The following is a 113872-nucleotide window of genomic DNA, read 5'->3' as shown; positions in this document are numbered from 1 at the left end:
GCAACAGCGCCACTGTGCGTGCGGAAATGGGAGTAACGGCAGCCAGGGCGAGTGACCTCATTTCTGCGATCAATGAGTCCGTAGTCAAGATGGACGCTTCCGATCCTGCGCGTTCCGATCTGCTGCAACTGATTGCAAGCGCTCGTATGGACGTGCAACTGGTGCGTTACGAAGTGCGCGGCTATACCGGCAATACGACGGAAAAGACCGAGCAGGCAGCATTCCAGCAACTGGAGGCGAGCATCGCGGGTGTCGACAGACTCAAGGCTGCGTTCAATGCGACCCATGGCGACAAGGTCGCACAACTGGAAACAACCCTGCGCGCCTACAAGACCTCTGTACAGGGCTTCAAGGACGCGGACAGCGCCATCAATGCCACGCGCAAGGAAATGACTGCTCTTGGGGATGAGATCTTCAAAGTGGGCACCGAGCTTAACGCCATGCAAAAAACGCTGGTTGAGCGAGACACTTCCCAGGCCCGCAGCCTCCAGCTCATCGGTGCGCTGGTTGCTCTGCTGCTCGGTGTTTTTGCGGCCATCATCATTACTCGCCAGATCACCCGCCCATTGCAGGAAACCCTGGAAGTCGTGAACCGCATTGCTTCGGGCGACCTGAGCCACACCATGGTGGTGACTCGTCGCGACGAACTGGGCGTGCTGCAACAAGGCATCCAGCGCATGGGCACCACGCTGCGTGAGCTGATTACCGGAATTCGTGATGGCGTGACCCAGATTGCCAGCGCTGCCGAAGAGCTTTCAGCCGTGACCGAGCAGACCAGCGCCGGGGTCAACAGCCAGAAAGTCGAGACCGATCAGGTCGCGACGGCCATGCATGAAATGTCGGCAACGGTGCATGAAGTGGCGCGCAACGCCGAGCAAGCCTCGGTTGCAGCTTCGACCGCCGACCAGGAAGCCCGCGAAGGTGACAAGGTGGTGGGCGAAGCCATTCACCAGATCGAAAAACTGGCCGCTGAAGTATTGCGCTCCAGCGATGCCATGACGGTACTGGAGCAGGAAAGCGACAAGATCGGCAAGGTCATGGACGTGATCAAGGCGGTGGCCGAGCAGACCAACCTGCTGGCACTCAACGCGGCTATCGAAGCGGCGCGTGCCGGTGAGGCCGGGCGTGGTTTTGCGGTGGTGGCTGACGAGGTGCGTGGTCTGGCTCAACGTACCCAGCAATCGACTGAGGAAATCGAGACGTTGGTGGCAGGCCTGCAAAACGGCACCCGTCAGGTCTCCGATATCATGCTCGGCAGCCGTAGCCTGACCGACAGCAGCGTCGCTCTGACTCGCAAGGCTGGTACTTCTCTGGAAAGCATCACACGCACGGTCTCCAGCATTCAGGCCATGAACCAGCAGATCGCCGCCGCAGCCGAACAGCAGAGTTCGGTGGCTGACGAAATCAGCCGCAGCATCCTGAACGTTCGCGATGTTTCCGAGCAGACGGCCGAAGCCAGCGAAGAAACCGCAGCCTCCAGCGTTGAACTGGCGCGTCTGGGCAACCAGTTGCAGATGATGGTGAGCCATTTCCGGGTGTAAGCATCCGTAAACTACGCAGGAGCGAATTCATTCGCGAATGAATACGCTCCTGGGCGGGCTTTTACAGGGCTGGCAGGTATGACTGGCGGATTCTCTCCACTTCGCCATTACGTTGCAGGTTGAGGATCGCGGCGTTGATTTGTGGCAGGAGAGCGGCGTGCCTGCGCTGCAACTTGATCGCCAGTGGCGCTTCGCTGAGTTGGGCGCCCTGGCGGAAGTTGGCGGGGTCGATTCGATGGCTGGCGATCAGGTAATCGTATAGCTCATCGATCATGGCCACGGTGTCTACACGCCGGGTTTGCAGCAGTTCGAGCAGTGCCAGGTCCTGCGAGGTTTCCAGCCTGGAAACACGCCTCTGGGCAAAAGCGGTTTCCAGTGCGCGATAGGTATATCCCCGAACCATGCCAATGGTCAGGTCGTGCAGTTTATCCACAGGGGTTGTGGCTGCCGGGTGATCCGTGACGAAGTACAGGTGCTCCTTTACGGTCATGTACGGGATGGAAAACACATAGCGCTTTAAATCTTCGGGGCTGTTCCAACTGGGCGAGTCGGCATAGTTCAGGTCGATCTGGTCCTTGTCCAGCATGGCTTGCAGACGATTGACCGGATAGGAAACGAATTCTGCATCGATATTCGCCATCTCCAGCACGCGCCGCCCGATATCGATGGATATCCCTTGCAGGTTGCCCTGCTCATCCGCATAGCTGAACGGTCGCCACTCGCTGCCTCCCGCCAGATACGGAGCTGACAGCGCATGCCCTGTCGGTTGCAGCAGTGCCAGAACAAAGCCTGTGACCAGTAGCCCAAATCTCATGCCCGGTTTCCCTGCGAAGTCCTTGCCGAATACTCAATGTAGTCGTTGCGTGTGGCAATGATATGGATGGTTCTTGCCCAATCGGTTTAGAGGACCCTGCACCGATATACCTTGGTATAGGGAAGTTATATGCAAGTTTGTTAATTGGCTACTTTTGCAGGTTTTAAGCATTTCACGGACTTCTATAAACTTGGCCGTGTAATAGAGCACTGTTGTTTTTTCATAACTTTCCGCTCAACGCTCACGGCCAGGTCTTTTGATACTTGCCGCCCTTGCCTGTACGCAATTGTTCGAGGTGAGCAATGAACTCTGTCTTTGAATCCGATAAAAAATTGCCAGCCATTAAATACGGTGCGACACGCAGCCCTGTGTCCGGGCTGGCCGACTTCATCTGCGTGCTGCTTCTGGCGGTGGTTGCGGTATTGGTGTTTCACGGTGTCCATCAGATGACGCAACCCTTGGCCGCGCTGGAAAGCACGCCCATGGTGCTCGATCCGGCACAGTTGCCGGATTATGCATTGCGCACGACTTTGCGCATGTTCGCTGCCTTGGCGGCTTCATTGATCTTTACGTTCATCGTGGCCACGTTGGCGGCCAAGAGTCGCAAGGCCGAGATGATTATTGTGCCCGCGCTGGATATCTTGCAGTCCGTGCCGGTCCTGGGTTTTCTGGCATTTACCGTGACCTTTTTCATGGGCATGTTTCCCGGTCGGCAACTGGGTGCGGAATTGGCCGCCGTCTTTGCCATCTTTACCAGCCAGGCCTGGAACATGACGTTCAGTTTCTATCAATCGCTGCGCACGGTGCCGAGCGATTTGAATGAAGTCAGTCGTCAGTTCGGTTTCTCGCCGTTGCTCCGGTTTGTCCGGCTGGAATTGCCATTCGCCATGCCGGGACTGGTCTGGAACATGATGATGTCGATGTCCGGTGGCTGGTTCTTTGTCGTGGCCTGTGAGGCTATTTCGGTTGCCGACACCCAGATCAACCTGCCGGGCATCGGTTCCTGGCTGGCTCTGGCGATAGCCCGCAAGGACATGGCAGCGGTGGCCTGGGCGGTTGGCGCCATGGCGCTGGTGATCCTGTGCTACGACCAGTTGCTGTTTCGGCCGGTGGTGGCCTGGGCTGACAAGTTTCGTTTCGAGCAGACGGCTTCGCAAAAGCGTCCGCGTTCGTGGATGTACAGCCTGTTGGGGCGTTCGCGTCTGATTCCGGCGCTCTGCACGGTGTTCACGGTGCCATGGCGGGTATTGATGTCGATGGACTGGACGGCCTTGGGGCGCTCCCGCAAAGCGGTATCCAGGTCGGAGTCTTCCCGTCTGGCTGACGGCTTCTGGCGGATGCTGGTGTTGGCTGCTTGTGTGTCTGGCAGTGTCTGGCTGATGCATTTCATCGGTGCGTCACTGGGGCTGGACGACGCACTGAACGCTTTTGGTCTGGGGCTGGCGACCATGTTGCGTGTGGTCCTGTTGATTGTCATTGCCAGCCTGATCTGGGTGCCGATTGGCGTCTGGATCGGCCTGCGCCCGGCGTGGGCTGAGCGCCTGCAACCGGTCGCGCAGTTTCTCGCGGCGTTCCCTGCCAACGTGCTGTTTCCGTTTGCAGTCATCGCCATTGTCGGGCTGAACCTGAACCCGGATATCTGGCTCTCGCCGCTTATGGTCCTGGGGACTCAGTGGTACATCCTGTTCAACGTGATCGCCGGGGCCAGCGCGTTGCCGACCGATCTGCGCGAGGTGGCCGGGATGTTCAACATGCGCGGCTGGCAATGGTGGCGGCGCGTGGCCTTGCCGGGGATCTTCCCTTACTACATCACCGGCGCGCTCACCGCTTCCGGCGGTTCGTGGAACGCCAGCATTGTGGCCGAGGCAGTGTCCTGGGGCGACAAGTCACTGCAGGCGACCGGGCTGGGTTCTTATATCGCCAACGCCACTCAGGCTGGGGATTTCGCCAGGGTCGCCTTGGGGATCGTGGTGATGTCGGTGTTCGTAATTGCGTTCAACCGCCTGCTCTGGCGCCCGCTGTACGGGTTCGCCGAGCGGCGTTTGAGCCTGGTTTGAGGAGTGGAAGCCATGATGACTATCGAAAAGCGCTGCCTGGTGGATGTCCGTGACGTCCGGCATGTCTACGGCAAGGCCAGCAAAGAGCGTCTGGTGCTCGATAACGTGACGCTGAAGCTCAACGAAAACGAGATCATCGGGCTGCTGGGCCGCTCGGGTTCGGGCAAGTCCACGTTGCTGCGCTCGATTGCCGGTCTGGTGGTGCCCACCGCTGGCGAAGTGAGTTTCCCCGCCGGGCCGCAAGGGCGCGCACCCACCGTGAGCATGGTTTTCCAGAGCTTTGCGCTGTTCCCGTGGCTGACAGTGCTGGAGAACGTGGAGGTTGGCCTGGAGGCGCAGCGAGTGCCTGCCGAATTGCGTCGCAAGCGCGCACTGGCGGCCATCGACCTGATTGGCCTGGACGGTTTCGAGAGCGCCTATCCCAAGGAGCTGTCGGGCGGCATGCGCCAGCGTGTGGGCATGGCCCGTGCTCTGGTGATCGACCCCGACGTGCTGCTGATGGACGAGCCTTTTTCTGCCCTCGACGTGCTGACCGCCGAAACCTTGCGCACCGACCTGCTGGACATGTGGTCGGAAGGCCGGATGCCCATCAAGTCCATCCTGATGGTGACCCACAACATTGCCGAAGCGGTGCTGATGTGTGATCGCATCCTGCTGTTCTCCTCCAACCCCGGTCGGGTGGTCAGCGAAATCAAGGTCGACCTGCCGCAGCCGCGCAATCGTCAGGACCCGTCTTTCAGGGCGCTGGTCGAGGAGATCTACGTGCTCATGACTCAGGACAGTGGCGCTGGCGAGTTGCGTCAGGGCGTTTTTCCGGGGACTGGGTTGGGCATGGTGCTGCCGCAGGTATCAATCAACGCGCTGGCCGGGCTGATCGAGGCGATTCATGCACCGCCTTATGGTGCCACGGCGGATTTGCCGGAGCTGGCGAGCGCGCTGCACTACAACGCCGATGAGCTGTTCCCGATTGCCGAAGTCCTGCAATTGCTGCGCTTTGCCGAACTCAAGGGTGGCGATATCCGCCTGCTGCCGGCTGCGCGTCGTTATGCGCTGGCGGATGTCGACGAGCGCAAGCAGCTCTTCGCCCACCACCTGCTGAGCTTCGTGCCGCTGGTGGCGCATATCCGCCGGGTTCTGGATGATCGCGCAACCCATACCGCGCCTGCGCGACGCTTTCGTGACCAGCTCGAAGACTTCATGTCCGAAGGCGATGCGATGCAGACCTTGCGCAGCGTCACCCAGTGGGGCCGCTATGCCGAGCTTTTTGCCTATGATGAATTGCTGGATCAGTTCAGCCTCGACAATCCTTCATAAGCTTTGCAGGAAAACTGGCATATTCAGCTTTCATCAACGAGCGAGACACGGGCAATGCACGAGTCGAAAACCTTTGGCAAGGCGGCAATGGCTGTTCGACTGGCCTTATTGCTCGCCCTGGCGGTGGCCATTGCGATTGCCGATACGCTGACGGATCTGGAAATCGCGGTCGGTGTCTTTCAGATTGCCGTGGTGCTCATGGCTGTCAGGTTCATGCCCGCTGGCGGCGTGATCGCGGTCGCGCTGGCGTGTATGGGGCTGACGGTGCTCAGTTATGAACTGACCACTTCCCGCTCCAGCGAAGCGGGGCTGATCAATTGTGGTATCAGCCTCTTGGCCATCGCCATGACGACGTATCTGGCATTGCGCCTGGCAGCGGCAGTCCGGACGGTTCATGAGGCGCGTACCCAGTTGGCGCAGATTGCCCGGGTCAATATGTTGGGCGAACTGACGGCTTCCATCGCCCATGAGGTCAATCAGCCTCTGGCGGCGATTGTCACCAGTGGCAATGCCGGGCTGCGCTGGCTGGCCAGCGAGCCTGCGAATCTGCCCAAGGCCCGACAGGCCATCGAGCGCATGATCAGTGATGCCAATCGGGCCAGTGATGTAATCGTGCATGTGCGTGCGCTGGCGAAACCGGCCCCGACCCACAAGGAGTGGGTGAGCGTGGCCGATGCCGTCGCCGAAATCGTTTCCCTCGCCCATAGTGAAATGAACCAGCAGGGCATTACCCTGACGGTGGAAATTCCCGACGGCTTGCCTCCGCTGTTGGCCGACCGGGTGCAGATCCAGCAGGTGTTGCTGAACATGATGCTCAATGCGATGGACGCCATGAGCGGTCTTGAGTCAGGCCATGGCCAGTTGCAGGTGGTGGTCGACTGGAGCGCTGGCGCGGATATCGGATTTTCGGTGCGCGATAACGGTATCGGCGTTCCGGCGGAACATCTCGACCGGATTTTCGATGCCTTCTACACGACCAAAGAACAGGGGATGGGGATTGGGCTGGCGATCAGCCGCTCCATTATCGAAGCCCATGGCGGACGCATCTGGATGACACCCGGCGAGCAAGGCGGCGCGACGTTTCACTTCACCCTGCCTACCGCAAAGATGGAGAGCTGATGAAAACAATCGTTCCGGCCCCGCAGGTCGAGGAACCGATCATTTACGTGGTCGACGACGATCAGTCGGTGCGCTCGTCTCTGGAGGACTTGCTGGCCTCGGTCGGGCTGCGCTCCATGCTGTTTGGCTCGACTCAGGAGTTTCTCGACGCCTCGCGGCCCGATGCGCCCGGTTGCCTGATTCTGGACGTGCGCATGCCGGGCATGAGCGGCCTGGATTTTCAGCGTGAGATGGTGAAGTGGGGCATCGGCCTGCCGGTGATTTTCATCACCGGTCATGGCGATATCCCCATGTCGGTGCGGGCGATGAAGGCGGGGGCTCTGGAGTTTCTGACCAAGCCTTTTCGCGAGCAGGATTTGCTGGACGCCATCCAGCAAGGCTTGGTGCGGGACCGGGCAAGACGTCAGGCCAGCGCAGTGGAAACCGAGTTGCAACGGCGTTATGCAAGCCTCAATGCCGGTGAGCAGCAGGTGATGGACCTTGTGGTCAGCGGCCTGTTGAACAAGCAGATTGCGGACCGGCTCAACGTGAGCGAGATAACGGTCAAGGTCCGGCGTGGCTCGGTCATGCGCAAGATGCAGGCGGACTCATTGGCGGATCTGGTCAAGTTTGCCGAGCGCATTCAGCCATCAGCGGTGTCGCACGATCAGTGATTGCTGCTCAGGCTGATGATCTTGGGGAAGTTGGTCAGCCTGACCGAGGTCGAGCAGCGGCTTGCCTGGCACTGCCATGACTGCTTGCTGTCGATGCGGCCCTGTTCGGGGTTGATGGTATCGGTCAGCCTCACCGGGCCGCTCATGGGCTTGTCGCTGATGATTTTTTCGTCTTTCGGTGCGCCGATTGCCCAGGCCACCAGAACACGCTCATCACCCTTGTCGAAGTACAGCAGGTAAGTGCTGTCGCTCAGGGTGCTGGCCTGTGCATCGTAGGTGAAGCTGCTGATGACCGGCGCAATGGCTTGCATCATGGTGTAGGCGGGCTTGGGCGAGAGGTCTTCATTGAGCACTCCGAAGTTGTGCTCCTGGTCGTAACGGTTCGGTCCGTCATTGAGCAGGTCGTACCACCACAGGCCTTTGACATTGGGCACCGTGCGCGACAGGAAAAAGATCCGCGCCATGTACACGGCCTGGGTCACTTCACTTTTGCCGCAAGGCCCCTGATGGCTGGGCCAGCCCATTTCCGTGAGGTAGAGCGGCACAGCGCGGCCAACACGGGTGCGGATGTCCAGCTCGTAGCGGGTCATCCAGCGCATCCAGGCTTCCGGCGTATTGCCGTTGGTAGCGGAACAATGGGCGTAAGGATGCAGGGAAAGGCCGTCCACCAGATCCAGCACGCCGCTTTCGATCAGGCCATCCGCGAAACCACCATTCATGCCGTCGCGGGTAATGGCTCCTGCCAGGATCTTTGCCGGAGTGCCATTGGCATTGAGGGTGTTCTGGCGAATCACTGGCACGGTGCTGCGCACCAGATCGGCATAATCCAGGCTGAGCTGGCGGTCTTTTGGCCCGTCCAGATCCCACTCGTTCCAGACCTCGTAAAAGCTGATCTTGTTGCCCAGTTGCCGGGTGACGTAATCGACGTATTTCAGAAAGGGCACCGTGACTTCGGGCGTGCGCGGCTTGGCGTTGTCATGAAAGTAAGTGCTGTAGCCCAGGATTGCCGTTCTGTTGAGGTTCAGGTCACTGGCCAGGTTCAGGTAATTGCGCCATTGCGGAACGATACGCAACTGATTGGGACTGGGTTCGGCGGTCGACCAGAAGATATCGTCCCTGACCGCGTTGAAGCCTGCTTGTCCGGCGAGGTTCAGCGGTTGCCGGACAGGCTGGTCGAAGTTCATCAAATGGGTGCCGATACCGACCAGAAATACCGGTTCGGCCTGCACCGATGCGTTACCGGCCAGGCAACCCAGCAGCAGGCATGCAAGGGTTCTCATGTTGAAGCCTCAGTATTGCGCGGGGAGGGTGCTGATCTGGATTTCCGGTGAACGGGTTGCCAGAGCATCTTCTTCACGCTTGGCGAACACCACATGGCCTATGGTCAGGCCGATGAACAGGTTGGCTACCGCGACCTCGAATATGTCCGTGGTCCAACTGATCAGGCAGCAGCAAAAACTGATCGCCAGCAACATGCGCCCCACGTGGCTCTGATCGTTGATCAGTGCGAAGAACATGGGAATCTGCAGCGCATACAGCAGTAGCCCGGTCGCGCCCAGCATCACCCACAGGTACATGACGCTGCTGTCGATGGTCATGAATAGGTCGGCACCTGGAACCGGGAACATCGTCAGCGTACTGCCGACCATTCCGAAGCCCGCGCCGGTAATGCCCCAGCCCGCAAAGGTCATGGCTTCGGCGATGTTGGGCCAGGTGTTGTTCAGCCGGTCATACAGCGACGCCATCGAGCTGCCACCGCTGCTGACTGTCCGGGCATCGAAGTCATACAGCAGGCCCAGCGTCGGCAGCAGCAGACCGGCCATGACCGCCATGATGCAGGCCAGCCGACAGATCCAGGTCATGCGCTGGATCAGCAACAAACCCAGAGTCAGCATAAAAGCGACGGCGGGACCTTTGCTGGTGGTCAGCACAATCGCGTAGAGCGCCACTGCGCTCAGCGCCATGAGGACCGGGCGCGAGCGGATGAACATGAGCAGATACAGGCTGTAGATAGCGATGAGTATGGCCAGCAGGCTGGACATCCGGGCGAATCCGGCGACCCGGTCTTCCTCATCCGAACTCCAGGATGTATTGGCGCTCAGTTGCGTTTCTCCCACGCTGTAGCTGTAGCCTTTCCAGGGCACGAAGGTGAACTTGTCCAGCGCCAGCCCTACCAGAGATGCCAGCAGACAAAAGCCGATGGCCCAGCCGAGCAGCTTTCTTCGATGAAACAGGTGCTCGCTGCACACCAGCCCGAAAAACAGCGGGCTCAAGGCGAACAGGCTGAAGGCCAGATTGAATACATGGGCTCTGTGCAGCATCGCCAGCAGGGCGTAAATCAGCCACAGCACCATGCATGTCCAGAACAGTCTTCCGGCCTTGAGGGTGCGCAACTCCATGACGAACAGCAGGACGCAGGCCATCTTGGGCAGATAGAGCAGCGGGCTGATGCCGACCTTGTCGAAATAGAAACGCAGGGCGCCGGAAAAGGTTTCGACCAGAATCAGACCGATGGCAACCAGCACCACTACGGTCGACTTATCGAAAGACAGGAGCGACGGTTTCTCGCCCGTATTGTCCACAGGGTTCAACTCCATGATGTAGGCCTTCTGAAGAGCGTCAGGAATTTCGGATGGGCATAGCTACCGCCCTCGACCGCGACAGACGGGCCGATAAGGGGATGAGCTTGAGGAGGGGAAACAAGTCTGGAGCGAATGCTCGCAACGGCGTGACAAGGGATATATCAGTCGCAGTTCACGATACTGTCAACTTTTAGAGGCGATCAAAACCAGGCAGGACCGGATTTATCCGGGAAGAGGCCAGTACATTCACTGCCTCTTCACCGTCAGCAATCATGTCTTCCCGGATAAATCCGGTCCTGCAACTGTTACGGGTTTCAGAACATTACGGGTACTTGCGTCTGTCCGGGGCAGGCGGGAAGTACTGGTACAGCCAGGTTTCACTCAGGGTGCGATCCCCGGTGCGGATGAACATGCGCATTTCCACCGGCTCTACCGAGTCGCTGTCAGGCAGCCAGTCGAAGGTGATGCGGTAACCCTTGATGTCCGGCAGTACCAGGATGTTGAAGTCCTGGACCTTGCCGTGGGAAACCTTGAGCACCGGCTCGATACCTGTACCTTCTGGGAGACGATCCAGGCCGCCGCCGTGGAAGTCCACTGCAAAACGACGTGCCCAGTATTTGGGGTAATGCTCGCCCGGTGCCCAGCCTTCGGTAAAGCCGCCCATGCCCGAACGGGTCGCATTGACCTGAGCCAGCGGAGTGCTGACCGGTGGCAGCGGGCTCCAGAACAGCTTGTAGCCGTAGTTGAGTGACTCGCCAGCCTTGACCTTGGCCTTGGGGGTCCAGAACACCACGATGTTATCCATCGTTTCGCCCGTGGTCGGGATCTCCAGCAGGCTGACCTCGCCTTCACCCCACGGCGTCGTGGGTTCTACCCACAGGCTCGGGCGTCGGTGGTACCAGACAACCGTATCCTGATAACTGGCAAAGTTATGGTCGTACTGCACCAGGCCGAAGCCCTTGGGGTCCTTGTCGGAGAAGGCGTTGAACTGCAACTTGGCCGGGTTGTTCAGCGGGCGGCAGATCCACTCGCCGTTACCGCGCCACATGGCCAGCCGGTCGGAGTCGTGCAGTTGCGGGTGAATCGAGTCGCACATGCGGCGCTCGTGGGTACCGCAACTGAACATGCTGGTCATCGGCGTGATGCCCAGTTGCTCGATGTCGGCCCGCGCGTTGATATGCGCGTCGACTTCCATCACCACCTGACCGGACTGGCAATCGATGTCGAAGCGGTAGGCACCGGTGGCGCTCGGCGAGTCCAGCAAGGCATAGACCACGAAACGGGTGGCATTCTTGTCTGGCGTCTCGAACCAGAACTTGGTGAAGTCGGGAAACTCTTCCTGGCGCTTGGCGTAGGTATCGATGGCCAGACCGCGTGCCGACAGGCCGTACTGATTGTTGCCGTCCACTGCGCGGAAATAACTGGCGCCCAGGAACGACACGATATCGTTGACGGCGATTTGTGGAGCCTTGAACAGCTTGAATCCGGCAAAGCCCAGGTCGCCCTTGACCAGATTCTTGTCGATGCCGCTGTTCTCGTAATTGAACAGTTCATGACGGAAATGCACTTCGCGCGCCTGTTTGGTCTTGGCGTCGAGGCTGTACATGCGCACGGGCGTCTTGAAGCCCATGCCGACGTGGAAGAACTGTACGTCGAGCTGGCCTTTGACGTCATGCCACAAGGAGTGCGCGGCGTCATAGCGGATGGCGTTGAATTGCAGCGGCGTCATGTTCGCCAATACCGGCGGCAGCACCTGCTTGGTGCTGACATAGGCCTTGCCGGCCAGTTGTTTGGCGTGAGCCTGCAATGTCGGGAAATCGAAATGTTCTATCTCGCCGTCCGCAGCTGCGGCAAGCGCTCGCGCAGCAAAAAGCCCCGAGGCTGGCAAGCTGCTATAGGCGGCCAACGCCATGGAAGCTTTAAGGAGATTCCTGCGATTCATAAAAGTGAAGCCTCTGAGTAATTCTGTGCGTCCTGCACAAGAAAATGGCGCGCCAACGACTCCTTGCCGAACGCAAACTACCCACAACAGATAACAAAGACGAGATGCTGTTCCAAAATAGGTGAAAAAAAATGCCGCTCATCATCAATGAATACGGCACTTGAAGGGCAGGGCGGGAAGGTTTTCAGAACCGGCCCGACCGGCTCATCCCGCTCATCGCCGCTTGGCATAAGGCTTTCAGACGAGTCGGGCGTGAATGAGCGGTCAGGAAGTTGAGTTTGCGCGACGTCTGGAAGCCATTCGCCATGCAATATTCAGCAATCATTTTGCCATGCCTTTCAGGCGGCCCAACCCGCCAATCGGGGTGCTCACGGGCTTGAACGCCAGGAGCTTTTGCCGTTGCCTTGCTACAACTTGTGAAAGATATAGTCACAGTCATCCGCGGCGGCCAGCGGAATATGGTGTGCAAGCAGGCGCTCGTGCAGTTGCGGATCATCGACCCGTACTTTCCAGTTTTCGCTCCAGTTCTCTACGGTGGCCTCCTTGCTGCTGCGTATCGCATCGATCAGTTGCAAACGCTCCGGGAAGTAGACAGCGAATGCATCTTCCTTCCAACTGGCCACCTTGATGCCCAGTTGTGCGCAGACGGCTATCTTGGCCGCAGCGTCAACGATGTCGGCTTGCCTGGAGCGGTTGACCAGTGCCTGAAGTTCGGGATTGGCTACGCCATCGGTACACAGGATGTCGCCGCTTTCCCAGGACTCGGGCGGACAGATCTTGTTGTCCTTGTTCACCTCGATGAATGGATTGATTTCCATGGGGTAAATCCGGCAGACCAGCGGGCGTTCTTCATAGATACCGCACAGGTTATCCGCACGCAGATTCGGGCATTGTTCAAGGGCATTGCCAGCGAACACCGCAATGACGCGAATGCTGCTCTGGGCATCGTTGACCGCGACCGACCTGCCAGCGCTGTGCGCATATTCTCTTGAGTCGGCTGGCCAGGTCAGCTCGTTGAAGGCTTCCAGGATCACCGCTACATCGTGTCCGCGAGCCAGCCATTGTTCGGCTTCGTTCAGCGTCAAGGGTACAAGCCGGCCTTTACAGCAGATACCGCAACCCACGCAGTTATATCGGATTACATTGCTTGGCATGTTCCATACCTGGAGCTACAGATTTATTCGCACGGACGAACCTGTGCCCAGGCTGGAAGCTTGAGTCAGACCGTCATTTTGTTTTCAGGGGGGTGAGCTATAGGCTTTCCACGCTCGACGTCACGACGGGTTGTCTGCTTGCAGGCCAACTTGTAACCATTTATGTGACATAATTTTTCAAGCCTTATATTTCGTAACGTTCATTACGAAATGCTTTTATCCCGGCCACGCAGACGCTGTCAAACATTTCATAGCGATCATTATGAAAACAGTCGAATCTAAAAAATCGGGACGTCCGCTTTCTTTTGACCGCGATGTCGTACTGGAAAAGGCAATGCTCGCTTTCTGGGAGCATGGCTATGAATCCACGTCCATGGCCACGCTGACCAAGGCAATGGGGGTGACCGCTCCAAGCATCTATGCCGCCTTCGGAGACAAGAAACAGCTTTTTCTGGAGGTTGTGGATCTGTATGTCAAAAAGGGAATGGCTTCCAGAAAGGAGCTTGATGCGAACGCTACAGTTCGTGAAAGCGTTCTGGGTTCATTGCATCATGCAGTCGATGTGTTTACAGCCAATTCCGGTTCTTCCGGATGTCTGCTCGCCACGGCTGCGGTCAGTTGTTCGGAAGCGGCTGCCGATGTCCGCGAACATCTGGCTGCAATTCGCCGTGACATGGAAACCGACTTCGTCTCAACGATCAGGGGAGGCATCCAGAAAGGTGAACTTCCTCCTGGCACTGACGCTGCGGTTCTGGCGGGGTTTTTCATGGCAATACTTCAGGGAGTGGCGGCACAGGCACGCGACGGAGCGGATCGGCAGAAGCTGTTTGAGATCGTGGATTTGGCCATGTCTGTCTGGCCTTCTCCTTCTGAGAGATAGCAGGCCGGGCTGCTGAACAATATTGTTTGCTCGTAGCGGCCAGAGACGCGGAGTCACCTGACGAAAGTTTCACGATAAGCGTTATATCGTAACGCTATCATTCATGGGGTTAGTCAGGTTCCGGGGTAGCAATGCGGGTTGATCTGGATATCGGGCGCGCAGGCCTTGAGGGTTTGCCGCGCTTTCAACTGGCTGCACAACAGGCACAGCGCCTGAGTCGGCTCAGGTACCTGGCTGTCGGCACGAGCATCACGGTGCTGTTGCTGGCGCTGTTCGTCGATCTGTTTTCCCCCAGTTCCTTGTGGATGGCGGTGCTCGTCAACGGTGCTGCTGCCTTGTTGTTGCTGGCAGCCGGACTGCAATCGGCGCTGGGGATCGCCCGCTGGCGCGCTCGTGCCCTGGGCACACTCGCGCCGCTTGAACAGAGCCAGACGTTGCCGCAGATCGACGAAGCCGGTTGGTACGAGCGCCTGCTGACCCGGCTCAGCGATGCTGGCGAATCCATGCTCGCACACTTGGGCACCGCGGCATTGTGGCTTGCCGGCTGGTCGCTGCTGGCGCTGATCTGTATCCGCATGGTCTGGGACTTGAGCTTGCCCGGCACCGAGCTGTCATCTGTCGCCAGTCTGGCGGGCAGCCTCATGCTGCTGATGGCTTTCGGATTGCTGGTGCTGGAGCGGCAGTTCAGTCACGAACAGACCGCCCAATGGCCTGAAGCCGGGCAACTGGCGCAACTGACCCGCATGGTCATCGGGGTCTTGCTGGTCGGGGCGCTGTGTCTGTTCTTTGCCAGCGTGGATCGCGTCTGGCCGCCACGGCTGGCGGTGCTGGTCGGCATCCTGCCAGCGTTGGTCGCTGTCGAATTCCTGCTTCGGGCGCTGCTGTCGCTCTTCACTCCGCGCAATGAGCGCCTTGAGCCACGCTTGATGGCCAGCAGCCTGATTGCCGATCTGTTGCGCTGGCCGCCTCGGCCGTTGCTGGTTTTGCAGCATGAATTGCATAACCGGTTTGGTATCGACCTGCGTCAGATCTGGGCGCTGAGCTATATGCGGCGTGCGTTTCTGCCGGTGCTGGCGGTGGTTGCTGCCTTGGGCTGGGCGCTTACGGGCGTGCATGAAATTTCAATGCAGGGGCGCGGGATTTATGAGCGCTTCGGCAAACCGGTCGAGGTGTTCGGGCCGGGTCTGCATGTCGGGTTACCATGGCCGTTCGGCAAGGTGCTGGCGGTGGAAAACGGCGTGGTTCACGAGATGGCCACCAGCGTTTCCGAGGCCAGTGCCGTGGAACAGCTTCTGGACCCTGCCGAAGGTCCGCCGCCCGCCAGCGCCAATCGCCTGTGGGACGCCAGCCACATCAACGAGAAATCCCAGGTGATCGCCAGCAGCACGGGTGACAAGCAGAGCTTCCAGGTGGTGAACATGGATGTGCGCTTTGTCTATCGCATCGGCTTGACCGACGCCGCTGCGCTGGCCGCGACCTACAACAGTGCCGATGTGCCGACCCTGATTCGCAGCACCGCCAGCCGTGTGCTGGTCCACGACTTCGCTTCCCGCACGCTGGATGAGCTGCTCGGTGAACAACGTACAGGGCTGGCCGAAGACATAGGCAAGGCGGTTCAGGCCGACTTGCAGCGTCTCGATAGTGGCGTGGAAATTCTCGCCACGGTGGTCGAAGCCATCCATCCACCAGCCGGTGCCGCCAATGCCTACCATGCCGTGCAGGCTGCGCAGATCAGCGCCCAGGCCTTGATCGCCCGCGAGCGCGGCGCGGCCAGTGCCCAGGCCAATCAGGCGCAACTCAATGCCAGCGTCGCCCATGACCAGGCCAGTGCCAATGCACGTGAAGTGCTGGCGACGGCACAAGGCGCGGACCTGCGTTTCAGTGCCGAGCGTCAGGCTTACACCAAGGCGGGCCAAGCGTTCCTGCTGGAGCAATACCTGACCCGGCTCAGCCAGGGCCTGGGCAGCGCCAGACTGCTGGTTCTCGACCATCGTCTGGGCGGCACTAGTGCGCCGACCATCGACCTTCGCACCTTCACCCCACCGGCAGACCCAACGGCGCCGCGTAAAGCCGTTCAGTAAGGAGTCGTCCCTTGAGTCTGTTCCATCATCACCATGATCATCACGACCACAGCGACCATGCCCATGGGGGGCATCACCACTATCATCACGATGAAGCCGTCGGCTCAGGGAAGCGTCCCTGGCTGCGAATGGGGCTGGCGGTATTGCTGATTGCATTTGCGGTCGCCACGGCGAGTCTGGTGCAGGTTCGTTCGGGGGAGGCGACGGTGATTACCCGCTTCGGCAATCCGTCCCGCGTCTTGCTGGAGCCGGGCCTGAGCTGGCGCTGGCCTGCGCCGTTCGAGGCGGCGATCCCTGTGGACCTGCGTTTGCGCACCACCTCCAGCGGTTTGCAGGATGTGGGCACCCGCGATGGTCTGCGCATCATCGTCCAGGCTTATGTGGCGTGGCAGGTGCAGGGCGATGGGGACAACGTGCAGCGTTTCATGCGCGCCGTACAGAACCAGCCCGATGAGGCTGCCCGGCAGATTCGCACCTTCGTCGGCTCGGCGCTGGAAACCACCGCCAGTAGCTTCGACTTGTCGAACCTGGTCAATACCGATGCCAGCAAAGTGAACATCACGGCTTTCGAGAACCAGCTGCGCCAGCAGATCGAGCAGCAGTTGCTCACGACTTATGGCGTGAAAGTCCTGCAGGTCGGCGTGGAGCGCCTGACCTTGCCTTCGGTGACGCTCAGCGCCACGGTCGACCGTATGCGTGCCGAGCGTGAAACCATTGCCACCGAGCGCACGGCCGCCGGCAAGCGCGAAGCCGCGCAGATCCGTTCGGCTGCCGAGCGTGATGCGCGGATCGTCGAAGCCGATGCCACGGTCAAGGCGGCGGATATCGAGGCTCAGTCTCGGGTCGAAGCCGCCGAGATCTATGGCCGCGCCTATGCGGGCTCGCCGCAGCTCTACAACCTGCTGCGCTCCCTCGACACGCTGGGCACGGTGGTGACGCCGGGCACCAGGCTGATCCTGCGCACCGATGCCGCGCCGTTCCGGGTGCTGGTGGACGGGCCGCCAACACTGGACGGCAAGAGTGGATCGCAGCCATGAGCGAGCCTTCAGGCGTCGAGGCAGAAGCGCAGCGTCCGGCGGTCAACAGCCCATGGTTGCAGGCCAGTCGTCTGGCGTTTCTGGGGTTGTATGGCGTGACGCTGTTGGCGGCCCTGGGCTGGATGACTTCCAACGTGCGACAGATCGATCCCCAGAACCGTGCCGTGGTCATGCGCTTCGGTGAGCTGGAGCGGATCCAGAACGCCGGTTTGCTGATTGCCTGGCCGCAGCCGCTGGAGCGTGTGGTCCTGCTGCCTTCGGCGGATCGGGTGATCGAGCGCCGGGTGGAAACCCTGTTGCGCTCGCCTCAGGCCCAGAAGGCCGATGAGGTCGCAACCTTTGCCGTGCCCATGAGCGATGCACTGGCCGGCTCCGGCTTTCTGCTGACGGGCGATGCGGGTGTTGTCCAGCTCGACGTGACGGTGTTCTACAAGGTGACCGATCCATATGCTTTCGTTCTTCAGGGCGAGCATGTGCTGCCTGCATTGGATCGGCTGGTCAATCGCAGCGCCGTGGCGCTGACGGCGGCGCGAGATCTGGACACTATTCTGGTTGCCCGTCCCGAGCTGATCGGAGCTGACAGCAAGGCTGCCGAACGGCGTGAGCGGTTGCGTGGCGATCTGGTGCGCGGCATCAACCAGCGTCTGGCTGAACTGGAGGCGACAGGCGCTGGAGTCGGTATCGAGGTGGCGCGGGTGGATGTGCAGTCCAGCTTGCCCAAGGCCGCCGTCAACGCCTTCAATGCGGTGCTGACCGCCAGCCAGCAAGCGGACCAAGCCGTGGCCAACGCCCATAACGATGCGGAAAAGCTCACTCAGGCTGCCAACCAGCAAGCCGACCGAACCTTGCAGGTGGCGCATGCCCAGGCGTCGGAACGATTGGCCAAGGCCCAGACCGACACCGCGACCGTTGCCAGCCTCGCGCAGTCGATCCAGAACCGCAACGATCCTGGTCTGTTGCAACGCCTCTACCGTGAGCGCGTGCCGAAAATTCTCGGTCAGGCCGGATCGGTCACTACTGTCGACCCCAAAGACGATTCCCGCCTGATCATTCAGGGAGCTGAACAATGAGTGGCGAAGCCGTTCACACCCACGCCAGACCCGAAGCGGCCAGCCTGCTGAGCGGGGCGGAGCAACGTAGCGCGGCCCGTCAGTTGACCCTGGCCATGCTGGCTTTGGGCTTATTGGGGCTGGGCCTGATCTGGCGTTTGATTGCGCCTGAGCAGACCGGCGTCAGCCAGTTGCTGCTGGGCGCGGCCTCGCTGTTGGTGGCAATCCCGGTGATCAGCGCCGGTTGGCATAGCTTGCGTCACCCAAGCCTGCATGGCATCACCGACCAGTTGATTGCGCTGGCGATGCTGGGTGCATGGGCTACAGGCGACCTCATGACGGCGGCCTTGCTGCCGATCATCATGATCTTCAGCCATGTACTGGAAGAGCGCAGCGTGATCGGTTCCCAGGAAGCCATTCAGGCGCTGGGCCAACTGACCCGCAGCCACGCCCGGTTGATCAAGGCCGATGGCAGCATTCATGAAGTGGACAACTCGACGTTGCAGGCTGGCGATCAGGTCGAGGTGCGGGCCGGTGATCGGATGCCTGCCGATGGCCGGGTGATTTCCGGTCAGGCCAGCCTCGATACGTCCTCCATTACCGGCGAGTCCATACCGCTGGAAGCTCAGACCGGAATGGAAGTCTACGGCGGAGCGATCAACCTTGATGGCCTGCTGCGCATCGAGGTGACGCGCATTGGCGACCAGTCCACGCTGGGCAAGGTCATTGCGCTGATGCAAAGCGCCGAACGTTCCAAGCCGCCGATCACTCGTCTGCTGGAGCGTTATGCCGGCAGCTACATGGTGCTGGTGTTGCTGATTGCCGCGCTGACCTGGTTCATCACTCAGGATGCTCAGGCGATGCTGGCTGTGCTGGTCGCTGCCTGTCCTTGTGCGCTGGTGCTTTCGGCTCCGGCCACGGCCATTGCGGGCATTGCCGTGGCGGCCCGTCACGGGATTCTGATCCGCAGTTCGGCATTTCTCGAAGAGCTGGCGGACCTGACGTCGCTGGTTGTGGATAAAACCGGCACCCTGACGTTTGGCAGCCTGCGTCTTCAATCGATCCAGGACAGCACGGGGCATGCAGACCTGCTGCCGTTGGCGGCCAGCCTCGGGTCGGCCAGCAGCCATCCGGTCAGCCGGGCACTGGCCGGGCTGGTGGACAAGGATCAACTGCTGCCGCTCAGCGATATTCGCGAACGTCAGGGCCTGGGTGTGGTGGCTTCGACAGCCCATGGCGAAGCGGCATTGGGACGTCCCGAGCTGTTTGAGCAATTGGGAATTACCACGCCTGCGGTGCCCGAGCATGACGGCCCGTTGGCCGGGCTGGCGCTGGGCGGGGTATTCCAGGCTTGGTTGTTGCTGTCGGACAGCCTCAAGCCCGAGGCGAGCAAGGCGCTGGCCGAGTTGCGCGAGCTGGGCCTGGGACGGCAATTATTGCTGACCGGTGATCGCCAGACCGTGGCCGACAATCTGGCGCGGGAAGTGGGGATCGTCGATGTTCAGGCTCAGGCACTGCCTGAAGACAAGCTCAACCGGGTGAAGGGTGAAATTGCCCAGGGCTTCAGACCGATGGTCGTCGGTGACGGGATCAACGATTCGCTGGCCTTGAAGGCAGGTGTTGTCGGCGTCGCCATGGGCGCAGGTGGTGCCGATATCGCGCTGGCTTCGGCGGATATCGTGCTGATCGGCAGCGATTTGCGTCGTCTCGGCACCTGCGTACGCCTTAGCCGCCTGTGTCGCCAGACGTTGCAAGTGAACGTGATCATCGGCCTCGGCTGGACACTGGCTATTGTTGCACTGGCAGCCTTTGGTCTGCTGGGTGTCGCTGGCGCCATGGTTGCGGCTGTGCTGCATAACCTCAGCACGTTGCTGGTGCTGGGTAATGCCGGGCGTTTGCTGCGTTTTCAGGAGCCGCTACTAAAATTGTAAGACGGCACTCAAGCTCGAAGAACTCTGTTACAAATTGATGGTCATTCAAGACTAGGGTGATCCATGAAAGGCTGCACGTTTGGCTCGAATCAGTGGGCACAAGGCCGTTCCCGGTAGTTTTTCTTTCATGCCAATAGCCTCGGTTCTGACTGAACCGTCTGGACTACCTTTCTCCAGCTTCTGGATAGGGGGGCAACTCATATGAATGTGCAACTTCCAACGGCCTTGCAGAATCTCCACTTGCCATTGCGTCTCAAGCTTTGGGACGGTCATGAGCTGGATCTGGGGCCTGCGCCCAGTGTCACGATTTTCGTCAAAGACCCGATGTTGGTTTCCGACTTCACCCATCCCAGCCTCGGCCTGCTGGGTAGCGCCTTTGTGGAGGGGCGTCTGGAACTGGAAGGTTCGATCAGTGAAGTCGTGAGGGTTTGTGACGAGTTGACTCACGCCTTGCTGGTGAATGAAGACTCCATCTCTCCTGTGCGCACTCAGCACGATAAAGCCACCGACGCGGCGTCGATCTCCTATCACTACGACCTGTCCAACGACTTCTATCAGCTATGGCTCGATACGGAGATGGTTTATTCCTGCGCTTACTTCAAGACGGGAAGGGAAACGCTTGAGCAGGCGCAGCAGGACAAGTTCCAGCATCTGTGCCGCAAGTTGCGCCTCAAGCCCGGTGAGTACCTGCTGGATGTCGGTTGTGGATGGGGCGGTCTGGCACGTTTTGCGGCGCGTGAGTATGGGGTGAAGGTGTTCGGGATCACCCTTAGCCACGAGCAACTGGCGCTTGCCCGGGAGCGGGTCAAGGCCGAGGGTTTGCAGGACAGGGTCGAGCTGCAATTGCTCGACTACCGCGATCTGCCGCAAGACCAGCGTTTCGACAAGGTGGTCAGCGTGGGCATGTTCGAGCATGTGGGCCACGGCAACCTGCCGCTCTACACCCAACGCCTGTTTGGTGCCGTGAAGGAGGGTGGTCTGGTGATGAATCACGGGATTACGGCCTTGCACACCGATGGCCGTCCGGTTGGGCGTGGAGCTGGGGAGTTCATCGACCGGTATGTGTTCCCCAACGGCGAGTTGCCGCATCTGGCGATGATCAGCGCGCATATCAGTGAAGCAGGCCTGGAAATCGTCGACGTCGAAAGCCTGCGTCTGCATTACGCCAGGACGCTGGAGCACTGGAGTGCTCGCCTTGAGGCGCGCTTGAGCGAGGCTGCCGCCATGGTGCCGGAACACACCCTGCGTATCTGGCGGCTATACTTGGCAGGTTGCGCGTATGCATTCGCCAAGGGCTGGATCAATCTGCACCAGATCCTGGCCGTCAAACCCTTTGCCGATGGCGGGAACGGTTTGCCGTTGACCCGTGAAGACATCTATCGGTGATTTACAGGATCGGCGAAATCAACCGCGCCACGCGCATGCCCAGTTGGTGCAGGTGGCGGGTTTCGCGGCTTTCCTGAAGGGAGATCTCGTGGCTCAGGTTGAAGTCGGCACTCAGCATGGCTTCAACCTCACGGGCGAAGTCCGTATCGACGGTCAGCAGCATCAGCTCGAAATTCAGCCGGAACGAGCGGTTGTCCAGATTGGCGCTGCCGATGGCGGTGATCTCGTTGTCCACCAGCACCACCTTCTGGTGCAGGAAGCCCGGTCTGTAGCGGAACACTCGCACGCCAGCCCGCACGGCATCGAAGGCGTACAGGCTGGAGGCGGCGTACACCACGTAATGGTCGGGGCGCGAAGGCAGCAGCAGTCGCACATCCACACCGCGCAGCACTGCCAGGCGCAACGCTGCCGAGACGGCTTCGTCAGGGATAAAGTAAGGGCTGGTGATCCAAACCCGCTCGGTCGCCGCGTGGATGGCTTCGACAAAGAACAGCGAGCAGGTTTCCTGGGCATCGGCCGGACCGCTGGCCAGTAACTGACACAGCACGCCCTGTTCAGGAAATGATTCGGGAAGGTTCATGGGCGGCAGTTCGCGGGTGGCCCAGAACCAGTCTTCGGCGAACGACTCCTGCAGGCAGGCGACCACCGGACCGATGACCTGCACATGGGTATCGCGCCAGGGCGACAGGGGCGGTTTGAGCCCCATGTATTCATCACCGACGTTGTGCCCGCCCAAATAACCTTTCAGCCCGTCGACCACCACTATCTTGCGGTGATTGCGGAAGTTGATCTGGAAGCGATTGAGCCAGCCGCCATGGGTGGCAAAGGCCTTGATCTGTACACCGCCTGCGCGCAGCTTTTCGCTGTAGGAAGCGGGCAGGGCATGGCTGCCGATACGGTCATAGAGCACGAAAATCGCCACGCCCTCGGCGGCTTTCTTCAGCAGCAGCGTTTGCAGGCGACGCCCAAGGTCATCGTCATGAATGATGAAGAACTGCACCAGAACCGTCTGCCGGGCCTGCTCGATGGCCGCGAACATGGCATCGAAGCTGGCCTTGCCATTGATCAACAGTTTGACCTCGTTATTGGCCAGAGCCGGCATGCGCCCGAGCTTGGGCATGGCGCGCAGCGATGCGTAAGCATCCGAGCGGCGCGCGGCGACGGCTTCTTCGATCCAAGGGCGCCAGTTCAGGTTGGTGATAGCGTTGCGCATTTCGCTGTTGGCGTCACGCCGGGCCTTGATATAGGCATCAAACGAACTGCGCCCGAAGACCAGATAAGGGATCAGGGTGAAGTAAGGAATGAAGAACAGCGGCATTGCCCAGGCAATCGCGCCTTGCGCGGTGCGCACGGTCAGCAATGCATGGATGGCAGCAACTGCGCCCACCAGATGAATGAAAGCCAGGACGTAGCCGAAGAAATACGGGCTATGGAAATCCATAGGTAAACGATGCTCCTTAACTTTGCGCCTACAACAGACCATAGCCGCTCGGGATTGTCGCTATTTTGATCCGGGTGCAACTGGTTACAGCTTATGTCGTCTAAGATGCGGCCTATCTGGGTAATGTTCTTACGAGGAATCTTTTTAATGAACAAACGCGCGTTGGCGTTGATGTTTTGTCTGGCTGCACCTGTGGCTCATGCTCAGGTGCTGCAACCTGGTTTGTGGGAACTGACCTCCAGCAACATGCAGGTCGATGGTCAGGCGCTGCCGGATCTGCAACTGATGCTGGGCCAATTGAAAAACCTGCCTCCCGAGCAGCGCGCCATGATGGAACAGATGATGCAGAAACAAGGCGTCACTCTGGGTGGGCAAGGCGTGCGATTCTGCCTGACCGAGGCGCAGGTCAAATCGGACAATATTCCTCTTACCGATCCAAAATCCGGCTGCTCGCAAAAGATCACCGCACGTAACGGTCAGACCTGGAACTTCCAGTTCAGTTGCCCCAAGGCGCAAGGTACCGGGCAGGCCCAGTTTCTCAGTAACCGCGAATTCACCACCAAAGTGGTCGGCACCTTCAACGCTACAGGCCAGCAACAGAATGGCAGCATGGACACACGGGCTGTCTGGTTAGGGCCGCAATGCGGTGCAGTGGCTCCACGAAACTGATTACGTTCCACGTGGAACATTTTTCTTTTCGGTCATGCACTTACTGCCCCTGATTGCAGGTTTCTCGACAGCGCCAATCTTCATGTAAGGCTTCAAGTTTCACTTGTAACGTGGTGTTATATTATTACTATTGTTGCGGTGATACTTTTCATGAGCCTGGATGCTCGCCTTGTTTCGTGAGACCTGCCATGCACAGACGTCAAATCCTGCTCAATATGCTTCTGGCCAGCGCTGCGCTGGCCTTGCCTTTTGGGGCTTACGCCACGCAGATTCGCAATGCCCGACTGTGGCGCAGCGATGACAAGCTGAGGCTGGTGCTCGATTTGAGCGGGCCTGTGCAATACAAGACTTTCACGCTGGCTGCGCCTGACCGCTTGATCATCGATGTCAGCGGTTCGCGGCTGACCGGGGATTTCAGCCAATTGGCGCTGGATCGAACGGTGATCAAGTCGATTCGTTCCGGGCATTACGGCCATGGTGATGACACGCGCATCGTGCTGGATCTCACCGCGCCTGTGCAGCTCAACAGTTTTCTGCTGGGGCCGGAAGGCGGGCAGGGGCACCGCCTGGTACTGGACTTGAGTTCTACTGCCAGCGCGCCGGTGCAGATGGCTGCCGTTGCGCCACCTCCACCGGCTCAGGTTTCGGACAAGGCTCATCCCAAGCGCGACATCATGGTGGTGGTCGATGCGGGGCATGGCGGCAAGGACCCTGGCGCTGTCGGTTCCCGAGGCGAGCGTGAGAAAGACGTTGTGCTGTCCATTGCTCAATTGCTTGCCAAGCGCTTGAAGCGTGAGAAAGGCTTCGATGTGCGGCTGGTGCGCAACGATGATTTCTTTGTTCCCCTGCGCAAGCGTGTGGAGTTTGCCCATAAGTCCAAGGCCGACATGTTCATCTCGGTGCATGCCGATGCTGCGCCGCGGCTGACAGCCTCCGGCGCTTCGGTGTTTGCCTTGTCCGAAGGCGGCGCGACATCGGCGACGGCGCGGTTCATGGCCCAGCGTGAAAACGGCGCCGACCTGCTGGGCGCCACCTCGTTGCTCAATCTCAAGGACAAGGACCCGATGCTGGCCGGGGTGATTCTCGACATGTCGATGAACGCTACCATCGCCGCCAGCCTGCAACTGGGCCATACCGTGCTGGGCAGCCTGGAAGGCATCACCACACTGCATCAGAAGCGCGTGGAACAGGCGGGGTTTGCGGTGCTCAAGTCACCGGACGTGCCTTCGATTCTGGTCGAGACGGGGTTCATCTCCAATAGCCGCGATAGCCAGAGACTGGTGACTGCACGCCATCAGCAGGCCGTGGCCGATGGTTTGTTCGAGGGCTTGCAGCGTTACTTCCAGCGCAACCCGCCGCTGGATTCCCACATGGCTTGGGTTCAGGAGCAGAAGAAACAGGCGCAAGCCTGACGTTGCTCAGTGGCAGCCATTCAGACGGCTGCAAGTGATCTTGCTGCGTGTGCCATCGGAGCTGGAAACCCGTGTGATGGTGGTCCAGCCGATACGCTGGATGGTGCCTATCCAGGCATCGCCATTCGAGGCCAGGCCGGTGAAGAAGGTCAACTGATCAAACCGGCTGTTGGTCTGCGCCCAGCGTTTTTTGCCAATCACCTCATAGCCCCGTAAATACGTGGTCGAACCTGCGGTGAAGACGCTATAGCCATTGCCTTGCGCATCGCTGCACGCCAGCAGGTTCGCGCTACGGGTACAGGTCGCCATATCTACGCTGGGCCGCGGGCCTGCCGCCATTATTTGTGTGCTGATCAATAGCAGTAACGTGAACAAGCCTTTTGAAATGTGTTTCACGCAGACGCCCTTTGTCGAACAGGTTGGCAATTTTGCATCGTTATACTATAACATTGTCGGGTGATTAGAGCTGGCTGCCAACGGTGTCGATAACAGGCCCGGTGCAGCCTATATCAACAAGGTGCAAGCCTTGCAACCTGGCCCGAGAATCCTGATGCCCAATCGTCTGCCTGTTACCGTTTTGTCCGGTTTTCTTGGAGCCGGGAAAAGCACCCTCCTCAATTACGTGCTGCGCAACCGCGAAAACCTGCGAGTGGCCGTTATCGTCAACGATATGAGCGAGATCAATATCGATGGCGGCGAAGTTCAGCGTGATGTCAGCCTGAATCGTGCCGAAGAAAAGCTCATCGAGATGAGCAACGGCTGCATCTGCTGCACGTTGCGCGAAGACCTGCTCGAAGAAGTCAGCCGTCTGGCTCAGGATGGGCGTTTCGATTATCTGCTGATCGAATCCACGGGCATTTCCGAACCCTTGCCGGTGGCCGAAACCTTTACCTTCCGCGATGAAGCGGGCAAGAGCCTGGCCGACATGGCGCGGCTGGACACCATGGTGACGGTGGTCGATGGCGTCAATTTCATGCTCGATTATCAGGCTTCCGAAAGCCTGGCGACCCGTGGCGAAACCCTGGGCGAAGAGGATGACCGCTCGATTACCGATCTGCTGATCGAGCAGATCGAGTTCGCGGATGTGATCCTGCTCAGCAAGATCGACCTGATCAGCTCCAGCGAACGTGAAGAACTGATGGCCATCCTCAAGCGCCTCAACGCCCATGCCGAGATCGTGCCGATGGTGATGGGCGAGGTGCCGTTATCGACCATCCTCAATACAGGTCGTTTCGATTTCGAGCGAGCTTCACAGGCGCCGGGCTGGCTCAAGGAAATGCGCGGCGAGCATGTGCCGGAAACCGAAGAGTACGGCATCGCCTCCACGGCTTACCGGGCGCGTCGTCCTTTCCATCCAGAGCGTTTTTTCAACTTCATCGATCGCCCATGGACCAACGGCAAACTGCTGCGCTCCAAGGGCTTCTTCTGGCTGGCGAGCAAATACAAGGATGCGGGCAGCTGGTCCCAGGCTGGCGGCCTGATGCGGCATGGTTTTGCAGGCCGCTGGTGGCGCTTCGTGAGTCGCGCGCACTGGCCGCAGGATCAGGAGAACATTACGTCGATCATGGACAACTGGTCGCCTGAAACCGGCGATTGCCGTCAGGAGCTGGTGTTCATCGGGCAAAACATCGACTTCGCCCAACTGATCGCAGAGCTGGATGACTGTTTGCTTACCGACGACGAACTGGCCATGGGCGCGGAGAGCTGGCGCCTGTTGCCTGACCCGTTTGGTGACTGGTACGACGAGGAGGCTGCCTGATGCTGGCACCCGTATTGAAGTTTCAGCCCCGTGCCCGTCAGGTGCAGGGCGAGACGCCCGAAGTGTTGGGGCAGGTGCTGGAAGACGGCGTCAACCTGTCTGTCTGGCAGCGCCAGTTGCCCGCGCATATCGAGGACTTCGGTGCATTGCTGTTGTCCCTGAACGAGCCCCTGTCTGAGTCCATGACTCTGGAAGTGCAGGGCGGTGATGTCGAGCCCAATCTGCAAGGTCTGGCCTCGGGCTATTCCGACTTGCAAGGCTATGACGGATTCATCGCGGACGTGTCATGGCTGGTCAGTGCTTATGCATGCCTGCTGGGCGCCGAATGTGTCGGCCTGCGCTTGCGAGCGCTGGACAAAGCCATGTGCCCGCGCTTTCACGTCGATCACGTGCCGGTGCGGCTGGTCACCACCTATGCCGGGATCGGCAGCCAGTGGCTCAAGGAAAACGCCATCGACCGCAAGCAACTTGGCAGTCCAGAGGCCGAACCGCAGGACCCGAGCCGTTTCCAGCAGATCCATTGCGGGGAAGTCGCCTTGCTCAAGGGCGAGCGCTGGAGCGGTAACGAAGGTTTGGGGCTGGTGCATCGTTCGCCACAACTGGAGCGCAACGAACGGCGTTTGATCCTGACCCTGGACTGGCTGGCCTAATTGGGCGTCAGCCACTTGCCCTTGCTTTGCCCCTCACAAAACGGCTTGAGGTAAAGCGCGTCGCTGGCAATGCCGTAATAGTGGATATTCTCGTGATAGGGCATATTGGCAACCTGTGCGTTGCTGCATATGCCAAAGGCACCTGCCGGACAACTTTGCGAGAAGGTCACTTCTGTTTTCTGGCCTGCCAGTTGCGGTTGGCAGAAGCCGTCGCGGAACAGGTCTTCCGGGATATTCAGGTTTTCCTGACAGACTTTGACGTCTAATCTCTCAGCCTGGCTGTGCACCAGACACGCTTGGGCCAATACCTTGCCCGATGCCATTGTCAGCAGCATCAACGCCAATCGAACAGGCAGCCTGATGGCTCGCATTGTCAGCTTTCCTTCATCATTGTTTGCAAACGACACTCTCCAGAAGCGACTCCAGATGCTGCAGAACATCCCGACCCATGTGATTGGTGGCCCGCTGGGCGCCGGCAAGACCAGCCTTATCAGGCATCTGCTGAGCCAGAAACCGGCCGATGAGCGCTGGGCGGTGCTGATCAACGAGTTTGGCCAGATCGGTCTGGATGCTGCGCTGTTGGCCGTGGATGCCGATGGTATCGCACTTGGCGAAGTGGCTGGCGGCTGCCTGTGCTGCGTCAACGGCGTGCCGTTTCAGATCGGCCTGGGACGCCTGTTGCGCAAGGCCAGGCCTGACCGCCTGTTCATCGAGCCTTCGGGCCTGGGCCATCCGGCACAGCTCATGGCCCAGTTGCGCCAGGCACCATGGCTGGGTGTGCTCAGTGTGCAACCTGGCGTGATGGTGCTCGATGCGATCAGCATGGCGGCAGGTCAGCCGCTACCGGTTACCCAGCAGGATGCGTTGGCGGGTGCAGGTCTGGTGGTGATGAACAAGGCGCAGGGTATCGACGATGCGTCACGCAGGCGTTTGGCCGAGGCATTGCCGGAGCATTCGCTGATCTGGGTTGAGCAAGGCCAGCTTGCGTTGGCACAACTGCCCGGTTTTCTGGAGCGCGGAGCTGTGGATAACCGTGCTGTGGATAACCTCATTCTGCCCCCAGGCCTCGGACAATTGCCTGCTGTCTGGAATGATCCGAACGAGCCGATCTGTCTGAGCCAGAAAAGCACGGACGGCTGGAGTATCGGCTGGCGCTGGCATCCTTCCCGGCAGTTCGATCGGGCAAAGCTGCTGCAATGGCTGGAAAGCCTGGCGTGGCGGCGCGCCAAGATGGTTATCCACAGCCCGGAAGGCTGGTTTTCAGCCAATGGGCTTGAGAGCTCTCGCCTTGAATGGCAAGGCAGCGAGTGGCGCCAGGATTCGCGTCTGGAACTGATCTTCCAGACGCCACAGGACAGCGCAACGCTACAGACGCAATTGGCTCACTGCTTGCGTTGTTGATGAGTCTCGCGCCACTTGTTCATTTCGATGATTTCGGCGCTAGGTGGTGGCGTTTTAATTTCAAACGGGTAGGGTGCGAGTTCGATCTGGGCCGAATGGGCACCGAACATCGTGATAGTGCCGGGATGGCGCTGTTCGCCGGTGACCGTGAACTCGAAGCCATAGATGCGTGCCAGACGCCTGTGGCCCTGAGCATCGCGGACAAAGGCCAGGCGGCGCAGAGCGACATTGCCGTCGAGCAGTTCCAGGTCGAGCCGGGCACAATGCTGTTTGACCCGCTCCAGCGCTCGCTCGCGCAGACCGTGGGCATGCCACAACCAGGCTGCCGCACTTGCGAACAGCATCAGCACGAAAATGTTTCCCAGGGTCAACATGGCAGAGTGCTCCTACTCAGGAGTCTTCAGCTTAACTGCCCGAAGTGATTTACAGCCATACTGCGCGACTTAAATTTCTTATTACTGCACTTGCATCGTGTTCAGGATCTTCCCATGAAACGTACACCTCACTTGCTCGCCATCCAGTCCCACGTGGTGTTCGGCCACGCAGGCAACGGCGCAGCGGTGTTCCCTATGCAGCGTATCGGGGTCAATGTCTGGCCGCTCAATACGGTCCAGTTCTCCAACCACACCCAATACAAGCAATGGACCGGCGAAGTGCTGGCTCCGCAGCAGATTCCGGCGTTGATCGAGGGTATTGCGGCAATTGGTGAACTGGGCAACTGCGATGCCGTGCTTTCCGGCTATCTGGGCAGCGCGGCGCAGGGCCGAGCGATTCTGACGGGTGTGGCGCGTATCAAGGCGGCCAACCCCAAGGCGCTGTACTTGTGCGACCCGGTGATGGGGCATCCCGAGAAGGGCTGCATCGTTCCGGCCGAGGTCAGCGATTTTCTGCTGGAAGAAGCTGCGGCAGTGGCAGATTTCATGTGCCCTAACCAGCTGGAGCTGGACAGCTTTGCCGGTCGCAAGCCCGAGTCCCTGCTCGATTGCCTGGCCATGGCGAGATCGTTACTGGCGCGAGGCCCCAAGGCTGTGCTGGTCAAGCATCTGGATTACCCCGGCAAGGTGGCGGATGGTTTTGAAATGTTGCTGGTGACCGCTGATGCCAGCTGGCACCTGCGTCGTCCGCTGCTGGCCTTTCCACGTCAGCCTGTGGGCGTGGGTGATCTGACGTCCGGCTTGTTCCTGGCGCGTGTGCTGCTGGGTGATGATCTGGTGGCGGCTTTCGAGTTCACGGCTGCGGCAGTGCATGAAGTGCTGCTGGAAACCCAGGCTTGCGGCAGCTACGAGCTGGAGCTGGTGCGGGCACAGGACCGGATTGCCCATCCGCGGGTGCGGTTTGAGGCGGTGCGGCTGTAATGGTCTTGGCGAATGAATTCCCATAGTGGGAATTCATTCGTGAACAACGTATTACAGGGATTCTTCCTTGATCTCCTGATAACGCTTTTCCAGCTCCTGGCGAATCTGGCGGCGTTGCTGGGCCTGGATGAAGCGGCGTTTGCCTTCGGCGGTTTCCGGCTCCAGCGGCGGGACGCTGGCTGGTTTGCGGTTGTCGTCCACCGCGACCATGGTGAAGAAGCAACTGTTGCTGTGACGCACCGAGCGCTCGCGGATGTTCTCGGTCACGACCTTGATACCGACCTCCATCGAGGTATTGCCGGTGTAGTTCACCGAGGCCAGAAAGGTCACCAGCTCACCGACGTGAACCGGCTCGCGGAAAATCACCTGATCCACAGACAGCGTCACCACGTAGCGACCGGCATAACGGCTGGCGCAGGCGTAAGCGACTTCATCCAGATACTTGAGCAAAGTACCGCCATGTACATTGCCAGAGAAGTTGGCCATGTCCGGGGTCATCAATACAGTCATCGACAGCTGGGCGTTTCCGGGTTCCATAGCGTACTCACACGGTCAAGGTCATCATGAGTGGCGCCTTATGCTGACGCTCACGGGGGGTGGTTCAATACCTGCAACGACAGTTATCGGGACGTTGGCTGATGCAATGCCGTCACGCCTGCGAATCTATCTGTTTCCATATATTGCACCGGCTTTCTCTAGAGGGGTGCAGTGTTACTCTCCCAAAACCCGTGGATCGGGTTTTTTCTTACGCTTTTAGCCGCGTTTTCTTGATGCAGCTTCCGATTTTTCAGCTTCGCTGGCTATTCGGGAGGGGTAAGCATCATTTCTCAATAAGGAGCCACACCCATGCATGCCGTCAATTTTATTCAGGATTTGGCAGTGATCATGCTGGTGGCGGGTGTGGTGACTATTCTCTTCCATCGTCTCAAGCAGCCGGTGGTATTGGGCTATATCGTGGCGGGGTTCATCATTGGCCCGCATACGCCGCCTGTCGGGCTGATTCACGATGAAGGGACCATCAAGACCCTCGCCGAGCTGGGGGTGATCTTCCTGATGTTCTGCCTGGGGCTGGAGTTCAGCCTGCGCAAGCTGTTCAAGGTCGGAGCCACGGCGTTCATTGCGGCTTTTCTCGAAATTGCCCTGATGATCTGGATCGGCTACGAAATCGGCCAGTTCTTTGGCTGGAAAACCATGGATTCGCTGTTCCTGGGCGCGATCCTGGCCATTTCCTCGACCACCATCATCGTCAAGGCCCTCAACGACCTGAAGATGAAGAACCAGCACTTTGCCCAACTCATCTTCGGGGTGCTGATCGTCGAAGACATTCTTGGGATCGGCATCATCGCTTTGCTGTCGGGGATTGCTGTCAGCGGCTCGGTCAGCTCAGGCGAAGTCTTCTCCACAGTCGGCAAGCTGTCGCTGTTCATGATCGTGGCCCTGGTGGTCGGCATTCTGCTGGTGCCGCGCCTGCTGTCCTACGTCGCGAAGTTTGAAAGCAACGAAATGCTGCTGGTGACCGTACTGGGCCTGTGTTTCGGTTTCTGTCTGCTGGTCGTGAAGCTGGAATACAGCATGGTGCTGGGGGCGTTCCTGATTGGCGCGATCATGGCTGAATCCCGTCAACTGGTGAAGATCGAGCGGCTTATCGAGCCTATTCGCGACATGTTCAGCGCTATCTTCTTTGTTGCCATTGGCCTGATGATCGATCCCAAAGTCCTGCTTGAATATGCATGGCCCATCGCGCTGATTACCGTCGCAGTGGTGTTGGGCAAGATGCTGTCCTGCGGGCTGGGGGCTTTCATTGCCGGTAATGATGGCCGGACTTCGTTGCGCGTTGGCATGGGGCTGTCACAGATTGGCGAGTTTTCCTTCATCATCGCGGCGTTGGGTATGACCTTGCAGGTCACCAGTGATTTTCTGTATCCCGTGGCGGTGGCGGTTTCGGCCATTACCACGCTGTTGACCCCGTACCTGATCCGCGCTGCCGACCCGCTGTCGCTCAAACTGGCTGCTGTGGTGCCTCGCCGGATGGCGCGAGTGTTCGGCATGTACGGCGAATGGCTGCGCAGCATCCAGCCACAAGGGCAGAGCGCCGTGCTGGCGTCGATGATCCGGCGGATATTGCTGCAGGTCGGGGTCAACCTGGCGCTGGTGATCGCCATCTTCTTCAGCGGCGGCTATTTTGCCGGGCGCATTGGCGCTTACATGAATGAATGGGTCAGCGATGTGGGCCAGCAGAAAGCCTGGATCTGCGGAGCGGCCTTACTGTTGTCGCTGCCGTTCCTGATTGCGGCGTACCGCAAGCTCAAGGCGCTATCGATGCTGTTGGCCGAGATGGGCGTGAAGCCGGAAATGGCCGGGCGTCATACCGTGCGGGTGCGCAAGGTGGTGGCGGAGGTGATTCCGTTGCTGTCGCTGGTGGTGATCTTCATCCTGCTGGCAGCCCTGTCGGCGAGCATTCTGCCGACAAGCGAGCTGCTGCTGGTGATCGTGTTGATTGCGGCGGTGGTTGCAGCATTGCTGTGGCGCTGGTTCATTCGCGTGCATACGCGGATGCAGATTGCCTTGCTGGAAACGCTGGGCAACAACAATCAGGAGTCGTCCGGGCATTGAGCCCGGCGATACCTTCTTGCGGGGTGTCTCAGCTTTCCAGCCAGACATCCCGTGCCCAGTGCCAGACAGATTCCCAGTTCTCTTCGGTCACCAGCTCTTCTTCGCCGGACCACAGCACCACAGTGCCGTCTTCTTCGACGCAGTAATAGTCGTCGCCGTCCTGGCAGATCGGGATCAGTTCACGAGGCACACCCAAGTCCCACGCAGTTGCGGCGACATCCGGCAGATAGGTGTGTGACTGAGGGTCGGTCACGGTGACTGGCTCAAGGCTGCCATACACGACGTCGCTGACGGTCAGAAGAAATTCTTTGAAGACGTAAGGGATATTGATAAACAGCTGTTCCTCGATCTCGACGAGTTGGTCCTCGTCAGGCAGTTCGAGGGGAACCGGAACCGGCTCGTTTTGTTCACGCAGTTGTTCGATGACTTCTTCCACGACATGGGTCCTCTAAGCTTGATGGCGCGGGTTATACAGTAGCCTAAAGCTTTTCTCAAAATAACTACCCGATCGGATAGGCTCTGTACGAAAAATCCTGGTCGGCCTGCTTTCAATTCACATCAAGCGTGGGACCTTTCAGACTTGCTTTTGTTAGCTGCAGGTGACTAAAAATAAAAACCCCGGAACAGGTCCGGGGTTCGGTGCTGCTGGATATGCCTGGGATCAGCCGTTCTGGCGAATACCGGCAACCAGCCAAGGTTGGTTGTCGCCCTGGGCGCGCTCCATGTTCCAGCTTTCGCTGAACACTTCGCCCTGATCAAAGCGCGAAGTCTTGGAGATGCCGGAGAAGGTCAGGGTCGCGATGGTTTTGTCAGCGCGATCATCCACACCTTCCAGCTGGACGTTCAGGTTGTCGATGTAGGTCGACTGGAAAGCATCGCCCAGGTCAGCACGTTCCTTTTTCAGGAACTGCAGCATTTGTGGCGTTACGAACTCGGCGATCTTGTCCATCTCGTTCGCATCCCAGTGCTGCTGCAGCGACTGGAAGTGGCTGCGGGCGGCTTCCAGGAAGCGCTCTTCGTTGAACCAGGCCGGAGCGTTGATGACCGGAGCGGCAGGGGCCGACGAAGCGCCACCGAAGATAGAGTTTTGCGCTGGCTGGCTGGTTTCACGCTGGTAAGGAGCACCGGCACCGGCCATTTTCGGCTGTTGCTGCTGACGACGACGCGCAATGAAGCGGAAGATCAGGAAGGCGATGAGGCCCATGATCAGGATGTCGAAGATCTGCAGGCCGTTGAAGCCATCACCCATGAACATTGCAGCCAGCAGGCCACCGGCAGCGATGCCGGCCAATGGGCCTAACCAGCGCGAAGCGCCACTGGCAGCAGCGGCCGGACGACCGGCAGCGTTAGGGGCTGCGGCTGGAGTAGCCGGAGCGGCCTGGCGTGCCTGGTGCGATGGCGCCGAGCCCATGCTCTTGCCACCACCAAAACGTGCGGCGTTCACATCCAGACTCATGGTGAGCCCGATGCACAGCGCCAGAGCCATGCTTAGAAAACGTTGCATAAGGGTATTCCCGTTGTATGAATGCATGCGCGCCATGTTGCACAGGAGGGCAGTCCATGGCTAGTGCGTTAATGTTTCGGACTTTTGCATGAAGCCCGTAAGGCCTGTCTATTTGGGCGGTAGGCGAGGAAATAAAGTTCTGTGGGAATTTTCTTTATACGCCGCCGTAGGAGCGAATTCATTCGCGAATATTTTCTTCGCGAATGAATTCGCTCCTACGGAGTCCGATCAGATCGGAACCAGCTTCGCATAGCCCATCATCAGCCACTTGCTGCCTTCGGCGAAGTTGACCTGCACCCTGGCCTGAGCGCCGGAGCCCTCGAAATTCAGGATCACGCCTTCACCGAATACCGCGTGCTGCACTTGCTGGCCCAGTGTGAACTGGGTTTCGGGGATGCCGGTGCCGTTGAACAGGCTGCTGTTGCTGACCTTCTGGGTACCACCGAAAGGACGGCTGACGCTATTGGACAGGCGCACTTCCTGGATCAGAGTGGGCGGAATCTCGCGAACGAAACGGGACACCTTGTTGTAGGTCTCGCTGCCATACAGGCGACGGGTTTCGGCGTAGGTCATCACCAGTTGTTGCATGGCCCGGGTGATGCCGACGTAAGCCAGACGGCGTTCTTCTTCAAGACGGCCTGGCTCTTCCAGGCTCATCTTGTGCGGGAACAGTCCTTCCTCCATGCCCACCAGGAAGACATAAGGAAACTCCAGGCCCTTGGCGCTGTGCAAGGTCATGAGCTGGATGCTGTCTTCGTGCTCCTGAGCCTGAGTGTCGCCAGCTTCCAGCGACGCATGACCCAGGAAAGCCGCCAGCGGGGTCAGCTCTTCGTCATCTTCATTGTTCTCGAAGTTGCGCGCAGCGCTGACCAGTTCCTCAAGGTTTTCCACCCGGGCCTGACCTTTTTCACCTTTTTCCTGTTGGTGGTAGGCGATCAGCCCCGATTGCTCGATGACGGTCTGGGTCATCAGGTGCAAGGGCATTTCCATGACCTTGGCCGACAGGTTCTCGATCAGTTCGATGAAAACGTTCAAGGCTCCGGCTGCCCGGCCAGTCAGGCCTTTGTTGGCGACCAGTTGGCGCATTGCCTCCCACATGGAGATATCGGTGTGGCGCGCATGCTCGCGGATAGCCTCGACGGTTTTCTCGCCAATGCCGCGTGCCGGGACGTTGATGACCCGTTCCAGCGCGGCATCGTTGCCACGGCCCTCCAGCAGGCGCAGATAGGCCATGGCATTCTTGATCTCGGCGCGCTCGAAGAATCGCTGGCCGCCGTAGATGCGGTAAGGAATACGCTCGCGCAACAAGGCTTCTTCCAGTACTCGCGACTGGGCGTTGGAGCGATACAGAATGGCGATATCGTTACGCGAAAGGCCGGTCTTCAAGGCGCTTTCGATGGTTTCGACCACGTAGCGCGCTTCGTCGTGTTCGTTGAAGGCGGCATACAGGTTGATCAGCTCGCCATCGCCCACGTCCGTCCACAGCTCTTTGCCCAGGCGACCGCTGTTGTTGACGATCAAGCCGTTGGCAGCCTTGAGAATGCTTGCCGTCGAGCGGTAGTTCTGTTCAAGGCGGATGACTTCGGTATCCGGGAAGTCCGACGAGTACTGATGAATGTTCTCGATCTTCGCGCCACGCCAGCCATAAATGGACTGGTCGTCATCGCCGACCACCATCAGGCTGTCGCCGCCTTGTGCCAGCAGCCGCAACCAGGCGTACTGCACGGCGTTGGTGTCCTGGAATTCGTCCACCAGCACATGGCGGAAGCGCCGCTGGTAGTGTGCCAGCAGGCCTGGATGATCGCGCCACAGGTCCAGTGCGCGCAGTAGCAGCTCGGAGAAGTCGATGACGCCGGCGCGCTGGCAGGCGATTTCATAGGCTTCGTAGATCGATTTCATGGTGCCCAGGAACAGGTCGCCGCTGGCCTGGATGTGTTTGGGACGCAGGCCTTCGTCTTTCTGGCCATTGATGAACCACTGGGCCTGACGTGCCGGCCAGCGCTGTTCGTCCAGCCCCAGTTCGCGAATCACGCGCTTGACCAGCCGTTGCTGATCGTCGCTGTCCAGAATCTGGAAGGTTTGTACCAGCCCCGCTTCCTGCCAGTGTGCCCGCAGCAGGCGGTGCGCCAGACCGTGGAAGGTGCCGACCCACATGCCTGCCGGGCTGATGCCCATCAATTGCTCGATGCGATGACGCATCTCGGCTGCGGCCTTGTTGGTGAACGTCACCGACAGGACCGAATGCGGGGAGGCTTGCTCGACCTGCATCAGCCATGCGATGCGATGCACCAGCACACGGGTTTTGCCGGAACCAGCGCCGGCCAGGACCAACTGACGACCCAGTGAGGCAGCTACGGCCTGACGCTGGGCATCGTTGAGGGAATTGAGAAGGAGAGAGAGATCATCGCGCATCGACGCATTCTAGGGTGCTGCGCCATGGCGGGCAAACCATGCTTTGTCATGGGTAATAAAAAAGTCGTCGATGCTGACGATCGGTCATCTCAGGCTACAGACAGCGTCCGTTGTGCCTGATGCCCTCTGATCAATGCTTTGAACGTCACAGTTTTATGGTAGTGGCAGTTTGGTCTGGCTCAGCGCTTGTGTATGCTCGACACACGCCAAGGCCCTATCAAATACAAGAACCCAGCCATGCCTTTCAGCTTCAGCGCCCACGATGCTTCTGACACCAGCCGACGGGGTATTCGCAAGAAGTTCGCTACCCGGTTGAGGGTCGAGCGCACACGCCTGCTTTATCAGGGGTCATTGCTGCCGACCTTGTTCATGCTTGTCAGTGGTCTGGTCTGCGCATGGCTGCTCTGGAGCCCTGAACGCTACGTGCTCGTCAGTATCTGGCTGCTCTGGCTGGCGGTACTTGTGGGCCTGCGAATCATCCAGGTTGCCGCGTTTCGGGCGGCATCCCCTGAGCGTCAGGCCCAGCCTGTCTGGCGACGAATGTTTCTGCTGGGTGCCGCTGTCAGTGGCCTGACGCTGGCTTGCGCGGCCATGGCGCTGGTGCCTGTGGCAAGTTTCGAGCAGCAGGCCTGGGTGTTCGGCATGATCGGTGGTGCGACGCTGTGTGCCAGTGTGGCCTACGCCGTCAGCCTCACCGCGTTCCTTACCTTCAGCCTGTCATGCCTGTTGCCGCCGATTGTTTATCTGTTTCTGGGTGGCGACGTGCCCTTTCGCGGCTGGGGCTGGCTCGGCCTGATTCTGTTGTTTGCCCTGATCGTCGTGGCCTGGCAGATCAATCGCCTGATACTGCGCAGCCTGTTGCAGCGTTTTCAGAATCAGGCCCTGATCGAGCACTTGCAGCAAGCCCAGGCCAAGGGCGATGAGCTTAATGAAAGCCTGGCCAGGGAAGTCGAGCAGCGCCGCCAGGCCGAGCATAGCCTGCGCGAGGCGCAAGCCGGGCTGGAGGAGCGGGTTGCGCAGCGCACCCTGGAGCTGGAGGCGGCCAATCTGGCCTTGAGCAAAAGCCCGCCGCGTCTTGCCGAGAAAGTTTTCGATGCGGTCAGCGAAAGCATCATGATTTTCGACCCGCAGTACCGGATTCTCACCATCAATCAGGCTTTTTCCCGGCTCACGGGCTACGCGCCTGAGGATGTGGTGGGGCGTCAGGTCATGGATATCGCCAGCAGTCGCGATGCTCGCCGCCACTTCCAGGCGATTCACCATGCCTTGGAGCAGACAGGAAGCTGGCAGGGCGAACTGGTGGAGGCGCGTAAAAACGGCGAGCTGTATCCGCAATGGCTGCAAATGAATGTCGTGCGCGATATTGCAGGGAATGTCAGTCATATAGTCGGCTTCTTTACAGACTTGTCGGCTAATCGTGAGTCCGAGGAGCGCATGCGCTACCTCACCTATTTCGATGAGTTGACGGGGCTGGCCAATCGCTCGCAGTTCAAGGAGCGCCTGCGTGAAGCCAATCAGCGTGTGCGTCAGGGCGGAAGAAGCCTGGCACTGCTGCATATCAATCTGGATCGTTTCAAGCTGCTCAATGAAAGCCTGGGGCATGAAGTTGCGGACCAGTTGCTCAAGCACGTTGCCCGTCGACTGATCAGCGCCATGCCGGAGGCGGACACCATTGCGCGCCTGTCTGGCGATGAGTTCGCGGTGTTGTTCGATGCCTATGCCAACCTTTCCAGTCTGGCGCGGGTCACCAGCCGTTTGTTGAGCAAACTGCGCACGCCTTTATCGGTGGCGGGCAACGAACTGGTCATCAGTGCCTCGGTGGGGATCAGTCTGCTGCCAGATTCTGCCCGGGAAATCTCGGCACTCGTGAGCCAGGCCAACATGGCGATGCGGCATGCCAAGCACTTGGGCGGCAACAACTTCCAGTTCTTCACCGAAAGCCTGCGAGCCAGCACTCTGGAGCGCCTGCAACTGGAGATCCAGTTGCGTAAAGCTATTGAAGATCACCAGCTACAAGTCTTCTATCAACCCAAGATGCTGCTGGAAAATGGTCGCCTGGATGCGGCAGAGGCGCTGGTGCGCTGGAACCATCCGACACGGGGCATGGTGCCGCCGGGTGAGTTCATCGGGTTGGCCGAAGAAACCGGCCTGATTGGCGATATCGGGGAGTTCGTTCTGCGCCAGGCCTGCTGGCAGGCTTGTGAATGGCAGCGTCAGGGGCTGGAGCCGATCCGCGTTTCGGTCAACCTGTCGGTCCACCAGTTGCGTCAGGGCAAGCTGGTCAGTCTGGTGCGGCAAGTGCTGGATGAAACGGGGCTGGCTCCGCAGTTGCTTGAGCTTGAGCTGACCGAAAGCCAGTTGCTGGACAGCGTCGAACATATCATCTCGACCTTTCAGCAGTTGCGCGAACTGGGCGTGAAATTGGCCATCGACGACTTTGGCACCGGCTACTCTTCATTGAGTTATCTGAAACGCTTCCCGGTGGATTACGTAAAGATTGATCAGGCCTTTATCCGCGGCCTGGATGACGGTACGGAAGATGCGGCAATCATTCAGGCGATCATCTCCATGGCTCACAGCCTGGGGCTCAAGGTTGTGGCTGAAGGTGTCGAGAACGAAAAACAACTGGAGTTTCTCAAGGCGCAGGGTTGCGACGAGGTTCAGGGTTATTTGATCAGTCGGCCAATCGAAGCTTCGGTGATGGCCGGTTTGCTGGATCGATCCCGGTGAGGTGGCAGTCCTCTGGAATGTAGGATTATTCCCACAAAAAAGAAGAATTTGTCATTCAAAGGCTTGTGTATGACGTTCAGGGCTCGTTTAACTGGGCGGCTCGCAGGTCATGTAGTATAACTACAAGAAAGCTACAACCCGCCAACCGCACCACTAGCGAGTCTGCCTCTTGAATCTGCTGCAACACATCGCCCAGTCACGTAATTTGCTGCGCAAGTCGGAGCTCAAGGTAGCCGACCATGTGCTGCTTGATCCTGCGGCTGTGATGCACAGTTCCATGGCTGACCTTGCTCATAGCGTCGGGATCAGTGAGCCGACCATCGTGCGTTTCTGCCGTGCCATTGGCTGCACGGGGTTTCAGGACCTTAAGCTCAAACTGGCGCAAAGCCTGGCAGCCGGCGCAAGCTTCGGGCAGTTCGCGATTCACGAAGATGATTCGGTTGCCGATTACAGCCTGAAGATTTTCGACACCACGCTGCACACCCTCATGGAAGTGCGCGAGAACCTCGATCCCCATGCCTTGCAACTGGCCGTGACCGCCATGGCGGGCGCCAATCGGGTGGAGTTCTATGGTTTCGGCGCTTCGGGCGCTGTGGCGGCCGATGCCCAGCACAAGTTCTTTCGTCTGTTGCTGAGCGCTGCGGCCTATTCCGATCCGCACATGCAGGCAATGTCGGCGGTGACCTTGAAGCCGACCGATGTAGCGGTGTGTATTTCCCAGTCCGGCCGCTCCAAGGACTTGCTGATTTCGGCGAACCTGGTTCGTGAAAGCGGCGCAACGCTCATCACGCTATGCCCGAGCCAGACACCTCTGGCCGAGCTGTCGTCGGTCAATCTGGCCATCGATGTACACGAAGACACCGAAATCTACACCCCGCTGACTTCGCGCATCGCGCATCTGGTCGTGATCGATGTGCTGGCGATGGGTGTCGCCATGGCTCGCGGCCCGAGCCTGGTCAACCACCTCAAGAGCGTCAAACGCAGTCTGCGCAGCCTGCGGCTGTCGCCCAAGTCGGTGAAGGCCCACGAGGATTGAGGGGCGAACCTTCATCAACTTGTCACGCATTCGCCGCCTGATCGTCATGCCCTCGCGCCACTCTGTACTCCCGCAACGTATTGGGAGACAGGACATGGCTCGGCATTACGATGACTTACCCAACAGCACCGTCAAGACTCGTCGTCAACAGGAAGACCAGCGCCGAATGGAGTTTCGTCGCGCGATTGAAAGCTACTGCGAAGCGCGGCAGCTCAATCAGGACCTCTGCGATTACATGGACAGCATGACCGGCAACCACTGGCAGGCTAACCAGCCGTCCGAGGACGTCCGTCGAAGCGTTCGACAAGCTGGCTGATCTGCGCACGTTCGGTGCGGATGAACGCAAGGAAGGCGTGAGCGACGGGAGACAGGCGTTTATCCCTGGCTTGTACCACGCACCAACTGCGATAAAGCGGCAACTCCGCCACGGGCAGCTCCTTGAGGGCGCCGGTGGCGAGTTCCATGCTGACGGCGTGACGGGTCAGCAGCGCCAGCCCGAGCCCGGCGACCACGCATTCGCGTTGTGCTTCGCTGGATGACACTTCCTGTGTCTGGGTGAAATGCACGCGCTTTTCCTTGAAGTACTCCTCACAGGCCCTTCGTGTTCCTGACCCTGATTCGCGAATCAGCAGCGGCCAGGGCTCCAAGTCTTTCAGGCTCAGTTGCTCCCGATCACACAGCGGATGGCTCGCTGGCGCAACGGCGACAATCGGGTTGTTGAGAAAAGGCAGGAACTCCAGGCCCATGTCCTGCGGCACCATGGACATCACCACCAGATCGTCGCGGTTGTCCGACAGGCGCCGGATGACCATGGCGCGGTTGACCACGGTCAGGTTGAGGATGACTTCCGGGTGCTGGCGCTTGAAGGCTGCGAACACGTGCGGGATGAAATATTTGCAGCTCGACTCGATGGCCAGCTTCAACTGGCCCTGCAATGAACCCTGCATGTCGGAAAGCTGCATATCCAGGCTTTCCAGGCGGCCGAAGATGTCACGGCTGGCCAGTTGCAGCGCTTCGGCGGCTTCGGTCAGGTAGAGTTTTTTGCCGACATACTCGAACAGCGGCTGCCCGATCAGCTCTTCAAGCTGTCGGATCTGCAGGCTGACAGCCGGCTGAGTGAGGGACATTTCCTCGGCGGCGCGACTGTAGGAGCGCAGGTCGCACACCTCATTGAAAATTCGTAACTGACGCAATGTCATACGCATCAATGACTTACGCATGATCAACAACTCCTGCCAATGGCTGAAGTGCTGACTATAAGCTTTTGCTTATGCCTGTCCCAATTTTTACTCATTTTTATTAATCGCTGATCAGGCATAGGGTGTCCCTGCGTCATTCAGCCACATACGCAGTTACAAAAAGACAGTAACTACACTGCGTCATGCGGCCTTGCGCCGACCGGCTCTGCCGGTTCGATTGTCCTTATGGTCGAGGAAATGCCAGTGATAACAAAAATCCTGATCGCCAACCGTGGAGAGATTGCCGTCCGGATCGTGCGTGCATGCGCCGAAATGGGCATCCGCTCGGTTGCGATCTTTTCGGACGCCGACCGCCATGCCTTACATGTCAAACGTGCCGACGAAGCCTATAGCATTGGCGCTGAACCTCTCGCCGGTTACCTGAACCCGCGCAAGCTGGTGAACCTGGCAGTGGAAACCGGGTGCGACGCACTGCATCCCGGCTACGGCTTCCTCTCGGAAAACGCCGAACTGGCGGAAATCTGCGCCGAGCGCGGCGTGAAGTTCATCGGTCCGTCCGCAGAAGTCATTCGCCGCATGGGCGACAAGACCGAAGCGCGTCGCAGCATGATAAAAGCCGGTGTGCCGGTCACGCCGGGTACGGAAGGCAACGTCGCGGATATCCAGGAAGCCTTGCTTGAAGGTGATCGCATCGGTTATCCGGTGATGCTCAAGGCGACTTCCGGTGGCGGTGGCCGTGGCATTCGCCGCTGCAACAGCCGCGACGAGCTGGAGCAGGCTTTCCCGCGGGTGATCTCCGAAGCCACCAAGGCTTTCGGCTCGGCGGAAGTCTTCCTGGAAAAGTGCATCGTCAATCCCAAGCACATCGAGGCGCAGATTCTCGGCGACAGCTTCGGCAATGTCGTGCATCTGTTCGAGCGCGACTGCTCCATCCAGCGGCGTAACCAGAAGCTGATCGAAATCGCACCCAGCCCGCAACTGACCCCCGAACAGCGTGCCTATATCGGTGATCTGTCAGTGCGTGCCGCCAAGGCAGTGGGTTACGAGAATGCCGGTACCGTGGAGTTCCTGCTCGCCGATGGCGAGGTGTATTTCATGGAGATGAACACCCGGGTTCAGGTGGAGCACACCATCACCGAAGAGATTACCGGCATCGATATCGTTCGCGAGCAGATCCGCATCGCGTCCGGTCTGCCGCTGTCGATCAAGCAGGAAGACATTATTCATCGTGGTTTTGCCCTGCAATTCCGGATCAATGCTGAAGACCCGAAAAACAACTTCCTGCCCAGTTTCGGCAAGATCACTCGCTATTACGCGCCCGGCGGGCCTGGCGTGCGGACGGATACGGCGATCTACACCGGTTACACGATCCCGCCGTTCTATGACTCGATGTGCCTGAAACTGATCGTCTGGGCGCTGACCTGGGAAGAAGCGATGGACCGCGGCCTGCGTGCGCTGGACGACATGCGCCTGCAGGGCGTGAAGACCACGGCTGCCTATTATCAGGAAATCCTGCGCAACCCGGAATTTCGCAGCGGCCAGTTCAACACCAGCTTCGTTGAAAGCCACCCTGAACTGACCAATTACTCGATCAAGCGCAAACCCGAAGAGTTGGCCCTGGCCATCGCTGCCGCCATCGCCGCCCACGCAGGGTTGTAAAAAATTGAGCGGCAAGTTGCAAGTGACAAGCTACAAGGAAGAGCGAATCGGCTTTTTCTTGAGGCTTGTAGCTTGCAACTTGCAGCTATAAGGAGCCCCAACATGCCTAAGAAAATCTTTGTCACCGACACCATCCTGCGCGACGCTCACCAATCGTTGCTGGCGACCCGCATGCGTACCGAAGACATGCTGCCGATCTGCGACAAGCTCGACAAGGTCGGCTACTGGTCGCTGGAAGTGTGGGGCGGTGCGACCTTTGATGCTTGTGTGCGGTTTCTGAAGGAAGACCCGTGGGAGCGCCTGCGCCAGTTGCGTGTGGCCTTGCCCAACACTCGTCTGCAAATGCTGCTGCGCGGCCAGAACCTGCTGGGGTACCGCCACTACAGCGATGACGTGGTGAAGGCGTTTGTCGCCAAGGCGGCGGAAAACGGTATCGATGTGTTCCGTATCTTCGACGCCATGAACGATGTGCGTAACCTGAAGGTCGCCATCGAAGCGGTGAAAGCGGCGGGCAAGCATGCCCAGGGCACCATCGCTTACACCACCAGCCCGGTCCACACCATCAGCGCTTTCGTGGAGCAGGCGCGGCAGATGGAAGCCATGGGTTGCGACTCGGTGGCTATCAAGGACATGGCCGGTCTGTTGACTCCTTACGCCACGGGCGAACTGGTCAAGGCATTGAAGGCTGAGCAATCGCTGCCGGTCTTTATCCACTCCCATGACACCGCTGGCCTGGCGGCCATGTGTCAGCTCAAGGCTGTCGAAAACGGGGCCGACCATATCGACACGGCCATCTCCAGCTTTGCCTGGGGCACTAGCCATCCGGGTACTGAATCCATGGTTGCCGCCCTCAAGGGCAGCGAGTTCGACACTGGTCTGGATCTGGAGCTGCTGCAGGAAATCGGCCTGTACTTCTATGCCGTGCGCAAGAAGTACCACCAGTTCGAGAGCGAGTTCACGGCGGTCGACACCCGCGTGCAGGTCAATCAGGTGCCGGGCGGCATGATTTCCAACCTGGCCAACCAGCTCAAGGAGCAGGGGGCTCTCAGCCGTATGGGCGAAGTGCTGGCCGAGATCCCGCGTGTCCGCAAGGATCTGGGTTATCCACCGCTGGTGACACCGACTTCCCAGATCGTTGGTACCCAGGCGTTCTTCAACGTGCTGGCAGGCGAGCGTTACAAGACCATCACCAACGAAGTGAAGCTGTACCTGCAAGGCGGCTACGGCAAGGCGCCGGGTGAAGTGGATGCCAGGCTGCGTCGTCAGGCCATCGGCAACGAGGACCTGATCGATGTGCGCCCGGCCGATCTGCTCAAACCGGAAATGACCAAGCTTCGTGGCGAGGTCGGTGATCTTGCGCAATCCGAAGAGGACGTGCTGACTTACGCCATGTTCCCTGACATTGGCCGCAAGTTCCTCGAAGAGCGCGCTGCGGGGACTCTGAAACCTGAAGAGCTGTTGCCGATTCCTGAAGCGGGCAGCGTAGGCAAGGCGGGCGGAGAAGGCGTACCGACCGAGTTCGTGATCGATGTTCACGGCGAAACCTACCGTGTGGATATCACTGGTGTGGGCGTCAAGGCGGAGGGCAAGCGCCACTTCTATCTGTCCATCGACGGCATGCCGGAAGAAGTGGTGTTCGAGCCGCTCAACGAATTTGTCGGCGGCGGAGCCAGCAAGCGCAAACAAGCCCATGCACCGGGCCATGTCAGCACCACCATGCCAGGCAACATTGTCGATGTGCTGGTCAAGGAAGGCGATACGGTCAAGGCCGGTCAGGCTGTGCTGATCACCGAAGCGATGAAAATGGAAACCGAGGTCCAGGCGTCCATCGCCGGCAAGGTGGTCGCCATTCATGTCGCCAAAGGTGATCGGGTCAACCCTGGCGAGATCCTGGTCGAGATCGAATGACAGCAACGCTGTAGGAGCGAATTCATTCTCGAAAGGCCATTTCGCGGATCAATGATTTTCCTCGGGGGAGCACATGTGGCTCCCCTTTTTTATTTCCCGGTCATCCGCGAAACGCTTCCAGCCCCTTGATCTGCTGCCCATCCTTGAAGTTATCCACAGCCAGCCAGGCCTCGAAAGCCTTTTGCAGTTCAGGCCATTCGTTGTCGATGATCGAATACCACGCGGTATCGCGGTTCACGTCCTTGGTCACCATATGCTGGCGAAAGAGCCCTTCGTAGCTGAAGCCGAAGCGATCTGCCGCACGCCGGGAGCGGGCGTTATTGGCGTTGCATTTCCACTCCAGCCGGCGGTTGCCCAGAGCAAAGGCTTCCCGGGCCAGCAAGTAGATGGCTTCTGTGCCTTTTGGGGTGCGTTGCATGCTGGCACCAAAGGTCACATGACCTATTTCTATCCGGCCATGAGCAGCGACGATGGACATCAGGCTGATCACGCCTTCGGTCACGCCTGTGGCCTGATCGACCACGCTGTAGAACCATGGGTCAGTGTCCTTGGCATGTCGCTCCAGCCAGACGTCGAAAGCCTCGCGTTCGCTGAACGGCCCATAAGGCAGGTAATCCCAGAGTTTCGGGTCGGAGTCCGGCCCATTGAGCGCAAGCCAGAGATCGTCGCCATGGCGGGCCGGGTCGAGTTTTTCCAGGCGAATGAAGCGGCCTTCCAGAGTCTTGCTGCCGGGAAGTATCGCGGGCTGCCAGTGGAGTTGGGTGTCGTACATGAGCAGACTTCCTGCCTCAAAGGGCCTTGCGAAATTGAATGTAGCCGCCGCGTTCGGCGATGCGTTCGTAAAGCTGAATGGCCGTGGCGTTGGTTTCGTGGGTCAGCCAATGTACTTTGTCGCAATCGTTGGCCTTGGCTGTAGCGTAGACATGTTCGATCAATTGCCTGCCGATACCGGTACCGCGTTGTTCGGGGGCCACGATCAAGTCCTGTAGATAACAGGCATTCTTGATGCTCCAGTTGGAGCGGTGGTAGATGAAGTTCACCATACCGACGGCTTTGCCATCCAGCCACGCCAAGGCCGAGTTGGTGGTTTCGGCGGGGTCCAGGATACGTTGCCAGGTAACGTCACTGACGTCATCGGCCAGTTCAGTCTTGTAGAAGCGCAGATAGGCCTGCCACAACGGCAGCCATGCGCCGTGATCGTCGGCAGTTACGGGACGGATTTGAACAGCGGTCATGACTCTCTCCTTCAGCTCATCAAGCGAGCGATTTCCTGGTCTTTCGGATCAAGGCTGGCAGCCAGGCCGTCGCGCACGCCTGCAATGTCCGGGGCGCTGCGGTTCTGGCTGAGTTTGCGCTTGCCCTGCAAGCGCTCGATGGGCAGGGCGAAACCGACAATCGCGCCCAGCATCTTTTCGATGTACTCGGCCGGTGCATCATTGATGGACCACGGCTGCGCACGGCGGGACTCATGCTTGTCGGTGAGGCTGCCAACCAGTTGGTGCAGGCGCTGGGCATCGGTGAAGACTTCGGCCTGGCCATAGGCGTGAACCGCGAGGTAATTCCAGGTCGGTACGACTTTCTCGTGTTCGGCCTTGCTCGGGTAGAAGGACGGGCTCACATAGGCATCGCCACCGGGGAATATCACCATGGCTTCAGTCAGGTTTTCGAGCGCCTGCCACTGGGGGTTGGCTTTGGCCAGGTGGCCGTAAAGCGTGCCGTTGGGGCCTTGATCACGGCGCAGCAACAGCGGCAGATGAGTGGCCTGCAAACCGCCTTCGCCCTGGGTGACAAGAATCGCCAGGCGGGTTTGCTCCATCAACTCGTGCAACTCAAGCGTGTCGTTCTCACTGAAGGCTTTGGGCGTGTACATGGCAATGTCCTTGGTTAATGGCTAAATCCTAGGCAAGCTATTGGTTCCTTGTAAGAGCCATTACCGATAGATTTCATAGGACCAATTCCATGCTTTCAGGCTCTCCCGCGTTTCCTTTGAACCTCGCCGGTATCGAACTGGATCGGCGCAGGGGCTTGAGTCGGCAGCTTTATCAGGTCTTGCGCCAGCGGATTCTCGATGGCGGTCTTGCCAGTGGCACACGTTTGCCTGCCAGCCGTGATCTGGCGCAGTCGTTGTCTATTTCCCGCAACAGCGTGATGCGTGCCTACGATCAACTGTATGCCGAAGGATTTATCGAAGGCCGCATCGGTGATGGGACTTACGTCGCCCGGTTACCCGATAAGGCGGTGCCTGTTGAACGTTCGCCTGTGAAAAAATTATCCACTGAACTACCCACAGGCTTATCAACAAGGTTACGCACAGGTTTATCCACATTTCCCGCCGAAAACCCTCAGGAAGTACCCGATCAAGTTATCCACAGCTCGGCGTTGGAGCTTCTGCAAAAGCATCATCTGAATGTTCCCATCAAGGGCGCGCCACGCACATTTCGAGTGGGCGTACCGGCTTTCGATCTTTTTCCCTTTGCCATATGGGGCAAGCTGCATGCGGCTTTTTGGCGCAAGCCGGACCTCCAGCTTCTGGGCTATGGCGAGGCAGCAGGAGAGTGGCGTCTTAGAGAGCTGGTTGCCTTGTATTTGCGTTCTTCTCGCGGGCTGCATTGCTCGGCTGAACAAATAGTGATCACCAGTGGCGCACAGCAGGCAATCAGCCTTTGTGCACAGTTGCTGTTGGAGGCTGGCGACGGTGTGGCTGTGGAAAACCCTGGCTATCGGGCGGCAGGTCATGCCTTTGCCGTTGCGGGAGGCAGGTTGAAGGGCATTGCCGTCGATGAGGAGGGCATGCGCTGTGCGGATCTGGAACACACCGACTGTAAGCTGGCTTACGTCACGCCATCCCACCAATACCCGACCGGTGTGGTCATGAGCCTCGCTCGCCGCCTGGAATTGCTGGCCTGGGCAAAAAAGACCCAGGGCTGGATTGTCGAAGACGACTACGACGGCGAGTACCGCTATAGCGGCGCGCCTTTGGCACCATTGGCGGCGCTGGATGGGGAAGGGCGGGTTCTGTATGTCGGTACTTTCGGCAAGGTGGTTTTCCCGGCATTGCGTCTGGGGTATCTGGTCTTGCCCTTGGGGCTGGTCAAGCCGTTCAGCCAGCGTCGGGGTGTGGATATGCGTCACTCCGAGGTCAGCACCCAGATGGTGATGGCGCAATTTATCGCCACTGGTCACTTTCAACGGCATATCCGCCGCATGCGTCGCGCTGCCTTGAGCCGTCGTGATGCACTGCTGGCGGGCTGGCCGGAGAATATTCCGGGCTGTGGCGCGATGCCTAAAGTCGTGGCCGGTCTGCATGTCACGGTCAGAGTGGACAGCCTCACCCGTGAGCGGGAGTTGATCGAAAAGGCCGAGAGTGTCGGAGTCGAGATCACGGCATTGAGCAGTTATTGGTTGCCGGACTCCACCGAGCCTGTGGATAACCGTGCCGGACTGGTCCTGGGGTTTGCAGGCGTGCCAGAGGACGCTATTGCCGATGCGCTGGAGAGATTGCGTCAGGTCTGGCGGTAGGGGGGGCGCTTCCACACGGTATGCACGGAAATATTCGAGATCGGATAAAAACGAACCATCTGAGCCCGTGGCATTCAAACCTTGCGCAGTGGTGGGAAACTTTGCAGTCCCGCACGTTTATCGATGAGGTGATGCTTTGCAGCAGGCGATCATGGAGAGGTTTCGATTTCTGAGCAGGACATTTGGTTATGTAGGGTGGTCGCTCTTCTGGCTGCTGATCTGGGATGTGATTGTCACGGTCGACTTCATGTTGTACCTGGAGCGTAAGGTCACGCTGCCGTCCATGCCCCTTACCCTGCTGGGTTCGGCGCTGGTGGTCTTGATCAGTTTCCGTAACTCCAGCGCCTATAACCGTTGGTGGGAAGCCCGGACCTTGTGGGGTGCGCTGGTCAACAGCTCCCGCAGCTTCGCGCGTCAGGTGCTGACGCTGATTGAGGATGAAGACGGTATCAACCCGGTCAAGGCGCTGCTGCTGCGCCGGCACGTGGCCTACGTGAAATCCCTGTCGGCGCACTTGAAGGGCGATATCACCAAGGCCGATGTGCAGGCGTTGATTTCCCGTGAGGAATTCGAGCGCCGTCAGGACACCAATAACTTCCCCAATGACCTGCTCAATGCCTCCGCTGCACTGATTGCCAAGGAGTATAAGGCGGGCCGTCTGGACAGCATTCGCCTCGCTCGTCTTGAGTCGACAATGGTGGATCTTTCCAACTGCCAGGGCGGTATGGAACGTATCGCCAATACGCCGTTGCCTTATCCCTATGTGGCATTCCCCAGGCTGTTCATCACCCTGTTCTGCGTGATCGTGCCCATAGGGCTGGTCGAAACCCTGGGCTGGTTCACGCCATTGGCGTCTACAGTGGTGGGCTTCATGCTGCTGGCCATCGAAAAAATCGGCACCGACCTGCAAAGCCCGTTTCGCGCCAGCGAGCACGAAATCCAGATGGTCGCGCTGTGCGAGAACATCGAACGAAATCTGGATTCGATGCTTCGCGATGCCGAGGCGCAAAGTCAGGATGGCACGTCGGCTACAGGAATAAACAAGAGCTTTTCCGTAACGAATTGAAAGTACGTTCTGTCAGTTCTATCAGGTTACAGGCGTCCGGGCCGGGCCTACTCTAGCGATAACTTCCTTCTTCCCGAGGAGTATCGCCATGAAGCTCTTGAGGCTCGGTGCGCTTTCAATCCTGCTGTTGGTGACGCAGGCCGCCAGTGCAGATGACCTTCGCGGCAATACCCTTCAGGGCACGCGCAACGACGGCAATGATGAAATCGTGTTGCAAGGGTTTCACTGGAACTCCAGCCGTTCGAGCCCTGGCAGTTGGTACAGCACGTTGAAAACAATGGCTCCGCAGATTCGGGCTGACGGTTTTACCTCGGTCTGGATGCCTGTGCCCTGGCGTGACACTTCGCGCTGGAGCGATCCGGGGAGTGGTGCTTCAGGTGGTGGCGAGGGGTATTTCTGGCAAGACTTCGACAAGAACAGCGCCTATGGCAGCGATACCGAACTCAAGCAGGCGGTCGATGCGTTGAGCGCTGCCAGCGTCAAAGTGATTTATGACGTGGTGCCCAACCATATGGACCGCCAGCATGTCGGGCCTGCGCTCAAGGAGACCCTGAGCGACAAGACGGGTTGGCGCTATGGTTGCGCCCAGTGTGACGACGGCGATCCGTTCATGGGCGGTGATGCCGATCTCAATACGCAAAAGCCTGAAGTGTTCAACCTCTTCAAGAGCGAGTTCCTGAACCTGCGTGACAACTACTCCGCCGACGGCCTGCGTTTCGACTTTGTAAAAGGCTACAGTGCGACGACTGTGGATAACTGGATGAAAGCCTTCGGTGACCAGCAGTTCTGCGTGGGGGAACTCTGGAAGGCGCCGAACGAATATCCCGCCAACGACTGGCGACATAACGCCACTTGGCAGGACGGCCTGAAAGTCTGGTCCGATCAGGCGCATTGCACGGTATTCGACTTTGCACTCAAGGAGCGTATGCAAAACGCGGGGCTCGCCGAATGGCGATACGGCCTCAACGGCAATCCCGACCCTGCATGGCGTGCGGCAGCCATGACCTTTGTGGATAACCATGACACCGGTTATTCGCCGGGAGCCAACGGCGGCCAGCATCACTGGTCCTTGCCTGAAAACCTTCGGGATCAGGCCTATGCCTACATTCTCAGCAGCCCCGGAACGCCAACGGTGTACTGGCCGGACATGTATGACTGGCCACGTGGCCAACTGCTGCGCCAGTTGATAGAGATACGCCGTACAGCGGGTATCAAGGCCGATTCAGCGATCAGCTTTCTGGACAACTATTCGGGGCTGGTTGCCGAAGTGACAGGCTCGCAACAGATGCTGCTGGTTGCGCTGGGCTCCAACCTCAAGAGCGAAAGTGTGCCGGGCAGTTTCAGCCAGGCATTGGTGGCAGGCGACAACGGTGCCATACGGATCTGGCAGGCCAAAGGGGTTGATGTGCAGTTTCGCTGCGACAAGGGCGAGACCCAGGTCGGCGAGGGCGTTTATGTCGTGGGGTCGGGCTTCGAGCTGGGGGAGTGGAACCCCGCACGGGCCGTGCGCCTGAGTGATGTGAGCCAGTATCCCGTATGGAAAGGGCAGATCCGGCTTGCCGACAATACCCGCTATGAGTGGAAATGCATCGTGCGCAGCGAGGCTGACCCGAACAAGGTCATCAAGTGGCAGGAAGGAGGGAATACCGTGTTTGTTGCAAATGAAAAAGGTAGCAGTGCTGCTACCTTTTAGGTCCTGCTGTGGTGATGAGCTGCTTAACGCAGCTCTCCACACAGATCCAGCTCGACCAGACGCCGGACTTCTTCAATCTTCAAACCAGCACCCAGCAGCGCATGCAGTTTGCCAAGCGCTGCTTCGCGGGTCATGCCGCCACCGGAAAGAACGCCCACGCCGCGCAGACGGCTGCCTGCTTCGTAGACGTCCAGTTCGACACCGCCTTCATGACATTGAGTGATCGCAACCACGCAAATGCCCTGTTGTTGTGCACGCTCCAGGCTGGCAAGGAACGCCGGATTATCGCTCGGGCCGGTGCCGCTGCCGTAGCATTCAAGCACCAGACCTTTGATGCCGCTGTCGATCAGGCCATCGATCTGCGCTGCCCCGATACCGGGAAACAGTGGCAATGCCGCGACATTTGCCAGCGTCTTGGGTTGGCGATAATCCAGCGCCTCAGGCAATGACGAGACAGCCTGGCCGCCACGCGAGCGTTGCAGAGGTGCGAACGGATGACGACCGAAGCTGCGGATCTTCGCACAACGGGTTGGCGCCAGCAGTTCACCGTGGAAGTACAGGTGAACGCCCGACGACAAACCCGAACCCAGTGCCAGCAGGGCGCCGTTGACGTTTTCCCAGGCATCGCTGTCGGGAACGCCGGCCGGGAGCATGGAGCCGGTGAAAACCACTGGTGCATTGAGTCCCAGCAACTGGAAGCTCGTTGCGGCAGCGCTGTAGGCCAGAGTGTCGGTGCCATGCAGCACCAGCACCGAGTCACAGCCATCCACATCCACGGCTTCGATCACCGCTTCGCGCAGGCGTAACCAGTAATCGGGCGTCATGTTGGCGCTGTCGATCAGAGGTGACATCTCGCGAAAACGCCACTGCGGCACGACCAGTTCAGGCAATTCGGCCAGTTGCCCGGCCATCCTTGCCTCGAAACCGGACGCTGGAGCCAGGCCATTGGCGCTGGCTTGCATGCCGATGGTGCCGCCGGTGTAAAGAACCATCACTCGCTGAGCGGGTTGGGGTGCATCATGAGTCATGGTTCTCTCCTGCGGCATTTCGGTTGTCAGTTTGCTTGTGAAACAGGCTTGGCTGCTGCGTCAACGCCAGCTTGAGGCTGTTGCGTCGGGTTGGCAGGCCATGCGTTGCGGTCCAGATCCAGATCCGGGAACTTGCTGGAATCGAAGACCGGAACCTTGATGCCTGCCTTACGCTGCTCATCGTAGTCACGCAGGATGCGCATGGCGACCTTGAACAGCAGGGCCAGGGCGATCAGGTTGACGAAGGCCAGCAGGGTCATGGCGATGTCGGCGAAGGCAAACACCGTCTTGAGGTCAACCACTGCGCCCCAGAAGATCAGAGCCAGAACCACGATGCGGAAGCCGACGATGGCCTGGATCTTCTCGCCTACCAGGAAGCGCAGGCTGTTTTCGCCCAGGTAGTAGTTGTAGAGGATCGAGGTGAATACGAACAGTGCCAGCGCAACGCTGATGAAGATCCGACCCCAGTCGCCCACTACGGCTGCCAGAGAGTTCTGCGCCAGAACGATACCGTTGCCGCTGTAGCCTACGTCATAGATACCGGACAGCAGGATCAGCAAGGCGGTGCAGGTGCAGATCAGGAAGGTGTCGAGGAATACGCTGAACGCCTGAACCACGCCTTGGGCAACCGGGTGCTCGACCTGTGCAACGGCGGCAACGTTCGGGGCACTGCCCAGACCGGCTTCGTTGGCGAAGACGCCACGTTTCACGCCCATCACGATTGCGCTGCCGATCAGGCCGCCAAACACCGGGTCAAGACCGAAGGCGCTTTTGACGATGGTCAGCAGCATGCCTGGAACGTGGTCGATCTGAATGGCGATGACGTAGATGGTAACCGCGATGTAGGCCAGGGTCTTGACCGGTACCAGCAGGTCGGAAATGGCAGCGATACGCTTGATGCCACCGATGAACGCCAGGCCCAGCAGCACGACCAGGCAGATGCCGGTGGTCATCTGGTCTACGCCGAATGCGCTGTTGAGCGAGTCGGTCACGGCGTGGGATTGCAGGCCGTTGAAGGAGAGACCGAAAGTCATGATCAGCAAGACCGCCATGACCATACCCAGCCAGCGTTTGCCCAGACCATGCTGGATGTAGAACGATGGACCGCCGCGGAACTGGCCTTCGGAGTCCTTGCGTTTGTAGAGCTGAGCGAGAGAACACTCGATGAAGCTGCTGGACATGCCGACCAGCGCGGTAACCCACATCCAGAACACTGCGCCTGGACCGCCCAGTGTCACGGCAAGGCCGACACCTGCGATGTTGCCTGCTCCGACGCGGCCCGCAAGGCTGAGCATCAGGGCCTGGAACGAACTCAGTTGACCCGAGCTGCTACGCAAGCTGTCGCGAAACACCGCGAACATGTGAAAGAAGTGACGAAACTGAACGAAACGCGAGCGGATCGTGAAGTAACCACCAAGGCCTACGATAAGGACGATGAGGACCTTTCCCGAGAGGAAGTCGTTAATCATTTCCAACATTTTTGTTATTCCTCGCTACTTTTGAGGGGGCGCACTATACCGGTGCAAAGTTTTTACGTCTGTAGCCGCTTTGTTGTGTAACTGAATCTTCATTTGCGGTGCGAAACGAATGTCTTTGCCAGGACCTCAGCAAAAACGGGGTTTTCAGCTGCCCAAACTCCTTATTATTGGTCGTCAGCAAGCAGGCAAAAAAAAGGGTCTGGAGAATCACTCCCAGACCCCCAAAAGGTGAGGGGTGTCTAGGCCCTCAACCTGGTGAGCATGTTACGCAAGGCATTTTCGGTCAGGCCTTCAGTGGCGCCAGACGCGGAGCAATCATGTTTTCCGGACGCAGGATGTCATTGAGCATCGCGTCATCCAGCAAGCCTTCTTCACGGACCAGTTCCAGTACACCGCGGCCACTTTCCAGGGCAATGCGGGCGATACGGGTCGAGTTTTCGTAACCGATGTAAGGGTTCAGTGCAGTGACCAGACCGATCGAGTGCTCGACCAGTTCACGGCAGCGTTGTTCGTTGGCGGTGATGCCGACGATGCAGTGCTCGCGCAACATGTCCATGGCGCGTTGCAGCAGGCGGATCGAGTCGAAAATCTTGTAGGCGATCAGCGGCTCCATGACGTTGAGCTGCAACTGGCCGCCTTCGGCTGCCATGGTCAGGGCCAGGTCGTTGCCGATGATTTCAAAGGCAACCTGGTTGACGGCTTCCGGAATGACCGGGTTGACCTTGCCTGGCATGATCGAGCTGCCTGGCTGACGCGCTGGCAGGTTGATTTCATTGATGCCGGTGCGTGGGCCGCTGGACAGCAGGCGCAGGTCGTTGCAGATCTTCGACAGTTTGACTGCGGTACGCTTGAGCATGCCGGAGAACAGGACGAAGGCGCCCATGTCGGAAGTCGCTTCGATCAGGTCGGCGGCTGGAACCAGTGGATGGCCGCTGATGGTCGCCAGACGTTCAACCGCCAGCTTCTGATAGCCAGGGTCGGCGTTGATGCCGGTACCGATGGCGGTACCGCCCAGGTTCACTTCGGTCAGCAGTTCAGGAGCCAGAGTACGCAGGCGGTTCAGGTCTTCGGTCAAGGTTGTGGCGAAGGCACGGAATTCCTGACCCAGGGTCATTGGAACCGCGTCCTGCAACTGGGTACGGCCCATTTTCAGTACGTGGTTGAATTCTTCGCCTTTGGCTGCGAAAGACTGGATCAGGCTTTCGAGGCTTGCGAGCATGGCGTCATGACCCAACAGCAGGCCCAGACGGATTGCCGTCGGGTATGCGTCGTTGGTCGACTGAGCCATGTTCACGTCGTTGTTCGGGTGCAGATGCTTGTATTCGCCTTTCTCGAAGCCCATGGCTTCAAGAGCGATGTTGGCGATGACTTCGTTGGCATTCATGTTGGTTGAAGTGCCAGCGCCGCCCTGGATCATGTCGACGACGAACTGATCGTGGAAGTCGCCGCGAATCAAACGTGCGCAAGCTTCGCTGATGGCAGCGTGCTTGGCATCGCTGAGGTGTCCGAGCGTGTGGTTTGCATCAGCTGCCGCCTGCTTGACCATTGCCAGTCCAACGACCAGTTTCGGGTAGTGCGAAAGCGGAACGCCGGAGAGGTGGAAGTTGTTCACTGCTCGCAGGGTCTGGATACCGTAGTAAGCGTGAGCAGGTACTTCGAGAACACCAAGCAGGTCTTTTTCGATGCGCAGTGATGCAGGCGAGGACATGATAGAGATCGTCTCAAATAAGGCACAACAATGCCGGAACGCCCCGAATGTTGGGGTTTGAGCTTGAAATTGACCAATGCTGTTAAACGCTGCCCTATGCAATAACGGCATAATGTGAATGTGACGTGGGTTTCTCTTTGTACGTAAACAGGACAAAATGTCGCACTTGTAATTGTTTTTGTCGCAGAGGCGACGTTATCTGGCAAATTGCGCGGCAGAATGAATTGGCAGGTGCAGAGTGAATGTCCCGGTTAAAGGGGGCATGTCCTGTCTGGACGTTGCGCAGCAGGAGCGGATTTATCCGCGAGACGTCATTGAAGGCGATGCATCTTCTTCGTGTATGCGGGCCTCTCGCGAATAAATTCGCTCCAACCGAATTTCTTTCATTCATGTCCCGAATGTCCGGGAGGACGTAATGAACCTGGAAAGCAAATGGCTGGAAGATTTCAGTGCCCTGGCTGCCACCCGCAGTTTTTCCCAGGCAGCTGAGCGTCGCTTCGTGACGCAACCGGCATTCAGCCGTCGTATCCGCAGCCTGGAGTCGGCGCTTGGGCTGACACTGGTCAACCGCTCGCGAACCCCTGTCGAACTGACGGCAGCCGGGCAGTTGTTTCTGGTGACGGCGCGCACGGTCGTCGAGCAGTTGGGTGAAGTGGTTCGCCATCTGCATCATCTTGAAGGCGGGCAGGGCGAAGTCATCCAGGTGGCGGCGGCGCACTCTCTGGCGCTTGGATTCTTTCCCCGCTGGATCGCCCAGTTGCGCAATGATGGCTTGAACATTGCGACCCGGCTGGTGGCAACCAACGTGGGCGATGCGGTGCATGCGTTGCGTGAAGGTGGCTGTGACCTGATGTTGGCATTCTATGACCCGGATGCAGCCTTGCAGATGGATGCGGAGATCTTCCCTTCATTGCATCTGGGGCACACCGAAATGCTGCCGGTCTGCGCTGCGGACGCCAATGGTCAGCCGCTTTTCGATATGGAAGGCGAAAACAGCGTGCCACTGCTGGCTTACAGCGCCGGTGCCTTTCTGGGGCGTTCGGTGAATCTGTTGCTGCGCCAGCGCAATCTGCGTTTCACCACGGTTTATGAAACGGCAATGGCCGACAGCCTGAAAGGCATGGCGCTCGAAGGATTGGGGATCGCCTGGGTGCCGCATTTGAGCGTGCGGGCCGAGCTGGAGCGTGGCGAACTGGTGGTGTGCGGCGGGCCGCACTGGCATGTCCCGCTGGAGATTCGTCTGTACCGCTGCGCCCTGGTGCGCAAGGCCAATGTCCGATTGTTATGGCGCAAGCTGGAGGGCGGCGCTGCCCAATGAAGGCTACGCCGCGCCGGATGACCTTGCAGGCAGTACCCGGCCTTACGGGAATGCGCTCAAATGCTCGGCGATGGTCTTCTTGTTCCTGTCGCTGTAGATATAACAATTGGACCTTATCTTTTCGCGAGTGGGCGTTATATTGGTTTCACACCACCAGCCACCCCTGAATAATACTTCCGAGTGTTCATGAGTTCCGCCCAGCATGTGGCCTATCTCATGGGCGGCGGTGGTATAGGTCTTGATGGAGGCTATCGCTGAATAGTGCCTCTCGCGGGTATAACCCAGTGTTTTTTCGTTGATGGGGTGGCGGGTCAAGAGCAGGTATTTGGTTGTTCCGTTCAGGGGCAGATTGTTTTCCTGAATATGACGTTCCACGAGTCGATCCCATTCCTGTTTACCCCTTTGCAGGTCAGTGGTCTGATAGCGAAAGCCGCTCAGCGCTGATTTTTTCTCGATGATATCGAGATAGACCCTGCGGCCCGTAAAGCTTTCGAGGTCCTTGATCATCCATGAAAAGTAATCACTTTTTATGTTGGCCCGTTCGGAAGCCGGTATGTCGTCATGCAGGAATACATACAGGAACAATGGGCGCTTTTCCTGGGCTTCACTGGCGCAGGCAGACAGAAAGTTTATTAACAGCAATGCACCAATCAGGGCCGAGAGTTTTTTGAAATTCATTTTCATATAAGTTAATCCATTAACAGAGTTGCAATGTTTTCCAGAATGAAACGTGTCGTTCATCAAGTGGGTGAGTTAAAGAGGTAACAGGAAGTGTTGAGGGGTTGTCAGTTGGCTTTTACTTCGAGAGAGGTAGTAGGGCACGGACGCAATCTGTAGGAATTTCTGCGGCAGATTTGTCATTCACGGGGCTGCTTTGCAGGCTGTCGGCAAGGTCCGTGTGCAGATGGTCGTCAGGGGGGCTGTCATCCTTGCGCTTTGAGGTATACTGCGCGGCCTTTGGCCGGTTGAATCGGCCATTATTCGTACAACAAGCCACGCCGGTCCTCCCGCGTGGCTTGTTGTTTTTTGATGCGCCTGCGGGCGCCCGATGAGAGGCACGACGATGAGCGCACTGGTTGGCGTGATCATGGGCTCCAAGTCCGATTGGTCCACCCTTAGCCACACCGCCGATATGCTGGAAAAGCTCGGCATCCCTTATGAAGTCAAGGTGGTGTCTGCCCACCGGACGCCGGATCTGCTTTTTCAGTACGCTGAAGAAGCCGAAGGCCGTGGTATCGAAGTGATCATCGCCGGTGCTGGCGGTGCTGCTCACTTGCCTGGCATGTGTGCTGCCAAGACGCACCTGCCTGTGCTTGGCGTTCCGGTGCAGTCCTCGATGCTGTCGGGCGTCGACTCCCTGCTGTCCATTGTGCAGATGCCGGCAGGTATTCCTGTCGCAACCCTGGCCATTGGCAAGGCCGGAGCGATCAACGCCGCTCTGTTGTCCGCCAGTATCCTGGGCGCCAAGCATCCTCAATTCCATGCAGTGCTGAAGAAATTCCGTACTGAGCAGACAGACAGCGTGCTGGATAATCCAGACCCGCGCCACGCCTGAGGTTTTTCCATGAAGATCGGTGTAATCGGTGGCGGCCAGTTGGGCCGCATGTTGGCTCTGGCAGGTACGCCACTGGGTATGAACTTTGCCTTTCTCGACCCCGCACCGGATGCTTGCGCTGCCGCGTTGGGTGAGCATCTGCGAGCCGATTACGGCGATCTGGATCACCTGCGTCAGTTGGCCGATGAGGTCGATCTGGTGACGTTCGAGTTTGAAAGCGTGCCAGCCGAAACCGTGGCTTTCCTGTCGCAGTTCGTGCCGGTCTATCCGAGCGCCGAGGCCTTGCGCATCGCTCGTGACCGCTGGTTCGAGAAAAGCATGTTCAAGGACCTGGGCATTCCGACGCCCGAGTTCGCGGATATCCAGTCGCAATCGGACCTGGACGCTGCTGTCGCCAGCATCGGCCTGCCCGCCGTGCTGAAAACCCGTACCCTGGGTTACGACGGCAAGGGCCAGAAAGTCCTGCGTACAGCTGCCGATGTGGTCGATACCTTTGCCGAACTGGGCAGCGTGCCTTGCCTGCTGGAAGGCTTCGTTCCGTTCACCGGTGAGGTTTCGTTGATTGCCGTGCGTGCCCGCGATGGTGAAACACGCTTCTATCCGCTGGTTCACAATACCCACGAAAACGGCATCCTGCGCATCTCCATCGCCAGTACCGATCACCCGTTGCAGGCTTTGGCCGAAGATTATGTCGGTCGCGTCCTGAAGCAGCTTGATTACGTCGGCGTTCTGGCTTTCGAGTTCTTTGAAGTCGATGGCGGCCTGAAGGCCAATGAAATCGCGCCGCGTGTACACAACTCCGGGCACTGGACTACCGAAGGCGCCGAATGCAGCCAGTTCGAGAACCACCTGCGGGCGGTTGCTGGCTTGCCATTGGGTTCCACCGCCAAGGTCGGTGAAAGCGCCATGCTGAACTTCATCGGTGAAGTACCCGCCGTGGACAAGGTCATCGCCATCGATGACTGCCACCTGCATCACTACGGCAAGGCCTTCAAGGCCGGTCGCAAGGTTGGCCACGCCACCGTGCGCAGCTGCGACCGTGCGACGCTGGACCGCCAGGTCAAGCTGGTCGAGGCGTTGATTCAAAACTGAATGCCTCCTGATTCCCGGCCCTTTGTTTTCAAGGGGCCTGGAACCAATCCTCTCTCCGTGTTCTCAGATAGCAGTAAGCCAACGCTGCCATCAGGCCTTGGCGTGTTCAACACAGACAGGGGAAATACATGGGCATCATCGGAACCATCTTTATCGGCTTGATCGTTGGCCTGCTGGCGCGTTTTCTCAAGCCGGGCGATGACAGCATGGGCTGGATCATGACCATCCTGCTGGGTATCGGCGGTTCTCTCGCCGCGACTTATGGCGGTCAGGCGCTGGGTATCTATCAGGCGGGCGAGGGCGCTGGTTTCCTGGGAGCACTGGTCGGTGCAATCATCCTGCTGTTTATCTACGGCATGATTAAAAAGAAGAGCTGATTTTTCATCTAGCCCTCTGTGCGCAGAGGGCTAGAATGCGCGGCAGTATTTTCCACTTTGCCGAGCTTTATGATGCGTCGTTTTCTATTGATGACCCTGCTACTGGTATCCGGGCTTGTACATGCCGAGATTCCCGAGACCGACTGGCTCGAACTCATGCCCAAGTCGGACCAGAAAGCCCTCGAAGCCATGCCCGAGATCGACCATAACTCTCCTGAAGCCATGGGGACCTTCGACAGCAAGGGTGGTTTGAAACAGAGCAAAGGGCTGCCCGCGGTCATGTATTCGACCAGGACCGTGGCCGACATGAATGGCAAGACGATCCGTCTCGGCGGTTATCCGGTGCCGCTGGAAACCGATGCCAAAGGCCATAGCACTTTATTTTTCCTCGTCCCTTATCCAGGTGCCTGCATCCATGTGCCGCCACCGCCTCCAAACCAACTGGTGCTGGTTCGTTACCCCAAAGGCCTGAAACTGGATGATATCTACACACCTTTGTGGGTAGTGGGTACGCTGAAGATTGAGAAGGTCAGTAACGATCTGGCCGATGCGGCCTATGCGATGGATGCATCTAAGGTCCGAGTCGTAGTCGACTCGGACCTCTGATATCCGGGGTTTAGAGCGCTTCACTCCAGATGCTGATCCCCAGGACATGCATGTCCTGCGGGGCCAGGGTCACGATATCGTCCAGCACGTTGGCGGTTTCGACACAGACCATGCGCTGCCAGCCATCGGGCTTCATATCGGCGAGTTTGCTGGTCTTTTCGATCCACGGGTTCCACAGGACAGCAGACTTCGAGCCGCTGGTCTGGATGAGAATCCGGCGTTTCCACTCTGGATCGACAATGCTGAGCAGCGGGGGCGTGTCCTGGTAGATGCGGTCGGTTTCGCCGCTGAATGTCAGGTCGCCGCTCTGCTGGCGTTCTTCCCAGTTTTCCAGGGTTTCGATATAGCGCAGGCCATCGAGCCCTTGAATGCTGATCTGGTGTACATCGCTGACAGCGAAGTAGGTGTGCAAGGCCTGACTGAAGCTGACGGCTTCGGTCCCGCTGTTATAGCTGACCAGGCTGACATTGAGTGCGTGGTCCAGGCGGATGCTGAGTTTCAGGGCTACGTTGTGCGGCCAGCCAGGTAAATGGCCTTCGGCCTGCGGCAGGACAAATTCCACCAGCAGCGCATCGCCATCTTCGCCAATCCCCAGCAGTTCCCAGTCCAGAGTCCGGACTTCTCCGTGGGCCTTTGCAGGCTCGCTGCTCTGGCGCATGGCCTGCACGCTTTGCGGGTTGCGCTCCAGGCTGCCGAACCATGGCCAGCAAATCGGAATGCCGGCACGAATCGGCTTGCCTTGCTTGAATTGCGCACCGTCATTCAGCCAGACCAGGGGCTCTTGCCCGGCGACCTGATAACTGAGGATATGCGCGCCTTGCTGGGCAACCAGCAGCTCTGCATCACCATGACGGATACGCCAGCAATTCAGCTCGTCGTACTTTACGGATTCAACCTGCGGTGTTGGCATGCGAAGTTCTCACTCAAGGACCGTGACAGAAATAGACTCTTTCAAGATCGATGAGTTTAGCCTTAACCGGCCGGTCTTTGCCCAGGCGACAATTTACCGTCGTGCAGGTACCGAGCGTGTCCTGCCGCTGCTGTCGATGGCCACGAAGACGAAGACGGCTTCGGTGACCTTGCGCCATTCGCTGCTTAACGGGTCATCACTCCAGACTTCGACCATCATCTTGATCGAGGTGCGGCCGACTTCCAGTGTGCGGGTATAGAAGGAAAGCTGTTCCCCAACGGCGACCGGAACCAAGAATGCCATGCGGTCGATCGCAACGGTCGCGACGCGCCCACCGGCGATCTTGCTGGCCATGGCGGTGCCTGCCAGGTCCATCTGTGAAACAAGCCAGCCGCCGAAAATATCGCCGAAACCATTGGTTTCACGGGGCAGAGCCGTAATTTGCAAGGCAAGGTCGCCTTGTGGGGTTGGATCTTCTTGTTCGAGCTCAATCATGCCTGGGGTGCCTCTGACCCATGACTCTCAGTGTTTTTACCGCGGTTGACAGGCGCCATTCAAAACTACGCAGGTGAACATTGTATGTTCGGCTGGCGTATGGCCCTAAAAGGGAAACTCTGCGAAAGCCGCTGGCTAAAGAGGTTTTTGCACAGATTCCCAGTGCGCTTGACGGTTTGCGAGTATATCGGGCGTTGCCCCATACGACGACCATTCGGCTTTCTTTTTACCTGATGCAGCTTCTCGCTAGGTGTTTTTTGAAACAATTTGCTATCTTGCCTGACCCTTACAGGTGACAAGACTGCCTGTACACGCAATTTTGGTGCCTATCTGCACAATTGCCCCGGACAATCGCTTCTGCACGCCACCCCGCCGCAGCCAGCGTAGCTGTCGTTCGCTCATTCAAAGAAAAGCCCAAAGAGAAGCCTTGTCATGTCATCCGTACCGTTAGATTCCGCGAAGTCAGCGCGGCCCTTGACCCGCAGCGATTACAAAACCTTGTCGCTTTCAGCCCTGGGTGGGGCGCTGGAGTTTTACGACTTCATCATTTTCGTCTTCTTCGCGGCCGTTGTCGGGAAGCTGTTCTTCCCTGCGGACATGCCCGACTGGTTGCGCATGATGCAGACCTTCGGCATTTTTGCCGCCGGTTATCTGGCAAGACCGCTGGGCGGCATCATCATGGCGCACTTCGGTGACCTGCTGGGTCGCAAGAAGATGTTCACCCTGAGCATTTTCATGATGGCCGTGCCGACCCTGATCATGGGTCTGCTGCCAACCTATGCCCAGATCGGCATGTGGGCTCCGATCCTGCTGCTGTTGATGCGCGTCATTCAGGGCGCGGCCATCGGCGGTGAAGTGCCGGGTGCCTGGGTATTCGTGTCCGAGCACGTTCCGGCCCGCTATGTCGGTTATGCCTGTGGCACGCTGACTGCCGGCCTGACGGCGGGCATCCTGATCGGCTCGCTGGTCGCAACCGTGATCAACAGCATCTACACCCCTGTCGAGGTTTCGGACTACGCATGGCGGATTCCTTTCCTGCTGGGCGGTGTATTCGGCCTGATGTCGGTCTACCTGCGTCGTCTGCTGCACGAAACCCCGGTGTTCGCCGAGCTGCAACAACGCAAGGCACTGGCCGAAGAGTTGCCGCTCAAGGGCGTATTGCGTGACCACCGTGGTGCGGTCGTTCTGTCGATGCTGCTGACCTGGCTGCTGTCGGCCGGGATCATCGTCGTGATCCTGATGACACCGACTCTGCTGCAAACCAAGTACGACTTCACGGCAGCCACTGCCTTGAAGGCCAACAGCCTGGCTATCGTTCTTTTGAGCCTGGGTTGCATTGGCGCGGGTGCGCTTGCGGATCGTATCGGTGCGGGTCTGGTATTGCTGCTGGGCAGCACAGGTCTGTTGCTCAGTTCCTGGACCTTCTATCACATGCTGGCCGCGCACCCGGACTGGCTGTTCCCGTTGTATGCCGTGACCGGTCTGTTCGTCGGTACCATCGGCGCAGTGCCGTACGTGATGGTCAAGGCGTTCCCGCCTGTGGTGCGCTTCTCGGGGCTGTCGTTCTCCTACAACGTGGCCTATGCGATTTTCGGCGGCCTGACCCCGATGGTCGTGACGCTCATGCTCAAGACCAGCCCGATGGCGCCGGCCTGGTATGTGGCGGCCTTGAGTGGTCTGGGTATGGCGCTGGGTCTCTATCTGATCGCCCGGAAGCGGTGATCGCCTCTCGCTGAAGCATTTTGTCTTGTATGAGGCATCGATAAAGGCTGCCATCCCGAAAGGGGGGCGGCCTTTTCATCTTATTGTCACAATCAATTCATAGAGTGTTCATACGACCAACCAATGATGGACGGTCAAAGACCCTCTACATACCCTGCAGGAGCGCAAGGCATGACACTCAAGAGCTTGATGACCGCACTGACATTCGTTGCCGCTGGAGTTGCGGCGGCCAATTCCTTTGCTGCTGTTGACCCTGCGATCAAGCCTTACGCCAAGACAACGGGTGTGTCCGGGAATCTGTCGAGTGTGGGGTCCGACACTCTGGCAAACCTGATGACCTTGTGGGCCGAGGCCTACAAGAAAGAATACCCAAGCGTGAATATCCAGATTCAGGCTGCCGGTTCATCGACTGCGCCGCCAGCCCTGACGGAAGGCACGGCCAACCTGGGGCCGATGAGCCGCAAGATGAAAGACGGTGAACTGTCGGCCTTCGAACTCAAGCACGGCTACAAGCCGACCGCCATTCCGGTGGCTGTGGATGCCCTGGCCGTATTTGTTCACAAGGACAACCCGGTCAAAGGCCTGACCATGCAGCAAGTGGACGCGATTTTTTCCGTAACCCGCCTGTGCGGTGCCAAGGCCGATGCCAAAACCTGGGGTGATGTCGGTGTGACCGGCGACCTGGCGAGCAAGCCGATTCAGTTGTTTGGCCGTAACTCCGTATCCGGCACTTATGGCTACTTCAAGGAAGAGGCACTGTGCAAAGGCGACTTCAAGGCCAACGTCAACGAGCAGCCAGGCTCGGCTTCGGTCGTCAGCTCCATCAGCAGTTCGCTGAACGGCATTGGTTACTCGGGTATCGGCTACAAGACTTCCAGCGTCAAGACTGTGCCTCTGGCCAAGAAAGAAGGCGCAGAGTTTGTCGAGGACAATGAAGCCAACGCCTTGAACGGCACTTATCCGCTGTCGCGTTTCCTCTACGTTTATGTGAACAAGGCACCGAACAAGCCTCTGGCTCCGCTGGAGGCCGAATTTCTGAAGCTGGTACTGTCAAGACAGGGCCAGGAAGTGGTGATGAAGGACGGGTACATTCCATTGCCGTCCCGTGTCGTCGAAAAGGCACTGACTGATCTGGGCCTGCAAGGTGCCTCGGGTGTCGCTTCCAAGTAACAGCAACACGAAGAGAGGCTGAAGGATTGGCCTCGCAACCCATTGAACAGTCCGCTGCCGGTTTTCCTGGGTGGCGGGCTTTTTTGCGTCACCTTGCTGTAATGTTTTTGTCATACAGAGCCGTTACGGTGTGCGCGCATGAATGATCTGGCTAAATCGAGAATGAATCAGAGTTCACCTCCACAGCGCATTGATTTCAATACGCCCGAGATGCAGCGAAAGCGCCGTGTTCGTGCCTTCAAGGATCGCCTGACCCGCTGGTATGTCGCCATCGGTGGCCTTGCCGTGCTTGCTGCCATCACCCTGATCTTTTTCTATCTCGCCTATGTCGTCGCGCCGCTTTTCAAGGGTGCCAGCCTGAGCGTGAAGACGCCTCTGAACGCTACCTGGATGCAGGACGCCGGCAAGCCGCTGATGATTGCCATCGAAGAACAGAACCAGATCGGGATGCGGGTTTCCGACAAGGGTGAAGTGATCTTCTTCGATATCAAGGACGGCAGCGAGCTTCAGCGCATCGGCCTGCCGTTACCGGCGGGTGTGACGGTCTCTTCCATCGGCAAGGATCAGCCCGGTGCGCCGCTGATTGCACTGGGCCTGTCCAACGGCCAGGTGCTGATCTTCAAGCACGCCTATCAGACCACCTATCCGGACAACAAAAAGACCATCACGCCGAGCATTGCCTGGCCTTACGGTGAAACCCCGTTGGTGCTGGACGATCAGGGCCGAGCGGTTGAGTACGTCACCGTCAGTGCCAGTGGTGACAACCTAAAGATTGCGGGCTCCACCGGAACCCAGTTGCATGTTCTGGCGCTTGAGCAGACAGAAAACATGATGACGGGCGAGATGACCCGCGAGCAGAGCCGCATCGATCTGCCGCAGATGTCCGCCGCCGTCAAAGCCATCTACATCGATCCTCGCCAGCAATGGCTGTATGTGATCAATGGTCGTGCCCAGGCCGACGTGTTCAGCCTGCGTGACCGCACTCTCAATGGCCGCTATAAGCTGCTGGAAGACGGTAACGCGGAAATCACAGCCAGCTCCCAGCTGGTGGGCGGCATTTCGTTGATCATCGGTAACTCCAAGGGCGGCATGAGCCAGTGGTTCATGGCCCGTGATACCGATGGTGAGCAGCGCTTCATGCGCGTTCGTGACTTCAAGATGAGCAACGCGCCGATCGTTCAGATCAGGGCCGAGCAACGTCGCAAGGGTTTCATCGCGCTTGATGCTTCGGGCAAGCTGGGCGTCTTCCACAGTACGGCACACCGGACCCTGCTGGTCGATCAGGTGGTCGAAGGTTCGGGAATCCTGGCGTTGTCGCCACGGGCCAACCAGATTCTGGTCGAGAGCTCAGGCATGTTGCTGCCCATGACTCTGGATAACCCGCACCCGGAAGTGTCCTGGAGTTCGCTGTGGGGCAAGGTCTGGTATGAAAACTACGATGCGCCTCAGTATGTCTGGCAGTCCACGGCTTCCAACAGTGATTTCGAGCCCAAGCTGAGCCTCGCGCCGCTGACCTATGGCACGCTGAAAGCCGCGTTTTACGCAATGATCCTGGCCGCACCGCTGGCCATTGCTGCCGCGATCTATACCGCTTACTTCATGGCTCCGGGCATGCGCCGCAAGGTCAAGCCGGTCATCGAACTGATGGAAGCGATGCCGACGGTGATCCTCGGTTTCTTCGCCGGGTTGTTCCTGGCGCCGTATCTGGAAGGCCACTTGCCTGGCATCTTCAGCCTGCTGCTGTTGACGCCCATCGGCATCCTGCTGGCGGGTTTCCTGTGGACCCGCTTGCCCGAGTCGATTCGTCTGCGGGTGCCCGATGGTTGGGAGAGCGCCATTCTGCTGCCGGTCGTGCTGCTGGTGGGCTGGTTTTCCCTGAGCATGAGCCCGCATCTGGAGAACTGGTTCTTCGGCGGCGACATGCGCATGTGGATCAGCAATGACCTGGGCATCACCTACGATCAGCGCAATGCACTGGTCGTCGGTATCGCCATGGGGTTTGCAGTCATTCCCAATATTTATTCGATTGCCGAAGACGCCGTCTTCAGTGTGCCGCGCAGCCTGACCCTGGGTTCGCTGGCCCTGGGCGCGACGCCCTGGCAGACCCTGACTCGCGTGGTGATCCTGACCGCCAGCCCCGGCATCTTCTCGGCGCTGATGATCGGCATGGGGCGCGCTGTGGGTGAAACCATGATCGTGCTGATGGCCACGGGGAACACGCCGATCATGGACATGAATCTGTTCGAGGGCATGCGAACCCTGGCGGCCAACGTGGCCGTGGAAATGCCGGAATCTGAAGTCGGGGGCAGCCACTATCGCGTGCTGTTCCTGGCAGCGTTGGTGCTGCTGGTGTTCACCTTTGTCATGAACACCCTGGCAGAGCTGATCCGTCAGCGTCTGCGCAAGAAATACTCGTCGCTTTAAGGAAGGCAGAACTTAGTGAAACGGGACTCTCTCAAGAGCTGGTTCAAAAGCGGCGCCCCAGGCGTCTGGCTGAGTGCGGGCGCTGTTTCCATCGCGGTCATCATGACGATCGGTCTGCTGGCCGTGATTGCCGTGCGTGGTCTTGGGCACTTCTGGCCTGCGGATCTGGTGTATGCGCAATACGATGTCCCCGATCAGCCACCGCATGTATTGATCGGTGAACTGGTCGAGCAGGAGCAGGTGCCTCGCGCGCGTCTCAAAGGTGCTGGCTTGCCGGTGCCGGAAAACGGCCCCGAGTTCATGACCCGCGAGTTGTTCAAGGTTGGTAACCGTGACGTGAACCCCAGCGATTTCACCTGGGTGGTCGGCGAATGGCTGACGAGGCAAAGCCTGCCTGCCGAACTGATGACACTGGAGCGTCGTGAGTGGGGCAACTTCTATGGCTATCTGGTCAACGTCAAGGAAAACGGCACTGTTGTGGCCGAAGGCGAAGCGGCCTGGCCGATGTTGCAAGAGCGCATCAAACGGGTCGCGAAGCTGGCCGACGAGCTTTACAGCCTGGAAAAGAAAGATATTGGCGCCATCAACCACGGTATCGAGCGTCTGCGCCTTCAGGCCCGCAAGCTGGAGCTGGAAGGCCGGCTCGACGCGACTGCCCAGGCGGACATGGCGGCCGAGCGGGCTGAACTGGATGCCCGCTACAAAGTGATCGAAGAGCGGCTTGGCGGCCTGCATCAGGCTTTCGACCGTGACAGCCTGACAGCCCGCGATGCCAACGGCAAAGAAGTCGAGATCAGCCTGGGCAAAGTGGTGCATGCCTATCAGCCCAATGCCATGGGGTTCTTCACCAAGATCGGTTTCTACTTCAAGAAACTCTGGGAGTTCCTGAGCGAAGACCCCCGTGAAGCCAACACCGAAGGCGGTATTTTCCCGGCCATTTTCGGCACGGTGATGATGACGCTGATCATGGCCGTGATCGTGACCCCGTTCGGCGTGCTGGCGGCGGTCTATCTGCGTGAATATGCGCGCCAGGGTACGGTCACACGCTTGATCCGCATTGCCGTGAACAATCTGGCCGGTGTGCCGGCCATTGTCTATGGCGTGTTTGGCCTGGGCTTTTTTGTCTATGTGCTGGGCGGTTCTCTGGACCACCTGTTCTTCCCTGAAGCGCTACCCGCGCCGACCTTCGGCACGCCTGGTCTGTTATGGGCATCGCTGACCCTGGCGCTGCTGGCGGTGCCGGTGGTGATCGTTGCCACCGAAGAAGGTCTGGCGCGCATCCCCTTGAGCCTGCGTGAAGGTTCGCTGGCGTTGGGTGCGACCAAGGCCGAAACCCTGTGGAAAATCGTTTTGCCCATGGCTAGCCCGGCGATGATGACCGGCCTGATCCTGGCCGTGGCCCGTGCCGCAGGCGAGGTCGCGCCATTGATGCTGGTGGGGGTGGTCAAGCTGGCGCCGTCGTTGCCGCTGGACGGGAATTACCCGTATCTGCATCTGGACCAGAAGATCATGCACCTGGGCTTCCATATTTATGACGTGGGCTTCCAGAGCCCCAATGTCGAGGCTGCACGCCCGCTGGTGTATGCCACGGCCTTGCTGCTGGTGCTGGTGATCGCCTTGCTCAATTTGTCGGCGGTCGCCATTCGTAACCATTTGCGCGAGAAGTACAAGGCGCTCGACAACTGATCCGAAAGTACCGCCCCGCACAGGCTGGGCGGTTCGATGATGCGAAAAGTTCGCACAGGAGCAATCCATGCAACACGAAGGCTCAAACCACGGCGTCAATATGTCGGCCCTGGGGCGTAACAAGTCGGGCTTGCACCTGGCCGATGAAATCGTGGCGATTGAAGTGCCGGGCCTGAACCTGTTTTACAGTGAAAAGCAGGCTCTGTTCGACGTCAGCCTGAATATCCCCAAGCAGAAGGTGACGTCCTTCATCGGCCCGTCCGGTTGTGGCAAGTCGACGCTGTTGCGCACCTTCAATCGCATGAACGATCTGGTCGACGGTTGCCGGGTGGAAGGTGCCATCAACCTCTATGGTCACAACATCTACAGCAAGGGCGAGGAAGTCGCCGAGCTGCGCCGTCGCGTCGGCATGGTGTTCCAGAAGCCGAACCCGTTTCCCAAGACGATCTACGAGAACGTGGTCTACGGGCTGCGCCTTCAAGGGATCAACAAGAAGCGCGTACTCGATGAGGCTGTCGAGTGGGCACTCAAAGGTGCAGCCTTGTGGGATGAGGTCAAGGACCGGCTGCATGAGTCGGCGCTTGGTCTGTCCGGCGGTCAGCAGCAGCGGCTGGTGATTGCCCGCACTATCGCCGTGGAGCCGGAAGTCCTGCTGCTCGACGAACCCTGTTCGGCGCTCGATCCGATTTCGACGCTGAAAGTTGAAGAACTGATCTACGAACTGAAATCGAAATACACCATTGTGATCGTTACCCACAACATGCAGCAGGCGGCACGGGTCTCGGATTACACCGCTTTTATGCACATGGGCAAACTCGTCGAGTTCGGTGATACGGATACATTGTTCACCAATCCGACCAAAAAACAGACAGAAGACTACATCACCGGTCGTTACGGCTAGGACGTGCTTCGTCAGCCCTGAACCACCGCTGCGTTTTCGCAATTAACCGGACGTTCCAAGGACACCCAGCATGATCCACAAAGACAGCCATACACATCACATCTCCCAACAGTTCAATGCCGAACTCGAAGAAGTTCGCAGCCATTTGCTAGAAATGGGTGGCCTGGTCGAGAAGCAGGTCAACGATGCCGTTACCGCCTTGATCGAAGCCGACTCGGGTCTGGCTCAGCGGGTTCGCGAAGTCGATGACCGGATCAACCAGATGGAGCGCAATATCGACGAGGAATGCCTGCGCATTCTCGCTCGTCGGCAGCCGGCGGCTTCTGACTTGCGTCTGATCATCAGTATCTCCAAGTCGGTCATCGATCTGGAGCGTATCGGTGATGAAGCGACCAAGATTGCGCGTCGTGCCATCCAGTTGTGCGAAGAAGGCGAGTCTCCGCGTGGTTATGTCGAAGTGCGTCATATCGGCGACCAGGTGCGTAACATGGTGCGTGATGCGCTGGACTCGTTCGCTCGTTTCGACGCCGAACTGGCCTTGTCCGTCGCCCAGTACGACAAAGTCATCGACCGGGAATACAAGACTGCGCTGCGTGAGCTGGCGACCTACATGATGGAAGATCCGCGCTCGATCTCCCGTGTACTGAACGTGATCTGGGTCCTGCGTTCGCTGGAGCGTATCGGCGACCACGCCCGCAATATTTCCGAGCTGGTGATTTATCTGGTGCGTGGCACGGATGTTCGCCACATGGGTCTCAAGCGCATGAAAGAAGAAGTGCAGGGCATCGTGAGCGAAACCTCTAATGTTCCGGGTAAGGCTGACGATAATTAAGATTGCCTGCGAAAAAAACGCCCAGCATGCGCTGGGCGTTTTTCGTTCAGGGGATTAATATCTGCATCCGCCCGCGTATCTGAAATGCTGGCGCAGTCTCATTCAATATGGCAGTTGGCTACCAGTCAACGCTATGCTTGCCGAAACAAAGGGCGTGTTGGCACACCGCAATTCACCTTCAAGGTGAACACGCCCGCAGGAGCGTAGATGAGTAAAGTCAGTGTATTAGTGGTGGATGACGCGACTTTCATCCGCGACTTGGTAAAAAAAGGGCTGCGCAATTATTTCCCCGGTATTCATACCGAGGACGCGGTCAACGGGCGTAAGGCCCAGGCATTGCTGGTTCGTGAGACCTTCGATCTGATTCTCTGCGACTGGGAAATGCCGGAAATGTCGGGCCTGGAGCTGTTGGCCTGGTGCCGCGAGCAAGACAGTTACCTCAAGACCGTTCCATTCATCATGGTGACCAGCCGTGGTGACAAGGAAAACGTTGTCCAGGCCATTCAGGCTGGCGTAACCGATTTCGTCGGCAAGCCGTTCACCAACGAGCAGTTGCTGACCAAGGTCAAGAAAGCCCTGGCCAAGGTGGGCAAGCTTGATCAGGTGATGTCCGGTGCTCCGGCGCGCATGAACTCGCCTCTCAATGACTCCTTGAGCGCATTGACCGGCGGCAAGGCCGAAGTGGTCCGCGGTGGAGCGCCTGCCCAGGCATCGGCCGGTATCGCCAAGGCTCCGCCCGTAGCTGCCAAGGCCGCCGAGCCGGCAGGACGTGGGCAAGGCCAGTTGCGCCTGCCAAACGGTAATCAGCCATGCGTCATCAAGACCCTGAGCCTGAAGGAAGCCCTGTTGCTGATTCGTCGCACCGACGCACTGCCGCAGATTCTCGACAGCGCCGTTCTGGACCTTGAACAGGGCGAGAGCAATGAAGTGGCGCGTTTGAACGGCTACCTGCATGCCGTTGTGGCCTTCGAGCAGAAACCTGACAGCGAATGGCTGCAAGTGACCTTCCGCTTCGTGGACCAGGATGCACAGAAGCTCGACTATCTGTCGCGCCTGATCGCCCGCGGCACAGCCCAGAAGCACTTCGTTCCAGGTGCCTGATTGCTGACCCTTCGCGAATGAATTCGCTCCTGCGGTAGGAGCGGATTTATCCGCGAGACGGTCTTCCAGACCCCCATATCTATAATCTCCCGCGAATGAACTCCCCTCTGTTTCAGACTTTTCCTGCGCAATAAATACGAGCTTTCCGGTTCCGGAGGCTGGTTGTTGCCTATTCAGTTTGTCTCGCCGCATGACATATGCATACGAGACTACCCAAATGACGCTTACCGCAATTCAACCGCTGAATATTCAAACCATCAGCTCCTGCCGATTGTTCTTCAATATCCATCAAGCCCTGGGCGTCGATCCTGCCGAACACTATATGGTCGATGCCGAGGCCTTGCCCGATGAGCATTTTCGGGTTGCCAGGCTCGTCCTTCAGCACTTGCTTGGCGGGGATACGAGCTTCTCGAATAGCAGCCCTGCGCACCCGAAGTCGCCGCAGGGGCAGAAGCTGTTTCTGGTCTACCAAAGCGAAAAAGCCTGGAAGCTGTACGCCGATGCAATGGAGACGCCTCTGTCTGAGGTAACGCCCTGGCAGGTGCATCAGTTTTTTGCACGAATTGCCTGGCTCGATGAGTCCACGGTCACTACCGACACGGCCAGGGCGCAGCTAGAGGATTACTTGTATGGACTTCGCTCTTACAAGAGCGCGGATGTTGTACTTAGCCTCAAGGACTATCCCGAACTGGGCAGGTTATTAACATCCGTGCCAGAAGACCTGCGTCTGTGGATGGTGCAGTTCAAGCGTGGGGCTCGCTTGATGTCTGTCGGGGAGTGGATAGCGCGCAGTTCCGGGCGCTCACTTTATAACGGCATCTCTGCATCAAGAGGCGAGAAGGCCCGGCGCGCGTTGAGTGTGTGTTGTGACGTCATCGCGGCACTGATCCCGCCTGGCGAATACCGCGACAGAGCTTTATGGGCTGCGCTTGAAGAGAAGCTGGCAACGATCGAAGTATGGTGGCTGCTTGAGTTCTATCTGAAAGCGGGTTCGCAGATTGCTTCGCCGTGTGAAGGTTTGCAGCTCGACTTCCTGACGCCTACACCCTCCGCCAGCCGTGCCGAGTTTTATCGCAAGGTGGTGGCTTATGCCGCTAACCCCGATGACGAAGCCTGGTTGTCCCTGGCCATCGCCAATGCGAAGGGGGCGCCCGGCATGCGTGCGCTCTCGCTGGGGACCGAGTTGCACTGCAAATATTCAGGCCTGGCGTTCGAGTCAGCCATCGCACTGGCCGCACTGCTGTTGCAGTCGCAGTTGCAATCGAGTCGTGTACTGGACGATTCACTGCCAACCTGCCGTGGACTGAATGAGCATGTCTCACCTCTGGACACCTGGAGCACAGTGCACAATGTCGACGATCTGTTTCAGCAACTGGGTATTGGCTTGTTGTGCAGGCTGGATGGCGATGCACGGGTCCTGCGCTGGAGGCCTTCGCAAACCTGGCATGCGCTGATCCAGACCGCCCGCTTCAAATCCATCTTTGCTCCGCTGCTCAACAGCATGCAGTGGTACGGAGCCCTGACACACGAACAGGCCTCGCCTCTGGTGACTCAGGCGCTGGCGGGCCGTGCCGTGGTCGATTACTTCCTTGGTGCAACCCGGACTTTTACCGAGCCACTGGCAAAGACACTTCGCGGTGCGTGGGTCTGTGAATACAGCCATGTGCAGCTTTGCGCAAAGGTCCGGGCCGATATCAAGGCGCGCCAGCCCGGCGTGTCACCCCCCGTCCTTGAGATGCTTTTTTACCTGCTGGTGCGCGAGGCGATGCCTGAGTTGTTGGTGGAAGGCGTCCCCGATCACCTTCAATACGGGCGATCTCTGCAAAGCGTGGCTTTGATCCATGGCGTTGCTCTGCTTGAAAGCATGCGGCCGGGCCATTCCCTTGCGCCCCAATATGATGCTCTGGTCGGGATCAGCGCAGAGCTGACCCAATCAAGCGATGCCAATGTCCATGCCCTGTGGGCAAGAACGCTGGCTATTCCGGCTCTGCGATATGCCATTGCCCATGGCGGTATTGAATGGTCGGGTGCTGACAATCTGGATCAGGCAAGCGCTGCGCAAATCAGCCAGGCCCTGAGCTACTTCAAGGCACAGCAGGAACTGCATGCCTCTGAGCTGAATGATTTGCTGAGCGCCAGGCCGCCGGATCGCAAGCGTCTTGCCGAGCAAATGCTGACCGAGGCAAATGTCGATCGCCGGATCTGGCCGCTCTCCATCAAGGTTCACGGCTGGCCAATCCTGCAGGAGCACGGTTTCACAATCGCGAATTCCTACTCTATCGATCGCTTGCTGGCTGCCGGGCGTCCGCAGGCTTCCGTGCTGGAGCTGGTGATGATGGGAGAGGCGTATATAAAGGGCAAACCGACGATTCCCGAGGCCTACGCCAGCGCGTTCGACTCATTCCAGCGAGAGCTGACCCGTGCTGAAGCCAGGGTCATGGCCCGGTTGCTGGCCGAGATGCAGGTTACAGATCGCACAGCACTGCTGAACTCGACCTGCGAAGTGAGCCGTGTGGCGTTTGGTGCAGAAGAGGGTGTTCACGGGCTTTTCGTTCGTTGCCAGCCGGGCGATCATCGAGCTGACTTCCACGATCATAAGGCCGAAGAGGTTTTCTATGAGTTGATCCCGGCTGGCGGTGTGATCCGTAAAGTCGCTCAGCGTTTCCAGTACAAGATCGAGCCTGACAGAGGCTTCAGCGGAAATATCGTAGAAACCGTCGAGAAGAGAGAGCGCAATGCCGCCAAGGCTGCCAAGGCGCTGGTCACGCCATTATTGCCCTTGGATGGCGATGCTTATCTGAAGGGGACTGCCTCACGTTCCTCGGCTGTTTACCATCATCCCCGTCAGGGAGTGCTGGTTCCTTGCGCTGAACTCATTCATCTGCCCGGAGGTAGTGAGCAGGCCAGGCTCGAAGCCTTTGTACTGGTTGCTGCGAGCCATTTGTTTACCCGTTTTCTGGAGGGAAGCAGGGTCGAACATGAACATGTTACCCAGTGGGAGCAACTGTGGGCCAAAGAGCGCGAATATGCCGACATCACGGCCCGTCTGCTCATTCCTTTCTATGGCTGTGCCACTGATCTGGCCCATGGTGAGCATTCTGCCGGTGTCATCGTCGGGTGTGTGATGGAGGTGGCTTTTGCACTGATTCCGGCCGGTCAATTCGCCGGCTCTACGGCCAGGATTGTCATGAAGGCCGGTGAGATGAGCGTTCTGTCAGTGTTCAAGCTGACCGGTAAAGCGGTGGCCCGTCTGGTCGCAGGGCTGGCAGAGCAAAGTGCATTGTTTGTCGTGCGCGATGTGGGCAAGTTCGCACTGAAGGTTGGCAGGCTTGGATGGTCGAGACTGCTGGAGCAAGTGCCTTCACTGAAAAAGGTCTTTGCTTCGCAAGCCTTTCTGGAAAGCGGAATCACCCTCGACAAGGGCATGTACCGAATCGCGGACAGCGCGGAGCACCCTTGGCGCCCCAAGGTTAAAGCACAGGATAAGCGGGCTGTTGTCGATGGCCGGTCCGACGTGGTCGTGCGTAATGTCGGGACCCTGCAGGAGCCGGATTTCAGGTTGCTCGATCCTGAGTCCGATGCAGTGTTCGGGAAAAGGCTGACATCTGTTTCAAAAAACCGTCCGCTGGAGTTTTCAATATCGTCCGCCGACGAGGGCATTGGCCCAGGCCACTATCCGGTCGTGTTGCCGGTGACGTCGCAGGTGGGTGGCTTTTCTGAACTGCGTATTGCCCCAAACTATGCTGTACAGGTCATCGAAAGAGAGGAGGGTGTGTTCGATATTCTGGTCGATGGCGAGGTTTATCATCTGAATGCTGGCGCTACGGATGCTGCGATGCGCAAGCTTGCGGCCAGTAAGCTCTCCTCCCATGCAGACTGGCTGAGTGAAATCGAAAACCTGTGCAGGCCTCGTCGCAACCTGGAGTCGGTGCCCTGCGCGACAGGTGTAAAGCTGGTAACACCGACGCCAGAGCCCTTGAGGCCGGGGTCAACCTCTCCCAAGCGAACCGGCAAATACCCGAGCCATGCCATGGATGCCCGTGAGTTCACTCTGGCCACACTGACCACAGGCGCTGGAGAAACCTCGCAAAGCCTCGATGTCTTTGTCTATGAAGGGAAGTTTTGCAAATGGGCCGAGTCGTCTGAAGCAGGGCCATCGACTTCGGCGCAGGCACCGGCACCGGCAGGCAAAGTGGTCGTGCCTCTTTCCGAGGAGGAGCGGGAGCTTTTCTCATTACCTGAAGCACCGGTATACCTGCCGGAGCTGGATGGGATCTTGTCGGCTGAGGGTAAATTGGGTGTACCTCCAAATTACGCCCCCGAAGATACTGCCTTCGTTTATGAGTTTGCCCCGGTTATTGAATTCGGGGCCATAGCCCAAGGGGTCAGCGATACTCGGGCCTTGCGCGGTATGCGCCTCAACCTTGCTGATAAAGAGTGGATTTTCGTCGAGCCTGACACGGGTGCGTTCTATAAGACCCGAGCCCCCACCAGTAATCGCATTGAGTTGAAGTTCGCTCGCGTTACTGATGTCGACGAGATCAATGAGTTCATCCGGGTATCGGAGAAATACCGATTGGTGCGGGAGCGTCCGAATATAGAGACGGATCGGGAAAATATCGCACGTCTGCTCTTTGATCTGCTCGATGAGTCTGAACGGGATGCGTGGAAAGTTTCCTGGACCCCGCAGATCGCTTCTTATGATGACTATGCGCGGTGGTGTATTGCCAATGGGCAGGAAAATGCACTTCTGGGGTTTGCCAGTGAGATTCTTGCAGGCGAAGAAATCCAGAAGAAATTCGTGGAACTTGCCAAACAGTGCATTCCCGACTTCATGAAGATTGCCCAGAGAAGCGTGCCTGAAAAGCAGCATATCCTGGAAGTTCTCAACAGGCTTTTGCCGGTAGCGGGCTCGAAAGGCAAATGGGTAGAGCTGAATATGCAGAGCATCATTACCCCCAAGGCTACCAAAGCGATTCTGAGCCAGATCAAGGGTGCCAATCTTTCCTTTGCCCAGGTTTATACCGAGTCCGGGGAGCGGGTCGTGTATTACGCGCTTTCTGGTGGAGAGAAAGCCAGAGGCCTTAAATTACGGATCGATTCTGCTGAAACGACCGAGCAGATCTTTGACGGGGTCATATTCCGCGATGCCCGTGCCCGAATGGCAAGCCGCCAGCCTGACCCTCGGTTTACCAGCCTGCCGGTGGTCAGGGATGCCGCTCGCACTGTGATTCGGGATTTCAGCCGTGACCTTGATGCGGAGCGATTGATCGCAACCGTGCTGAAAGAGGATATGGCGACGACGCGCCTGACTCATATCAGGTTCTTTACCGTGCTCGATACCTGCCGATCCTGTGGTGGATTCGTACTGCCTCGCTTGAAGCTGGATTTTCCTGACGCCCTGTTTTCCGTGACCTACCTGAAAAATTACACCTTTTCGTAACGGCTTCTGACCTGTGCGGTGTGCCTGGCACACCGCACAGCAGCACCATGGCGTGTGTTTCTTGACGCTTGAGCCATGCCCGATTGATACGCCAGTGTCCTTTTCTGTTCTTAACGCTGCTAGGCTTGGACCCTGTTTCCCATGACCCAGAACACTTCTGATGCTTGAACGCCTGCTGATCCTGATCGCTCTGACGCTGGCTAGCCAAACGGCCGGTGCGGTCACGATCTATAAAACCGTCGATGCCGATGGCGTCGTTTCGTTTTCCGACCGTCCTGCCGCCGGGGCTTCTGTGGTGGTGTTTCGGGACCGTATGGTCGAACACTTCGAGAAACAGGTGCATTTGAGCGTCAAGAAGGAAAGCGGCATTCACAGCCTCTATGTGCGCAACGATCTGTATGCGCCGGTCGAGGTCGAACTCAAGCTCTCTGGCCTGAGTAACGTGCTCGGGATCAACGGGTCGTCATCAACCATTCGCCGCACGGTGCCTGCACGCAGCAACGAGCGCATGATCGTGCTGAGCCCACGGCAAGTGGGCAAGGCCATGAACTACGCCTCGATACTGACGTCCACTCTGGGTGATCCGAAGCGGGCTACGCAGGCCTACAAGTACCCTTTGCCGTGGGTGGGTGGGCCGTTTCGCCTGACGCAGGGGCCTGGCGGCAAATATAGCCATTACGGCGCCAAAGGCCGTTACGCGATGGATATCGCCATGCCCGAAGGCACGCCTATCATTGCGGCGCGCTCGGGCACGGTGGTCAAGGTCGAGAACAATCAGACCGGCAGAGGCTCGAACCCGTCAGGCAATTTCGTGCGGATCCTGCACGACGACGGCACCATGGGCGTCTATCTGCACCTGATGCGCGGTTCGGTGAGTGTCAGGGAAGGTCAGCAAGTACACGTTGGCAGCCCGCTGGCGCGGTCTGGCAATACCGGCAACAGCACCGGCCCGCACCTGCATTTCGTTATTCAGCGCAATACCGGACAGGCGCTGGAATCCATTCCCTATGAATTCGCCACGCCGATCCAGAGCCTGCCCAATTTCGCCGTGGGCGGGAATTAGGGCTTCGCGAATAAATTCGCTCCCACGGTAGGAGCGAACGAATGATCAATCAATCGATCTTCAGCACCTTGGCCAATACGATCTTCGGACCTTTCATCTTCTTGATGATGATGCGCAGGCCTTCGACTTCCATCTGCTCTTCTTCTTCCGGCACCCGTTTCAGGGTTTCGTAGATCAGGCCAGCCAGTGTTTCGGCTTCGATGTGGTCCAGATCGATACCCAGCAGGCGTTCGACCTTGAAGAGTGGCGTGTCGCCACGCACCAGCAGTTTGCCCGGCTGATACGCCAGGATGCCGCGTTCGACCTTGCGGTGTTCATCCTGAATATCGCCGACCAGCACTTCCAGTACGTCTTCCATGGTCAGGTAGCCGATGACTTTGCCGTCGGCCTCTTCGACCAGCGCGAAGTGCGCGCCACCCTTGCGGAACTGCTCCAGCAGTTGCGACAGCGGCATATGCCGTGAAACGCGCTCCAGCGGGCGAATCAGTTCTGCGAGGTTGAAGGATTCCGGAATATGGTCCAGCGCCGCCAGTTCCAGCAGCAGGTCCTTGATGTGCAGCAGGCCGACGAACTCGGAACGCTCTGCATCGTAGACGGGATAACGGCTGAACTTGTGGCGGCGGAACAGAGCCAGGATTTCCTTGAGCGGTGCATTGCAGTCCAGGGAAACCAGGTCCTCACGGGAGTTGGCCCAGTCGACGACTTCCAGTTCGCCCATTTCCACCGCCGAAGCCAGCACGCGCATGCCTTGATCGCTCGGGTCCTGGCCTCGGCTGGAGTGCAGGATCAGTTTCAGTTCGTCGCGGCTGTAGCTGTGTTCATGATGCGGGCCGGGCTCGCCCTGACCGGCAATGCGCAGGATGGCGTTTGCGCTGGCGTTGAGCAGGTAGATTGCCGGGTACATCATCCAGTAGAACAGATACAGCGGCACGGCGGTCCACAGCGACAGCAGCTCCGGCTTGCGAATGGCCCAGGATTTGGGGGCCAGTTCGCCGATCACGATATGCAGGTAGGAAATGATGAAGAACGCCGTGAAGAACGACACGCCCTTGATCACCTCTGCGGACTCCACGCCCATGGCTCCTAGCAACGGCTCCAGCAAGTGGGCGAATGCAGGCTCGCCAACCCAGCCCAGGCCGAGGGAGGCGAGGGTAATACCCAGTTGGCAGGCGGACAGGTAAGCATCCAGTTGCCCGTGGACCGTGCGCAGGATGTGGCCGCTCCAGCCGTTTTTCTTGGCGATGGCCTCGACGCGGGTCGAGCGCAGTTTGACCATGGCGAACTCTGCTGCAACGAAGAAGCCGTTGAGCAGGACCAGGAACAAAGCAAAAAGAATCATGCCGAAATCGGCGAAGAGTGAAGCCGTGCTGATACTAGGGGAAGGGTCCATGGTGGGGTTTTGCGGAATCCGTTTTATTCAAAGTAGGGTGGTGCGGCACAGAAAATGGCGCCATGAACGAGGCAATGTAGCGGCTAGAAGCCAGCTTGCCTAGTAGTCTGGATCCCCATCTCCGGGTTTTGCCATCTGGATGGCTGCAAAATGACAGGTGAACACACTGCCCTTGCCCGGCACGCTGTTGATTTCAAGAGTGCCGCGATGGCGCAGCAGTACATGTTTCACGATAGCCAGTCCCAGGCCGGTGCCGCCTGTATTGGATGCACGGCTGGTGTCGACGCGGTAGAACCGCTCGGTCAGGCGCGGCAGATGCTTGGTTTCGATACCGATTCCCGAGTCCTGCACGCTCAGGTGAGCGCCGCGTTCATCGCTCCACCAGCGAATACGGATGTTGCCTTCTGCCGGTGTGTATTTCACAGCATTGAAAATCAGGTTGGAAAACGCACTGCGCAGCTCGGTTTCACTGCCTTTGAGCTGCATGTCGCTTTCGACATCAAGCGTGATCTGATGGTTCTTGCTGGCTGACAAGGCTTTGGCATCGGCCTTGATGGTCTTGAGCAGTGTCACAACCGCCACCGGATGGTTGTCCGAGGGGTAGTCGGTTGCTTCAAGTTTGGCCAGCAGCAGCAAGTCGTTGAGCAGCGTCTGCATGCGTCCGCCTTGCTGATGCATCTGCTGCAATGCCCGGACCCAGCGCGGATTCACCTCATCAACGTTGTCGAGCAGCGTTTCCAGATAGCCGAAGATGACCGTCAGTGGCGTGCGCAGCTCATGGGAAACGTTGGCGACGAAGTCTTTACGCATCTGTTCCAGTTGGTGGATGCGGGTCACATCGCGCACCAGCATCAGGTGCTCGTTGTTGCCATAACGGGTAATCAGCAGCTGGATGCGCAAGTGGTCCTTGGTCGGAGAGGGAATTTCCAGCGGTTCGCTGTAGTTGCCCAGCGCGAAGTATTCCTTGAAGCGCGGATGGCGGACGAGGTTGGTGACCGGTTGGCCGCTGTCCTGAGGCGTCTTGAGGCCCAGAAGCGTTTCGGCTGCGCGGTTCCACCATTCCAGGTTGCCCTCGCTGTCGAGCATGATCACCGCGTCCCGAAGCGCCGCAGTGGATTCCTGGACACGGTCGATGACCGCTTGCAGGCGACCACGCACACGTTGGTCCCGGCGCTGCAAGTGATAGATGCTGTCGAAGACTTCGCCCCACAGGCCATAGCCATCAGGTGGTGGCTCGTCAGTCGCATGATTGCTCAGCCATTCATGCAGGCGCAGCAATTGCTTGAGGGTCCAGGCCAGGTAAAGCCCCAGCCCGATAGCCAGGCTCCAGCCATGTTCGCCGCTTATCAGGCCGACCACCAGGCAGGCGGTAACCAGCAGCAACATATGGCGTATCAGCGTACCGTGCCAGTTACGATTCAATTGAAAGTACATCCTTGACGGGTACACATTGGCGGATGCCCTGTGTCTCTACGAAAACGGCTCTCAGCTTTTGGTGGAAAAGCGATAGCCGGTGCCGCGCACGGTTTGTACCAGATTCTCGTAAGCATCGCCCAAGGCTTTGCGCAGGCGTCGGATATGGACGTCCACGGTACGCTCTTCGACATAGACGTTGCCTCCCCAGACTTGATCCAGCAATTGGCCGCGGGTGTAGGCGCGTTCCTGGTGGGTCATGAAGAATTGCAGCAGACGGTATTCGGTAGGCCCCATTTCTGCCGGTTTGCCATCGATGGTTACACGGTGGCTGACCGGGTCTAGCAGCAGACCACCTACTTCTATCGGTGCTTCGCCGTCGCTCGGGCCTGCGCGGCGCAGTACAGCCTTCAGGCGCGCCACCAGCTCGCGGGGCGAGAAGGGTTTGGTGATGTAATCGTCGGCACCGACTTCAAGACCCTGGATCTTGTTGTCCTCTTCGCCCTTGGCCGTCAGCATGATGATCGGGATGTCGCCGGTCAGTTCGTCACGCTTGAGGCGACGTGCCAGCTCGATACCGGATGTGCCGGGCAGCATCCAGTCGAGCAGGATAAGGTCTGGTTTGCGGTCGACGATAATCGCATGGGCCTGTTGGGAGTTCTCGGCCTCCATACAGTCATAGCCGGCCATTTCCAATGCGACGGCGATCATTTCACGAATCGGGGCTTCGTCGTCAACGATCAGGATGCTCCTGCCAGCCATGCTTGAACCTCTTGTCATTTAACTGTCTTGGGGCGCATTAGATAACGGAATTATTGCAGTCGTGTGACATGTTGGAATGAGGCTAGCACGGGGCCGCAAATCAGCGCAGTGCGTAGTCCGCCACAATCCCCAGAAAGATCGCCAGCCCGACCCAGTGGTTATGCAGGAATGCCTTGAAACAGGCATCCCGGTCGCGCAGGCGAGTGCTCCAGTATTCCCGGACAAAGCATCCGGTCGCCACCAACAGGCCTATATAGAAACAAGCCCCCAGCTCGAAGCGTATGCCCGCCAGTACCAGGCAACCCAGCGCCAGCCCCTGAAGTGTCAGGATGATGATGCGGTCGGCATCCCCGAACAGCACGGCGGTGGATTTCACGCCGATCTTCAGGTCATCGTCGCGGTCCACCATGGCGTAGTAAGTGTCGTAGGCCACGGTCCACAGCAGGTTGGCGATGTAGAGCAACCACGCTGCGGCAGGCAATGTGCCGGTTTCTGCCGTGAATGCCATGGGCATTCCCCAGGAGAATGCGGCGCCCAATACCACTTGCGGGTAATAGGTATAACGCTTCATGAACGGATAGCAGGCTGCCAGCGCCAGACCGCCGAACGACAACCAGACAGTCGTCGAGTTGGTCAGCAGGACCAGCAGGAAACTCAGGGTCACCAGGATGGCGAACAAGGCCAGAGCTTCACGGGAACTGACCTTGCCGCTGACCAGCGGGCGTTGCTCGGTGCGTTTTACATGGCCGTCCACCTTGCGGTCGGCGAAGTCGTTGATGACGCAGCCAGCGGCACGCATCAGAAACACACCCGTCACGAAAATCAGCACATTGGCCAGTGAGGGCGAACCTTCCCCGGCAATCCACAAGGCCCAGAGTGTTGGCCAAAGCAGCAGGTAGACGCCGATGGGCCTGTCGATGCGGGTCAGTTGGATGAAGTCCCAGGCACGAGGGTTCAGGCGATTGAGGGATTTGAGCAGCGACAGGTACATCAGGAGTGTTCCTCGCTCTTGAGCGCGTTCCAGAGGTTGGGCAGGAAAATCTCGGCGACCAGCACGCTCAGCGGGCCACGGCTGAAGCGCGAACGACGCGCCCACAAGTCGCTGGCGACATCCGCCTCGGGCAGCCAGGCTTCGGGGTAGCGACAGACTTGCAGCGGGCCGCGCTCGAAGGCTTTATCGCTGAACAGCAATTCGCCTAACGAACGTGTTCCCAGTTCATCCATATTCAGGCCGCCTTCAAGCAAGGCACTGCGGGCGGCGACACTGCGGGCGAATACCCACTTCTCGCCGCGACCACGCAAATACACTTCACGCACCCAGCCCAGGCTGGCTTCGGGTAGCTCAAGAGCGGCGCATTCGTCTGGGCGCAGCGGCTGCCAGCCTTCAAACAGGAGCGTGACGCTGAAACCGTCTGCGGACAGGCGGTTCAGGCGGCGTGTCAGAGAGTCCTGATTGAACAGCCAGTCGAGAACCTGCGGCCCGGGCACCTCGGTCAGTTGCTCGCGTTTCAGCCAGAGGGTGGTAGGTAATGCTGGGTTTTGCTGGGTCACGGTAAGCCATTATTGGCAGTCATCGAGGAAGGCGAGCTTAGCATGATTGCCGGGCCTGACCGACGACCGGCCGAGCACCTGGCACCACAAACAGGCTTGCATATGCGTGCTATGGCCAGTACAAACCTCGCGAGGATCTGACTCCTGACACCTGGACCGGTGGCAATCGACCGCTGCGCCAGTATTTAGCCTGATAATCGAGGGACCCGAACCATGAAAAAGTGGCAATGCATTGTCTGTGGCCTTATCTACAACGAAGCCGATGGCTGGCCTGATGACGGTATTGCGCCCGGCACTCGCTGGGAAGATGTGCCCGAAGACTGGCTTTGCCCGGATTGCGGTGTCGGCAAGATCGACTTTGAAATGATTGAAATCGCCTGATCCTGCAGAATAATGCCGACCAGTTAAGGTCCTAAATCACTTTGTGGGAGGCAGCTTGCTGGCGACTTCAGCGTGCAGACGCAGAATATCTGCCGGTTTTCAGGCCTTTTCGCCAGCAAGCTGCCTCCCACAATTTTTTGATGAGAGAAGTAATGAGCGCACCTGTCGTTATCATCGGTACCGGCCTTGCTGGCTACAACCTCGCCCGTGAGTTTCGCAAACTGGACGGCGAAACCCCGCTGTTGCTCATTACGGCCGATGATGGCCGCTCCTATTCAAAACCCATGCTGTCCACCGGCTTTGGCAAGAGCAAGGAAGCCGACGAACTGAGCATGGCGCAACCGGGTGCCATGGCGGATCAGCTCAAGGCAGAGGTACGCACCCACACCCGCATCAGCGGCATCGATCCAGGCCATAAGCGGCTATGGATCGGCGAGGAGGCGGTGTATTACCGCGATCTGGTGCTGGCCTGGGGCGCAGAAACCATTCGGGTTCCTGTCGAGGGCGATGCTCAGGACGCCATTTTTCCTATCAACGATCTTGAGGATTACGCCCGTTTCCGCGCAGCGGCAGCAGGCAGGAAGCGGGTCTTGATCCTTGGTGCTGGCCTGATCGGCTGTGAGTTTGCCAACGACCTGATCCTGGGTGGCTATGAGGTCGATCTGGTTGCGCCCTGCGAGCAGGTCATGCCAACCCTGTTGCATCCCGCTGCTGCGGCTGCCGTGCAGGCGGGGCTTGAAGGCATCGGCGCCCGTTTCCATCTGGGGCCGATCCTTACCCGCCTTCAGCGCAATGAGCAGGGGCTTGAGGCGCATTTGTCCGACGGGCAGGTGATCGCCTGCGATCTGGTCGTCTCGGCCATCGGCCTGCGTCCACGAGTCGATCTGGCCGCTGCTGCGGGTTTGCAGACAGGGCGCGGTGTCGTGGTTGACCGCCACCTGCAAACCTCCCACGCCAATATCCATGCGTTGGGCGATTGCGCTGAAGTCGATGGCTTGAACCTGCTTTACGTCATGCCGCTGATGAGCTGCGCCCGTGCCTTGGCGCAAACCCTGGCGGGTACGCCGACCAGCGTCAAATATGGCCCGATGCCCATTACCGTTAAAACCCCGGTTTGTCCTCTGGTGGTTTCTCCTCCACCTCGCGGTACGGAGGGCATCTGGAGTGTCGAAGGGCAAGGCGCCGACATAAAAGCCTTGTGTCATGACGCAGAAGGGCAACTGCTGGGCTATGCGCTGACCGGGGCGGCAGTGATGGAAAAACTGGCTCTGAACAAGACGTTACCCGCGTTATTGGCCTGAATATGGGTCGTTTTGTCGGATAGGTCGCTTTTTTCGTCCTATAAACGTTGCGCATGTACTGGCGCGTGCTTCATCGGCATGCCATTCTCGTTCACGTCTGCCGCTACGTAGAGCCGTCGCGGCACCTTGTCGCTGCTTTGCATAAGCAGTACGGGACATAAAAACAAAAAACCGTAAAGAGGCTTCATACATGCGTAAACCAGATATCGCAGCTGCTATTGCTGAAAAAGCGGACCTCACCAAAGAGCAATCCAACCGCGTCCTCAACGCCATCCTTGAAGAAATCACCGGCGCACTGCACCGCAAGGACAGCGTGACTCTGGTTGGCTTCGGTACATTCCTGCAACGCCATCGCGGTGCCCGCACCGGCAAGAACCCGCAAACGGGAGAACCGGTGAAAATCAAAGCAAGCAATACCGTTGCCTTCAAGCCTGGCAAGGCTCTCAAAGACAGCGTCAATCCATAACACTCACTGCGCGCCTTGGCGGGAGGCGAGCAGTCACCGAAACGGGCACACCCATTGGATGGGGTGCCCGTTTTTTTACGCCTGGACCAACAAGATATGGCCGTACGAGTGGGCTTTTGATTGCGCTCACTGCTTTTGATTGATTGTTAGAAATTTCCTACCGCAAGGTGTTATTTGTCTTTGTTTGCGTAGGAATCTCCTGACTTTTTCCAATGGCTCATTTCCTTAAAGTGCCGCCCCTGCTGCACCTCATTAAAAATGACCCTTGGAATCAAGAATGAAAAAATTATGGATGACTGCTGCCGTTGCAACCCTGATCGCCACAACCAGTGGCTGCGTGAGTTACAACGTGAGCCAGCCGACTGCACCGCTTGAAGGTGTGGTCAAAACGGAACTCAAGGCTGACGTCAAAGTGGGCGACACTATCAGTGGCGAGTCGTCGACCAACATTCTGTTCAACTTCCTGAGCTTTGGTGGCGATAATCGCTACGCGGATGGCGTTGTTTATGGTGGCGCAAGTGGTGGTAGCAGTCTGAGCTTGCCTCTGCCTGACCCGGTTTCGGCAACCAAGGCTGCGGCTGCCTACAAGGCGGTCAAATCGTCCGGTGCCGATCTGATCGTAGCGCCACGCTATGAAGTCAATGTTCAGGACTACTTCATCTTCAAGAAGGTGAATGTGAAGGTCACGGGCAACAAAGGCAGCATCAACAGCATCCGCTGATCTGATTCTGTACGGTAACGCTGCTCTCCATGCGGGGCAGCGTTTCTGGCTTAATGATTCGATCTTCGCCGAAAAAACACGATTGTCCTACAGGATTGCTCTCTATAACCCGTTACACTGCCTCACCACTCGCTCTGACCGGGCTGACTTTTTGCTGAGGCAATGTGTATGAAGTTTCGTTTCCTGCTCTGGATGCTGGGCCTTCTGATGGCTCGGGCCAGCCGTACCAATCCTGCGTTTCAGCAGCAGCTTGCCGACAAGGAGCTGACCTTCCAGTTACAGACCGCCGATGGCAAGGTTGCTCGCCATTTCATCGTCAGTGGTCAGCGTATTCGCAGTGCTGGTGGCGTGGTTGCCGAACCTGCATTCGCCATTTCCTTTCGAGACGCCGCCTTCGGGTTTGCCACGATGCAGGCCAGTAACAAGCAACTGGCGTTCATGAAAGGGATTCAGGACAAAGATATCCAGATCAAGGGCAACGCGGCTCTGGTGATGTGGTTTCAGGGCCTGACCAAGTACCTGAAACCGAAAAAGAAGCCCCGCTGATTCAAGGCAACTGCAATCCGCCCGCCGCTTTATGTAGCTGGCGCAAATGCTCGCCCATCTGTTTGAGGTTGGCTTCGTTGGCCGCGATCTCGCTGGCGCGTTCGGGCTCAAGCAGGGCGCGTACTTCCTTGTCGAGATCACCGGTCAGGCGCTTCAGTTGTTTCTGGCGCTGACTGCTCTCCGCTTCAAGCCGCTGCCACTCGCCAGTCTGCGGCAAGCCGTAGCCGCTGCTGCCCAGCAATTCGGCAGGACGGCTGAGGAAACCGCTACTGGCGAGAATTTCCTGTAGCGTCTTTGAGGCCTGGGAGACGCTGCCGTCTTTCTGTTCGCGTGCGCCGAGGTAGCGTTGTTTCACTTCGTCCTGGGCCAGCAGCAGTTGTCGACGCAAGCTTGCCTGCTCCAGCAGGAGAATGGCGGCGCTGGTGCGCAGGTCTGCTTTATCGAACCACTGGCTGCGCTCCTTGGCCGACAGTGTCAGCCAGTCTTCGACAGTGGCTTGCTTGATGGGCAGGTGTTTCTTCAATACCTCGAACATCGCCTGATAGCGGTCGCGATAGGAGTCGAAGCGATAACCCAGGCGCAGTGCTTCCTTTGGGTCGTCCAGCACGCTGGTATCGGCCAGCCCCCGGCCTTTGAGTACTTCCAGCAAGCCGTTGGGCAGGATGCTGTCCAGGCCGACGAGCTTGGGATTGTGGGTACCGCTGCGCAGCAGTTTGAGGTTTTCCACTGCGCAGTTGTTGGACAGGAAGTAATAGTTGCCGTCGTAGCTCCAGTGCATCTCGGCGGCATGCTGCACCAGCCCTTCGATTTCGGGGCGAGTCAGCTTGATCGGCACGGAAGCGAGGCTGCGCAGTTCGGTCTTGGTGTATTCGTCGATGACCTGGGCCAGCGGCAGCACGAAAAGCCGTGATGGATAGGCTCCCATCAGGCCGTCCCAGCTGGAAAGCTGAACATCGCCCACGAATGCCCGGTAAGACAGGACCAGATGCTGATCCAGATCCAGCCGGCAATCCGGGCCTCGCGGACGGCCTGGTTTGCAGATCACCAGACGCAGCATGCTGTGGCCCCAGCGGCTTACCCAGTTCTGATTGGCTTCGGCCAGCAGGTAATCGACTTCATAGACCCGTTCCGGATCGAGCTTGCCCAAAGGCTCGCGTCCGAAATCGCTGCCGGCATTCAGGTACGGGAAAAAGGCCGGGCATTCGTCTTTCTGCGGCGGAGCCCAGCCGAAGTGTTCCTTGTAGTAGTTATATAGCGCTGGGCGGCGACAGGCATAGGCCGGGTCGAGCAGGAAGTACTCCATGTTCACGGCCACGAATTCCAGCGGGCTTGTGGTTTCGTAGATGTCCGGGCTGCGTACGACCTGCCCGTTGTGTTCCTCGCGCTCGCCGCGTCGGCCGACATATTGCTGCCAGCCTGCCAGGTCCAGCAGGCGCGGGTCATCGCTCAGGGTAAAGCGTCGCTCGGTTTCGCCACGGCAGCTGTCGGGCAGGCCAATGTTGCCTGCTGAACTGTTCTGGCGTGAGCAGCGGAATATCAGGGCGCGTTGTGTCGAGGACCATAGACGGGCGCGGTCGTAGACGTGGGTCAGTTCGTGCAGGACCGTGGCGAGCATTTCGCGCCGGACTGTGCCGTGGGGGCGTCCTGTCTGAGTGGTGGCTGCCGAACCGTCAGTCAACGGCTCCAGCAGTTTTGTATTGAGATAAAGCCTGTAGGGTCCGGCAGCCTGGCCGTAGGCGTTTTCAGGCATATCGCCGGACCAGCGCACTTCAACGCGCCGGTCCAGGTCCTTGATGAAGCTTGGCGGCAAGGCACGCATGGCTTCATCGAGCAGTGTCTGACTCGCACGCTGTTGTGCAGGGTTCAGGCCGTCGGTCTGCAGCTCAAGCGTCAGGCTGGCAAGAGCATGCGGGGCGACCAGCGACAATGCGCCGGCAAGCAGCCAGGCGCCAAGACGTCTCACAGAGCAAGAATGGCTTCGGCCAGTGTCCGGTCACTGGCATCACGCGCTTCAGGCACGCGGGTGCGCAGGGTATCGAAAGCGGCATCGAGTTGAGCGCCGTGAATATCGCCGTCGCTGGCTACGTAGCTGGCGGCATCGTCTTTGGCCTGGATCACGACCTTGGAGTCGCGGATCGAAGTGGTGGTATCCGAGGTAAAGTCGATGGAACGACCGAAAGCGCGAACGATGATATTGCTCGTGGCCACGACAGTCTGGGCCTGGGCAATGTCTGCCATGACTAGCAGGCCAAGGGTGGCGGCAATCAGCGGGGTACGCATGTAACGTCTCCAGTTACGCAAAGAGGTCAAAAGTGACTATTGGACGAGGATTGTTTCTGCCAGTTCAAGGTCGCTGGCATGAAGTTTTGACTGGGTATTTCGCAGGGTACGCAACGCCGACTCCAGCCGCGCACCGCGAATCTGGCCGTCAGTGGCCACAAACGCCGCCGCATCATCCTGAGCGGCCATTATCAGTTTTCTGTCAAAGGGAGCAGTGGTGACCTGGCTGGTGACGTATCCGGTAATGACCAGGCTCTGTGTCGTCGTATCGAAGGCCTGAGCCTGGGAGACCCAGATCAGGCTGGCGATTGGAGCAGCAAACAGAAGAGGTAGTAAACGCATAACTTTCAATGACTGGCAAAACGAGGCCCAAGGCTAGCGCAATGCCCTGCTTAGAGCTACCCCTGAGGCCTCGGTTCAGATGGCCAGAATGGCTTGGGCCAGTTGTGTATCTGTCGCACCCAGGTTCGGGTATTGCTGACGGATGTGCTGGAACGCGCCTTCAAGTTGAGCACCTCGGATGTCGCCTTCGCTGGCCACGAAGCTGGCGGCTTCGTCACGGGCTGCTCGCACGATCTTGTCGTCTCTCAAAGAGGAAGAAGCATCGGAGGTTGCCTCGCTGGATGCAGCGACTGCGCCGACGACTGCATCAGTCGTGACGATGAAGCTGGTGGCGTTTGCACTGGCAGCCGCTGTCAGCAGTGCGGCAGCGGCAATGATACGGAGCAGAGTCATGGTGGAGTTCCAGAGTGTGACGGAGTGGGCATTAGCCTATCCCAGCGGTAATGAGCTTGTCATTGTGCTGTACGGGCCGTTGGGCGAATCGCGATCTGCGTGGGAACTGTACAGGTATTTGTTTTGATTTTTAAAACTGTACCTGTTCAGGATATTTCAGCCCGTAAACGACAAGGCCCGTCTCAGTTGCCTGAGACGGGCCTTGTGTTAAGCAATTCGGGGTGCTGGTGAGAGACCGGTGAGGTCTGGACCAGCGGGCGCTTGAGTTAGCGCCAGAACGGCTTGCTCAGCTCTTCGTAACGCTGTGCTTCGCTGATACCTGCGTCGGCCAGCAAACGTGCGTCCAGACGAGCCAGTTGGTGGCGGCTGGAGAGGCGACGCTGCCAGAGCATCAGGTTGGCGAATACGCGCAGAGGCCATGCAGCTTGTGCAGTGTTTACGGTGCTTTCGTTGAACAGGTCGGAACTGACTGTACGTTCCATGGTGTGACTTCCTTCCGCTTGTGGCGGGTTTAGAGAATGACTTGACTGGTGCCTATCTTCCTCTCAGTCGGCCAGTATCTACAGACACAGTTCATTTGTATTGTGATGGTTCAGTTAACTGTTTATAGGCACTGTTTTGTTCGTAAATGGGGCAACTGTACCGGTTGGCACTTATTTGGTGCGTTTTGTGTTCCGTCTTGGTGATATTGGGTGTTTTGAGCCGGTTTTTGACCGGTACAGAAGTACAGTTTCTTTCAGGCTTGTCGAATGACGCCGGAAAGTGAGCAAAGAAATCTCTTGCTCACTTCCAACTGTGTTCCTCAGGCCGGCAGCATGCGGCCGGTTTCTTCAAGGTTGATGTGCCAACTCAGTGCTTCGCGCAGGATATGAGGGGTATGTCCTCCGACGGCGCAGGCTGCTGCAAAGTATTCATTCAGAGCCTCGCGATAGTCTGGATGCACACAGTTGTCGATGATGACCCGTGCGCGCTCGCGAGGTGCCAGGCCGCGCAGATCGGCCAGGCCTTGCTCGGTGACGAGGATGTCCACGTCATGCTCGGTATGGTCGACATGGCTCACCATGGGCACCACGCTGGAAATCGAACCGCCCTTGGCGATGGATTTGGTGACGAAGATGGCCAGGTGGGCATTGCGCGAGAAGTCGCCGGAGCCGCCGATGCCGTTCATCATTCGGGTGCCGCACACGTGGGTCGAATTCACGTTGCCGTACAGGTCGAATTCCAGTGCGGTGTTGATGCCAATGATGCCCAGGCGGCGGATGACTTCAGGGTGGTTGGAAATCTCTTGCGGACGTAGCACCAGCCGTGACTTGTAGCGGTTGAAGTCCGAGAACACCTGTTCGTGCTTGGCGGCCGACAGGGTCATGGAGCTGCCTGATGCGAAGCTAAGTTTGCCTGCATCGAACAAGTCGAAAGTCGAGTCCTGCAGCACTTCGGAATACATGGTCATGTCATGGAACGGCGAGTCCAGCAGGCCATGCATCACGGCATTGGCGATGGTGCCGATCCCGGCCTGCAAGGGCATTAGCTGGTTGGTCAGCCGTTCTTCGCGTACTTCTTTCTTGAAGAATTCCACCAGATGGTTGGCGATGGCCTGGGTTTCGGTATCCGGTGGCAGGACTGTAGAAGGCGAGTCGGCCTGATCGCTGATGACAATGCCGACGATCTTCGCCGGGTCGATCTTGACGGCGCCGCTGCCGATGCGCGAATCGGCCTCCAGAACGGGGATGGGCAGGCGGGTCGGCCGGTAGCTGGGAATATAGATATCGTGCAGGCCCTCCAGCTCCAGCGGCTGGGACAGGTTGATCTCCACGATGACCTGTTTGGCAAGGATTGCGAAGCTGGCCGAGTTGCCGACGGAGGTGCTGAGCACCAGGTGGCCTTCTTCGGTGATTGCCACGCATTCGATGACCGCCAGATCGACCGCCTTGATCTGGCGGTTGCGCAACTGTTCAACTGTATCGGACAAATGCTGGTCGATGAACATGACCGTGCCGTCGTTGATTGCCTTGCGTAGCGTATTGTCGACCTGGAAAGGCATGCGACGCGACAGCACGCCGGCTTCGGTCAGTTGCTTGTCCAGGTCGTTGCCCAGGCTGGCGCCGGTCATGAGGCTGATCTTCAGGGGCGACACTCTGGCGCGCTCGGCCAAGGCATGGGGAACGGCCTTGGCTTCACCGGCGCGGGTAAAGCCGCTCATGCCGACGGTCATGCCATCTTCAATCAAGGCAGCGGCATCTGCTGCACTCATTACCTTGCTCATCAAAGAAGGCAAGCGGATACGGTCGCGGTACATGGATTCTGTCTCGAAGGTGGAAGCGAGGGTCAAGTCTAGAGATTCAGGTTTTTTTCGTCCCGCGACCAAGGTCGCATTGGAGGGCTCTAATCAGGGCCTTTCAAGGCAAAACACTGTTACGCGGAATGTAAAAAAGCCCCAGGCGCAGAACGCACTGGGGCTTTTCTGAAGCGAATTGAGGCTAAGCGTTTTCCACAGCCTTAACCATGTCCTCGATCACCTTTTTGGCATCTCCGAACACCATCATGGTTTTATCCATATAGAAGAGTTCGTTGTCCAGACCGGCATAGCCGCTGGCCATTGAGCGCTTGTTGACGATGATCGTCTTGGCCTTGAAGGCTTCGAGAATCGGCATCCCGGCAATCGGCGATTTGGGGTCGTTGCGGGCTGCCGGGTTGACCACGTCGTTGGCGCCCAGTACCAGCACCACATCGGCCTGCCCGAACTCGGAGTTGATGTCTTCCATCTCGAACACTTGGTCATAAGGCACTTCTGCCTCGGCCAGCAGCACGTTCATGTGTCCCGGCATCCGTCCGGCAACCGGGTGGATGGCGTACTTCACGGTGACGCCGTGATGGATCAGCTTTTCAGTCAGCTCCTTCAGCGCATGCTGTGCCCGTGCTACCGCCAGGCCATAGCCTGGAACAATGATCACGGTGTCGGCGTTGGTCAGCAGGAAGGTGGCATCGTCTGCCGAGCCGGATTTGACCGGGCGTGCTTCCTTGGCACCTGTCGGGCCGCCTGCTTCTGTTGCGCCGCCGAAACCGCCGCCGATCACGTTGAAGAACGAGCGGTTCATGGCCTTGCACATGATGTAGGACAGAATCGCGCCCGAAGAACCCACCAGCGAGCCGGCAATGATCAGCATCGAGTTGTTCAGCGAGAAGCCGATACCTGCTGCCGCCCAGCCCGAATAACTGTTGAGCATCGATACGACCACCGGCATGTCTGCGCCGCCAATCGGGATGATCAACAGCACGCCGATCACGAAGGCCAGGGCCAGCATGATTGCGAAGGCTGTCAGGTTGCCGGTGAACATGAACGTCAGGCCAAAGAACAGCGTGGCCAGCCCGAGAATCAGGTTCAGCTTGTGCTGTCCGGCAAACTGTACGGGTGCGCCCTGGAACAGACGGAATTTGTACTTGCCTGACAGCTTGCCGAAGGCGATCACCGAGCCGGAGAAAGTGACTGCACCAATGGCTGCGCCCAGGAACAGTTCCAGACGGTTGCCTGCCGGTATCGCGTCGCCCAGATTGCGTACGATGCCCAGAGACTGTGGCTCCACAACGGCGGCAATCGCAATGAACACCGCTGCAAGACCGATCATGCTATGCATGAAGGCGACCAGCTCCGGCATTTTGGTCATCTCGACACGCTTGGCCATGATCGACCCCGCCGTGCCACCGACCAGCAGGCCGACAACGATATAGCCAATCCCCGCGCTGGTGCCTTCGACGGTCGAAAGCGCAGCCAGCTTGAAGACCAGGCCCACGGTGGTAATCACCGCCAGGCCCATGCCCAGCATGCCGAACAGGTTGCCGCGACGGGAAGTGGTGGGGTGTGACAGCCCTTTAAGGGCCTGGATGAAGCAGATCGAAGCGATCAGATAAAGCAGGGTGACCAGATTCATGCTCATTACTTCTGCACCTCATCTTTTGCCTTGGGTGCTTTCTTCTTGAACATTTCCAGCATGCGCCGGGTGACGAGAAAACCACCGAACACATTCACGGCAGCCAGAGCCACGGCAAGCGTGCCCATGATCTTGCCCAGAGGCGTGACCGTCAGGGCTGCGGCGAGCATGGCGCCGACGATCACAATGGCGGAGATGGCGTTGGTCACGGCCATCAGCGGCGTATGCAGGGCAGGTGTCACGTTCCAGACCACGTGGTAACCGACATAGATCGCCAGTACAAAAATGATCAGGTTATAGATACCAGGGGAGATCAACTCTTCCATTGTCTTGTCCTCAGCCGTTCTTGCGAATGACTTGGCCGTCGCGGCACATCAGGCACGCGGCGACGATGTCGTCTTCGAGATTGATCTGCAACTGGCCGTCCTTGTCGAACAGCAGCTTCATGAAGTCCAGCAGGTTACGGGCGTAAAGCGCCGAAGCGTCCGCTGCGACCAGCGCGGGCAGGTTGGTGTGCCCGACGATGGTCACGCCATGCTCGACCACCACTTGATCGGCCACTGTCAGTGGGCAGTTGCCGCCTTGTGCCGCTGCCAGATCGATGACCACCGAGCCGGGTTTCATCTGCGCCACGGTTTCGGCGCTGAGCAGTACCGGTGCCTTGCGGCCGGGAATCAATGCGGTCGTGATCACAATGTCCGACAGCTTGGCGCGCTCATGAACGGCGACAGCCTGACGCTGCATCCAGCTCGCAGGCATTGGCCGTGCGTAACCGCCAACCCCTTCGGCGCACTCGCGCTCTTCATCGGTTTCGTACGGGACATCGATGAACTTGGCGCCCAGAGACTCGATCTGCTCTTTGACGGCAGGTCGCACGTCAGAGGCTTCTACTACCGCGCCCAGTCGCTTGGCTGTAGCAATGGCCTGCAGCCCTGCAACGCCTGCTCCTAGCACCAGAACCCGAGCCGCTTTTACTGTGCCGGCAGCGGTCATCAGCATTGGCATGAAGCGAGGGTAGTGATGAGCTGCCAGCAGTACGGACTTGTAACCTGCAATGTTGGCTTGAGAAGACAGCACGTCGAGGCTTTGGGCGCGGGAGGTGCGCGGTGCCGCTTCGAGGGCGAAAGCGGTGATGCCGCGTTCGGCCAGTCTGGCGATGGTCTCGTTGTTGAACGGGTTAAGCATCCCGATGACTATCGTGCCGCTCTTTATCAGAGCCAGCTCGCTATCGTTGGGGGCTGTGACTTTGAGGATCAGCTCACCTGCGAAGGCTTCGCCTGCTCCACCAATGGTGGCGCCTGCGGCTTCATAGGCACTGTCCGGCACGCTGGCATGAATGCCTGCTCCGCTTTGCACAGTGATTCTATGGCCTTGGCTGATCAGCTTTTTGATGGTTTCCGGGGTGGCAGCAACCCGTGTTTCACCCGTTTGGGTTTCAAGAGGAACACCAATGTGCACGTCAAATCTCCTGCGTGATCTCTTTATCTTCATAAATAGGCCAGCGCACTACGGCTGGTGCGTCTGGGGTGGCCGATCAGCATGTCCCCGGGCCTTGAAAGCCAGGGGGCGGAGCATTCTGCAATTGAAGTCTGGACGCTTCAACACATTCTGTAACGAGACTATAAATTAACTACAAGTCATCCTGTGACCTATTGTCGCAATTAATGGCTGAAAGCCTTTATCTATAAGGCTTTTATGAGATTCCATCTGAAAAATGTGGAAAAGAGGATTTTTTCAGGCATTGCGCCCTCATTCTTCAAAAACAGCTAAAGGGCACGTAAATAAAGAGCTTTGTGTGATTTTCCCACCATGAAGTAAGGTTGTCTTTATGCGACAAAACCTTATGTTTGTAGGTGTTTTTAGATAACCACTACTTTTCTGCTTTCGGGGCTCAATCCCTTGCTGGCGGCAGCCTGTAGCCTTCCGCTTGAGCGATCAGCCAGTCTCTGAATGCTCGAAGAGAGGCTGATTCGACTTTTCGCTCCGGAATCATCAAGTGATAAGCCTTGATACTCGACAGTGCGTGAGGATTGGCAATGACCAGCCGTTTTTCCTGTAACTCGCGCTGGATCAGGAAGGGCGGAATCAGGGCTATCCCCATCTCATGCATGGCTGCCTGGGCGAGCATTGAGAATAGCTCGTACCGAGGGCCCGTCATGTCACGTGCGATATTCATGTTCTGCGCGTTGAACCACTGTCGCCAGGCGTAAGGGCGTGTGGTCTGTTGCAGCAGTGGCATCTCGGCTATGTGCCGGGCATCCAGGCTATCGCGGCCTTGCATGAGTGCCGGGCTGCATACCGGCATGGGGTTCTCGCCCATCAGGCGATAAGCCTCGGTGCCTGGCCAGTCGGCATCGCCGAAGTAGATCGCGGCGTCGAAATCGGTGTCGGCAAACAGGAAGGGGCGAGTGCGGTTGGTAAGGTTGACCGTGACTTGCGGGTGGTGTTGCTGGAAATCCTTGAGCCGTGGCAGCAGCCATTGCGTGCCGAAGGTGGGCACGACCGCCAGCTCAATCACATTGGCCCCTTGCTGGCCCATGATCGAAAGTGTGTCGCGTTCAACGGCATCCAGTTGTGCGGCAACGCGACGGCTGTAGGAAAGGCCGGCTTCTGTCAGCTTCACGCCGCGCTTGGAGCGTCGGAACAGTTCTACCCCCAAGAACTCTTCCAGGCTGCCGATCTGACGGCAGATGGCGCTTTGGGTCAGGGAAAGTTCATTTGCCGCCTTGGTAAAGCTCTCGTGACGAGCCGCAGACTCGAAACTGACGAGTGCGGCTGTGCTGGGGATTTTTCGCCGCATGTACGTTGGCCTCACTCATTGTTGGGAGCTATTGCTGTTTTGTGGGTTACGGAGTGATAAATTAGCACAAGACCTTGAGTAATCGTCGTTTGTCGCTCTCTGAAAGCGGGGCTAGGATCACTCCACAACATTTGCGAACAATGCGAGGAGTGAGTCATGGGTGGTAAAGCAAGCTTCAACTGGATCGATCCACTGCTACTGGATCAACAGCTCACAGAAGAAGAGCGCATGGTTATGCGCAGTGCTGAACAGTTCGCCCAAAGCAAGCTGGCTCCTCGGGTCCTTGAAGCCTTCCGTCATGAGCAGACCGATATCGCGATTTTTCGTGAAATGGGCGAAGTAGGGCTTTTGGGGGCGACCATCCCGGAAGAGTTCGGCGGCAGTGGCTTGAATTATGTGAGCTACGGATTGATTGCGCGGGAAGTGGAGCGTGTCGATTCAGGCTATCGCTCGATGATGAGCGTCCAGTCTTCTCTGGTGATGGTGCCGATCAACGAGTTCGGTACCCAGGCCCAGAAACAGAAATACCTGCCAAAACTGGCGTCCGGCGAATGGATAGGCTGTTTCGGCCTCACCGAGCCTGACCACGGCTCTGATCCGGGCGCGATGATGACCCGAGCCCGCAAGGTCGACGGCGGGTATCGGCTGACCGGCAATAAAATGTGGATCACCAATAGCCCGATCGCGGATGTGTTCGTGGTCTGGGGCAAGGATGATGAGGGCGACATTCGCGGTTTCGTACTGGAGAAGGGCTGGGCCGGGCTGAGTGCTCCGGCGATTCACGGCAAGGTGGGGTTGCGTGCATCCATCACCGGCGAAATCGTGATGGATAACGTTTTTGTGCCTGAGGAAAACATCTTCCCGGATGTGCGTGGTCTCAAAGGCCCTTTTACCTGCCTGAATTCGGCCCGTTACGGAATCTCCTGGGGTGCCTTGGGAGCGGCAGAGTTCTGCTGGCACACCGCTCGGCAATACACGCTGGATCGCAAGCAGTTCGGGCGTCCTCTGGCTGCCAATCAGTTGATCCAGAAGAAACTCGCTGACATGCAGACCGAAATCACCCTGGCCTTGCAGGGATGCCTGCGACTGGGGCGCATGAAGGATGAAGGTATCGCGGCGGTGGAAATCACCTCGATCATGAAGCGCAACTCATGCGGCAAGTCGCTGGATATCGCCCGGATGGCTCGCGACATGCTGGGCGGCAATGGCATCTCGGACGAGTTTGGTATTGCTCGCCATCTGGTCAACCTGGAAGTCGTGAATACCTATGAAGGTACGCATGATGTGCATGCGTTGATTCTGGGGCGTGCGCAAACCGGTATTCAGGCTTTCTATTAAGGAGTCTGCAATGGGCGCGCTTTCGCATATTCGAGTACTGGACCTGTCACGGGTCCTGGCCGGGCCATGGGCGGGGCAGATCCTGGCGGATCTTGGGGCTGACGTCATAAAGGTCGAGCGTCCTGGCAATGGAGACGATACGCGATCATGGGGGCCGCCGTTCCTGAAGGACCCGGCAGGAGAGAACACCTCGGAAGCGGCTTATTACCTCTCTGCCAACCGCAACAAGCAATCCGTGACCATCGACTTCACCCGGCCGCAAGGGCAGAAGCTGGTGCGTGAGCTGGCGGCGCGCTCCGATATCCTGATCGAGAACTTCAAGGTCGGTGGCCTGGCTGCCTATGGGCTGGATTACGAAGCGCTCAAGGCGATCAACCCGCGTCTGATCTATTGCTCCATTACCGGGTTCGGGCAAAGCGGGCCTTATGCCAGGCGTGCGGGTTATGACTTCATGATCCAGGGGCTTGGCGGGTTGATGAGCCTTACCGGGCGACCTGAAGGCGAAAGCGGTGCCGGGCCTGTGAAAGTGGGTGTCGCGTTGACGGATATTCTGACGGGCCTTTATTCGACCAGCGCTATTCTGGCTGCCTTGGCTTATCGAGATCAGAGTGGCGTGGGGCAATACATCGATATGGCTTTGCTGGATGTGCAGGTGGCTTGCCTGGCAAACCAGGCGATGAACTATCTCACGACGGGCACTGCTCCGCGCCGTTTGGGGAATGCGCATCCCAATATCGTGCCTTATCAGGATTTTCCTACTGCTGATGGCGACTTCATCCTTACGGTCGGTAATGACAGTCAATTCAGAAAGTTTGCTGAAGTGGCCGGGCAGGCGCAGTGGGCGGATGATCCCCGTTTCCTTACCAACAAGCTGCGAGTGACGAATCGGGCCGAGCTTATTCCCCTGATCCGCCAGGCGACGGTATTCAAGACTACAGCGCAGTGGGTCGAGGAGCTTGAGGCGGCAGGTGTGCCGTGTGGGCCGATCAATGATCTGGCCCAGGTGTTTGAAGATCCGCAGGTTCGGGCGCGTGGCCTGGCTATAGAGATGCCGCATGCTCTGGGTGGTAACGTCGCGCAGGTGGCCAGCCCGATTCGATTGTCTGAAACCCCGGTTGAATACCGGCGTGCTCCTCCTTTATTGGGGGAGCATACCGACGAGGTCTTGCATAACATCCTGGGGCTCAAGGTCGAAGATGTCATGGCGCTGCGTGAGGCCGGGGTGCTTTAGCAGCTTATATAGAGAGAATGGCAGGCTCTTCTATATATGAAGCGCCCGTGACAGCTAATTTCAGCGAAATTGAAATTAACGGTTGACGGGCGATTTAATGTCTCTATAATTCGCCCCACTTCCGGCTCAAGAAACAATCGCCTTATTGTTTACCATTGAAATAACCAAACGAGATCTTGCCATCAATCGATTTGCTGGCCTCGACTTTTACATCACTGTTTTCATAAGAGGAGTTGAACCCTGGAATCGTGACCGGCCATCTAATATCACGTTTGATGGTGACGATTGTCCGGCCTTGTGAAAAATCGCCATAAGGATGGCCAACCAGAGTAAATGACGTACCCGCTCCGGCCTTGAGAATTCGGGCAGAACGAATCTCGTCGTTTGAGCAGCCAAAACTGTTGTTTTTCATCTTGACGTTATGCACACGATTGAAAGGAACCGTACAGTCGAGATTTTTTTCGAGGTTGTTTCCCTCATAGAAGGCAATGGCCGCATCAGAGAAGTTACCCGGCGTCCGACCTACTTCAATACGGGAAATCTTCCCGTTCAAACCATTATTGCGAACATGGATGATCTGATAGTCTGCGTTATTGCGATTCTGTTCAAAACCTGAAACCACAACATGCTCTTTGATCCCGATGTCTCGCTTCACGTCGATAATGGCGTAATCATCTTCGCGGCTACCACCGCCATTGTCGAATACCGTGATTCGGGTGCCTTTGGTAACGCCGGATAACGACATGGATTGAGCCTCATCGTTTTCACAGCCTTGGGTCGGCAGAAGAAGAGTCCGGGAACCGCTGGGAATGGCGCAGACGGTGTCTCTTTTCCTGTCGGCATCAGAGCCTTCCCATAAATAAATGCCACCCTGGCTCAAGGTGCGTGCATAGGAAAAGGCATCGCCGTTCTGGTAATTATTGATACCGATGAAATTCGGCTCATTCCCGCAGTTGGCCGTACGCCGCATCAGGTAGGTCAGGTTATTGTCGTACTTGGCAGAATCAGGAATGGTAGAAGTGGCGGTATGAAACTGGTTCATCAGGAACAGGCGATTCCATTGCTTGCCTGTAGAACTGGCGACTTTTCTGGTATTCAGAGGTACATCTGACCAGCGTGTGGAGCAGGAAAAATTGTGGGCGGCATAAATATTGGAGGCCGCCCCACCCAAGGTGTCCCACTTGTTCTGCGTCAACCAGTCCTTATCGAACAGGACGGTAATGGTCTTTGATCCGACCCGGTACTGCCCACTGACTTCACGCTTATCGGTCATCATGATAAGACGGTTATTTTTCTGGGTCATGGCGGCCAGGGTTGGCCAACCCGAGGTATCGAAATTCGCCGGGTTGAACGAGTAGTCTGCAAGCTCGGGTATCGCATTGAAGACTTCCTGCAAATCGTCACGGCTGACATAAGTCTCGAAAAATATAGTCACAACTTCCGACGTGTTGTTTTTCAGAAAAGGAATGAACTCATTCTTTAGCTGATTGCCCAGCGGGCCGTAGCAAGCAATGGTTTTATGGCAGACCTTGATACGGTTGAAGCCTGACTTCTTGTCGGTATAGAGATCCAGCATGAAACCCCGAACACCGTCTTTCAGTTGCCTGGGCAGTTCTGCCAGATTCTGATTGATCTTCTCGTAGGAATTATGGGTTGTGACCCAGTGATACTGGTCAAAGGGTTTATTCTTATCCGCGAAGCCGGACGCTTGCGCAGTTGTCAGTGCAAGAGACAGGAGCGATGCCCCAACCAGGGTATTAAATACATATTTCGTGTTCACGATTGAAATCCTTTTCAATAGTTGTCAGTTTCTATAACAGGAACTGCCCAAGTGCTCATCCATGAGTGTTGCTGGCGACAATTAATAAATTAATAAGATGTTCAGTGGAACCGGCTTATTGTTACAACGCTTTAAGAAGCGTTTCTCGGCAGGCAGAACCACCGGTCAGGTGGGAAGCATTTTTTCCTGGGCGATGTGAATTTTGATGTACTGTATGCATAAACAGTATTCGAGTCGTTCCTCATGGTCAGCACACCCCCGATTCGCGGCCGCGGTACCGCCACCAATCCGCACAATCGCTTTGCTCCCAGCAGGTCCGTCGCCGAGGACGATGGCTGGTATCAGGAGGTTCCGCTGACCCAAGGCACTCAGGTCATCAACGAAACGGCCAAGACCATCATTACCCGCAACACGTCACCGGACATTCCCTTCGATCGTTCCATCAACCCTTATCGCGGGTGTGAACACGGCTGCATCTATTGCTTCGCAAGACCCAGCCATGCCTATTGGGACATGTCGCCAGGGCTGGATTTCGAGACCAAACTGATCGCCAAGACCAATGCAGCAGCCTTGCTGGAGCAGCAGCTTTCCAAACCTGGCTACCGTTGCGCGCCAATCACGCTGGGCGCCAATACCGATCCGTATCAACCTATCGAACGCGAGCACCGGATCACTCGCGCCACCCTCGAAGTCCTGCTGCGTTATCGCCATCCGGTATCCATCATCACCAAAGGCTCGCTGATCCTGCGCGACCTCGATCTGCTGGCCGAAATGGCGAAGTTGAATCTGGTTTCAGTGTTCATCAGCCTGACCACGCTGGATGACGAACTCAAATGCATTCTTGAGCCCAGGGCGGCGGCCCCCAAGGCTCGCTTGAGGGCGATTCGGGTACTGCGGCAGGCCGGCGTGCCAGTGGGCGTGTTATGCGCGCCGATGATTCCAATGATCAACGACAGCGAGCTTGAAGCGCTGCTCAGTGAGGCCAAGGCGGCCGGGGCACAAAGTGCGAGCTATGTGATGCTGCGCCTGCCGCTGGAGGTGGCGCCACTGTTCGATGAATGGCTCAAGACACATTATCCGCAACGTGCGGAACATGTGATGAGTCTGATACGTCAAAGCCGAGGCGGTGAGGTCTACAACAGCGAGTTCGGGTCGCGCATGCGGGGTGAAGGGCCTTTTGCCGATCTGTTGGCCAGGCGTTACGCCATAGCGACTAAACGTTTAGGCCTCAATCGTCGTGAGAGTTTTCATCTGGACTGCAGCGCTTTTTGCCCGCCGGGAGGGCAGATGTCGCTCCTTTAAATACAGGAACTGCGTCCTAGAGCTGTCGCATTCAGTTTCACTTAAGCTTGGGTGGCTAATCTGTAAATCGGAGTGATGCCCGCGATAGCGTTCAATGGACTTGTTCGCTATGCCACACAAAGAGGGCTCAGGTCCGTTTCCGTTTAGATAACGCATGAAAAATCCACATCAATCCGTCAGAGAGGATGAAGACATGAGAGACATGGATAAACAGCAGTCGGCTACCTCAGCCAGTGAGCAGCCTGCATTGAATAGTGCTGAGGTAGCGCTGCAGCAAATCGTGAGTGGCTTCGTGCATTTCCGTCATGAGGTCTTCCCACAGCAGGAAGAACTGTTCAAGAAACTGGCCACGGCGCAATCGCCTCGCGCCATGTTCATCACCTGCGCAGACTCGCGCATCGTGCCTGAACTCATTACCCAGAGCTCTCCGGGCGATCTTTTCGTCACCCGTAACGTCGGTAACGTCGTTCCACCTTACGGCCAGATGAATGGCGGGGTTTCAACAGCCCTCGAGTACGCGGTTTCGGCTCTGGGCGTGCAACACATCATCATCTGCGGTCACTCCGATTGCGGCGCAATGCGTGCCGTACTCAACCCTCAAAGCCTCGATAAAATGCCGACGGTCAAAGCCTGGCTGCGTCATGCAGAGGTTGCCCGTACGGTGGTAGAGAACAATTGCAGTTGCGGCAGCGAAAAGGAAACCATGCACGTCCTGACTCAGGAAAACGTGATCGCTCAGCTCCAGCACCTGCGTACCCACCCTTCGGTTGCATCAAAACTGGCCAACGGTCAGTTGTTCATCCACGGCTGGGTCTACAACATCGAAACCAGTGAAATCCTGGCTTACGACTCGGACCGGGATGCGTTCCTGCCACTCGATGGCGAGGGTCCGACACCCATGGCTACCCCGAAACCGCGTTTCTAGTCGCCTGACTTAATTCACGACTGACGGTAAACCCCTCTTTGAGCCTATGGCGGTTGCGCAGGATGCGCGCCGCCAGGCTTTGTTACATCTGAAGAGATCCCGGAGAAGCATCATGGGTACTACAGAACTGAAATCCGTTTTACCACGGGAGCTGCTCGCTTCCGTGGTGGTGTTCCTGGTTGCCCTGCCGCTGTGCATGGGGATTGCAATTGCTTCTGGCATGCCTCCGGCCAAGGGATTGATTACTGGCATCATCGGTGGCCTGATCGTCGGCTGGATCGCGGGGTCGCCCTTGCAGGTCAGTGGCCCTGCCGCAGGTCTGGCCGTATTGGTATTCGAGCTGGTACGTGAGCATGGAATGGCCATGCTTGGCCCGATTCTTCTGCTGGCCGGCCTGCTTCAACTACTGGCCGGACGCTTCAAGCTCGGCTGCTGGTTCCGGGTGACGGCACCGGCTGTGGTGTATGGCATGCTGGCCGGCATCGGCGTGCTGATCGTCCTTTCACAAGTGCATGTGATGTTTGATAGCGGCCCGAAACCGTCCGGGCTGGATAACCTGTTGGCATTCCCTGAAACTCTGGTACAGGCCATCGGGCCTGGACCGGCCATGCAGGCAGGCCTGCTGGGTCTGGGAACCATGCTGGTGATGTGGTCCTGGGAAAAAATCCGTCCACAATCACTGCGTTTCGTTCCGGGAGCACTGCTGGGTGTCGGTCTTGCAACAGGCATAAGCCTCATCATGGCGCTGGAGGTCAAGCGCGTGGAGGTCCCTGACAATCTGGCCGACGCCATCGACTGGCTACGCCCTGCGGACCTCATGAACCTCGCCGATCCTGCGATCCTGATTGCTGCCATCGCCCTGGCCTTCATCGCCAGTGCCGAAACGCTGCTTTCGGCCGCTGCCGTCGACCGCATGCACAACGGCACGCGCTCTGACTTCGACAAGGAGTTAAGCGCACAAGGCATAGGTAACATGCTGTGCGGCCTGGTGGGTGCGCTGCCAATGACCGGCGTTATCGTGCGTAGCTCGGCAAACGTTCAGGCAGGTGCCACAACCCGATTCTCGACGATTTTCCATGGCCTCTGGCTGCTGGCTTTCGTGCTGATTCTGTCGAGCGTACTGCAAAGCATTCCGGTGGCGAGCCTGGCGGGTGTGCTGGTATACACGGGCCTCAAGCTGGTAGATCTCAAGGCATTTCGCGGTCTGGGCCGTTATGGACGCACGCCGATGTTCATCTATGCCGCCACGGCTTCGTCAATCATCCTCACTGACCTGCTGACTGGCGTACTGGTTGGTTTCGGTCTGACTCTGGCCAAGCTGGCACTCAAGGCTTCGCGCCTGAAGATCAGCCTGGTTCAACTGGAGGGTGACGGTGAAATGGAGTTGCGTCTGGTGGGTGCGGCTACCTTCCTCAAGGTTCCGGCGCTGACCAAAGTGCTGGGCAGCATCCCTCAAGGCAGCACCGTGCACGTGCCGTTGAACAACCTGACCTATATCGATCACTCTTGCCTGGAATTGCTGGAAGAGTGGGGGCGGACCAATGCCGCTCAGGGGACGAAACTGCTTATCGAGTCGCGGGGCTTGAAGCGTCGTCTGGAAGGTCGGATCTATACGACAACCGGTATCGGAGCTGCTGCCAGGTAGCTCGCGTCAGCGGTGGGCGTCTTCGCGAAGCAGCGGAGCGCCTGCCGACTCTCCTTCCTTTGCTCGCAAAGACATTATTACAACGACCGACAGCATCAGGCCTCGGGGCGATCCAGCTCCAGGCCGATGCCCAGTTGACGTGACAGACACGGCCAGCGTTTCCATGCTTCTTCGGTGTCGGGGCTATCAAGGCGCTCACGGTAGGTTTCGACCGATTCCAGTGCAAAGCTCTCATCATCGAGTAACTGGTCAACTGCATGATGTACGGCTTCATCGAGCTGGTTGGCGAACTCTTCGCCGATCAACTGGTGGGCAATCACACTGGCGACGACAGTGTTCGAAGGGATCAACGGCCGGCCGAAATGCTTGATGTAGAGGTCATTCACCTCTTCTACAAGGCGATGTGCCAGATACGCTTCATCCAACAGACTGTCGAGCCCTTCATGACCGGCCATGATGGCTGGCGGACTAACGAAAAACTGCTCGGCAATTTTCAGGACAGGCTTTATCTGTCCTTCTATACCCGCCTGAACTGCAACTTCGTGAGCAGCGTCTAGCAGGTCCGGTACCAACTCGATATAGGCAGAAACAAAGCGCGTCAGCACACCTTTTGCGTCGACATCCGGAAGATCAATCGCGGGATGCAGATGGGGTAGCTGGATTTCCAGTTGTTGTAGCAATTGGCCTGTTTCGGCTTCGTGTTGATGTGCACGCTGAATCTGCTCGCGCAATGCGGCGGTGTTCATGAAGGCTCCTGAGGGCTTAAAACCAGGTAGTTATTAGGGGAAGTCATACGTTAGCCTGATTGGCTGACTCCCTAAGACGCATTTTTCATAACTAAGTAACATTTATGTGTATTAGTTATTAAAAGACTCTTTCAAGACCTTTATCTTACGATCTTAATAAAACCCCATACATCTATATGGATGGTTCTCCCATCGCGTTGCGCACTCTCTGGCTATGTCTATACTCGGCTGTGAGAGAAGTTGGCTGAAGGCCGCAACGCTGTAGACCTGGGTCATCCGGGCATGATGTCAGTGAATTCGCAAGCCGCTCCTTGGCCGCAGACAAAGTCTGCCGGATAACAAGCTGGGGGACCCCGCGATGAAGCGACGTCCATACGTTTGGATGGGGCTCGTGTTGTGGCAAATATTTGCTCAGGCGCAAGCAGCCTGGACAACGAATATGGCGCCTGGCGCCTCTGTCGTCAGCAACGCGGTGTTCGATCTGCACATGACCATCTTCTGGATATGTGTCGTGATCGGTCTTGTGGTGTTCGCTGCCATGTTCTGGTCGATGCTCATGCATCGACGCTCTCTCGGGCAGAAAGCCGCCCACTTTCACGAAAACACGACCGTCGAGATTCTGTGGACCATCGTCCCCTTTCTGATTCTGGTCGCCATGGCGATCCCGGCGACCCGCACCCTGATCAGCATGTATGACGCCAGTGAGTCGGATGTCGATATCCAGATCACGGGCTATCAGTGGAAATGGCACTACAAATACCTGGGACAGGATGTCGAGTTCTTCAGCAACCTGGCGACCCCCGCCGACCAGATCCACAACCGTGAAGCCAAGGGCGAGCATTACTTGCTGGAGGTCGATCAACCGCTGGTGCTGCCGGTGGGCGAGAAGATCCGCTTTCTGGTGACCGGCGCCGACGTGATCCACTCCTGGTGGGTACCCGCTTTCGCCGTCAAACGCGATGCCATTCCGGGGTTCGTCAATGAAGCCTGGACCCGTATCGAAAAACCCGGCATTTACCGAGGCCAATGCACCGAGTTGTGCGGCAAGGACCACGCCTTCATGCCCATTGTGGTGGAAGCCAAATCCCCGGCGGATTACCAGGCATGGCTCGCCGCACGCAAGGAAGAAGGCGCCAGGCTCAAGGAACTCACCGACAAGAACTGGACCCGGGAAGAACTGGTCGCCCACGGCGACAAGGTCTATCACACCGTTTGCGCCGCCTGCCATCAGCCTGAAGGACAGGGCATGCCGCCACTGTTCCCGGCGCTCAAGGGCTCGAAAATCGCCACCGGCCCCATCGAAGATCATTTGAAGATTGTGTTCAACGGCAAGCCGGGGACAGCCATGGCTGCCTTCGGCAAACAACTCTCGGAAGTCGATATCGCCGCAGTTGTGACCTACGAGCGCAATGCGTGGGGTAACGACAAGGGCGACATGCTGAGCCCCAGGGATGTACTGACCCTCAAGCAGTCACAGCAATGAGCGCGCAGGAGACCGGAACATGAGTGCAGTGATCGATGACCATGGCAAGACAGACCATGAGCATGCGCATGGACCCGCCAAAGGCCTGATGCGCTGGGTACTGACCACCAATCACAAGGACATCGGCACGATGTACCTGTGGTTCAGTTTCACGATGTTCCTGCTGGGCGGTTCATTCGCCATGGTGATTCGCGCGGAACTGTTCCAGCCGGGCCTGCAAATCGTCGAGCCTGCCTTTTTCAATCAGATGACCACCATGCATGGCCTGATCATGGTTTTCGGCGCGGTGATGCCAGCCTTCGTCGGCCTGGCCAACTGGATGATTCCGCTGATGATCGGCGCGCCGGACATGGCCTTGCCACGCCTCAACAACTTCAGCTTCTGGCTATTGCCTGCCGCATTCCTGTTATTGGTTTCCACGCTCTTTCATCCTGGCGGCGGCCCCAACTTTGGCTGGACATTCTACGCACCGCTCTCGACGACTTATGCACCCGAAAGCGTGACATTCTTCATATTGGCTATCCATATGATGGGAATAAGCTCAATCATGGGCGCTATCAATGTCGTCGCGACCATCCTCAACCTACGGGCACCGGGCATGACGCTGATGAAAATGCCGCTGTTCGTCTGGACCTGGCTGATCACGGCGTTCCTGTTGATCGCGGTCATGCCGGTGCTGGCAGGCTGCGTGACCATGATGCTGATGGATATCCATTTCGGCACCAGCTTCTTCAATGCTGCCGGGGGCGGCGATCCGGTGCTGTTTCAGCACGTATTCTGGTTTTTCGGCCACCCCGAGGTGTACATCATGATCCTGCCGGCCTTCGGCGCGGTCAGCTCGATCATCCCTGCTTTCTCGCGCAAGCCGCTGTTCGGCTATACCTCAATGGTCTACGCCGTGGCGAGCATCGCCTTCCTGTCGTTCATCGTGTGGGCACACCACATGTTCGTGGTGGGAATCCCTTTGGTGGGCGAATTGTTCTTCATGTACGCGACGATGCTCATTGCCGTGCCGACGGGGGTCAAGGTGTTCAACTGGGTCAGTACCATGTGGCAAGGCTCGCTGACGTTCGAGACGCCCATGCTGTTCGCCGTGGCGTTCGTGATCCTGTTTTCCATTGGCGGGTTTTCGGGATTGATGCTGGCGATAGCCCCGGCAGACTTCCAGTATCAGGACACTTACTTCGTGGTCGCGCACTTCCACTATGTATTGGTGCCCGGCGCGATCTTCGGCATTTTCGCCTCGGCTTATTACTGGCTGCCCAAGTGGACCGGGCACATGTATGACGAAACCCTGGGCAAGCTGCATTTCTGGCTGTCATTCGTGGGGATGAACATGGCGTTCTTCCCGATGCACTTTCTTGGCCTGGCAGGCATGCCGCGTCGTATCCCGGACTACAACCTGCAATTCGCGGACTTCAACATGGTGTCGTCCATCGGTGCCTTCACTTTCGGCGCGACACAGGTGTTCTTCCTGTTCATTGTGATCAAGACCATTCGCGGCGGGCCGCCTGCGCCTGCAAAACCCTGGGATGGGGCTGACGGGCTGGAGTGGACACTGCCTTCGCCCGCGCCTTATCACACCTTCAGCACACCGCCCGAAGTGAAGTGAGTACCGCCATGAGCAACGTGCATTCGATCAAAGGCCTTGTCACTCGCCTGCTGCTGATAGTGGCCGTGATGTTCGCCTTTGGTTTCGCTCTGGTGCCTCTGTATGACGTGATGTGCAGGGCATTTGGCATCAATGGCAAGACCGGTGGCCAGTATCAAGGCTCGCAGGTGATCGATCAGCAGCGGCTGGTGCGTGTGCAGTTCATCTCGACCAATGCGGTGGACATGGTCTGGGCGTTTCATCCCCGGACCGAAGAGATCGAGGTTCACCCAGGCGCAGTCAACGAGATGATTTTCGTGGCGCAGAACCCCACCGACAAAGCGATGACGGCGCAGGCCGTGCCGAGTATTTCCCCAGGTCAAGCGGCGGCTTATTTCCACAAGACCGAATGCTTCTGTTTTACCCAGCAAATGCTGCAACCGGGAGAGCGGATCGAAATGCCGGTGCGTTTCATTGTTGATCGCGACCTGCCCAAAGACGTGAAACACCTGACCTTGGCCTACACGCTGTTCGATATCACTGCACGCCAGCCCCCCGTTCTGCCTGTCGTGAAAAACGGTGGCTGAAGGAGACGCTCAAATGGCTACGCCCCATGAGCACTACTACGTTCCGGCGCAAAGCAAATGGCCCATCATTGCCACGCTGGCCTTGCTGGTCACGATGTTCGGCCTGGGTACCTGGTTCAATGACCTGAAGGCGGCGCGGCCCGAATCCAACGGGCCTCTGATCTTTTTCATTGGCGGCCTGCTGGTGGCCTACATGATGTCTGGCTGGTTCAGTACGGTCGTCAAAGAAGGACGGGCCGGACTGTACAGCGCGCAGATGGATCGTTCGTTCCGCTGGGGCATGGCCTGGTTCATCTTTTCGGAAGTGATGTTTTTCATGGCCTTCTTCGGGGTGCTGCTTTACGTGCGGGTCTGGACAGGTCCGTGGCTGGGCGGCGAGGGCGCCAACGGTATATCGAACATGCTGTGGCCGAACTTTCAATTCCAGTGGCCGCTGCTGGAAAACCCGGACCCGAAACTGTTCCCCGCCCCAAAGGGCATCATTGATCCGTGGCATTTACCGCTGATCAATACCATTTTGCTGGTCAGCTCCAGCGTCACCATCACCTTTGCCCACCACGCCTTGAAAAAGGCCCATCGCGGCGCATTGAAAGGCTGGCTGGCCGTCACCGTGCTGCTGGGCTGCAGTTTTCTGGTGCTGCAGGCTGAAGAGTATGTACATGCCTATAAGGAGCTTGGCCTGACTCTGGGCTCGGGCATCTATGGCGCGACCTTTTTCATGCTTACAGGTTTTCACGGCGCCCACGTCACCATCGGCACGATCATTCTGTTTGTAATGCTGGTGCGGATTCTGCGCGGGCATTTCGATGCCGAGCATCAGTTTGGCTTCGAGGCCGCAAGCTGGTACTGGCATTTCGTGGATGTGGTGTGGATCGGCCTGTTCACCTTTGTGTATGTCTTGTGAGCCGGTCACCAGTTCACATGTGAAACCAGTTGGCCGCTGTAGAAGCCCCAGGTAATCAGCGCCAGGGTGAGGGCGGCGAGAATGACCCGCAGGGCCAGGACCTTGAGCAGGCGGGTCGACTGGTTGTCGTCCTTGATAAGAAAGAACAGGCCGCTGAACAGGCAGGTCACGGTGGCCGCCAACATAAAAACAATCGCTGCTTTGAGCATGAGAAAACTCCAGGAGCAATCGCCATGATGCAATGGAGTATAGGCATGGCCCTACGGCCAGAACGGACGGCAGGATGAAACGCTTCATCCTGCGTTCGGGGCCTGCACTGCTGATGCTGGCAGTGCTGCCACTGCTGGTCATGCTCGGTTTCTGGCAATTGAACCGAGCCGAAGAAAAGCGCGTGATTCTCGGCCATTACGCCGGGCACCGTGCGGCTGCGCCCGTCGATATCGCCCGCTTGCTGGATCTCGAAGAACCCGCCTACAGGCGCGTGCAACTGCATGGGCAATTCGATGCGGCCCACAGCCTGCTGCTCGATAACAGCACCCGTGACGGCAAGGCTGGCGTCGAGTTGCTCCAGCCATTTCAGGACCAGCCCAGCGGATTATGGCTGTGGATAAATCGTGGCTGGCTGCCCTGGCCGGATCGACGCACGCCGCCGGTATTCCGCACCTCAAACCAGCCGCTGCATCTGAATGCCTGGGTCTATGTCCCCCACGGCGAGAGCTTTCACCTGCAAGCCGATGCACTGAGCGACTCATGGCCCAGGCTGGTGACCGCCTTCACGCCAGGCAAGCTCTGGGCTGAGCTGGATCGCCAAGGTTATCCCCACGAACTGCGTCTTGAACCGGGCGAGGCAGCCTATCGCGCTGACTGGCCGGTGGTGGCAATGGAGCCGCAAAAACATATGGGTTACGCCGTGCAATGGTTTGCCCTGGCCACGGCCCTGCTCGGTTTTGGTCTGTACCGGGGTTGGCGCAGCAGAAAACACCGGGAGAAGAATAATGAACACCGTCGGCGTATCTGAATTTCGCAAGCAACGACGAGGACGCCTGCAACTGTTGGTCTTGGTGCTGGTGGCTATCGGGCCAATGATCCTGGCCACCTGCATGTACCGTTTCAACTTCTGGGTACCGGACAGCCGCAGTTATCACGGCCAGCTGATCGGCAACGGCCAAAGCCGCGCCGACCTGGGTGTACAGGCCGATGAACAGCGCTGGCAATTGCTGGTCAGCGCGCCTGGGCAATGCGATGCCGATTGCCAGCAACTGGTCTATCTGGCGCGGCAGGTCCAGATCGGCCTGGGCCGCGATGCAACCCGCGCCAGTCATGCCCTGGCCACGACGACGCCGCTCAGTGACGACTATGCCGAGAAACTTCGGCAGGACTATCCACAATTACAGCGATATCCACTGGATCTTGCCCGCTATCAGAAACTTGCCCCCGGGCTGAATGCGCCGCAACTGTGGATCATCGATCCCCACGGCAACCTTGTGCTGCGCTATGACGCCAGGGTCAAAGGCAAGGATCTGCTGATCGATCTGCGCCAACTGCTGAAACTGTCGAACATCGGATAAAGGGAGGTCGTCATGACCCGACCCGGATTTCGTATCGCCTTGCTTGCCACGCTGCTGGCGTTGTTCGTGGTGCTACTCGGTGCTTACACACGACTGACCCATGCCGGTCTGGGTTGTCCTGACTGGCCTGGCTGCTACGGATTTATCAGCGTACCCGCCAACGACCGACAACTGGCTCATGCGCAGCTGCATTTTCCAGACTCACCCGTGCACCGGGGGAAAGGCTGGAGCGAGATGACCCATCGCTATTTCGCAGGCGGGCTGACCCTGACCATTATTCTGTTGGCAGTAAAGGCCTGGCAGCGTCGGCACCTGGCCGGGCAACCGTTGAAGCTGCCCTTGCTGCTTCTGGGCGTGGTTTTCGTCCAGGCGGCATTCGGCATGTGGACCGTAACGCTCAAACTCTGGCCGCAAGTGGTCACGGCGCATTTGCTGGGAGGTGTGGCCACCTTGAGCCTGCTGTTCCTGCTGACCCTGCGCCTGAGTGGCGCCTTCGTGCCCTTGCCCCAACTGCCCACCCATTTAAGACGCTGGGCGGCGCTCGGGCTGATGCTGGTCACGCTACAGATCGCCCTGGGTGGCTGGGTCAGTGCCAATTATGCAGCGCTGGCCTGCACCGACTGGCCAACCTGCCAGGGCCAATGGTGGCCGGATGCGGACTTCGCCAATGGTTTTCACCTGACCCAGCATATCGGTCCCGATTATCTGGGCGGCAAGCTCGACAACGAAGCGCGCACAGCGATTCATCTGGCCCATCGCGTCGGCGCCATGCTGGTTGCGTGCTCATTACTGACTCTGGCCTGGCAACTCAAACGCGCCAGGCTCAAGGGGCTGGCGACACTGCTGGTGCTGGCGCTTGGAATACAGATCAGCCTGGGGTTCGGCAATGTGCTGCTAAGTTTGCACTTGCCCGTTGCACTGGCCCACAACGCAGGAGGCGCGGGTTTGATGTTGACGCTGACATTGATCAATTTTTGTACACGCCGCACGCCTGACCGAGTCCGCCTGCCTGTCCCGTGGGCAAACGTGCTACCTGTGAAGAAGGACACGATGCAATGAGTGTACTGAGCCAGGAGCGTCAGGCGTTGTGGCGTGATTACCTGGAACTGACCAAGCCCAAGGTGGTGGCGTTGATGTTGATCACTTCGCTGGTCGGCATGCTGCTATCCAGCCACACCCATGTGCCATGGACGATTCTGCTGTTCGGCAATCTGGGGATAGGGCTGTGTGCAGGCAGTGCGGCAGTCATCAATCATGTGCTGGACCGCCATATCGATGCGCTGATGGCCCGCACGCATAAACGACCGGTTGCCCAAGGGCGGATCGCACCGGAAAACGCTTTGATCCTTGCCTTGCTGCTGACGCTTCTCGGGCAGTTTCTGCTGCTGGCATTCACTAATCCGCTGACCGCCTGGCTGACCCTGGCGTCGTTGATCGGCTATGCCGTGATCTACACCGGCTTTCTGAAACGCGCCACACCACAGAACATTGTCATCGGCGGGCTGGCCGGGGCTGCGCCACCCTTGCTGGGCTGGGTGGCGGTTACCGGGCAGGTTACCGCCGAACCCCTGTTGCTGGTGCTGATCATCTTCGCCTGGACCCCGCCGCACTTCTGGGCTCTGGCCATTCATCGCAAGGCCGAATATGCCAAGGCCGATATCCCGATGCTGCCGATCACCCATGGCGAGCAGTACACCAAGGTGCATATCGTGCTGTATACCTGCATCCTGTTCGCGGTCAGTCTGCTGCCCTACGTGATTCACATGAGCGGCCTGACGTACCTGTTTTGTGCATTGATACTGGGTTTGCGCTTCCTGCACTGGAGCCGGGTGCTGTACCGTGGCACTCGACCGCACGTGGCAATCGACACCTTCAAGTACTCTATCCATTACTTGTTCCTGCTGTTCATTGCCCTGCTCGCAGATCACTACCTACTGTTGAAACCATGACTCGAACCCAGAAAACCGTATTCATCCTCGTCGCCATCGTGGCCTTGATCCTGGGCCTGACCTTCAATCGCGTGCT

At 58.2% G+C, this 113872-nt stretch carries 99 protein-coding genes and 2 pseudogenes (2 of these 101 running past the window's edge); 60 read left to right on the top strand and 41 right to left on the bottom strand.

Features of this window, described 5'->3' with window-relative positions:
* Positions 1-638, top strand: a pseudogene (locus tag JL015_RS28300) (methyl-accepting chemotaxis protein) (its annotated part extends 415 nt beyond the left edge of the window); the annotation flags it as partial.
* On the top strand, positions 624-1541 hold the full coding sequence (locus JL015_RS28295) for a methyl-accepting chemotaxis protein (protein ID WP_445177110.1): 918 nt from the start codon (positions 624-626) through the stop codon (positions 1539-1541). The pseudogene JL015_RS28300 and the gene JL015_RS28295, both read left to right, overlap by 15 nt.
* A gap of 61 nt (positions 1542-1602) precedes the next feature.
* On the opposite strand, the gene JL015_RS20690 is transcribed toward JL015_RS28295, so the two are convergent.
* Positions 1603-2355 (bottom strand): substrate-binding periplasmic protein, encoded by a 753-nt coding sequence (locus tag JL015_RS20690; RefSeq protein ID WP_201019757.1) that lies wholly within the window; start codon positions 2353-2355, stop codon positions 1603-1605.
* A gap of 446 nt (positions 2356-2801) precedes the next feature.
* On the opposite strand from JL015_RS20690, the gene JL015_RS20685 reads away from it, so the two are divergent.
* Genes JL015_RS20685 through JL015_RS20670 form a run of 4 tightly spaced genes read left to right on the top strand, consistent with a single transcriptional unit; the run spans position 2802 to position 7498 of the window.
* A complete protein-coding gene (locus JL015_RS20685) occupies positions 2802-4412 on the top strand; it encodes an ABC transporter permease (protein ID WP_374063450.1) in 1611 nt (536 codons plus the stop codon).
* A gap of 12 nt (positions 4413-4424) precedes the next feature.
* Entirely contained in the window at positions 4425-5726 is a 1302-nt protein-coding gene (locus JL015_RS20680) for an ABC transporter ATP-binding protein (protein WP_201001326.1), read from the top strand.
* Positions 5727-5780: 54 nt separating this feature from the next.
* On the top strand, positions 5781-6845 hold the full coding sequence (locus JL015_RS20675; protein ID WP_201019755.1) for a sensor histidine kinase: 1065 nt from the start codon (positions 5781-5783) through the stop codon (positions 6843-6845).
* Positions 6845-7498: a response regulator transcription factor gene (locus JL015_RS20670; RefSeq protein WP_201019754.1), complete on the top strand. Its 654-nt coding sequence runs from the start codon at positions 6845-6847 to the stop codon at positions 7496-7498. The genes JL015_RS20675 and JL015_RS20670 overlap by 1 nt, the downstream gene beginning before the upstream one ends.
* On the opposite strand, the gene JL015_RS20665 is transcribed toward JL015_RS20670, so the two are convergent.
* The 4 genes from JL015_RS20665 to JL015_RS20650 form a co-directional block, all read right to left on the bottom strand.
* Entirely contained in the window at positions 7492-8778 is a 1287-nt protein-coding gene (locus JL015_RS20665) for a hypothetical protein (protein ID WP_201019753.1), read from the bottom strand. The genes JL015_RS20670 and JL015_RS20665 overlap by 7 nt on opposite strands.
* A 9-nt stretch (positions 8779-8787) precedes the next feature.
* Positions 8788-10095 carry a hypothetical protein gene (locus tag JL015_RS20660; protein WP_201019752.1) on the bottom strand — a complete coding sequence of 436 codons (1308 nt, stop codon included), beginning with the start codon at positions 10093-10095 and terminating at the stop codon, positions 8788-8790.
* Positions 10096-10402: 307 nt separating this feature from the next.
* Positions 10403-12022, bottom strand: a complete 1620-nt coding sequence (locus JL015_RS20655) for a glucan biosynthesis protein D (RefSeq protein WP_201019751.1) — start codon at positions 12020-12022, stop codon at positions 10403-10405.
* 407 nt (positions 12023-12429) lie between these two features.
* Positions 12430-13176 (bottom strand): YkgJ family cysteine cluster protein, encoded by a 747-nt coding sequence (locus JL015_RS20650; RefSeq protein ID WP_201019750.1) that lies wholly within the window; start codon positions 13174-13176, stop codon positions 12430-12432.
* A gap of 262 nt (positions 13177-13438) precedes the next feature.
* Here JL015_RS20650 and JL015_RS20645 point away from each other — a divergent pair, with 262 nt between their 5' ends.
* The 6 genes from JL015_RS20645 to cfaB all read left to right on the top strand — a co-directional run bounded on the left by JL015_RS20645 (position 13439) and on the right by cfaB (position 21540).
* Positions 13439-14056, top strand: coding sequence for a TetR/AcrR family transcriptional regulator (locus tag JL015_RS20645; protein WP_201019749.1), 618 nt, complete (start codon positions 13439-13441; stop codon positions 14054-14056).
* 131 nt (positions 14057-14187) lie between these two features.
* Positions 14188-16137 (top strand): protease modulator HflK, encoded by a 1950-nt coding sequence (hflK, locus tag JL015_RS20640; RefSeq protein WP_201019748.1) that lies wholly within the window; start codon positions 14188-14190, stop codon positions 16135-16137.
* Positions 16138-16148: 11 nt separating this feature from the next.
* Positions 16149-17174 (top strand): protease modulator HflC, encoded by a 1026-nt coding sequence (gene hflC, locus JL015_RS20635; protein WP_201019747.1) that lies wholly within the window; start codon positions 16149-16151, stop codon positions 17172-17174.
* Positions 17171-18244, top strand: a complete 1074-nt coding sequence (hflK, locus tag JL015_RS20630; RefSeq protein WP_201019746.1) for a protease modulator HflK — start codon at positions 17171-17173, stop codon at positions 18242-18244. Before hflC ends, hflK (JL015_RS20630) begins: the two co-directional genes overlap by 4 nt.
* Positions 18241-20154 carry a cation-translocating P-type ATPase gene (locus tag JL015_RS20625; RefSeq protein ID WP_201019745.1) on the top strand — a complete coding sequence of 638 codons (1914 nt, stop codon included), beginning with the start codon at positions 18241-18243 and terminating at the stop codon, positions 20152-20154. The genes hflK (JL015_RS20630) and JL015_RS20625 overlap by 4 nt, the downstream gene beginning before the upstream one ends.
* 201 nt (positions 20155-20355) lie before the next feature.
* On the top strand, positions 20356-21540 hold the full coding sequence (gene cfaB, locus JL015_RS20620) for a C17 cyclopropane fatty acid synthase CfaB (RefSeq protein ID WP_201019744.1): 1185 nt from the start codon (positions 20356-20358) through the stop codon (positions 21538-21540).
* A 1-nt stretch (position 21541) separates the two neighbouring features.
* On the opposite strand, the gene cls is transcribed toward cfaB, so the two are convergent.
* On the bottom strand, positions 21542-22981 hold the full coding sequence (cls, locus tag JL015_RS20615) for a cardiolipin synthase (RefSeq protein WP_201019743.1): 1440 nt from the start codon (positions 22979-22981) through the stop codon (positions 21542-21544).
* A 147-nt stretch (positions 22982-23128) separates the two neighbouring features.
* Here cls and JL015_RS20610 point away from each other — a divergent pair, with 147 nt between their 5' ends.
* Both JL015_RS20610 and JL015_RS20605 read left to right on the top strand, forming a co-directional pair.
* Positions 23129-23650, top strand: coding sequence for a DUF3617 domain-containing protein (locus JL015_RS20610; protein WP_201019742.1), 522 nt, complete (start codon positions 23129-23131; stop codon positions 23648-23650).
* Between the two features lie 188 nt (positions 23651-23838).
* The gene (locus tag JL015_RS20605; protein ID WP_201019741.1) at positions 23839-25062 is read left to right on the top strand and encodes an N-acetylmuramoyl-L-alanine amidase; all 1224 of its coding nucleotides are present in this window, start codon (positions 23839-23841) and stop codon (positions 25060-25062) included.
* 6 nt (positions 25063-25068) lie between these two features.
* Here JL015_RS20605 and JL015_RS20600 read toward each other — a convergent pair whose 3' ends face one another.
* Complete coding sequence (locus JL015_RS20600; RefSeq protein ID WP_236124002.1) at positions 25069-25401, bottom strand: glutamine synthetase; 333 nt, start codon at positions 25399-25401, stop codon at positions 25069-25071.
* Positions 25402-25612: 211 nt separating this feature from the next.
* Between JL015_RS20600 and zigA the strand changes: the two genes are divergently transcribed.
* The gene (gene zigA, locus JL015_RS20595; protein ID WP_201019740.1) at positions 25613-26821 is read left to right on the top strand and encodes a zinc metallochaperone GTPase ZigA; all 1209 of its coding nucleotides are present in this window, start codon (positions 25613-25615) and stop codon (positions 26819-26821) included.
* Positions 26821-27471, top strand: a complete 651-nt coding sequence (locus JL015_RS20590; protein WP_201019739.1) for a DUF1826 domain-containing protein — start codon at positions 26821-26823, stop codon at positions 27469-27471. Before zigA ends, JL015_RS20590 begins: the two co-directional genes overlap by 1 nt.
* Here JL015_RS20590 and JL015_RS20585 read toward each other — a convergent pair.
* Positions 27468-27842, bottom strand: coding sequence for an NADH:ubiquinone oxidoreductase (locus JL015_RS20585; protein WP_201019738.1), 375 nt, complete (start codon positions 27840-27842; stop codon positions 27468-27470). The two genes, JL015_RS20590 and JL015_RS20585, sit on opposite strands and share 4 nt — an antisense overlap.
* Before the next feature lie 55 nt (positions 27843-27897).
* Between JL015_RS20585 and JL015_RS20580 the strand changes: the two genes are divergently transcribed.
* Positions 27898-28872 (top strand): CobW family GTP-binding protein, encoded by a 975-nt coding sequence (locus JL015_RS20580; protein WP_201019737.1) that lies wholly within the window; start codon positions 27898-27900, stop codon positions 28870-28872.
* Here the strand turns inward: JL015_RS20580 and JL015_RS20575 are convergent.
* A complete protein-coding gene (locus JL015_RS20575) occupies positions 28854-29246 on the bottom strand; it encodes a DUF3301 domain-containing protein (RefSeq protein WP_025262584.1) in 393 nt (130 codons plus the stop codon). The two genes, JL015_RS20580 and JL015_RS20575, sit on opposite strands and share 19 nt — an antisense overlap.
* A gap of 114 nt (positions 29247-29360) precedes the next feature.
* On the opposite strand from JL015_RS20575, the gene pdxY reads away from it, so the two are divergent.
* On the top strand, positions 29361-30227 hold the full coding sequence (gene pdxY, locus JL015_RS20570) for a pyridoxal kinase PdxY (RefSeq protein ID WP_201001293.1): 867 nt from the start codon (positions 29361-29363) through the stop codon (positions 30225-30227).
* A gap of 51 nt (positions 30228-30278) precedes the next feature.
* On the opposite strand, the gene JL015_RS20565 is transcribed toward pdxY, so the two are convergent.
* Positions 30279-30764 carry an acyl-CoA thioesterase gene (locus JL015_RS20565; protein WP_025262582.1) on the bottom strand — a complete coding sequence of 162 codons (486 nt, stop codon included), beginning with the start codon at positions 30762-30764 and terminating at the stop codon, positions 30279-30281.
* A gap of 309 nt (positions 30765-31073) precedes the next feature.
* On the opposite strand from JL015_RS20565, the gene JL015_RS20560 reads away from it, so the two are divergent.
* Positions 31074-32840: a cation:proton antiporter gene (locus JL015_RS20560; RefSeq protein WP_201019736.1), complete on the top strand. Its 1767-nt coding sequence runs from the start codon at positions 31074-31076 to the stop codon at positions 32838-32840.
* 28 nt (positions 32841-32868) lie between these two features.
* Here the strand turns inward: JL015_RS20560 and JL015_RS20555 are convergent, their stop codons facing one another.
* From JL015_RS20555 to uvrD, 3 genes are all read right to left on the bottom strand, one after another.
* Positions 32869-33276: an SMI1/KNR4 family protein gene (locus tag JL015_RS20555; RefSeq protein ID WP_025262580.1), complete on the bottom strand. Its 408-nt coding sequence runs from the start codon at positions 33274-33276 to the stop codon at positions 32869-32871.
* Between the two features lie 225 nt (positions 33277-33501).
* Positions 33502-34344 (bottom strand): Tim44 domain-containing protein, encoded by an 843-nt coding sequence (locus tag JL015_RS20550; RefSeq protein ID WP_201019735.1) that lies wholly within the window; start codon positions 34342-34344, stop codon positions 33502-33504.
* Positions 34345-34572: 228 nt separating this feature from the next.
* Entirely contained in the window at positions 34573-36756 is a 2184-nt protein-coding gene (gene uvrD, locus JL015_RS20545) for a DNA helicase II (RefSeq protein ID WP_201019734.1), read from the bottom strand.
* A gap of 237 nt (positions 36757-36993) precedes the next feature.
* Between uvrD and JL015_RS20540 the strand changes: the two genes are divergently transcribed.
* The 3 genes and pseudogenes from JL015_RS20540 (at position 36994) to JL015_RS20530 (ending at position 40838) form a co-directional block, all read left to right on the top strand.
* Positions 36994-39486: a putative bifunctional diguanylate cyclase/phosphodiesterase gene (locus tag JL015_RS20540; protein WP_201019733.1), complete on the top strand. Its 2493-nt coding sequence runs from the start codon at positions 36994-36996 to the stop codon at positions 39484-39486.
* Positions 39487-39655: 169 nt separating this feature from the next.
* Positions 39656-40563: pseudogene (gene hexR, locus JL015_RS20535) on the top strand (transcriptional regulator HexR).
* A gap of 53 nt (positions 40564-40616) precedes the next feature.
* A complete protein-coding gene (locus JL015_RS20530; protein ID WP_201019732.1) occupies positions 40617-40838 on the top strand; it encodes a PA3496 family putative envelope integrity protein in 222 nt (73 codons plus the stop codon).
* Here JL015_RS20530 and JL015_RS20525 read toward each other — a convergent pair.
* A complete protein-coding gene (locus tag JL015_RS20525; RefSeq protein WP_201019731.1) occupies positions 40789-41742 on the bottom strand; it encodes a LysR family transcriptional regulator in 954 nt (317 codons plus the stop codon). The genes JL015_RS20530 and JL015_RS20525 overlap by 50 nt on opposite strands.
* A gap of 222 nt (positions 41743-41964) precedes the next feature.
* Between JL015_RS20525 and JL015_RS20520 the strand changes: the two genes are divergently transcribed.
* Together JL015_RS20520 and oadA are read left to right on the top strand one after the other, a co-directional pair.
* The gene (locus tag JL015_RS20520) at positions 41965-43380 is read left to right on the top strand and encodes an acetyl-CoA carboxylase biotin carboxylase subunit (protein WP_201001283.1); all 1416 of its coding nucleotides are present in this window, start codon (positions 41965-41967) and stop codon (positions 43378-43380) included.
* 102 nt (positions 43381-43482) lie between these two features.
* On the top strand, positions 43483-45288 hold the full coding sequence (gene oadA / locus JL015_RS20515; RefSeq protein ID WP_201001281.1) for a sodium-extruding oxaloacetate decarboxylase subunit alpha: 1806 nt from the start codon (positions 43483-43485) through the stop codon (positions 45286-45288).
* Between the two features lie 100 nt (positions 45289-45388).
* Here oadA and JL015_RS20510 read toward each other — a convergent pair whose 3' ends face one another.
* Genes JL015_RS20510 through JL015_RS20500 form a run of 3 tightly spaced genes read right to left on the bottom strand, consistent with a single transcriptional unit; the run spans position 45389 to position 47158 of the window.
* Positions 45389-46060 carry a GNAT family N-acetyltransferase gene (locus tag JL015_RS20510; RefSeq protein ID WP_201019730.1) on the bottom strand — a complete coding sequence of 224 codons (672 nt, stop codon included), beginning with the start codon at positions 46058-46060 and terminating at the stop codon, positions 45389-45391.
* A gap of 16 nt (positions 46061-46076) precedes the next feature.
* Complete coding sequence (locus JL015_RS20505) at positions 46077-46523, bottom strand: GNAT family N-acetyltransferase (protein ID WP_201001277.1); 447 nt, start codon at positions 46521-46523, stop codon at positions 46077-46079.
* An 11-nt stretch (positions 46524-46534) separates the two neighbouring features.
* Positions 46535-47158, bottom strand: a complete 624-nt coding sequence (locus JL015_RS20500) for an FMN-binding negative transcriptional regulator (RefSeq protein WP_201019729.1) — start codon at positions 47156-47158, stop codon at positions 46535-46537.
* 89 nt (positions 47159-47247) lie between these two features.
* Here JL015_RS20500 and pdxR point away from each other — a divergent pair, with 89 nt between their 5' ends.
* The 3 genes from pdxR (at position 47248) to JL015_RS20485 (ending at position 51566) form a co-directional block, all read left to right on the top strand.
* Positions 47248-48807 carry a MocR-like pyridoxine biosynthesis transcription factor PdxR gene (gene pdxR / locus JL015_RS20495; RefSeq protein ID WP_201019728.1) on the top strand — a complete coding sequence of 520 codons (1560 nt, stop codon included), beginning with the start codon at positions 47248-47250 and terminating at the stop codon, positions 48805-48807.
* Between the two features lie 151 nt (positions 48808-48958).
* A complete protein-coding gene (locus JL015_RS20490; RefSeq protein ID WP_201019727.1) occupies positions 48959-49873 on the top strand; it encodes a bestrophin family protein in 915 nt (304 codons plus the stop codon).
* 88 nt (positions 49874-49961) lie between these two features.
* A complete protein-coding gene (locus tag JL015_RS20485) occupies positions 49962-51566 on the top strand; it encodes a glucan 1,4-alpha-maltotetraohydrolase domain-containing protein (RefSeq protein ID WP_201019726.1) in 1605 nt (534 codons plus the stop codon).
* Positions 51567-51589: 23 nt separating this feature from the next.
* Here JL015_RS20485 and JL015_RS20480 read toward each other — a convergent pair whose 3' ends face one another.
* From JL015_RS20480 to aspA, 3 genes are all read right to left on the bottom strand, one after another.
* The gene (locus tag JL015_RS20480; RefSeq protein WP_201019725.1) at positions 51590-52594 is read right to left on the bottom strand and encodes an asparaginase; all 1005 of its coding nucleotides are present in this window, start codon (positions 52592-52594) and stop codon (positions 51590-51592) included.
* A 26-nt stretch (positions 52595-52620) separates the two neighbouring features.
* On the bottom strand, positions 52621-54072 hold the full coding sequence (locus tag JL015_RS20475; protein ID WP_201019724.1) for an alanine/glycine:cation symporter family protein: 1452 nt from the start codon (positions 54070-54072) through the stop codon (positions 52621-52623).
* A gap of 283 nt (positions 54073-54355) precedes the next feature.
* Positions 54356-55780, bottom strand: a complete 1425-nt coding sequence (gene aspA, locus JL015_RS20470; protein ID WP_201001264.1) for an aspartate ammonia-lyase — start codon at positions 55778-55780, stop codon at positions 54356-54358.
* A 415-nt stretch (positions 55781-56195) separates the two neighbouring features.
* Here aspA and JL015_RS20465 point away from each other — a divergent pair, with 415 nt between their 5' ends.
* Positions 56196-57098, top strand: a complete 903-nt coding sequence (locus tag JL015_RS20465) for a LysR substrate-binding domain-containing protein (RefSeq protein ID WP_201001263.1) — start codon at positions 56196-56198, stop codon at positions 57096-57098.
* A 42-nt stretch (positions 57099-57140) separates the two neighbouring features.
* Here the strand turns inward: JL015_RS20465 and JL015_RS20460 are convergent, their stop codons facing one another.
* Positions 57141-57839: a hypothetical protein gene (locus JL015_RS20460; RefSeq protein WP_236250245.1), complete on the bottom strand. Its 699-nt coding sequence runs from the start codon at positions 57837-57839 to the stop codon at positions 57141-57143.
* Between the two features lie 322 nt (positions 57840-58161).
* On the opposite strand from JL015_RS20460, the gene purE reads away from it, so the two are divergent.
* The 4 genes from purE (at position 58162) to JL015_RS20440 (ending at position 60728) form a co-directional block, all read left to right on the top strand.
* Positions 58162-58653, top strand: a complete 492-nt coding sequence (purE, locus tag JL015_RS20455; protein WP_025262557.1) for a 5-(carboxyamino)imidazole ribonucleotide mutase — start codon at positions 58162-58164, stop codon at positions 58651-58653.
* A gap of 9 nt (positions 58654-58662) precedes the next feature.
* Complete coding sequence (locus JL015_RS20450; protein WP_201001261.1) at positions 58663-59745, top strand: 5-(carboxyamino)imidazole ribonucleotide synthase; 1083 nt, start codon at positions 58663-58665, stop codon at positions 59743-59745.
* Positions 59746-59873: 128 nt separating this feature from the next.
* Positions 59874-60122: a GlsB/YeaQ/YmgE family stress response membrane protein gene (locus JL015_RS20445; protein ID WP_117167855.1), complete on the top strand. Its 249-nt coding sequence runs from the start codon at positions 59874-59876 to the stop codon at positions 60120-60122.
* A gap of 72 nt (positions 60123-60194) precedes the next feature.
* The gene (locus JL015_RS20440) at positions 60195-60728 is read left to right on the top strand and encodes a DUF3299 domain-containing protein (protein ID WP_201019723.1); all 534 of its coding nucleotides are present in this window, start codon (positions 60195-60197) and stop codon (positions 60726-60728) included.
* A gap of 10 nt (positions 60729-60738) precedes the next feature.
* On the opposite strand, the gene JL015_RS20435 is transcribed toward JL015_RS20440, so the two are convergent.
* Positions 60739-61638: a D-hexose-6-phosphate mutarotase gene (locus tag JL015_RS20435; RefSeq protein WP_201019722.1), complete on the bottom strand. Its 900-nt coding sequence runs from the start codon at positions 61636-61638 to the stop codon at positions 60739-60741.
* A 93-nt stretch (positions 61639-61731) separates the two neighbouring features.
* Positions 61732-62133, bottom strand: a complete 402-nt coding sequence (locus JL015_RS20430) for an acyl-CoA thioesterase (protein WP_025262552.1) — start codon at positions 62131-62133, stop codon at positions 61732-61734.
* Positions 62134-62565: 432 nt separating this feature from the next.
* Between JL015_RS20430 and JL015_RS20425 the strand changes: the two genes are divergently transcribed.
* From JL015_RS20425 to JL015_RS20385, 9 genes are all read left to right on the top strand, one after another.
* On the top strand, positions 62566-63855 hold the full coding sequence (locus tag JL015_RS20425) for an MFS transporter (RefSeq protein WP_201001258.1): 1290 nt from the start codon (positions 62566-62568) through the stop codon (positions 63853-63855).
* 171 nt (positions 63856-64026) lie between these two features.
* Positions 64027-65025, top strand: coding sequence for a phosphate ABC transporter substrate-binding protein PstS family protein (locus tag JL015_RS20420; RefSeq protein WP_201001256.1), 999 nt, complete (start codon positions 64027-64029; stop codon positions 65023-65025).
* A 390-nt stretch (positions 65026-65415) separates the two neighbouring features.
* Positions 65416-67449 carry an ABC transporter permease subunit gene (locus JL015_RS20415; RefSeq protein WP_201019773.1) on the top strand — a complete coding sequence of 678 codons (2034 nt, stop codon included), beginning with the start codon at positions 65416-65418 and terminating at the stop codon, positions 67447-67449.
* A gap of 15 nt (positions 67450-67464) precedes the next feature.
* Complete coding sequence (pstA, locus tag JL015_RS20410; RefSeq protein ID WP_201019721.1) at positions 67465-69135, top strand: phosphate ABC transporter permease PstA; 1671 nt, start codon at positions 67465-67467, stop codon at positions 69133-69135.
* Positions 69136-69202: 67 nt separating this feature from the next.
* A complete protein-coding gene (gene pstB / locus JL015_RS20405) occupies positions 69203-70036 on the top strand; it encodes a phosphate ABC transporter ATP-binding protein PstB (protein ID WP_201001252.1) in 834 nt (277 codons plus the stop codon).
* A gap of 70 nt (positions 70037-70106) precedes the next feature.
* On the top strand, positions 70107-70868 hold the full coding sequence (gene phoU, locus JL015_RS20400; RefSeq protein WP_201001250.1) for a phosphate signaling complex protein PhoU: 762 nt from the start codon (positions 70107-70109) through the stop codon (positions 70866-70868).
* A 207-nt stretch (positions 70869-71075) separates the two neighbouring features.
* Positions 71076-71969, top strand: coding sequence for a response regulator (locus tag JL015_RS20395; RefSeq protein WP_201001249.1), 894 nt, complete (start codon positions 71076-71078; stop codon positions 71967-71969).
* Between the two features lie 217 nt (positions 71970-72186).
* Entirely contained in the window at positions 72187-77412 is a 5226-nt protein-coding gene (locus JL015_RS20390) for a deaminase domain-containing protein (RefSeq protein ID WP_201019720.1), read from the top strand.
* Between the two features lie 160 nt (positions 77413-77572).
* Positions 77573-78475, top strand: coding sequence for a peptidoglycan DD-metalloendopeptidase family protein (locus tag JL015_RS20385; RefSeq protein ID WP_201019719.1), 903 nt, complete (start codon positions 77573-77575; stop codon positions 78473-78475).
* A 49-nt stretch (positions 78476-78524) separates the two neighbouring features.
* Here JL015_RS20385 and JL015_RS20380 read toward each other — a convergent pair whose 3' ends face one another.
* The 5 genes from JL015_RS20380 to JL015_RS20360 all read right to left on the bottom strand — a co-directional run bounded on the left by JL015_RS20380 (position 78525) and on the right by JL015_RS20360 (position 83591).
* Positions 78525-79865 carry a hemolysin family protein gene (locus JL015_RS20380; RefSeq protein ID WP_201001244.1) on the bottom strand — a complete coding sequence of 447 codons (1341 nt, stop codon included), beginning with the start codon at positions 79863-79865 and terminating at the stop codon, positions 78525-78527.
* A 99-nt stretch (positions 79866-79964) separates the two neighbouring features.
* A complete protein-coding gene (phoR, locus tag JL015_RS20375) occupies positions 79965-81299 on the bottom strand; it encodes a phosphate regulon sensor histidine kinase PhoR (protein ID WP_201001243.1) in 1335 nt (444 codons plus the stop codon).
* Positions 81300-81350: 51 nt separating this feature from the next.
* On the bottom strand, positions 81351-82040 hold the full coding sequence (gene phoB, locus JL015_RS20370; RefSeq protein ID WP_025262540.1) for a phosphate regulon transcriptional regulator PhoB: 690 nt from the start codon (positions 82038-82040) through the stop codon (positions 81351-81353).
* 100 nt (positions 82041-82140) lie between these two features.
* Positions 82141-83031: a 4-hydroxybenzoate octaprenyltransferase gene (ubiA, locus tag JL015_RS20365; RefSeq protein ID WP_201019718.1), complete on the bottom strand. Its 891-nt coding sequence runs from the start codon at positions 83029-83031 to the stop codon at positions 82141-82143.
* On the bottom strand, positions 83031-83591 hold the full coding sequence (locus JL015_RS20360; protein ID WP_201019717.1) for a chorismate--pyruvate lyase family protein: 561 nt from the start codon (positions 83589-83591) through the stop codon (positions 83031-83033). Before JL015_RS20360 ends, ubiA begins: the two co-directional genes overlap by 1 nt.
* A 213-nt stretch (positions 83592-83804) precedes the next feature.
* Between JL015_RS20360 and JL015_RS20355 the strand changes: the two genes are divergently transcribed.
* The 5 genes from JL015_RS20355 (at position 83805) to JL015_RS20335 (ending at position 87006) form a co-directional block, all read left to right on the top strand.
* The gene (locus tag JL015_RS20355; protein ID WP_198727897.1) at positions 83805-83972 is read left to right on the top strand and encodes a rubredoxin; all 168 of its coding nucleotides are present in this window, start codon (positions 83805-83807) and stop codon (positions 83970-83972) included.
* A 152-nt stretch (positions 83973-84124) separates the two neighbouring features.
* The gene (locus JL015_RS20350; RefSeq protein WP_201019716.1) at positions 84125-85273 is read left to right on the top strand and encodes an NAD(P)/FAD-dependent oxidoreductase; all 1149 of its coding nucleotides are present in this window, start codon (positions 84125-84127) and stop codon (positions 85271-85273) included.
* A gap of 190 nt (positions 85274-85463) precedes the next feature.
* Positions 85464-85739, top strand: a complete 276-nt coding sequence (locus JL015_RS20345) for an HU family DNA-binding protein (RefSeq protein WP_025262535.1) — start codon at positions 85464-85466, stop codon at positions 85737-85739.
* A gap of 277 nt (positions 85740-86016) precedes the next feature.
* Positions 86017-86460, top strand: a complete 444-nt coding sequence (locus JL015_RS20340; protein ID WP_201019715.1) for a hypothetical protein — start codon at positions 86017-86019, stop codon at positions 86458-86460.
* 168 nt (positions 86461-86628) lie between these two features.
* A complete protein-coding gene (locus JL015_RS20335; protein ID WP_201019714.1) occupies positions 86629-87006 on the top strand; it encodes an SCP2 sterol-binding domain-containing protein in 378 nt (125 codons plus the stop codon).
* 1 nt (position 87007) lies between these two features.
* Here the strand turns inward: JL015_RS20335 and JL015_RS20330 are convergent, their stop codons facing one another.
* From JL015_RS20330 to JL015_RS20285, 10 genes are all read right to left on the bottom strand, one after another.
* The gene (locus JL015_RS20330; protein ID WP_201019713.1) at positions 87008-88969 is read right to left on the bottom strand and encodes a DUF7844 domain-containing protein; all 1962 of its coding nucleotides are present in this window, start codon (positions 88967-88969) and stop codon (positions 87008-87010) included.
* Positions 88966-89286 (bottom strand): DUF2388 domain-containing protein, encoded by a 321-nt coding sequence (locus JL015_RS20325; protein ID WP_025262532.1) that lies wholly within the window; start codon positions 89284-89286, stop codon positions 88966-88968. The genes JL015_RS20330 and JL015_RS20325 overlap by 4 nt, the downstream gene beginning before the upstream one ends.
* Positions 89287-89322: 36 nt before the next feature.
* A complete protein-coding gene (locus JL015_RS20320; protein ID WP_201001229.1) occupies positions 89323-89628 on the bottom strand; it encodes a DUF2388 domain-containing protein in 306 nt (101 codons plus the stop codon).
* Between the two features lie 75 nt (positions 89629-89703).
* A complete protein-coding gene (locus tag JL015_RS20315; RefSeq protein WP_201019712.1) occupies positions 89704-90021 on the bottom strand; it encodes a DUF2388 domain-containing protein in 318 nt (105 codons plus the stop codon).
* A gap of 266 nt (positions 90022-90287) precedes the next feature.
* Positions 90288-90503, bottom strand: a complete 216-nt coding sequence (locus tag JL015_RS20310) for a DUF1127 domain-containing protein (protein ID WP_122315090.1) — start codon at positions 90501-90503, stop codon at positions 90288-90290.
* A gap of 320 nt (positions 90504-90823) precedes the next feature.
* Positions 90824-92317, bottom strand: a complete 1494-nt coding sequence (locus JL015_RS20305; RefSeq protein ID WP_201019772.1) for an acetyl-CoA hydrolase/transferase family protein — start codon at positions 92315-92317, stop codon at positions 90824-90826.
* Positions 92318-92498: 181 nt separating this feature from the next.
* Positions 92499-93953 (bottom strand): NAD(P)(+) transhydrogenase (Re/Si-specific) subunit beta, encoded by a 1455-nt coding sequence (locus JL015_RS20300; protein ID WP_201019711.1) that lies wholly within the window; start codon positions 93951-93953, stop codon positions 92499-92501.
* Complete coding sequence (locus JL015_RS20295; RefSeq protein WP_122315087.1) at positions 93953-94273, bottom strand: NAD(P) transhydrogenase subunit alpha; 321 nt, start codon at positions 94271-94273, stop codon at positions 93953-93955. Before JL015_RS20295 ends, JL015_RS20300 begins: the two co-directional genes overlap by 1 nt.
* A 10-nt stretch (positions 94274-94283) precedes the next feature.
* The gene (locus JL015_RS20290; protein WP_201019710.1) at positions 94284-95405 is read right to left on the bottom strand and encodes a Re/Si-specific NAD(P)(+) transhydrogenase subunit alpha; all 1122 of its coding nucleotides are present in this window, start codon (positions 95403-95405) and stop codon (positions 94284-94286) included.
* A 433-nt stretch (positions 95406-95838) separates the two neighbouring features.
* Positions 95839-96747 carry a LysR family transcriptional regulator gene (locus tag JL015_RS20285; protein ID WP_201019709.1) on the bottom strand — a complete coding sequence of 303 codons (909 nt, stop codon included), beginning with the start codon at positions 96745-96747 and terminating at the stop codon, positions 95839-95841.
* Between the two features lie 156 nt (positions 96748-96903).
* Here JL015_RS20285 and JL015_RS20280 point away from each other — a divergent pair, with 156 nt between their 5' ends.
* The gene (locus tag JL015_RS20280) at positions 96904-98085 is read left to right on the top strand and encodes an acyl-CoA dehydrogenase (RefSeq protein ID WP_201019708.1); all 1182 of its coding nucleotides are present in this window, start codon (positions 96904-96906) and stop codon (positions 98083-98085) included.
* 10 nt (positions 98086-98095) lie between these two features.
* Positions 98096-99316: a CaiB/BaiF CoA transferase family protein gene (locus JL015_RS20275; protein WP_201019707.1), complete on the top strand. Its 1221-nt coding sequence runs from the start codon at positions 98096-98098 to the stop codon at positions 99314-99316.
* Between the two features lie 142 nt (positions 99317-99458).
* On the opposite strand, the gene JL015_RS27765 is transcribed toward JL015_RS20275, so the two are convergent.
* Positions 99459-101096, bottom strand: a complete 1638-nt coding sequence (locus tag JL015_RS27765) for a hypothetical protein (RefSeq protein ID WP_236250244.1) — start codon at positions 101094-101096, stop codon at positions 99459-99461.
* Between the two features lie 243 nt (positions 101097-101339).
* On the opposite strand from JL015_RS27765, the gene JL015_RS20265 reads away from it, so the two are divergent.
* From JL015_RS20265 to JL015_RS20255, 3 genes are all read left to right on the top strand, one after another.
* On the top strand, positions 101340-102398 hold the full coding sequence (locus JL015_RS20265) for a PA0069 family radical SAM protein (RefSeq protein WP_201019706.1): 1059 nt from the start codon (positions 101340-101342) through the stop codon (positions 102396-102398).
* A 193-nt stretch (positions 102399-102591) separates the two neighbouring features.
* Positions 102592-103323 carry a carbonic anhydrase gene (locus tag JL015_RS20260; RefSeq protein ID WP_201019705.1) on the top strand — a complete coding sequence of 244 codons (732 nt, stop codon included), beginning with the start codon at positions 102592-102594 and terminating at the stop codon, positions 103321-103323.
* 112 nt (positions 103324-103435) lie between these two features.
* A complete protein-coding gene (locus tag JL015_RS20255; protein WP_201019704.1) occupies positions 103436-104968 on the top strand; it encodes a SulP family inorganic anion transporter in 1533 nt (510 codons plus the stop codon).
* A gap of 95 nt (positions 104969-105063) precedes the next feature.
* Here JL015_RS20255 and JL015_RS20250 read toward each other — a convergent pair whose 3' ends face one another.
* Positions 105064-105714 (bottom strand): hypothetical protein, encoded by a 651-nt coding sequence (locus JL015_RS20250; protein WP_201019703.1) that lies wholly within the window; start codon positions 105712-105714, stop codon positions 105064-105066.
* 358 nt (positions 105715-106072) lie between these two features.
* On the opposite strand from JL015_RS20250, the gene coxB reads away from it, so the two are divergent.
* Genes coxB through JL015_RS20230 form a run of 4 tightly spaced genes read left to right on the top strand, consistent with a single transcriptional unit; the run spans position 106073 to position 110279 of the window.
* Complete coding sequence (coxB, locus tag JL015_RS20245) at positions 106073-107197, top strand: cytochrome c oxidase subunit II (RefSeq protein ID WP_201019702.1); 1125 nt, start codon at positions 106073-106075, stop codon at positions 107195-107197.
* A gap of 19 nt (positions 107198-107216) precedes the next feature.
* Positions 107217-108809 carry a cytochrome c oxidase subunit I gene (gene ctaD, locus JL015_RS20240; RefSeq protein ID WP_201019701.1) on the top strand — a complete coding sequence of 531 codons (1593 nt, stop codon included), beginning with the start codon at positions 107217-107219 and terminating at the stop codon, positions 108807-108809.
* An 8-nt stretch (positions 108810-108817) separates the two neighbouring features.
* Positions 108818-109375, top strand: coding sequence for a cytochrome c oxidase assembly protein (locus JL015_RS20235; RefSeq protein ID WP_201019700.1), 558 nt, complete (start codon positions 108818-108820; stop codon positions 109373-109375).
* A gap of 13 nt (positions 109376-109388) precedes the next feature.
* The gene (locus tag JL015_RS20230; protein WP_201019699.1) at positions 109389-110279 is read left to right on the top strand and encodes a cytochrome c oxidase subunit 3; all 891 of its coding nucleotides are present in this window, start codon (positions 109389-109391) and stop codon (positions 110277-110279) included.
* A 5-nt stretch (positions 110280-110284) separates the two neighbouring features.
* Here the strand turns inward: JL015_RS20230 and JL015_RS20225 are convergent, their stop codons facing one another.
* Complete coding sequence (locus JL015_RS20225) at positions 110285-110488, bottom strand: twin transmembrane helix small protein (protein WP_201019698.1); 204 nt, start codon at positions 110486-110488, stop codon at positions 110285-110287.
* A 74-nt stretch (positions 110489-110562) separates the two neighbouring features.
* Here JL015_RS20225 and JL015_RS20220 point away from each other — a divergent pair, with 74 nt between their 5' ends.
* The 5 genes in view from JL015_RS20220 to JL015_RS20200 are tightly spaced (at most 12 nt apart) and all read left to right on the top strand, a layout consistent with a single transcriptional unit that may run on beyond the window.
* A complete protein-coding gene (locus JL015_RS20220) occupies positions 110563-111297 on the top strand; it encodes an SURF1 family protein (protein WP_201019697.1) in 735 nt (244 codons plus the stop codon).
* Positions 111275-111847 carry a hypothetical protein gene (locus JL015_RS20215; protein WP_201019696.1) on the top strand — a complete coding sequence of 191 codons (573 nt, stop codon included), beginning with the start codon at positions 111275-111277 and terminating at the stop codon, positions 111845-111847. Before JL015_RS20220 ends, JL015_RS20215 begins: the two co-directional genes overlap by 23 nt.
* Positions 111848-111859: 12 nt before the next feature.
* Positions 111860-112906 (top strand): COX15/CtaA family protein, encoded by a 1047-nt coding sequence (locus JL015_RS20210; RefSeq protein ID WP_201019695.1) that lies wholly within the window; start codon positions 111860-111862, stop codon positions 112904-112906.
* On the top strand, positions 112903-113796 hold the full coding sequence (gene cyoE / locus JL015_RS20205) for a heme o synthase (protein ID WP_201019694.1): 894 nt from the start codon (positions 112903-112905) through the stop codon (positions 113794-113796). Before JL015_RS20210 ends, cyoE begins: the two co-directional genes overlap by 4 nt.
* On the top strand, positions 113793-113872 hold the 5' end (the start) of the coding sequence (locus JL015_RS20200) for an SCO family protein (protein ID WP_201019693.1). Its footprint extends 556 nt past the window's final position; 80 of the gene's 636 nt are visible here — the first part of the coding sequence; its start codon is at positions 113793-113795; its stop codon lies beyond the right edge, outside the window. Before cyoE ends, JL015_RS20200 begins: the two co-directional genes overlap by 4 nt.

Origin of the sequence: Pseudomonas cichorii (genome assembly GCF_015471405.1) — a bacterium.
Taxonomy (GTDB): domain Bacteria; phylum Pseudomonadota; class Gammaproteobacteria; order Pseudomonadales; family Pseudomonadaceae; genus Aquipseudomonas; species Aquipseudomonas serbiensis.
Note: the sequence above shows the minus strand (reverse complement) of the source record. Positions and strands in the feature narration are given on the sequence as shown.

What these genes read in the sequence shown, in the direction of transcription:
- JL015_RS28295 (WP_445177110.1), top strand. Translation starts at nt 624, where the DNA reads ATGGTGGTGACTCGTCGCGACGAACTGGGCGTGCTGCAACAAGGCATC.
- JL015_RS20690 (WP_201019757.1), bottom strand. Translation starts at nt 2,355, where the DNA reads ATGAGATTTGGGCTACTGGTCACAGGCTTTGTTCTGGCACTGCTGCAA.
- JL015_RS20685 (WP_374063450.1), top strand. Translation starts at nt 2,802, where the DNA reads ATGACGCAACCCTTGGCCGCGCTGGAAAGCACGCCCATGGTGCTCGAT.
- JL015_RS20680 (WP_201001326.1), top strand. Translation starts at nt 4,425, where the DNA reads ATGATGACTATCGAAAAGCGCTGCCTGGTGGATGTCCGTGACGTCCGG.
- JL015_RS20675 (WP_201019755.1), top strand. Translation starts at nt 5,781, where the DNA reads ATGCACGAGTCGAAAACCTTTGGCAAGGCGGCAATGGCTGTTCGACTG.
- JL015_RS20670 (WP_201019754.1), top strand. Translation starts at nt 6,845, where the DNA reads ATGAAAACAATCGTTCCGGCCCCGCAGGTCGAGGAACCGATCATTTAC.
- JL015_RS20665 (WP_201019753.1), bottom strand. Translation starts at nt 8,778, where the DNA reads ATGAGAACCCTTGCATGCCTGCTGCTGGGTTGCCTGGCCGGTAACGCA.
- JL015_RS20660 (WP_201019752.1), bottom strand. Translation starts at nt 10,095, where the DNA reads ATGGAGTTGAACCCTGTGGACAATACGGGCGAGAAACCGTCGCTCCTG.
- JL015_RS20655 (WP_201019751.1), bottom strand. Translation starts at nt 12,022, where the DNA reads ATGAATCGCAGGAATCTCCTTAAAGCTTCCATGGCGTTGGCCGCCTAT.
- JL015_RS20650 (WP_201019750.1), bottom strand. Translation starts at nt 13,176, where the DNA reads ATGCCAAGCAATGTAATCCGATATAACTGCGTGGGTTGCGGTATCTGC.
- JL015_RS20645 (WP_201019749.1), top strand. Translation starts at nt 13,439, where the DNA reads ATGAAAACAGTCGAATCTAAAAAATCGGGACGTCCGCTTTCTTTTGAC.
- hflK (WP_201019748.1), top strand. Translation starts at nt 14,188, where the DNA reads ATGCGGGTTGATCTGGATATCGGGCGCGCAGGCCTTGAGGGTTTGCCG.
- hflK (WP_201019746.1), top strand. Translation starts at nt 17,171, where the DNA reads ATGAGCGAGCCTTCAGGCGTCGAGGCAGAAGCGCAGCGTCCGGCGGTC.
- JL015_RS20625 (WP_201019745.1), top strand. Translation starts at nt 18,241, where the DNA reads ATGAGTGGCGAAGCCGTTCACACCCACGCCAGACCCGAAGCGGCCAGC.
- cfaB (WP_201019744.1), top strand. Translation starts at nt 20,356, where the DNA reads ATGAATGTGCAACTTCCAACGGCCTTGCAGAATCTCCACTTGCCATTG.
- cls (WP_201019743.1), bottom strand. Translation starts at nt 22,981, where the DNA reads ATGGATTTCCATAGCCCGTATTTCTTCGGCTACGTCCTGGCTTTCATT.
- JL015_RS20610 (WP_201019742.1), top strand. Translation starts at nt 23,129, where the DNA reads ATGAACAAACGCGCGTTGGCGTTGATGTTTTGTCTGGCTGCACCTGTG.
- JL015_RS20605 (WP_201019741.1), top strand. Translation starts at nt 23,839, where the DNA reads ATGCACAGACGTCAAATCCTGCTCAATATGCTTCTGGCCAGCGCTGCG.
- JL015_RS20600 (WP_236124002.1), bottom strand. Translation starts at nt 25,401, where the DNA reads ATGGCGGCAGGCCCGCGGCCCAGCGTAGATATGGCGACCTGTACCCGT.
- zigA (WP_201019740.1), top strand. Translation starts at nt 25,613, where the DNA reads ATGCCCAATCGTCTGCCTGTTACCGTTTTGTCCGGTTTTCTTGGAGCC.
- JL015_RS20590 (WP_201019739.1), top strand. Translation starts at nt 26,821, where the DNA reads ATGCTGGCACCCGTATTGAAGTTTCAGCCCCGTGCCCGTCAGGTGCAG.
- JL015_RS20585 (WP_201019738.1), bottom strand. Translation starts at nt 27,842, where the DNA reads ATGCGAGCCATCAGGCTGCCTGTTCGATTGGCGTTGATGCTGCTGACA.
- JL015_RS20580 (WP_201019737.1), top strand. Translation starts at nt 27,898, where the DNA reads ATGCTGCAGAACATCCCGACCCATGTGATTGGTGGCCCGCTGGGCGCC.
- JL015_RS20575 (WP_025262584.1), bottom strand. Translation starts at nt 29,246, where the DNA reads ATGTTGACCCTGGGAAACATTTTCGTGCTGATGCTGTTCGCAAGTGCG.
- pdxY (WP_201001293.1), top strand. Translation starts at nt 29,361, where the DNA reads ATGAAACGTACACCTCACTTGCTCGCCATCCAGTCCCACGTGGTGTTC.
- JL015_RS20565 (WP_025262582.1), bottom strand. Translation starts at nt 30,764, where the DNA reads ATGGAACCCGGAAACGCCCAGCTGTCGATGACTGTATTGATGACCCCG.
- JL015_RS20560 (WP_201019736.1), top strand. Translation starts at nt 31,074, where the DNA reads ATGCATGCCGTCAATTTTATTCAGGATTTGGCAGTGATCATGCTGGTG.
- JL015_RS20550 (WP_201019735.1), bottom strand. Translation starts at nt 34,344, where the DNA reads ATGCAACGTTTTCTAAGCATGGCTCTGGCGCTGTGCATCGGGCTCACC.
- uvrD (WP_201019734.1), bottom strand. Translation starts at nt 36,756, where the DNA reads ATGCGCGATGATCTCTCTCTCCTTCTCAATTCCCTCAACGATGCCCAG.
- JL015_RS20540 (WP_201019733.1), top strand. Translation starts at nt 36,994, where the DNA reads ATGCCTTTCAGCTTCAGCGCCCACGATGCTTCTGACACCAGCCGACGG.
- JL015_RS20530 (WP_201019732.1), top strand. Translation starts at nt 40,617, where the DNA reads ATGGCTCGGCATTACGATGACTTACCCAACAGCACCGTCAAGACTCGT.
- JL015_RS20525 (WP_201019731.1), bottom strand. Translation starts at nt 41,742, where the DNA reads ATGCGTAAGTCATTGATGCGTATGACATTGCGTCAGTTACGAATTTTC.
- oadA (WP_201001281.1), top strand. Translation starts at nt 43,483, where the DNA reads ATGCCTAAGAAAATCTTTGTCACCGACACCATCCTGCGCGACGCTCAC.
- JL015_RS20510 (WP_201019730.1), bottom strand. Translation starts at nt 46,060, where the DNA reads ATGTACGACACCCAACTCCACTGGCAGCCCGCGATACTTCCCGGCAGC.
- JL015_RS20505 (WP_201001277.1), bottom strand. Translation starts at nt 46,523, where the DNA reads ATGACCGCTGTTCAAATCCGTCCCGTAACTGCCGACGATCACGGCGCA.
- JL015_RS20500 (WP_201019729.1), bottom strand. Translation starts at nt 47,158, where the DNA reads ATGTACACGCCCAAAGCCTTCAGTGAGAACGACACGCTTGAGTTGCAC.
- pdxR (WP_201019728.1), top strand. Translation starts at nt 47,248, where the DNA reads ATGCTTTCAGGCTCTCCCGCGTTTCCTTTGAACCTCGCCGGTATCGAA.
- JL015_RS20490 (WP_201019727.1), top strand. Translation starts at nt 48,959, where the DNA reads ATGGAGAGGTTTCGATTTCTGAGCAGGACATTTGGTTATGTAGGGTGG.
- JL015_RS20485 (WP_201019726.1), top strand. Translation starts at nt 49,962, where the DNA reads ATGAAGCTCTTGAGGCTCGGTGCGCTTTCAATCCTGCTGTTGGTGACG.
- JL015_RS20480 (WP_201019725.1), bottom strand. Translation starts at nt 52,594, where the DNA reads ATGACTCATGATGCACCCCAACCCGCTCAGCGAGTGATGGTTCTTTAC.
- JL015_RS20475 (WP_201019724.1), bottom strand. Translation starts at nt 54,072, where the DNA reads ATGTTGGAAATGATTAACGACTTCCTCTCGGGAAAGGTCCTCATCGTC.
- aspA (WP_201001264.1), bottom strand. Translation starts at nt 55,780, where the DNA reads ATGTCCTCGCCTGCATCACTGCGCATCGAAAAAGACCTGCTTGGTGTT.
- JL015_RS20465 (WP_201001263.1), top strand. Translation starts at nt 56,196, where the DNA reads ATGAACCTGGAAAGCAAATGGCTGGAAGATTTCAGTGCCCTGGCTGCC.
- JL015_RS20460 (WP_236250245.1), bottom strand. Translation starts at nt 57,839, where the DNA reads ATGAACGACACGTTTCATTCTGGAAAACATTGCAACTCTGTTAATGGA.
- purE (WP_025262557.1), top strand. Translation starts at nt 58,162, where the DNA reads ATGAGCGCACTGGTTGGCGTGATCATGGGCTCCAAGTCCGATTGGTCC.
- JL015_RS20450 (WP_201001261.1), top strand. Translation starts at nt 58,663, where the DNA reads ATGAAGATCGGTGTAATCGGTGGCGGCCAGTTGGGCCGCATGTTGGCT.
- JL015_RS20445 (WP_117167855.1), top strand. Translation starts at nt 59,874, where the DNA reads ATGGGCATCATCGGAACCATCTTTATCGGCTTGATCGTTGGCCTGCTG.
- JL015_RS20440 (WP_201019723.1), top strand. Translation starts at nt 60,195, where the DNA reads ATGCGTCGTTTTCTATTGATGACCCTGCTACTGGTATCCGGGCTTGTA.
- JL015_RS20435 (WP_201019722.1), bottom strand. Translation starts at nt 61,638, where the DNA reads ATGCCAACACCGCAGGTTGAATCCGTAAAGTACGACGAGCTGAATTGC.
- JL015_RS20430 (WP_025262552.1), bottom strand. Translation starts at nt 62,133, where the DNA reads ATGATTGAGCTCGAACAAGAAGATCCAACCCCACAAGGCGACCTTGCC.
- JL015_RS20425 (WP_201001258.1), top strand. Translation starts at nt 62,566, where the DNA reads ATGTCATCCGTACCGTTAGATTCCGCGAAGTCAGCGCGGCCCTTGACC.
- JL015_RS20420 (WP_201001256.1), top strand. Translation starts at nt 64,027, where the DNA reads ATGACACTCAAGAGCTTGATGACCGCACTGACATTCGTTGCCGCTGGA.
- JL015_RS20415 (WP_201019773.1), top strand. Translation starts at nt 65,416, where the DNA reads ATGCAGGACGCCGGCAAGCCGCTGATGATTGCCATCGAAGAACAGAAC.
- pstB (WP_201001252.1), top strand. Translation starts at nt 69,203, where the DNA reads ATGCAACACGAAGGCTCAAACCACGGCGTCAATATGTCGGCCCTGGGG.
- phoU (WP_201001250.1), top strand. Translation starts at nt 70,107, where the DNA reads ATGATCCACAAAGACAGCCATACACATCACATCTCCCAACAGTTCAAT.
- JL015_RS20395 (WP_201001249.1), top strand. Translation starts at nt 71,076, where the DNA reads ATGAGTAAAGTCAGTGTATTAGTGGTGGATGACGCGACTTTCATCCGC.
- JL015_RS20390 (WP_201019720.1), top strand. Translation starts at nt 72,187, where the DNA reads ATGACGCTTACCGCAATTCAACCGCTGAATATTCAAACCATCAGCTCC.
- JL015_RS20385 (WP_201019719.1), top strand. Translation starts at nt 77,573, where the DNA reads ATGCTTGAACGCCTGCTGATCCTGATCGCTCTGACGCTGGCTAGCCAA.
- JL015_RS20380 (WP_201001244.1), bottom strand. Translation starts at nt 79,865, where the DNA reads ATGGACCCTTCCCCTAGTATCAGCACGGCTTCACTCTTCGCCGATTTC.
- phoR (WP_201001243.1), bottom strand. Translation starts at nt 81,299, where the DNA reads ATGTACTTTCAATTGAATCGTAACTGGCACGGTACGCTGATACGCCAT.
- phoB (WP_025262540.1), bottom strand. Translation starts at nt 82,040, where the DNA reads ATGGCTGGCAGGAGCATCCTGATCGTTGACGACGAAGCCCCGATTCGT.
- ubiA (WP_201019718.1), bottom strand. Translation starts at nt 83,031, where the DNA reads ATGTACCTGTCGCTGCTCAAATCCCTCAATCGCCTGAACCCTCGTGCC.
- JL015_RS20355 (WP_198727897.1), top strand. Translation starts at nt 83,805, where the DNA reads ATGAAAAAGTGGCAATGCATTGTCTGTGGCCTTATCTACAACGAAGCC.
- JL015_RS20350 (WP_201019716.1), top strand. Translation starts at nt 84,125, where the DNA reads ATGAGCGCACCTGTCGTTATCATCGGTACCGGCCTTGCTGGCTACAAC.
- JL015_RS20345 (WP_025262535.1), top strand. Translation starts at nt 85,464, where the DNA reads ATGCGTAAACCAGATATCGCAGCTGCTATTGCTGAAAAAGCGGACCTC.
- JL015_RS20340 (WP_201019715.1), top strand. Translation starts at nt 86,017, where the DNA reads ATGAAAAAATTATGGATGACTGCTGCCGTTGCAACCCTGATCGCCACA.
- JL015_RS20335 (WP_201019714.1), top strand. Translation starts at nt 86,629, where the DNA reads ATGAAGTTTCGTTTCCTGCTCTGGATGCTGGGCCTTCTGATGGCTCGG.
- JL015_RS20325 (WP_025262532.1), bottom strand. Translation starts at nt 89,286, where the DNA reads ATGCGTACCCCGCTGATTGCCGCCACCCTTGGCCTGCTAGTCATGGCA.
- JL015_RS20320 (WP_201001229.1), bottom strand. Translation starts at nt 89,628, where the DNA reads ATGCGTTTACTACCTCTTCTGTTTGCTGCTCCAATCGCCAGCCTGATC.
- JL015_RS20315 (WP_201019712.1), bottom strand. Translation starts at nt 90,021, where the DNA reads ATGACTCTGCTCCGTATCATTGCCGCTGCCGCACTGCTGACAGCGGCT.
- JL015_RS20310 (WP_122315090.1), bottom strand. Translation starts at nt 90,503, where the DNA reads ATGGAACGTACAGTCAGTTCCGACCTGTTCAACGAAAGCACCGTAAAC.
- JL015_RS20305 (WP_201019772.1), bottom strand. Translation starts at nt 92,317, where the DNA reads ATGTACCGCGACCGTATCCGCTTGCCTTCTTTGATGAGCAAGGTAATG.
- JL015_RS20300 (WP_201019711.1), bottom strand. Translation starts at nt 93,953, where the DNA reads ATGAGCATGAATCTGGTCACCCTGCTTTATCTGATCGCTTCGATCTGC.
- JL015_RS20295 (WP_122315087.1), bottom strand. Translation starts at nt 94,273, where the DNA reads ATGGAAGAGTTGATCTCCCCTGGTATCTATAACCTGATCATTTTTGTA.
- JL015_RS20285 (WP_201019709.1), bottom strand. Translation starts at nt 96,747, where the DNA reads ATGCGGCGAAAAATCCCCAGCACAGCCGCACTCGTCAGTTTCGAGTCT.
- JL015_RS20280 (WP_201019708.1), top strand. Translation starts at nt 96,904, where the DNA reads ATGGGTGGTAAAGCAAGCTTCAACTGGATCGATCCACTGCTACTGGAT.
- JL015_RS20275 (WP_201019707.1), top strand. Translation starts at nt 98,096, where the DNA reads ATGGGCGCGCTTTCGCATATTCGAGTACTGGACCTGTCACGGGTCCTG.
- JL015_RS20265 (WP_201019706.1), top strand. Translation starts at nt 101,340, where the DNA reads ATGGTCAGCACACCCCCGATTCGCGGCCGCGGTACCGCCACCAATCCG.
- JL015_RS20260 (WP_201019705.1), top strand. Translation starts at nt 102,592, where the DNA reads ATGAGAGACATGGATAAACAGCAGTCGGCTACCTCAGCCAGTGAGCAG.
- JL015_RS20255 (WP_201019704.1), top strand. Translation starts at nt 103,436, where the DNA reads ATGGGTACTACAGAACTGAAATCCGTTTTACCACGGGAGCTGCTCGCT.
- JL015_RS20250 (WP_201019703.1), bottom strand. Translation starts at nt 105,714, where the DNA reads ATGAACACCGCCGCATTGCGCGAGCAGATTCAGCGTGCACATCAACAC.
- coxB (WP_201019702.1), top strand. Translation starts at nt 106,073, where the DNA reads ATGAAGCGACGTCCATACGTTTGGATGGGGCTCGTGTTGTGGCAAATA.
- ctaD (WP_201019701.1), top strand. Translation starts at nt 107,217, where the DNA reads ATGAGTGCAGTGATCGATGACCATGGCAAGACAGACCATGAGCATGCG.
- JL015_RS20235 (WP_201019700.1), top strand. Translation starts at nt 108,818, where the DNA reads ATGAGCAACGTGCATTCGATCAAAGGCCTTGTCACTCGCCTGCTGCTG.
- JL015_RS20230 (WP_201019699.1), top strand. Translation starts at nt 109,389, where the DNA reads ATGGCTACGCCCCATGAGCACTACTACGTTCCGGCGCAAAGCAAATGG.
- JL015_RS20225 (WP_201019698.1), bottom strand. Translation starts at nt 110,488, where the DNA reads ATGCTCAAAGCAGCGATTGTTTTTATGTTGGCGGCCACCGTGACCTGC.
- JL015_RS20220 (WP_201019697.1), top strand. Translation starts at nt 110,563, where the DNA reads ATGAAACGCTTCATCCTGCGTTCGGGGCCTGCACTGCTGATGCTGGCA.
- JL015_RS20215 (WP_201019696.1), top strand. Translation starts at nt 111,275, where the DNA reads ATGAACACCGTCGGCGTATCTGAATTTCGCAAGCAACGACGAGGACGC.
- JL015_RS20210 (WP_201019695.1), top strand. Translation starts at nt 111,860, where the DNA reads ATGACCCGACCCGGATTTCGTATCGCCTTGCTTGCCACGCTGCTGGCG.
- cyoE (WP_201019694.1), top strand. Translation starts at nt 112,903, where the DNA reads ATGAGTGTACTGAGCCAGGAGCGTCAGGCGTTGTGGCGTGATTACCTG.